The organism is Flagellimonas aquimarina (assembly GCF_003149745.1).
GTDB classification, from domain to species: Bacteria; Bacteroidota; Bacteroidia; order Flavobacteriales; family Flavobacteriaceae; genus Flagellimonas; species Flagellimonas aquimarina.
The window spans coordinates 807403-922745 of record NZ_QGEG01000001.1; the positions used below are offsets into that span (position 1 = coordinate 807403).

Here is a 115343-nt window from a genome sequence, read left to right on the forward strand (position 1 = left end):
AAAAGCATAGGTAAGTCCAAACCCTATAAATGGCATAATTGTGAATTGACAAAGAATACCCACCAACACCCCTTTGGGCATTTTTATTATGCCGTCAAAATCTTTTAAACTCATCGCGGTTCCCATACCAAACATGATGATGATTAGTAGGGGGATGATCAGGTTTTTAAGATTAAACCCGCCTATTTGTGTGAACAGCTGAGGATAGAACAATGATGCTGCCACAGCGGCAAATATTAAAATGGTAAACGAAAACCCTTTAAGTCCTGAAAAACTCTGAAAACCAAGGGCAAGGCTTGCAAAAAACAACACTACCAAGGCTCCCGTTTCATTTTTAAACCCAGTTGATAACATGATAACAATAATAAAAGCTAAAATGGCACTGAGGATCAAAATGTATTTGCCGTATGTTTTCATGTTTTGAATTTTGTCAGTGTAGGGCCAGAGGTAAATTTACATATAACTTTCCGTAAGCCCCCAAGGCACATTTCACGACCAATTTTTCCTCAAATTTTAAATCAAACCCAAACTCGATAGTATACTTTGTAGTTTATGTACTGGACTACTTTGGGACTGTAATTATTCCAACGCAATCATGCCATCTTTAAAATATTTCTCTTGAACATTCGGAGAGCTACCAGATTTAAGAAAGTTCCAATACCAATTAAGGCAAAAACTTTGGACAAGAATGTGATATCTGTAATAGGTAGTAGGTTAAGGAAGATATCATAAAACCCCTGTATGCCCCAATAATTAACAGATACAACAGCCAATTTTTGCATAATCTCTGGCATCATGAAAAGGGGCACCATACTACCGCCGACACTACTCATAACAAGCACGACTATGGTTGAATACCCCTGCACCTGCTTACGTGATTTGGCAAATGAGGCAAGGACCACACCAAAACCTGAACAGGCATAAGCTATTACCAAAATCATAAGCATAACAGAAGGAAGGTGTTCTATAAAATCAAGACCAAAAAACAGCCAGGCATATACAAACATGATGATTAGCTGAACGATGGAAATGATATTCGCATATACCAATTTCCCATAAAGGATATGCCTTGGGTTTATGGGTGAGCACAGCAATTTCTTTAGCATACCATCTTGTTTCTCATCCAAGAGACTTCCTCCTATCCCTGCAACTGAGAACAAAAGCATCATTACAGATGTCCCTGCCACTACATGAACAAGCCCCCCTAGGTTGTCTTCATCGGTACCGCCCATTTTTCCAAAAACGAAAGAAAACAAAGTAATAAAGATGATGGGCAATATGAAGGTCAGGATCCAGTCCTGCTTGTTGCCGAAAAATAATTTCAAATCTTTTTTTATCAACTGTATCATGTGTCCCTAAGCTTTTTGCCCGTTAGACTTAAAAATATAGTTTCAAGGTTTATTTTTTTGATGTCAATTTTTGAAATGTCTAAACCTATATTACTGCACTTCATTATTATTTTTGATAAATCACCCTGAATATCCATGGTGTAAAAATGCAAAGTGTCATCAAAACGTAGGAGGTCCTTCCAGTCATTTGCAATTGAACTATGGTGGGCATCAGTTAGATTGGTAAAGGAAATAACTACTGACTCCTTCATTGATCCTGATGTCTTTAATTCATTTAAAGTCCCCTGAGCAATAATTTTCCCATTATCAATTATTCCAATACGATCGCATAAACGCTCCGCCTCTTCCATATAATGTGTGGTATAAACAATTGTCATTCCCTCTTTGCGTAACTTTTCAACCACTTCAAAAATTAAATTTCGGCTTTGGGGATCAATACCAACGGTGGGTTCATCCATAAACAGGATTTTAGGTTTGTTAAGTAATGCAGAAGCAATGTTGATTCTGCGTTTCATTCCACCAGAATAGGTTTTCACCTTATCATTCTTCCTGTCGAAAAGCCCGAAGAGTTTCATTGTTTGATCGATACGGGCAATTAATTCCGGTTTTGGAACATCATATAAGCCTCCCCAAAAGAGTAGGTTGTCATATGCAGAGAGCTCATTATAGAGTGCTAATTCCTGTGTAACAACCCCAATGTTCTTTTTACATTCCTGCGGATTAGTCCTTAAGTCAATGCCGGCAATGTTTATTTCTCCTTCATTTGGTTCTACAAGTGTGCTCATGATGGAAATCGTTGTTGTTTTTCCAGCACCGTTTGGACCCAACAAACCATAACATTCGCCTTGTGCAATGTTGAATGAAATACCTTTCAAAGCTTCAATTGTATCAAATGTTTTTTTCAAGTTTAAAACATCGATCATATTGGTTTTTTTATGTTCATTGGTTTAATTTGATTTTTGTATTTCATACTATATTTTAAGTTTCAAATACTTCTATCCATGTGTTTTCCATCTATATTGAAAGTATTCCAAGTGCAATTGCCAACAAACTGAAAAGAGATGCATAGTGAGTGATTTCTCATACCAATTAAGTACAGGTTTGTTCCTTTTCTTGAATTTACAATTCAAAATTCCGAGTATTCTTTCGGTTCACGGTTTTTTTAATTCCGAAATGTAGAATATTAAGGATGGCCTGTTGTTTTCGAAAAACTACTTTGAGGACGAGTATATTAGTATTTCTGCTTTTAGATCAATCAATACGATCATGTATCTTTTTAAAATACAAGTGGTGCTTACATGATCAATAAGCATATACACTCGTTGATTTAGTTACTTTTCTTCAATCGGAATATAAAGTAACAATGCCGTCAACAGATTACTATCCTTATTATTAACTGGTTTAGGAGCAAAGCTGATTGGGGATCTTTAGTTTTGTGCTGATAATGTAATTAGGACAAAAATCAACTTACTTTCCTAAAAAGCTTTCTAATTCCAGATATTTAGAATCCATTGTGCTCAGGGCAAATGCAGCAGCTGAAGCGACAAATACAGAATAGTCCAAGGGCCCTTTTATTCCTGTTGTGAAAGTCATTGATAAACCAAAAAGTAGCAGTAGGACACCACTTAGTTTTGCAAAGAGCTTAGTTTTAAAACCTAATAACAAAGCAAATCCAAAGAGGATTTCAAAAAATGTGGCGGCAACGGCAACCGCAGATATAAGTTGATTAGGGACCAAAGGGTTCAAGAGTTGAGTATATTCAACGAAACTGTTCCAGTTGCCCCATGCGGAAACTTCTGGGCTCCACATTCCAAATCTATCTGCACAGGCTGAAAGAAAGCCAACGGCCAATGCAACTCTCAAGAAAACCTTGGTATATTTTGTATTCATTTTTTTGTTGATTTATTGCGATGTTTATTCTAGCCTAAAGTTATGATAACCATACAAACTATTGTTACAATGGAATCTTAAAATAGCTAATGTTGATATTAAACAAAGGATTCTGCGGAATGCTTTTTTAGGAACAAAAAAGGCATAAAACAAACACGTTTTACGCCTAGGGTTGTGAGTTATAATTGATTAAATCAATATGTTTCCACCACAATAACACCATTGGCCGCTCTAGAGCCATAAATGGCAGCATTTGATAAATCAAGAACAGATATTTTTTTAACTATGGAGACGTCTACCAGTTGGTCTAAAGATGAAAAAGATTGTCCAACAATATAATCGTTCAATATGTACAAAGGCTCCGAAATTGGACGAGAGATAGAGTTAGCGGTTCCTCTTAAAACAGGAGTATTTCCCCTTATGGTAATACCCGGGACTTTACGCATCATATTTATCAATGTAATCTGTGAATTTCCCACGCCTTCTCGTTCAGCTTTGTAAACATTCACTGTATCAGAGGTGGATTTACAAGAAGTAAAGACAAAACAGAACAAAGCAAGTAATACAATAATATTTTTCATGATGTTATTTCTAGTTTAGAGAGGATTAAATATACAAAAATAAAAATATAAGTATCTGGAATGCAACAATTTAATTATTTCAGGAAGCAAAACAAAGGTTGATGAATAACAGTCTTTTTTTGTAACGCAAGAGCAGAAGCATTAAAGCTTAATGCTATTTAAATAATATTGCAATTGCTCCAATCGCGGTTACGATCAAAATGAATCTTTTGTAGTTGCGATCATTGATTTTTTTTACCAATACAACCCCTAGAAAAAGCCCGGCAAGAATTGCTGGAAGCAACTTCATATTGATCAACAATGTTTCTTGGGAAATGGTTTCCCACACAAACAAATGAAAGGGAAGTTTAAAGAGGTTTGTAATTAAAAAGAGCCATGCAGCCGTGCCAACGAACTCATTTTTTGGCAAACGCATTGCCAAAAAGAAAATATTGGTAAATGCACCTGCCAAATTCCCTATCATGGTGCAAATGCCTGCCATAACACCTATTGAGCCTGAGAAAAACCAGTGAGTGGGAATAGAATTGGATTTTCTTTTATCCCACCAAATCAACATTCCTAAACTTATAAGGATGACTATGACCATACTTATTTTGAATTCTTTTTCTGGTAGATCCTTTCCTACCATGACACCAATAAGAATACCCGCAAGCATCCATGGCAAAAACTTTAGGATATGTTTCCATTGAGTGTGCCTATTGTAATACACTACCGCAAATACATCACCCACCAAAAGCAAGGGAATTATTAAACCGGTAGATTCTTTGGCTCCAAAGGCCAAAGCCATTAGTGTTACATTGAAAATTGAAAGTCCCTTTAACCCTGCCTTTGAAATTCCCATTAAAAAGGAGGCAGTGGCCGCCATCACCCATGCTATTAAAGAAGGTTCGAATGTTGTAGATAGCGTCAAATTTGGCGTTTAGCGAACAAAGGCCAAAGGTATTCTAAAAAATTATACATTAGTGGCAAACCAAACCAATAAAATATGGAACTCAGTACGTTGGACTACAGCCTTATAATTGTCTTTTTTGCAATTGTTTTGGGAATAGGAATCTATGTTTCCAAAAAGTCCGGGAAGAGTTCTTCGGAATACTTTTTATCTGGCAGAACAATGCCCTGGTGGTTATTAGGGCTGTCCATGGTTGCCACGACTTTTTCTACAGACACTCCAAATCTTGTAACCGATTTAGTAAGGACAAATGGAGTATCTGGTAATTGGGGCTGGTGGTGTTTTCTATTAACGGGCATGCTTACCGTTTTTGTTTATGCCAAGCTGTGGAGAAAATCTAATGTAAAAACGGATCTTGAGTTTTACGAGCTTCGTTATGGAGGTAAGGCTGCAAGTTTTCTAAGGAAATTTAGGGCCATCTATCTTGGAGTGTTTTTTAATGTTATCACCATGGCTTCAGTTACTTTGGCCGCAATAAAAATTGGCGGTGTTATGCTGGGCCTTGAGCCATGGGAAACTGTTGTGGCTGGAGGACTTATTACGGTAATATTTAGTGCACTTGGTGGATTTAAAGGAGTGGTATACAGTGACTTTTTGCTCTTTTTTGTAGCTATGGCCGGGGCAATTGGAGCGGCATATTATTTGGTAAATATTCCAGAGGTTGGAGGCATTCAGGCCATTATGGAAAATGAAAATGTCAAAGACAAATTAAGCATTCTACCGGATTTTAGTAACAAGAAGGCTTTGATTACCATGTTGGTTATTCCGTTGGCAGTTCAATGGTGGAGTTCTTGGTACCCTGGTGGAGAGCCTGGTGGTGGTGGATATATTGCACAAAGAATGTTGGCGGCCAAGAATGAAAACCATGCTATAGGTGCCACCTTCTTTTTCAATATCATGCATTATGCATTGCGTCCTTGGCCTTGGATTTTGGTGGCCTTGGCTTCCTTGGTTGTATACCCTGATATTGCAAGTATTCAACAAGCGTTCCCTAATGTTGTAGAAAGCAAATTGGGGCAAGACCTTGCTTATTCAGCAATGTTGACAAAGCTGCCAAGTGGTTTGCTGGGCTTAGTATTGGCTTCCTTGGTTGCCGCATACATGAGCACCATTTCCACCCAGTTAAACTGGGGTTCCTCTTATATAGTGTACGATTTCTACAAACAGCAAATAAACCCCAATGCAACCGAAAAACAAATGGTTAATGTAGGAAGGTTATCCACTGTAGTTCTAATGGTTTTAAGCGCATTTTTGGCATTGGCATTGCAAAATGCCATGGGAGTTTTCAATTTACTACTATCATTTGGAGCAGGTACTGGACTCATTTTTATTTTGCGTTGGTTCTGGTGGCGTATTAATGCTTGGAGTGAAATCACGGCAATGTTTTCTTCAGGTATCTTAGCTATTCTTTTAGAGACAACCTCATTGAAAGAAATCCTTTTTAATCCAGAAAACGGTGTTTTTCCAGAGTGGGGAGAACTACCTTTTATTATGGTCATTACAACCATAATATGGCTTACGGCTACTTTTGTAACGCAGCCAGAAACTAAGGATGTGTTGCGAAGTTTTTATCAAAAAATTCAGCCAGGTGGACCAGGATGGGCCAAGATTATTGAAGAAGCAAAGCAGGACAATGTTGAGATTGTGGCAAACGACCAAAAATGGAGTGTACCGTCAGGGATAAAGGCAATGCTATTGGGCGTGGTATTAATTTATACGATAATGTTCGCCACGGGATATTGGATTTATGGTGAAACAAATTTGGCTTTGACATTGACTGGAGTAGCTGCCATTTCAGCATTTTTGCTGATAAGAGCTTGGAACAAAATGAAGGATCATATTTTATGAGAACATCATGAAAAGTAGGATACTTTCTGTTGACATTTTTCGAGGGGCGACTATCATTTTAATGATATTGGTCAATACCCCTGGAACATGGTCCAATGTATATGCTCCTTTTTTACATGCAAAATGGCATGGTTATACCCCAACTGATTTAGTGTTCCCATTTTTTTTGTTCATCGTTGGAACTTCAATTGTGTTTGCATACCAAAACAAGAAGGCCAATGCTTCGGTCTATAAAAAAATCACGGTTAGGAGTCTAAAACTAATTGGGTTAGGTCTCTTTTTAGGGGCATTCACCATTAACTTTCCATTTATCAAGGATTTCGCTTCAATAAGATTCCCAGGTGTATTACAACGTATAGGAGTTGTTTTCTTTTTTGCGGCAATACTTTTTTTAAACCTTAACTGGAAAAAATTGATTTGGGTTGCGGTGGTTTTATTGATAGGATATTGGCTTCTCTTGGTTTTTGTTCCTATTGAAGGCATGGCTTCTACATTGGAGAGGGCACCTAATAATTTGGCTAACTACGTAGATGTCCAAGTTTTTGGCACCCACAACTATAAACCGGATTACGACCCCGAGGGCCTATTAAGCACAATTCCGGCCATAGTAAGCTCGCTTTTAGGAATTTTTACAGGATTGATATTGACCTCAAAGCAGGAGAAAAAAACAACTATTTTATTTGGGCTAGGAGGCTCTCTGTTATTATTGGGACACCTCTTGGATTTTGTTTTCCCGATTAACAAGGCATTATGGACAAGTAGTTTTGTTTTGGTTACAGCGGGTTGGGCAAATATAGTTTTGGCCTTGATTTACTATCTAACGGATGTTAGGAACATACGGTTTGGGAGTATATTTAGATACGCTGGGGCAAATGCCATAGTAGTTTACTTTGCGTCGAGCTTTATCACTAAATTGTTTTACTTGATAAAGGTGGATGGGGAAACCTCAATACATGGGTGGCTTTTTAATAAAATCTATGTACATAGATTTATCTCCATGGAACTGTCCTCGTTACTTTATGGTCTAAGCGTAGTATCTTTTTACTGCCTTTTGGCCTATGTGCTTTATAAAAGAAAAATTTTTATAAAGGTGTAAAGCCATGTTATGTGCGCAAAAAGAGAAACAGGGAGTTAAGAATGAAGTTGTAGTAGCCTAGCAACGTATTTTCCAATTACATCAAACTCTAAATTTACCATAGTGCCAGGCGTGTAGGTGTTAAATCTGGTGTGTTCGTAGGTGTACGGAATTATGGCAACACTAAAGGCGTCTTTTTCAGAATCCACAACGGTTAAACTAACACCGTCAACAGTAATGGACCCCTTTTCAATGGTAACATTGTTTAAGCTAGAATCATATTCAAAGCCAAAAACCCAGCTTCCATCTTTTTGCTCAACAGAGATACAGTTTGCCGTTTGATCAACATGTCCTTGAACAATATGTCCGTCCAGCCTAGCACCCAATACCATTGCCCTTTCAAGATTTACGACATCTCCAACCTTTAACTCGCCTAAACTGGTTTTGTCCAATGTCTCTTCAATAGCGGTCACAGTGTACCGGTCTTCCTCTAAAGCCACAACGGTTAAACATACTCCATTATGGGCAACACTTTGATCAATTTTTAGTTCCGAAGTGATTTTGGAGGAAACCGTAATATGCAAATTATCGCCCTCTTTGTCAAGCTTTTCAATTTTGCCTAAAGTCTCAATAATACCTGTAAACATGAATCTTTTTAATTGAGTAGTTTTGTAATGTAAATGTAGCTATATCGCCCATTATTTTATGAAGGAAAAAGGAAAAATAAAACTAGGGATTTCAATTGGGGATTTCAATGGCATTGGATGCGAAGTTGCGTTAAAGACTTTTGAAGACTCAAGAATGTTAGATTTCTGTACTCCAGTTATTTTTGCATCCAACAAAATGATATCCCAACAAAAATCAGATTTGGGACTCAACATAAGCTTTAATGGAGTAAGAGATGCTGCACAAGTAGTTGATGGAAAAATCAATATTGTGAATACATGGAAAGAAACACCTAAAGTTGATTATGGAAAAGCTACAGAAGAAGGAGGCAAATACGCCATAAAGTCATTGAGGGCTGCTGTTTCCGCTTTAAAAAACAACAAGATTGATGTCCTTGTTACCGCCCCAATAAACAAGAACAACATTCAATCCGATGATTTTAATTTTCCAGGCCATACAGATTTTCTTGCTCAAGAATTAAAAGGCGAAAGCCTTATGTTCATGGTAACGGACTCTTTAAGGGTTGGTCTATTAACGGACCATATAGCAGTTAAAGATGTTGCCCAGGCCATTACACCTACATTGATTAGGAATAAGGTGGAAACAATGGAAAAATCGCTAAAAATGGATTTTGGCATTAGGAGGCCTAAAATTGCCTTGCTCGGAATTAATCCCCATAGCGGAGATAACGGAACCATAGGGGAAGAGGATGATAAAATTTTAAAACCGGCAATACAAGAGCTGTTTGATCAAGGCACATTGGTCTATGGGCCATACTCGGCAGATAGTTTCTTTGGATCTAATTCCCATAATAATTTTGACGCCATTCTTGCCGCCTATCATGATCAAGGACTCATTCCTTTTAAAACGCTCTCTTTTGGCAAAGGAGTAAATTATACCGCAGGGTTAGATAAAATACGCACATCTCCGGACCATGGAACTGCCTATGAAATTGCAGGAAAAGGAATGGCAGATGAGAACTCGTTTAAAGAAGCTGTTTTTACGGCAATACAGGTATTTAAAAACCGCAGAGAGTACATGGAACTGAATAAAAATCCTTTGCAAAAACAGAAGGTAAAGCGAGCAAGTTAAAGCATAATGTTTTGCGCATTATATTTATTGCAATACAATTGCAGTTTTCTAAATAAGTAGTATCTTTGCACCCGCCTTTATGGGCTGGTACACAAACCTTAAGTGTAAAAATGATGAAGCTGAAGGAGTTTTTTATTCCTTTTTCGGGATTAAAGTTGGGGAAGCACGAGTTTGAGTATGATATTGATAATACGTTCTTTGAATCTTTTGAATACCAAGAGTTTAATGATGCTTCTGTGCATATTACCGCTATATTGGACAAGATGAACAATATGATGGAATTGGACATTGAGGCAAAGGGGACCGTAAATGTAGATGGTGATTTAACCGGCGAACCATTTGACCAGCCGATTTTATCAAATTTACATCTAGTGATTAAGTTTGGGGAAGAGTATGACGATGAGAATGACGAAATATTAGTTATTCCCCATGGCGAACATAAAGTCAATATTTCTCAGTACATCTATGAAATGTTGGTGCTTGCAGTTCCACAAAAAAGAATCCACCCGGGAGTACTGGATGGAACCTTACAATCAGAAATCTTGGATAAGCTAGAAGAATTGCAGCCAAAAGAAGTCAAAGAAGAATCAGAAAATACAGATCCCAGATGGGATGATTTAAAGAAGTTATTAACGGATAAATAGGTATATAATGGCACATCCTAAAAGAAAAATCTCGAAAACCAGAAGAGATAAAAGAAGAACTCATTACAAGGCAACTGCTCCAACAATTGCTAAAGATTCTGCAACAGGAGAAATGCACTTGTATCATAGAGCACATTGGCACGAAGGTAAATTGTACTATCGCGGTCAAGTGTTAATAGACAAAACAGAAGAAGAAACTGCTGCTTAGTGGTTAACTTTTTAAAAATTATTGACTCTCGTTTTTTTATAACGGGAGTTTTTTTATGGAATAAAGTTAATTTTAAAAACCAGCTCTTTTTGACTAAAAAGTCGTGGAAAATGACTATTTTTCACCGTTTTTGGGTCAATTCTTAATGTTTTTGACAAAAAGGACACTAATATGAAAAAACAAACAGCAGCTATTACAGCTGTAGGAGGATATGTTCCCGATTTCGTTTTATCCAACAAAGTGTTGGAGACCATGGTAGATACCAATGACGAATGGATTACTTCTAGAACAGGAATAAAGGAAAGAAGAATCTTAAAAAAGGAAAACGAAGGAACTTCATATTTGGCGATCAAAGCAGCCGAAGATTTAATAAAGAAAAGCGGCGTAGACCCATTGGAGATAGATTTTGTTTTGGTGGCCACAGCTACACCAGATATTCCAGTAGCTTCCACAGCGGCATATGTAGCTTCTCAGATAGGGGCCATTAATGCGTTTTCATATGATCTTCAGGCGGCATGTTCCAGCTTCTTGTTCGGTATGTCCACGGCCGCGAGTTATATAGAATCAGGAAGGTATAAAAAAGTACTCTTGATCGGAGCGGATAAGATGTCGTCGATTATTGATTATACTGATCGAACAACATGTATCATATTTGGCGATGGAGCTGGTGCGGCACTTTTTGAGCCCAATGAAGAGGGTTTGGGATTACAAGACGAATATTTAAGATCAGATGGCATAGGACGTCAGTTCTTAAAAATTGATGCAGGAGGTTCTATTTTGCCAGCATCAGAAGAAACAATCAAGAACAAAAGACATTATGTTTACCAAGATGGGAAGTCGGTATTTAAATTTGCCGTATCCAATATGGCCGATGTTTCTGCCTTGATTATGGAGCGTAACAACCTTGGGCATGAAGATGTGCAATGGTTGGTGCCACACCAAGCAAACAAGCGTATTATTGACGCTACAGCAAATAGAATGGGAGTAGATAGTGATAAGGTGATGATAAATATTCACAAGTACGGAAACACCACTTCTGCAACCCTGCCATTATTATTATTCGATTATGAAAAACAACTCAAAAAAGGAGACAATCTTATTTTTGCTGCTTTTGGAGGAGGTTTTACATGGGGGTCCATTTATCTAAAATGGGCATATAATTCTTAAAAAGCACAATTAACTAAATCATATTCCATGGATATTAAGGAAATTCAAAGTCTAATCAAGTTTGTAGCCAAATCAGGTGCTAGCGAGGTGAAGTTGGAGATGGAAGACATCAAGATTACCATTCGTACAGGAAGCGAATCCGTTACACCAGAAACTACAATCGTACAGCAAATTCCTATGGCTCAAGCTCCGGTGGCTCCAGTGGCGGCTGCACCAGTAGCTGTAGAGGCGACTTCTTCAGAAACGGAACAAGCGGCGCCAGCGGCCGATGACTCAAAGTATATCACTATTAAATCTCCAATAATTGGCACGTTTTATAGAAAACCATCTCCAGACAAACCTGTTTTTGTTGAGGTGGGGAGCACCATTAACCAAGGAGATGTGCTTTGTGTAATTGAAGCAATGAAATTATTCAATGATATTGAGTCAGAAGTTTCTGGTAAAATTGTTAAGGTATTGGTTGATGATTCTTCACCTGTAGAGTTTGACCAGCCCTTATTTTTGGTTGACCCTTCCTAATCAGATTCCAATAGTTCAAATTTCAAAACCCGTGTAGAGGGATTTCGAGATGAAAACTTTAGGGCCTAACATGAAAAACTATGTTTAAAAAAATATTGATTGCAAATAGAGGAGAGATTGCATTACGTATTATACGGACATGCAAGGAAATGGGGATCAAGACAGTGGCAGTATATTCCAAGGCAGATGAAGAGAGCCTTCATGTGCGTTTTGCGGACGAAGCTGTCTGCATTGGCCCTGCACCAAGCCATGAATCCTATTTGAAAATACCAAACATTATAGCAGCTGCAGAAATCACTAATGCAGATGCAATTCACCCAGGATATGGATTTCTTTCTGAGAACTCCAAATTCTCCAAGATATGCGCTGAACACGAGATCAAGTTTATTGGCGCCTCTGGAGATCAGATTGATAAAATGGGAGACAAGGCCACGGCCAAGGAGACCATGAAAAAAGCAGGTGTTCCAACAATTCCTGGTTCTGAGGGATTATTGAAGGATGTTGCTGATGCCAAGAAAATAGCCAAGAAAATGGGCTATCCCGTAATGATCAAAGCCACTGCGGGTGGTGGTGGAAAAGGAATGCGTGCCGTTTGGGCAGAAGATGAAATGGAAAGCAGTTTTGAAAGTGCGGTACAAGAAGCCACGGCCGCATTTGGCAATGGTGGAATGTACATGGAAAAGTTGATAGAGGAACCTCGCCATATAGAAATCCAAATTGTTGGTGATCAGTATGGTAAGGCCTGTCATTTATCTGAAAGAGATTGTTCGGTCCAGCGTAGGCACCAAAAACTGACTGAGGAGACCCCATCCCCATTTATGACCGATAAGCTTAGGGACGACATGGGGAAAGCTGCTGTTAAAGCTGCTGAATTTATTAAATATGAAGGAGCTGGAACAGTAGAATTTTTGGTCGATAAACACCGTAATTTCTATTTTATGGAGATGAACACCCGTATTCAGGTTGAACATCCCATTACAGAACAAGTAGTTGATTACGATTTAATCCGTGAGCAGATTTTAGTAGCGGGAGGCGTGCCTATTTCCGGAAAAAATTATCTGCCAAAACTGCACTCAATAGAATGTAGAATCAATGCAGAGGATCCCTATAATGATTTTAGACCTTCACCTGGTAAAATAACAACACTACATACACCAGGGGGGCATGGAATACGATTGGATACCCACGTATATAGTGGATATATGATTCCGCCAAACTACGATTCTATGATTGCCAAGCTAATAACTACGGCCCAAACTAGGGAAGAGGCAATCAATAAGATGCGCAGGGCACTTGATGAATTTGTAATTGAAGGTGTGAAAACGACAATCCCGTTCCATAGACAATTGATGGATCATCCAGATTATTTGGCGGGGAATTATACTACCAAATTTATGGAAGATTTTGAAATAGACACAAAATATCAAGATTAAAGCAACCCCGATGAAAGTCGGGGTTTTTATTTGATGGAATTAAGCTATTGGGAATATAAAACATGGTTGTCCAATGTAGATTTTGCAGTTATTGGAAGCGGTATCGTTGGTCTTAACTGCGCATTACATTTAAAAGAAAAGTATCCTAAAAGTAAAGTTTTAGTATTGGAAAAAGGCCCTTTACCTCAAGGGGCCAGCACCAAAAATGCTGGATTTGCCTGTTTTGGAAGTATTTCAGAACTGTTGTCCGATCTAAACACACATTCAGAGGAAAATGTTGTCGACTTGGTCAAGAAACGATGGGAAGGGATACAGGTTTTACGAACCCTTCTAGGAGACAAGGCAATTGGATTAGAACAGCATGGAGGACATGAACTTTTCCTAAAAAAAGATACTGTATTGTTTGAAAGGTGCTTAGAAGGTATGGATGCTTTAAATAAGCTGTTGAAACCCATTTTTGGGGCTGCCCCTTTTCTGAAAACCAAGAATGTTTTTGGATTTGAAAACATTCAAGACACTTATATTACCCAAGGATTTGAAGGACAATTGGACACGGGGAAACTGATGTCCACTTTGGTTGAAAAATGCTTAAAGACAGGAATACAAATTTTGAATGGTGTTGTTGTCAAGAAGCTTCAAGATTCTGGAAACACTGTTGAAGTGCAGACAAAAGAATTTTCTTTCAATGCTAAGAAAACATATATTGCCACCAACGGCTTTGCTTCGGAATTGTTAAAAAGCGAGACAGTACACCCCGCCAGAGCTCAAGTTTTAATTACAAAACCGATCAGTAAACTTAAGATCAAAGGAACCTTTCATTTTGATGAAGGGTATTATTATTTCAGAAATGTGGATGACCGTATTCTTTTTGGCGGAGGTCGCAACATGGATTTTGAAGCAGAAAAAACATCTTCTTTTGGAAAAACGGCACTTGTTCAAGATGAACTTGAAAGACTCCTCAATACGGTTATATTTCCAAACCAAAAAATTGAAATTGATTATAGCTGGAGCGGAATAATGGGAGTGGGGCCACAAAAAACGCCTATTGTTAAACAGGTATCCAACAATGTTTATTGTGGAGTTCGCTTGGGGGGAATGGGAATTGCCCTAGGTAGTTTGGTCGGAAAAGAACTGGCCAATCTTTCTAATTAGATCATTCTTCCATCTAAAAGGTTGATAACACGAGACCCGTATTCGGCATTTTTCTCAGAGTGGGTCACTTGGATAATGGTCACCCCTTCATTGTTTAATTGCTTAAACAATTCCATGATTTCCTCTCCTTGCTTGGAGTTCAAATTCCCAGTGGGTTCATCGGCCAGAATCAGTTTTGGACTGGAAATCAATGCTCTTGCAATACCCACCAATTGCTGTTGTCCACCACTCAACTGAGCTGGAAATAAGTCTTTCTTTCCCACAATATTAAAGCGATCCAACATATCGGCAACCATAGCTTTACGCTCAGAGCCTTTAAATTTTTTATAAAGCAACGGCATCTCTAAATTCTCTTTTACGGTTAATTCATCCAATAGATGATAAGATTGAAAGACAAAACCAATATATTCTTTGTACAAATTAGCCCTGTGCTTTTCTTTAAGTGTGTGAACAGACTCATCTAAAAAATTATATTCTCCTTCATCAAAGGCGTCTAACATGCCAATAACGTTCAATAAGGTAGACTTACCAGAGCCAGATGGCCCCATAATAGAAATAAACTCACCTTCTTCCACATTTAGGTTGATGTCCTTTAATAAAAAGATACGTTGGCCACCAGAGTTGACCCATTTAAAAATATTGTTAAGTTGTAAAAGCATAATTATGTTTTATAAATTGAACTTATTCTGTTCTTAAACTATCTACAGGATTCACCGAGGCAGCTTTTAAGGTTTTTCCTCCTACTGTAATAAAGGCAATTACTGTGGCCAATAGCCCGGCGCCTATAAAAAACCAAACACTGAGCGAAATATGAAAAGCATATCCCTGTAACCACTGGTTCAATGCATACCATGCTATGGGAGTGGCTATGACAAAAGCTACTCCTACCAGTTTTAAAAAATCTTTCGTCAGTAATAATGTAATGGAGGAAACACTTGCCCCAATAACTTTGCGAACTCCTATTTCCTTTGTTCGTTGCGCAACTACCAGTAGCGAAATAGCAAAGAGACCAATACAACTTAAAACAATACCCAGTATTGAACCACTGGTTATTATTGTGGTCATCATTTTTTCACGCCTGTATGTGCGATCAATATTTTCATCTAGAAAGGAACCTTGAAACTCGGCATTGGGCTCAATTTTCTCCCAAGCAGTTTTTAGAAACTCAAAAGACTTGGATAATGTACCCGGAGCAACTTTTACATAAGCATAATATAGGTCCCAATCGCGGTTCATAAATAGGGTAAGTGGCTCAATTTCTTTGGTGATTTTTTGAAAGTTGAAATCCTTTATAACTCCTATAACAGTATATGCGATTGAATCATCCATCATAATTTTGACAGAAATTGGATCGGTTTCATTCAGTTCCTTTACCATGGCTTGGTTAATTACGAGGCTAAGACTGTCCGCTTTAAATTCAGGACTAAAGGTTCTTCCAGAGAGCAGTTCAATATCCAGCGTTTTAAGGTAATCGTGGTCCACGGTAAGTATATTTGTGGTTACCCCTCGTTGTTTATGGTCAAAACCCCATTTACTGGTAGATAGACTGCCATCTCTTCCTCTTCCCAGATTGTTATCTGCTCCCGTAACTTCCAAAATATTGGGATTGTTTTGGAGTTCTTCACGTAGCAGATTTATTACTCTATAACTGTCTTTTTTTCCGTTTAGGGGGATTGAAATTACCTGTTCTTTGTTATATCCAAGGTCTTTGTCGCGCATAAACTGAAGCTGCCCTTGTAGCACCAAAGTGCCACTTATCAAAATAATGGCAATGACAAATTGAACAACGATGAGGACATTCCTAATACCGTTCTTTCCCATTTCCCATTTCCCTTTCAATGCACGAAGGGTGTTCATTTTACTCAACAACAAAGCGGGATAACCTCCTGCAATAAAGATAATTAGGAACATGGCCACAAAAAAACCAAGAAGAATGGAAGGTTTGGTTAGGTTGGCCAAGGTAGCCTCAGTGTTAAAAAGTATCTTGAAGGGGTCGATAAGTAAATTTCCCAGTACTAAACCTAGGAACAAGGCAGTCACAAATATCAAAAGGCTTTCTGTCCAAAATTGAAAGAATAACTGTCCTTTTATGGCTCCCAATGTTTTTCGCATCCCAATTTCCTTAAGTCGTTTTTCACTAAGGGCAATGTTCATGTTAATAAAATTGGCACATGCAATAAAGATGATCAAAAAGGAGATGCCCAATATTAGATAGGGAAAAGTGCGTTGCACCTGTATACTACCGCTGGCATATGAAACAAAATGCACATCTGTATAAGGAAGAAGATGAAACTGTTTGTATTGGTTATTGGCATCTGGCTGCGCCCCATCCCTAACTAGATTTTCAATGTTTTCGCTGTAATGCATGTTGGTGAACTCCCAGGTGTTTTTTTCAAACTGATCAGCGGATACACCCTTGTCCAATTCAACATAGACTTCATGAAAGTTGGAATCCCATACATCTAAATTCTCGGCATAATCGGAATGGTTTTCAAAAGGAATGGCAATCTGAAAATCTACACTACTATTTGTTGGAAGGTCTTTAAGAATTGAAGAAATGGTAAAGGGGCGATCCTCTTTCCCTAGCAGTAAGTAGATTGTTTTTCCAATAGCATTAGTATCTCCAAATAACAGTTGTGATGTTCGTTCAGTGATGGCAACGGACCTCTTGTCCGAAAATGGATGGTTTCCATTCCCCAATACAATGGGATAGCTGAACATTGCAAAAAAGTCGGGGTCTACATAATGTGCATCCAAAACCAATTCTTTCTCTTGGTAGGTTACCAGAGCATCTTCACTAACAGCTCTTGTAATCTGTTTTATCCCTGGAACTTCATTTTTTAAGGAAGGAGCCAAGGGAACGGGACTTGCGGTACTCGTTCTGGTACCCTTGGGTGTTTGATTGGAAAGTGCCAGTTGGTAAATAGAATCTTTGTTGGTGTGAAACTGATCATAGGACAACTCAAACAAGGCGGTCATTGACAAAAGAATGGCCACGGCAAATGCAAGGGTCAAGCCAATTACGTTTGCAAGCGTAAACACCTTGTTTTTAAGAAGGTTCCTCCAAGCTATTTTCAAGAAGAGTTTATACATAGATTCTATTTTTTATTCTGTTCGGAGGCTTTTAATTGGATTGGCCAAAGAAGCTTTCAAGCTTTGATAACTTACCGTTGATAATGCGACAATCAACACAGTAAATCCTGCAAGCACAAATACCCACCATTGAAGCTCAATGTGAAACGCATATTCTTCCAACCACTTGCTCATTACATACCAGGCTATGGGAATGGCCAGAACAAAAGCCACAAAAACAAGTTTTAAAAAATCCTTTGAAAGCATATTTACCAACCTTAGAGCACTTGCACCCAAAACCTTTCTTACCCCAATTTCTTTGAAACGTTGTTCCGTCATAAAGGCAGAAAGCCCATAAAGCCCTAAACAAGAAATAAAAATGGCGAGTATAGCAAATACCTTAAAGATTGACCCCATTTGCTGTTCTCCTTTATATTGGGAATCCAAATTAGCATCCACAAAATTGTAAACCATAGGGTAGGCAGGGTTTAATGTATGGTAGATATTTTCAAGAGCTGCAATGGTGCTCTCCGTGCTCTTAGGGCTTGTTCTTACAACAGCAAGGTTGCCGAAACCACCATGTCGAATTACCAAGGGTTCTATGGCATATTGCAGTTGTTTATAATTAAAATCCTTAACGACTCCAATTATGGTTCCCTTTCTTTCTTTAAAAGTGAGAGTTTTGCCTAAGATGTTTTCCAGATTGCCCCCCATTACTTTGACTGCAGTTTCGTTGATTATGTAGTCATTGTTTTCAGATGAGGTTTTTGAAAATCCTCTGCCATTTAGAAGGGTCATTTGAAAAACATCCAAGAAGTTTTCATCCGCTCTAATACTTGGAAAAAGTATTTGTTCATTGGGATCTTTGCCCTCCCAATGAATATCAAAATCGCCAGTAACAAGATTGGCAGGTAGATCGGATATAATGGAAAAATTGTTTGTCAAGGGATTTTCGGCCAATGCGGCTTTTAATGCATCTTGTTTTCCCCACATTTCACCTTCCATTGGAACGTATACTAAATTGGATTTGTCGTACCCTAAATTTTTGTTTTTAATGAATGTCAATTGTTTGTAAATAACCGTTGTGCCAATCAACAACAATACTGAAACCACGAACTGGGAAACCACTAGACCATTTCGGAACAGAAGATTGTATTTTGAGAGCTTCAATCTTCCCTTTAAAACTTTGATTGGCTTAAATCCAGAAAGAAACAAAGCGGGATAACTTCCAGAAATGAGACCTGTTATAAGAGCAATGAAGAGTAGAGTCGACCAAAGCAACGGATCTGTAAGGCTAAATACAAGTTCTTTTTGAGAAAGGTGGTTAAATGCTGGTAAAAACAAGTACACAAGACCTATGGCAAGGACCAAGGATAAGAAAGAAATTATTAGAGATTCACCCAAAAACTGAAGAATAAGTTGCCTACGTCCAGCTCCAATTACTTTGCGCAAACCTACTTCTTTTGCCCTTCTAGAGGATCGCGCTGTTGCCAGGTTCATATAATTGATACATGCAACTATCAAAATAATAAAAGCAACAAGGAAGAAGATGTTTACATATTGAATATTCCCATGGCCGGGTAAATCTATCTGCAAATCTGAATGTAGATGAATATCTTTTAAAGGCTGTAAATTAAAAATAATCTCATACTCGGGTGCCCGTTCTGCGTAGATTTGATTGATTTTGGCCACCATTTTGGAAAACTTTTCTGGGGTGGATATGGCGCTTTCCTCAAACTGGAAATAACCATAAAAATTAAAGCTGTTCCAAACCTTATTTACCAAATCACTGTCATTTTTGGCATGATAGGTCATTGGTATTATAATATTGAACTGTAAATGGGAATTGGACGGGACATCCGCTAATACGCCCTTTACCGTAAAGGTGTCCCCATTATCAATCTTAATGGTTTTGCCCAAAGCACTTTCCGCACCAAAATATTTCTTTGCCGTAACTTCTGTTATTAAAATACCATCAGGGCTGTCAAGAGCGGTTTTGGATTCTCCTTCAATCAAGGGAAAGGTAAACACATCCAAAAAATTGGGGTCCGCGTAAAAAACAGGCCCTTCTTTAAATTTTTGATCATCTATTTCTACTAAGGCCTCAAAGGGTGCGCTTAAACGAAGACTAGATTTTATTTCTGGTATTTGATTGGGCAACTCCTCGACCATACCTGCGGGACTTACCGCAGCTTTGAAATTTTCATTTGCTTCAGCTGTAAGCCTATATATGTTGTCCACATTGGAATGAAAGGTATCATAACTGGACTCATTCTGCACCCATAATAAAATGAGAATACTACAAGCCATGCCAATGGTAAGCCCCCCTATGTTTAAAAGGGAATACCATTTGTTTTTTACAAAGTTTCTCCATGCAGTCCTGATATGATTTCTTAACATGATTTTATTTTTTAATGATTCATTCCGTTCGTAAACTTTTTGCAGGATCCGCCAGGGCAGCTTTAATGGCTTGAAATCCAATTGTTGATAATGCTATTGCCACAGTTAAAATGCCTGCAAAGGCAAAAACCCACCATGTAATGGTAATCTTATATGCAAAGTCCTCTAACCAACTATCCATAAAATAATATGCAAGAGGTGAGGCAATTAATATGGCAAGTGAAACTAGTTTTAGAAAATCCTTTGAAATAAGAGCGGTGATACTTTTTACGCTGGCTCCCAACACTTTTCTAATTCCAATCTCTTTTGTTCGTTGTTTGGCCATAAATGTTGCCAGACCAAATAGGCCTAGACACGATATAAGGATTGAGATAAAGGCAAAGTAATAGGTTAGGTCACCTGTTAAAACTTCGCTCTTATATTTTGCCGCATATGATTGGTCCAAAAAATCATAATGCAGGGGAACATCTGGCAATACGGTATTAAAGGCTTTTTGTAAAGATGCTAAGGCCTCCTTGGTTTTTTTTGCCTCTAACTTTACAAACATCATTCCCGCATCATTGGGATCCAAAAGGAAAACAGAGGGCTGTATGGCCTCATAAAGAGATCTGTTGTGAAAATCTTTGAGTACGCCAATAATGTTTCTTTGTTTTCCCCAGAGTTGGATGGTCTTTCCAATGGGGTTCTGAATCCCCATAAGGTCAATGGCTTTTTGATTGACAACAATGTTCATGGTGTCTTTACTTCCTTCGCGGTAATAAGACCCTTCGGCCATAGAAACATCAAATACTTCTGGAAAATTATGAGCTGTCCATAACAATGAAAACTCTATGTTTTCTTGCTCTACGGCCTTTCCTGGCCACACAACACCACTTGTTGATGAACGAACATCCAAGGGGGAAGGGCCCACAAGGGTAACATCTTCAATACCGTTGGATGCAATGAGTTCGTTTCGCAAAGCATTGTATTTTTCTGTAAGATTTTCATCTTGATGAATTGAAACAATGTGATCTTTGGCTATCCCTAAGTCTTTGCCATTAATGTAGTTCACTTGCAACTTGACAATTATGGCAGCCACGATCAGTAGTATGGTCAATCCAAATTGAAGAACCACCAAACCTTTCCTAAAAGAAGTTGCACTCTTTTTTTCTCGGCTCTTTCCTTTAAGGGCCTCAACCGGCTTAAAAGAGGAAATTACCATTGCCGGATAAGCTCCTGAAAAAAGAGTAGTACAAATAAAAACACTCAAAATGCTAACCCAAAAGATAGGTTTGGTAAAATCCACCTGGAGCGTTTTATCTACAAAACTGCTAACACTTGGCAGTAAAAGCATCGCTAAAACAAATGCAATAACAAATGCAATTGATGTGATTATGGAGGTTTCAGAAAGAAATTGTAAAATGAGGGCATTTTTCCTTGCGCCAACCACTTTTCTTACCCCTATTTCTCCAGAACGTTTGGTAGCATAAACCGTGGATAGGTTCACAAAATTGATACAAGAAACTATCAAAAGAAAAAAGGCTGCTATTGTAAATATGCGAACATATTCAATACGTCCTCCACTAACTTGTGCTTGTTCGTTGAACTTGCCATAGAGGTAACTGTCTGAGAACTTTTGGAGAAAACACCCTTCTTTGTTTTCCCCTTTAATGTTGTTTTGAAAGAGTGTGTTCAATTTTGAGGAAACCAATTGCGAATCTGCCCCCTCTTTCAATAAAAACACCCCTTGCATACCGTTACTTCCCCATTCATTGACCCACTCTCGGTCATTTAGAAATTTTTGAAAACTGTAATAAAAATCATTTTGGATGGAAGAACTACTGGGGAAGTCTTTGTAAACAGCTTCCACTGTAAAATCTCCATTATCCATAATTTCAATACTTTTCCCCATGGCAATACTTTTCCAATTTTGCCCCCAAATACGGTTGGCCAGACTTTCTGAAATTGCAATGGCTTCAGGTTTTTTATCCAGTTGTGTAATATCACCTTGAATTACAGGAAAGGAAAATCCGTAAAACAAATCTGCATTGGCAAAAGTTCCGGCAGCCCTAAAATCATTATTGTCCACTTTCAGATTGTCTTCAAAAGTGTGGCCTATGGTAAGGTATTTTTCTATCTCTGGTAATTGTTCAGTAGCAGTTCTAAGCAATGGATAGGAAGAATTATCATACACGTCTAAAACACCATGTTCCAAGGGCACGGTCCTTTTAACCAAGTAAAGCCTATCATCATTCTCATGAAACCTATCCATGCTTTGTTCATCATGCACCCAAAGCAGCATGAGAAAAGATACGGTCAATGCCAATGATAGACCAAAAATGTTTATGAAGAAGTAGGACTTGTTTTTTATGAGGTTTCTCCACGCAATTTTAATATGATTTTTAATCATGGCTGTTTTTTTATTCTGTTCTTAAGCTTTTTATTGGATTGGACCGGGCAGCTTTGATGGCCTGAAAACTCACGGTCAAAATCGTAACTCCCATTGCCCCCAACATGGCCAAGGCAAAAATCCACCACTTTAGGATCACGCGATATGGGTATTCTTGTAACCAGCCATTCATAATGTAATAGGCTATGGGAACGGCAATAAAACAGGAAACAGTCACCAACTTTAAAAAGTCCTTTGAAAGCATGTTCCATACATTGAAAACGGATGCACCCAATACTTTTCTAACCCCTATTTCTTTGGTGCGCTGTTCTGCAACAAAAGAGGTTAAACCAAATAAACCAAGACAGCTGATCAGGATGGCCAGCGCAGTAAATATGCCCGATAATGTTCCGATACGTTGCTCTGCAGCGAATTTTTCAGCATACTCTTCATCCACAAAATCATACTCAAATGGTATTGCCGGAAAGTTTTCTTTAAAAACTCGTTCAATAACGGCAAGGTTCTGATTTGCACTTTGGTTTGGGTTCAACCTTAAGTTGTAATAACTAAAATTAAAATGCCTGTCATAAACATACAATCCTTGCTTTACAGGTTCATAAGGAGATTGAGCGATCATATCTTCAACCACGCCAATAATTTTTAATGGCGGATTAGGGTCTTCTTCATCACTATCTCTTAATAATTGTCCAATAGGGTTTTCAAGACCCAAATATTTAACGGCGGTTTCATTAATGAGAACCCCAAGGGAATCAGTTGCCATATCGCGAGAGAAATCTCTTCCCTGAACAATTTTTAAGTTGAGGGTTTTTGCATATTCTGGGGAGACCTCTGTCCATGCCAAATCCTCCTGAAAACCTTCGGGCTTTCCCTCCCATGTAAAGCCACTTCTATTTGACCAAATTCGAGTTGTTGGACTGCTAGAGGTTGCCATTTCAACCGCTGCTCCAGAGTTGATAAACTGCTCGCGCATCAAATCGGTTTTCCCCTCAAAATCCTGGCTGAACGTAGGTACTTGAATCAAGCCTTCTTTATCATAACCAATGGGCCTATTTTTAGCATGGTTGATTTGTTGCATAACAATTACGGTTCCTATAATAAATGCAACGGAAACCGTAAATTGTAGTACTACCAAAATCTTTCTTGGAAGTCCTGCATATTTACCTGCTTTGAAAGTGCCTTTTAAAACATCTACCGGCTTGAAGGAAGACAGGTAGAGCGCAGGATAACTACCCGCCAATAAAGCAGTAAATGCAATGAAAAGCAATGAAACCAACCAGAAACCGGGATTGCTCCAAGGAAATTCAATTTCTTTTCTTGCTAGTTCATTAAATCCGTTTAAACATAGTAATACAATTGATATTGCCATTAGATAGGCGAACAGCACCACTAAAAATGACTCACTTAAAAATTGATTTATCAACTGTCTTCTTTGAGAGCCTATGGATTTTCTAATACCGACCTCTTTAGCTCTTTTCTCTGATCGCGCAGTACTTAGGTTCATAAAGTTTATGCATGCCAACAATAGTACAAAAGCGCCAATAATACCAAAGAGCCAGACGTATTTTATGCGACCGCCGACTTGTTTTCCATTTTCAAAATTATTGCGCAAGTACCAGTCATCCATGGGCAACAGAAAGATTCTTGGATTAAATTCGGCAGTATCTTCATTGGCATCTTTTTTAATGTTCAATATAGCGTTGGTCACACTTTCCATTGTGGTGTTTTCAGCAATTTGCACAAAGAGTTGGAAAGAATTATTGCCCCAATTGTCCAATGAGTTTTCAATCCATTCATTGGTGTTCACATAATGTGTCCAAGGCATTATATATTTTAAATCCCGAAACGAGCTGTTGTAGGGCATATCTTTATAAACGGCACTAACCATCATGTCATGCTCATTACTGATTCGCACTGTTTTTCCAATAGGATTTATATCGCCAAATAGAGCATCAGCCGTAGATTCTGACAGCATTATGGAATTCACTTCACGAAGCCCGTCTTTTTCTCCTTTCAAAACCTCAAGGCCCAATAACTCGGGTGCTTCACGTTGCATGTAATTGCCAGGTCTGGAAAGGTAGGTTTCTTCATATTTTAGGTAGGAGTCATTGGTCCAAGAGGACATGATTAGATACTTAAAATTATCATTAAACCCATTTCTTAATGCAGGCGCTAACGGTAAAGGAATAGCAGGCCCAGTTCCAGTGTTGTTATTAAATGTTTGTGATTGGAAAACTTGGGCAAATTTAGCCTTATTGGCAAAGTTTTTATCATGGGTCAGCTCATCCTGTATCCAAAGACCAATGATTAGCGTAACGGCCATCCCCAAGGCTAGACCACCAACGTTAATAAGCGTGTAGGCCTTGTTCTTTGTTAAGTTCCTCCAGGCTATTTTTAAATAATTCTTTAACATTACAGTTTGTTTTTTGATGTGATTATTCTGTTTTGAGGCTTTTAACAGGATTTACTACGGCTGCTTTTATGCTTTGATAGCTTACGGTTAAAATGGAAATCAAGGCTGCTAAAAATGCTGCAAGTATAAATACCCACCAGCCCATTTGAATCCTATAGGAAAAGTCCTCCAACCACTTATCCATGGCAAACCACCCAAGGGGGAGAGAAATAAGAATGGAAACCCCTACCAATTTTAGAAAATCTATGGTTAGCTTATAGGTAATTTGGCCAACGCTGGCCCCCAATACTTTCCTAACCCCAATTTCTTTGGTTCTTTTTTCAGCATTAAAAGCGGCTAAACCAAATAATCCAAGGCATGCGATTAATATGGAAAGGGTGGTGAAAATGAAAAAAATATGGCTTAGACGCTGTTCTGATCTATAGGTCTTATCGAAGGAGTCTTCCATAAAATAATAATCGAAAGGTTGCCCAGGGGCCGCCTTGTTCCAAATGCTCTCAATGCTTTTAATGGCATTGGAAAAATTACCTGCCTCCAGTTTTACAGCGAGTGAATATGCCCAATCACCCAAGTGGAGACTCAAAGATTCTATTTCCTCCCTAAAAGGAGAAAAATGAAAATCCTTAACCACTCCAATGATGGTATAGTATTTTGGGTTTTCAGAACCCATATCAGGAGTATAGCGCTTGCCAATAGCTTCGTTAGGTGGAACTCCAATAACAGTCAATGCGGATTCATTGATAATGATACTGGTGGAATCATTTTTATATTGTCTGTCAAAATTTCTCCCAGCAATTATTTTAAAACCCATCGTTTGAACATAATCGTAGTCAACACCCCAGCGTTGCATGCTCAGAGCATTCTCCTGGTCTGAAGCACCCTCTTCAGGAGTAAAAGTGCTGTCTGACCTACTCGAAGGAGTTGGAAAAAAGCTGCTTAAGGTGGCGTTCTTAACAATGCCCAAGCTCTGTACCTCTTCTTTAAATGAGGTCACTTGATTGCCTATGGCAAACACATCATTGATGATGAGCACTTGATCTTTTGAAAAACCTAAATCTTTATTCTGAATATATTTTAATTGCTGATAAACAACCAAAGTGCTAACAATTAGAAAAACGGAAATTGCAAATTGAAATATGACCAGCCCATTTCGAATTTTCCCACCACCAAGATTATTGCCACTTGATCCTTTGAGCACTTTTACCGGCATAAACTTTGACATAAAGAACGCAGGGTAGCTACCTGAGAAAAACCCCAAAACAACACCTGATGCTAATAGAATTAGCCAAAAAATTGGATTTGCATACGGTATGGAAATAGCCTTATCTGCCAAATTATTGAAAAAGGGCAGTGCAATTATAGCTATTAGAATGGCCAACAGAAGTGCACCAAAAGAAACCAATCCCGATTCTATCAAAAACTGACGGATAAGCTCCCCTTTCCTGGAGCCCAATGTTTTACGAACGCCTACTTCCTTAGCCCTTTTTAGAGAATGTGCAGTAGAAAGGTTCATAAAATTGACACAGGCCAGAACAATTAGAAATATAGCTATGAAAGAGAGAATGTATATGCTTTTAATATCATTGTTTGCACTTATTTCTGCTACGCGATCAGATTTTAGATGGATATCAGTTAATGGTATTGTGCTATAGATTAAGTGATTTCCTGCTGCTTTGAACTGCTCCTCTGTAATACCCGGCATAAATTGTTGTACTCCAGGAACCACATATTTACCCAAAAAACCACGCAAAGGTTCTTGTATATTATCAACATTGGCATAAGGGATAAGTTTCGCAAAGGTTTGGTAATTATTACTGCCCCAATTCACTATGCGGGAATCATCGTAACCAGCCATTGCCATAAAAACGGTATGATCTCTTAGAAATGAATTGTTTGGGAAATCATCAATTACTCCTGTTACCGTGTACGTTTCCTGATTGTTCAATAAAAGTACTTGGCCTAAAGCTTCATTAACTCCAAAATGTTTTTCTGCGGCGGTTTTGGTCAGGACCAAAGTTTGAGGCAATTTGAGAGCTGTATTTACATCTCCGGTTAAAAGTGATACCCCAAACATTTTGAAAAACGTAGAGTCTACATAGGTGGTTTGCAGCTCTTTTACATTCACTTCGGTGTCTGTTTTTCTGATTAAAGCACTACCCCTTGTCCTAAATCGTGTGGTCAATTCAACTTCTGTAAAGTCATTGTCAACTGCTTCTGCCAGTGGTGCTGGAGTTACAGCAAATTCACGTGCTTCACCACCAAACTTTATATCTACATTGATTCTATGTATGCGATCTGCATCTGCGAACATTTTGTCAAAACTCAATTCATCGTAGATATATAATGAGATTAGAAGTCCGCCAGCCATACCTATAGCAAGGCCAAAGATGTTCAGAAATGTAAAAAACGGCTGTTTTTTAAGATTTCTCCAAGCAATTTTGATATGATTTTTAAACATGATCTTTCGTTTTTAGTGTATTTTATTCTGTCCTTAGACTTTTTAATGGTTGAATTAACGCTGCACTTATGGACTGATAGCTTATAGTGAGCATAGCTATACTCAATGCAATTAGCCCTGCCATAATAAAAGTGGTCCAATCCAATCCTGTTTTGTATGCGAAATCCTCCAACCATCGGCTCATCACATACCATCCAACAGGTATGGCCATAATAATTGAAACACCAACAAGTCTCAAAAAGTTAATGCTCAACAGACTATATATATTTTTGAAAGAAGCTCCTAAAACCATACGAATGCTGATTTCCTTTTTGCGCTGCTCTACCATAAATGCTGATAGTGCAAATAACCCTAAGCATGCAACAAGAATTGCTAAAATTGAGAAAGAAAGAAAAATGGTTCTTATCCGGGTTACATTGGCATACATTTTAGTAAAAGAGTCGTTCATAAAAGCGTACCGAAATGCCATATTGGGGGAAAATTCATTCCATTTTCTTTCCACCTCTTTCAAGAGGGAAGCGATGTCTCCTGTACCTACTTTTAAAGAAATTATGGAAGGGCTAATGCCTCTAAAAAAACATAGCGGTTGCACTTCTTGCTTTAAAGAATTAAAATTGAAATCTTCAACAACACCAATTACTTCGTAAAGCCTACCATACCTGGATATTTTTTTACCAATGGGATTATCAAGGTTAAGTTTTTTGGCCATGGTCTGATTGATTACAATAGATTCATCATCACTAATCTTATCTATGGAGAAATTTCTTCCTTCCACCAATTTAATCCCCAAGGTTTCCAGATAATCTTCATCCACTACCCAAGCCTGTCCGGGAACGGTTTCGTCCACATTATCTCTACCTTCATTTACAAAGCTATTGCCATTTCTTTTTGTTCCTTCAAGAGGCAAATAGTCACTTATACTTGCATTGGTGACCCCGTTTATTTTTTTAAGCTCATCCTTAAAAGTATCTACCTTATCACCCATAATATTGGTTCCGTAGAGCTGAATTACTTCTTCTTTTTCAAAACCTAGTTTAGAGTTGAGAATAAAATCCATCTGCTGATTTACAATAAGGGTTCCAATGATTAAAATAATTGAAATGGTAAATTGAAATACAACAAGGCCACTTCGTAATGCATTGGATTTACTGCCAGTGCTAAGCTTGCCCTTAAGTACAGCTACTGGACGAAATCTTGATAAATAAAAAGAGGGGTACAAACCTGCAAGCAAACCTACCGTCAATGCGGAAGTAAAAAGAAGAGGAACAAACAGGGGGCTAGCAAACGGCAAACTCAATGCTTTTCCAGAGATGCGGCCAAAAAGCGGCATCATTAACCAAGCTATTGCCAAGCCTATAACAAAGGAAATGAAAGAAAGTAAAACAGACTCAGTCAAAAATTGACCAACGAGATAACGTTTGGGCGCCCCTACTACTTTTCTAACCCCTACCTCTTTGGCTCTATTCGCGGATTTAGCAGTTGAAAGATTTACAAAATTGATGCTGGCAATGACCAAAATAAACAAGGCCACTATACCAAAAATCCATATAATCTTAATGTCGTTTCTTGAGCTGGCCTCAAAATCAATGTCATTTGAATATAGATTTATATCGGTCAAAGACTGTAATCCAATGGAAAGTCGATCTTCGAGATTTCCTGCCATGGCAAACCCACCTGCTTCAAACGCGGGCATTAGGTAATCTTTGATGATATGATTTGAGATTTTCTTTTGAACCTGCGGGATATTCGTTCCACTCTTCAGGGTGATGTAGGTAAAATAGTTGTTTTGTGTCCATCTTGTTTGTTCCCCTTCCCCAAATTCAACACCGGACAGGGTTAGCATAAAATCGTAATCTAAGTGGGAGTTGCTGGCGAAGTCTTCCATAACCCCATTGATTCGAAATGGTTGGTCATTGTTTCCATTTAGATATATTGATTTTCCCACCGGATTACTTTCTCCAAAGTACTTTTCAGAAATGCTATTGGAAATCACAATAGTACCTGGTTCGCTAAGGGAAGTTGGCGCATTTCCATAGACCATTTGGATATCCATAATGTCCATAATGGACTGATCCGCATAAGCAAAGCCATCCTCATGATATTGCGTGGGGCTCCCTTCCAATCGAATTTCATTACTGCCCGCTCCATAAAACAATCCGTTATCCATTATTCTTCCCGCATTTTCAACTTCAGCAAAATCATTTAGCACAGTACTTGCCATAATGGCTGAAAAATGAATGCCACCCCTTACATTACCATCCTGGATAATGGCATTGGTCATTCGATAAATGTTGTTGGAATTTGCTACATGTTTGTCATAACTACTCTCATGGATGATGTAAATTGAAATTAGGATACAGGCGGCTACACCAAAACTAAGACCAATGATGTTGATTAAAGTGAACCCCTTGTTTTTTAAGAGACTTCTCCACGCGACTTTTATATAGTTCTTTAGCATGATGTTTCGTTTTTTGATTTATTATTCTGTTCTCAAGCTTTTTACAGGACTTGCAACTGCCACTTTTAGTGTTTGGTAACTAATGGTAATCAGCGTAATTGCCATTATGGAAATTATGGCGAAGACAAAAACCCACCAATGTATTTCAGTTCTGTAAGCGTAACCTTGAAGCCATTGCTCCATTAAGTACCATGCAATTGGTGTTGCAAGTACACCAGCGATAAGAATAAGTTTGAAAAAATCTACCGTGAACAGGGTCAAAATATTGACAACGTTGCTCCCCAACACTTTTCTTATTCCGATTTCCTTAGTGCGTTGTCCCACAAAAAATAGGATGAGGCCATATAGTCCCAAACAACCAATTAATATTGCTAGGCCAGAAAACACTTTGGAAAGTGATAAATACCGTTGTTCTGTTTCATATTGTTTAGCAACCCTTTCATCCAAAAAGCGATATTCAAAAATATATCCAGCAAAAGCGTCTGACCATGTTTCTCCAATTTGATCTAAAGTGGAGGCTGTATTTTGGTGATTTATTTTAAGGGCAATCTCTCCATACCAATTGTTGTTTGCGGTAATAAAAACAGGATTAATCTGCTCCGTAAAATTGGAATCGTGAAAATTTTGTACCACACCGACTATGGTTCCGGTCATTCTTCCACCGTTAACCTCTATTTTTTTTCCAATTAGTTCTTCCGAGGTAGCTAGGCCTAATTTTTCGCCAAGCCTTTCATTTACAAGCAGCTCTGTAATGAGGGAATCACTTTCAAAGAAGTTTCTGCCCGCCACAAGAGGGATGTTAAAAGTTTTTAAATAGTTTACATCTCCTATTTTTGCCTCTATACTAAACTCTTCAACTTCAGGTCTGTTATGATACTTTACTCCTGTTCCCCAATTATTTTCAGCTGCGCCAGGGCTACTTAAACATGCGGAAACATTTTGTACTCCAGTAATTTGGCTTAATCTCTCTTTTAAACTATTAAGCTTAATGCGTTCTATATCTGTAGGTATTTCTACCATGACAATGGATTCCTTATCAAACCCTAAATCGGTATTTACAGCGTAATCAATCTGTCTTGAGATAATCAAGGTGGCAGCAATAAGGGTGATGGATATTGCAAACTGTGCAATTACCAACACCTTTCTGGTAGTAGTGCCTCCTGTGTCGCTATGGCTTAGTTTCCCTTTAAGTGCGAGTACGGGAACAATGCGAGCCATTAATATTCCTGGGTAACTTCCAGATAAGAATGCAACCAAGGTTAGGATCAAGGTTAAAAATCCGAAGAATCTATAATTTAAAAGATCCCTCCAGGATAATTGTAGTTCAAAAAGATTATTGAACGAGGGAAGAAAAGCCAAAGCAAGAGCAACACCCAATATGATTGCAAACAGGCTGATCACAAAAGTTTCGGATAAGAACTGCCAAAATAAATGTTGTTTAAAACTCCCCAGGACCTTACGAACCCCAATTTCCTTGGACCGATAAAAAGCCTGCGCGGTTGAAATATTGATGAAGTTGATACAAGCTATTGTAATTAAAAACAAGCCAATGATTGCAAACACCCATAAAAGAACAGGATCCAAACCGCCATAAAGGGGATTGAAATGAATATCCGATAGCGGTTGTAGTTTATAAATGTGTTTGTTCTTTTGCTTTGGTCTATGTTTTTCAGGGAGTTCGAGCAAAACGTTTTCAATAGATGAAATATTTTGGCCTGGATTTAAAAGAGCGTAAGTCTGCAGATTACTGGTTATCCCTCCCCAACTTTCCGAAGCTGCAAACTCAAAAAAATCATTTAGGTTTTCAAAAGAGACAAAAACCTCCCGATCTAAAAAGGTGGTTTTGGGAATGTTTTTTAGAACACCGGTAATTTCTATTGTCTTTTCATTTTGTAAAACAAAAGTTTCTCCTACAACATCTGTTTTTCCGAACATTTTTAGCGAGACCGCTTCCGTAAGTACAGCCGTATTTGGTGCTGAAAGAGAGATGTTATTGCTGCCATTGACCAGAGGGTAGTTGAAAATCTTGAAGAAATCTTCCTCCACAAAAGCTACATCTTGTTTAAACTTATCGGTTACTCCATTCTTCTCAACATCTATTATAAGGCCATCTTGGCTTGAGATTTTAGCTACCTTATCTGCATACTCATAGTCCTCCCTAAAGGTCTTGGCAAAAGCAGGTGGAACACTGGGTTCAAACTCTATTAAATCTCTATGCTCCTCCGTGGCCATTCTATAAATACGATCAGAGTTGGCATGGAAAGTATCAAAAGAAAGATGATAGCTTAAGAACAAATAAATTAAGATGCCGCTACCAAAACCAATGGCAAGGCCCAAAATATTAATGGCCGTAAAGACTTTTCTTTTTTGAAGGTTCCTCCAGGCAATTCTTATATAGTTCTTAAGCATGATGATTGTTTTTTGATTGTTGAATAAACTCCTCGAGTTGTTCTTATACCATGGCTCCCATAGGTTTGTTTTGACTTTCTGTAACAATTTGTCCATCGAACAAGTTGATGACCCTATGAGCGTAATGGGAGTCTCTATCGGAATGGGTAACCATAACAATTGTTGTTCCCTCTTGATTTAATTCTGTAAGGAGGTTCATCACTTCAATTCCGTTCTTAGAATCCAAGTTTCCCGTAGGTTCATCTGCAAGAATCAATTTAGGATTTGTTACTACGGCTCTTGATATTGCTACCCGCTGTTGTTGACCACCAGAAAGTTGTTGTGGAAAATGTTTTTCGCGATGCGCAATTTTCATGCGTTCCAAGACTCTTTTTACATTCTCTTTGCGTTCAGATTTGTTCATTTTTAAATAAATCAATGGGAGTTCCACGTTTTCATAAACAGTCAACTCATCAATTAGGTTAAAGCTTTGGAAGACAAAGCCCAAATTTCCTTTTCGTAATTGAGTTCGCTGGCTTTCCCGTAATCCCCCAACTTCATGTCCAGCAAATTGATAACTTCCTTCAGTAGGATTGTCCAACATACCAATGATGTTTAACAAGGTTGATTTTCCACAACCTGAAGGCCCCATGATTGCAACGAACTCCCCTTCTGCCACTTTAAGGTTTACGCCATTCAATGCTAATGTTTCTACTTCTTCTGTTTTGAAACTTTTTTTTAGATTCTGTATTTGTATCATTTTTAATAGGTATTGTTTTTTAAACTTTTTGGCCAAGGTTCTTTAAAGACCAGTTTTGTATTGCTTTGTTTCAGTGTATCTGTAACTACGCCTTATTTTTTTTCATCAATTTAATCTGCATTGATTCCCTTTTTATAAAGGGTTAGACAAATGGCCCTAAAACCAAGGTCCATTTCCTCTTGCTCATCTTCTATGTATTCAATAGAATCTAGATCGAAATAAACTTCATAAGGAGAGAAGCCTTTAGGCAGATAGTTTGCGGTGTTAAAACCCAATTCCACAACATCATCTTCTATGTAGTTAATAGAGTCAACCCCAACAATGTCAGTATAAGAATCAAACCCTTCAGGTAAATTGGATGATGTATTAAACCCTATTTGCAAATTGTCTTCATCCTCAAAATAAATGATGGAATCAAAATCGAAATAGATTTCATAAGGATTGAAACCTTCAGGAAGATAAGCGGAGGTGTCAAAACCCAAATCAATTTCTGAATCTTCTTCTACAAATTCAATTTCATCTAAATTCAGTGTAGCGGTGTTTACGATTGGCTGATGAGAAACTTTTGAAATTTCTCTGATTATATCAGCACTGATGTTTAACACTGCGGGACTGTTCTCAAACGTGCCGACAATTTTAGCCTCAGTGACCATTGTCGTACTTTGTTGTTCTTCTGCTACGGCGGTACTACCTATGAGTAAGCATCCGTAAATCATTAATAACTTGTTCATTTTTTGATGTATTTATTTTAAAACTATTCTTTCAGCAGTTCCAAAGCTGTCGTAGTTGCTGGTAATTACTTGTTCGCCAGCTTCTAACCCTTCTAGCACTTCGTAATATCTTGAGTTTTGTTTTCCAATTCGAATATTTCGTTTTACCGCTTCGTTTTCATTTGCGCCCACTACAAAAACCCACTGCCCTCCTGTACTTTGAAAAAACCCTCCTTTTGGGAGCAGTAATGCATCATTAGAAGCACCAAGCTGTAACTTTATATTATAGCTCTGACCTGCTCTTATGGTTTCTGGTTTATCATCTGTAAAAACCAAATCCACTTTAAACCTTCCATTCCTAACTTCTGGATATACCTTGCGTAACCGCAGACCGTATTCTTTTCCATTTCTTTCTAAGGTGGCTGAAAGATCTCTCTTTATACGATCTATGTAGTGTTCGTCTATTTCGGCTTCAATTTTAAAATCCGTGAGCACATTAATTTGGCCAATACGTTCACCTTGGGCTATGCTTTGTCCTATTTCAGCATCTAAAAACCCTAATTGACCATCTGCCGGGGCCCTAACGTTTAAATGGTCCAAACGCTCATATACCATGGACAAGGTCTTTTGCATGCGCTGTAGATCTGTGTCCAAACCAGTAAGTGAGGTTCTTCTTAATTGATCATCTTGTTCAGTTTGAATTTTGATGATATCATATTGTTTTTTAGACAGTTCATAGTTTTCCTTTGCTGTTAAATACACTTCCTTAGAAACCAGTTCGTCTTTGTAAAGTGCCTCATTTTGCTCATAATTTCTTTTAAGGCGTTGCAAATCATATTCAGCGGTGGCCAAAGATCTTTTTCCTTCTACTTGTCTAGAATCAAAGGTCAATTTAGTGGACCGTAAATCATTTTGCTTAAGCGCCAGGTTGCTTTCGCTCGCCAAGATTTGCTCATATAGCATCATGTTCTCCAGTTTTAAAATGATATCCCCTTTTTTCACCATTGTACCTTCTTCTATAAGCTTTTCAGATACCCGGCCTCCTTCATATGCATCCATATAAATAGTTGCGATTGGGGCTACAGAACCGTTTATGGTAATGTAATCATCAAACTTACCTTGGGTTACTTGTGCTATTGAAAGGCGTTCTTTATCTGTCCGAAAAGTGGATACAGAATTTGCAAAAAGCAATTTCCACCCTGTAAATAGGACCAAGACACCTAAGGCAATGTATCCATAATGTTTTGGTCTTAATCCTTTTCTTTTTTCGAGTTGTATATCCATTCGTTTGGTTAATTAAGATTAAAAATAGGTAGGCCATTATAGAAATCTATGGTGCTTTTGTTCACTTTTAATCGCAGTCCTACCTGTAAATTTTCATTTTGAGTTACGCCATATAAATTTTTTGCCTGAAAAAGATCTATGGCGTTGATAAGACCCTTTTCATATCTTTTTTGTGCTATACTGAATGCTAATTCTTGAGCTTGAACTCTTTTGTTGCTTTGCTCATATTCTACCATTAAAGCTTGATTGGTCTGCACCAATTGTTGTAAAAGTTGAAATAGTTCTTGTTCTTGAATATCAAGATTGGTTTTAGCTTGCTGATAGGCTATTTTTTGTTGTTTCACCCTTGAGTGATTGGACCAGCCCATGCTAATGGGAATATTGATTTGTGCTCCGGCAAAACGAGCAAAGTTATCACTGATTTGATCCGAAAATGGAATGATATCATCATTGTCATCAAGATTTGTTTCAGAAAACCTTGTTGATAGACCGGCAACCAAAGAAATTGAAGGATACAGACTTCCTCGCGTAGCTTGCAGTTGTTTTTTCGCAGCATAGACCCTAAACTCTTGTGATTTTACCAGGGGAACAAAACTTCTGGCGACTTCATAAATCGAATCTATAGAGACCTCATCATTCAAGGCAGTGGATACTGGGTCAAGTGTGGTCTGTAGTTGTATATTATTTTCTTCATTTAGATTCATTTCCTGAAGTAGGGTAAGCTTTGCCAGGGCCAACAAATTTTCATTCTGTGTAACTAAAAGCTTATCGCCCAAAAGATTAGATTCGGCTTCGTACAAATCAGCTTTGGCCATAACCCCTAATTCCACTTGTTTTTTAACTAGGTCATAATTAGATTGTGAAATCTCCAGTTGTTCTAAGGAATTGGTCACTAAGCCTTCGTTGAATTTTATATCATAAAAAGCGCTCATCACCCTAAAAGCCAAAAGGAACTTTTCTTGCAACACGTCTTCTTGGGTGGCTTTGTATATAAATTTGGTGGCCTTTATAGTATTCAACTTCTGAAATCCTTGAAAGAGATCAACATTCGCATTTAGGCTATAGCGGTTACTATAAAACTCATTGTTTACCAGAACTCCTGTCTGTGGATCTTCTATTAGACCAGAGTTATATATATAGTTGGAAAAACCGGTTACATTTGGTAATAGGTCTCTTACAGATTGTCTATAGGTTTCTTTTCCGGCATCTTTATTATGGGTTGTGTTTTTTACTTGAAGGTTATGCTCTATTGCATAAGAAACACATTCATCCAAAGTCCAAATCTTTTGACCAAACCCTGTTAAGGATGCTAAGAAAACTAAAATTGTGATGTATGTTTTAATTGTCATAATTCATTACTGTGCCAAACTATTTGCTATTCTCGTGCCAAATAGTTAATAAATTGATTATCAAATAATTGCATTTGTTTATTGAAGTAGAAGGATTTTATAGTGTAAAATTTTTATACAAAAAATGTCCAATTATTTTACACGGTCCAAAAATTTACAATCTCAATTCGTAGTTTTAAATCGAATATGAAGAACAGCCCAAATGATTGATGCTAAGATTTTAGTGATTGATGATAATAAAAGCGTGCTAAGTGCTTTGGAGATTTTATTGCAATTTGAGTATAAAAGTGTTCAAACGCTTTTTAATCCAAATCAGATTTCTTCTTTTCCTAATATGGAGCAGATTGATATTGTTCTTCTGGACATGAATTTTTCTGCAGGGGTGAATACGGGTAATGAGGGATTGTACTGGCTAAATGAAATCAAGAAGAAATCACCTAACACATCAGTAATTATGATGACTGCGTATGGCGCAGTAGATTTAGCAGTAAAGGCGTTAAAGCAAGGAGCCTCTGATTTTGTCTTGAAGCCATGGAACAATGAGCGGTTATTGACAACAGTGAAATCTGCACACGAACTCAGAAAGTCCAAGGAAGAGATACACAAGCTAAAAAAGAAGGAAAGCAACTTAAAGCAAGTGATCAATGCAGATAAAAATTTCATCATTGGAAATTCTAAAGCGTTGACCTCGGTTCTCAACTTGGTTAGAAAAGTGGCCAAAACAGATGTAAATGTTTTGATAACTGGGGAGAATGGAACTGGAAAGGAATTGATTGCGCGTGAACTGCATCGGCTATCTTCCAGAAAGGATGAGGTTTTTATCGGTGTAGATATGGGGTCTATTGCTGAAAACCTATTTGAAAGCGAACTTTTTGGGCACACCAAAGGTTCTTTTACAGATGCCAAGGAAGATCGATCTGGAAAATTTGAAGCAGCTCACCAAGGTACATTGTTCTTAGATGAAATGGGTAATCTATCCCTTCAAATGCAAGCTAAATTATTATCGTCCATTCAAAACAAATCGGTGGTAAGGGTAGGTTCCAACAAATCGATTAATGTGGATATACGATTGGTTTGCGCCACCAATTGCAACTTAGAACAGATGGTCGCCGATGGTCTTTTTAGAGAAGATCTATTGTACAGAATAAACACCATTCAAATTGAAGTTCCCCCTCTACGGGAAAGAGGAGATGATATCATGATTTTAGCAGACTTTTTTCTGAAAAGATTTGCAAATAAATATGACAAGCCCGGGTTACGAACAAATAGCATGGCCCAAGAGAAATTGATGGAATATTCATGGCCAGGAAACGTAAGAGAGCTGCAACACACTATGGAGCGGGCGGTAATTCTTTCTGAAGGAAATGTTTTAAAACCAACGGACTTCTTGCTACATTCAAAGCCAGCACAATCTATGGAAAATGGGCCCGCAACCTTGGATGAAATGGAGTTGCAAATGATTTCTAGGGCGCTGGACCAAAATGACGGAAATTATAGTGCAGCTGCAGATCAATTGGGCATTTCTAGACAGACCCTTTACAACAAGTTGAAAAAAAAGAATAAATAATGGCGAGCAGAAACTTTTATGTACAGCTCATTTTTAGAGTGCTCCTAATTACGTTAACTGCCTTGGCTTTGGCCTTTGCGATTTTTAAGCCGTGGTACTTTACCTTAGCTTTCTCTGCTATTTTTCTTGTTGCTCAGGTATATTCACTAATAACTTTTATCAATAGCACCAACCGTAAGATTGCTTACTTTTTTGATGCGATCCGCAATGAAGATTTTACGCTGAGATTCCCAGAAAAAGTTTCAATAAAATCCTTTAAGGAGCTCAACCAGAGCCTGAACAGGGTAAATGGTCTTATTCAAGAAGTACATTTACAATTGCAGATAAGGGAACAATATTATCAAGAGATTCTAAAGCAGGCAAGTATAGGGATCATGACTTTCAATGAAAAGGGTCACATACTTTTTTCTAACCCTACCGTAGAAAAATTGCTGAACTATACCCCTTTGAATCATATTAAGCAACTTGCACAAGTTGATGAAGGTCTGTATCAAGTTTTTAAATCATTTAAACCATTTGACAGAAAACTGTTCCAACTTACCAATGAGCGAGAACAAATACAATTAGCACTTAAATCCACACCCATTACGTTAGATGAAAAATCACTCATATTGGTTGTGGTTCAAGATATTCATGAAGAGCTTGATGAAAAAGAGACTGAATCGTGGGTGCGGCTTATTAGGGTGCTTACCCATGAAATTATGAATACGATCACCCCAATAGCCTCAATTTCGGACTCAATAATAAAGTATTTCAAGAAAGAGGGTAAGGTAGTACCATCTAACAGCTTAGATGAAACTCAAATTAAGAATACATTAAAAGGATTGGAAGTAATAAAAGAGCAAGGAGGAAACCTAATGGATTTTGTACAATCTTACCGTAGCTTATTGAATGTTCCTGAACCCAACAGAGCGATAGTGAGCGGAAAAAAGCTATTGGGAAAAATTGAAGTTTTAATGTCGACCAGACAGGAAGAAGGATATACTAATTTCAAAACAGAATGCAATCCTGAGAACTTGGAATTCTTTATTGATGAAAAACAGATTACCCAAGTATTGATTAATCTTGGGAAAAATGCCCTTCAGTCCATAAAGGAAACCAAAAAAGGACAAGTACACATAGTTGCAGGTATCGAGAATGATGGAGTAAAATATATTGAGGTAAGAGATAACGGTCCAGGAATACCGTCAGATTTAATAGATGAAATTTTTGTTCCTTTTTTCACCACTAAGAATGAGGGCACAGGTATTGGATTGAGCTTATCTAAGCAAGTAATGCAATTGCATGGAGGGAGTTTAAAAGTTAGGTCGGTTCCAAATCAAGAAACCGTTTTCAGATTGGCCTTTACGTAATTATTGCCGTTATTATTAAGATGAAAGAACAACTTTTAATGTTTTGTTGGCAACACATTAATGATAGAACAGAAAGGCTTCATCAAAGAAGGGTCTCATTGCAAGAATCGTTAAACTCCGAAACAAAAAGCAGCGCAGGGGACAAACATGAAACGGGCCGGGCAATGGTACAACTAGAACAAGAGAAACTGGGAAAACAACTATTTGAGCTTGAAGAAATAAAAAGAATACTGCAAAAGGTGGACATTGATAAAAAGTCTAAAAAAATCAGTTTGGGAAGTTTTGTAAAGACTACCGCCGCGAATTATTTTATTGCAATTTCTGCAGGAGCGGTGACCATTAAAGACACCCCTGTTTTTTGTATTTCTGCCAGTTCTCCAATAGCCAAACTGCTATTAGGTAAAGAGGAAGGGGATACGTTTGTTTTTAATGGAAAAGAGAACACAATTTTAGAAAAGAGGTAGTTGTTTTAATTCATTTTTACAGAAAATGAACTAATCCAAATCAGGTTTTTTTCGATAGGCTTTTTTATTGGAATCTTTTTTTTTGGATTTCAATCGTTTTTCAACGGAGGCTTTAGATGGTTTTGTAGGTCTTCTTTTCTTGGGAACTTCCAAGGCCTTTTTGAGTAGATCAAAAAAGCGGGTTACTACCAGCGCCTTGTTTTTGTGTTGACTTCGAGCTTCATCGCACTGTAAAAGAAGTACTCCATCTTTGGTTAATCTGGCATCTAATTTTAACAGTAATCTGTCCTTCTCTGAATTAGACAAACCCCCTGATGATTTTAGGTCAAATGTCAATTCTACTTTAGAGGATACTTTGTTCACATGCTGTCCACCAGCCCCACTGCTTCGGATGGCTTTGAATTGTAGTTCTCTAATTATCTGTTCCCTGTTCAATTTGAAGGCGTTCATTAATTGTTTCCAAAGATACGTTTAGGAAAACAGTATCACCTTTCTTTAATTTTTTTGAAGAATTGAAATACAAAACTGTTTGCTCATTGACTTCGGCTTCATTTAGAAAATGACTTCCTTTAAAAAAAGAGTTTTTTACCCAAACCTTTAAACCAGAAGTGCCTGAAACCTGAAATTCATGAGGATAAACAAGGACAGATTTATCAATTTCAGCATAGGATTTCAACAATTTAATAGGGAGACTGTTTACTTCTCCAAAAAGCGAAGCGGTGTAATAATTTGGAGGGTTTTTATAGAGCTTTTTGGTTTTCTTATTTGCAACTATCCTCCCTTTTTCCAGAACGATTGTGTTTTCCGCAAAAGGCAGAACATCATTTGGGTCGTGACTGGCCGTTAGAACGGTTATCTCTTTTTCCTTTAGATATGGAAATAAATTTCTTCTTAACGAGTTCCTTTTAAAATTATCAATGTGGCCAAATGGTTCGTCCAACAAAAGCACCTCGGGTTCCTGAGCTAAAACGCGAGCTAGGGCCACACGCTGCTGTTGACCTCCACTTAAGTTCTTTACCTTGGTTTTCGCATAAGCCTCCAATTCTATGAGCTCTAAAAGCTCTTGAATACGTTTTTGGTGTGTCTCACGCTCAAATACAGATAGATGTTGCCCAATGTTTTCTTCAACGGTTATAAAGGGCATCAAATCAAAATCTTGTGAGAGGTACTTCATGTAAGATTCACCGGGAACCAAATTGAAATTAGGGCCAAGAGCTTCTTTGTCACCCCAAAAGACAGCTCCGTTTTCAACATGCAGAAGCCCATAAATGATTTTGAGCAAGGTGCTTTTGCCGGATCCACTTTCTCCCATCAGTGCCAAGTGTTCGCCTTTTGCTACTTGAAAGGAAATACCCTCCAAAATAGGCTGATCTTGATAACTGAAAGAAGGTATATGAACGTCTAACATATTAAATGAAACTCGATAAAAAACCTGTTCTTAGATAAAACGGATTTCTGGGCAAAAAGTATTTCTAGTCTTTAAACTCTTTTAAAACGGCTTGGTTGGGAAGCTTGTCATATCCCATATTGAACAATGTAAAACCAAAGATGTCTGCATATTGCTCAATAGTTTTGCTTACGGGGGTTCCGGCGCCATGACCCGCATTGGTTTCAATTCTGATTAAAGTGGGATTTTCTCCAGCTTGTTTTGCTTGAAGCTCCGCTGCAAATTTGAAACTATGTGCCGGGACCACACGATCATCATGATCTCCGGTAGTAACCAAAGTGGCAGGGTATGCAGTTCCTTCTTTTACATTATGAACAGGGGAATAACCTTTAATATAATTGAACATCTCTTCACTTTCTTCTGAAGTACCATAGTCATATGCCCAACCTGCACCTGCAGTAAAAGTATGGTACCTAAGCATATCAAGAACGCCCACCGCTGGCAAGGCCACTTGCATTAAATCTGGCCTTTGCGTCATGGTGGCGCCTACCAATAAGCCTCCGTTAGAACCACCTCTAATGGCCAAATATTCTTTGGCGGTATATTTTTTTTCAATTAGGAATTCGGCAGCTGCAATGAAATCATCAAAAACATTTTGTTTTTGCAGTTTTGTTCCCGCAATATGCCATTTCTTCCCATACTCTCCACCACCTCTAAGGTTGGGAACAGCATAAATACCTCCTTGTTCCATCCAGACAGCATTTACAATACTGAAAGATGGTGTTAGGCTAATATTGAATCCGCCGTAACCATACAAAATGGTAGGATTCTTTCCATTGAGCTGCACTCCCTTTTTGTGTGTTATGATCATAGGAACCTTGGTGCCGTCCTTGGAAGTATAAAACACCTGCTTAGATTCGTAATCTTCGGGATTAAAATCAATTTCGGGTTTCCAATATTGTTCATATTGGCCATTTTCCACGTTGTATTTGTATGAAGAGCTTGGGGTGTTGTAATTGGTAAATGAAAAATAAAATTCTTTTTCCTCTTTCTTGCCACCAAAACCACTAGCGCTTCCTACACCTGGTAACCTAACTTCACGAATTAGTTTACCATCATAATCGTATTGTAATACTTGAGAGATGGCATCAACCATATATTCTGTAAAGAAATAACCGCCTCCTGCTCCAACAGTCAAAACATTTTCAGTTTCTGGAATAAAATCTTGCCAGTTATCTGGAGTAGGGTTGGATGCATCTGCAATCACAATTTTTTTGTTTGGAGCGCCCATATTGGTGACCAGATATAGCTTGGACCCAACAGTTTCTATGACGTAAGTGTCTGAATCAGTATTGTCCAAAATGGTAATTAACCCACTATTGGGTTGCGTTAAATCTTTTAGAAACAATTTATTGCCAGAGGTTGAGATAGATGCGGAGATGAACAGATATTTTTCATCCTCTGAAACCGAAGCACCTACATACCGATGCTTTTCTTCAGGTGTTCCACCAAATATGATTTTGTCCTCTGATTGTGGAGTACCCAACTCATGATAATATAGTTTGTGTTGGTCTGTTTTTGCGGACAGCTCACTTCCCTTAGGTTTGTCATAGCTGGAGTAAAAGAATCCTTTATCTCCTTTCCAAGAAATTCCACTAAACTTTATATCGACCAGGGTATCTTCAACAATTTCTCTGGTTTCAGAGTTTATTACGATGCCCTTACGCCAATCGCTTCCTCCTTCAGAAATTAAATATGCTGCCTTGGAACCGTCTTTGGTAAATTGAAGTCCCATTAAAGAGGTGGTGCCATCCTCAGAAAAAGTATTGGGGTCTAAGAAAATTTCTTCTTCCCCACCTTCTTTTTTTCTATAGACCACATACTGGTTCTGTAACCCATCATTTTTATAGAAATAGGTGTATTCGCCCTCTTTAAAAGGAGAGCCCAGTTTTTCATAGTTCCACAGCTTCTCTAACCTGTTCTTTAAATCTTCCCGAAACGGGATTTTATCAAAATAACTGAATGTAGAGGCATTTTGTTCTTTTACCCAAGCTTCTGTTTCTTCGCTTCGATCATCTTCCAACCAACGATATGGGTCTTTAACCTCGGTTCCAAAATAAATATCAACAGTATCGACTTTTTTAGTTGTAGGATAGTTCACGACTATAGGTTCTCTTTTGGTAGTTTCTTTGCACGCAGCCATAAGAATTAGGGCTGCAAAAGGGATTAATTTTCGCATGTCTTTCAGATTGATTCCGCTAAAAATACCATAAAAACATACAACCTCTATAGAAGGGGAAAGCTTTAACGTATTTTAAGAAACTACTTCAGAAGTGTTGGAAACCAGCTTGTTTTCTACCAAATATTCGGCAATTTGTACCGCATTGGTGGCTGCACCTTTTCTAAGATTATCTGAAACCACCCACATATTTAAGGTGTTGCGTTGTGTTTCATCTCGCCGAATACGACCCACAAAAACATCATCTTTACCATGGGCATAGATTGGCATGGGGTACGTATTGGTATCTGGGTTGTCCTGCACGGTTACTCCAGGAGTTTCACTGAGCAGGTTTCTTACTTCGGCAAGGTCAAAATCCTTGTAGAATTCCACATTAACCGATTCTGAATGGCCCCCAGCAGTTGGGATGCGAACAGCAGTAGCCGAAACTGAGAAGGTACGGTCATCCAATATCTTTTGAGGCTCACGGGCAAGCTTCATTTCTTCTTTGGTATAACCGTTTTCCAAGAACACATCACAATGTGGTAATGCATTTCTGCCAATGGGATATGGGTAGGCCATTTCTCCCTGTACCCCTGCAATTTCGTTTTCCAATTGACGAACGGCTTTCACCCCGGTTCCTGAAACAGATTGATAGGTAGAAACCACCACACGTTTCATTTGGTATTTTTTATGAAGGGGATTTAGGGCCATTACCATTTGAATGGTTGAGCAATTGGGGTTGGCTATGATCTTATCTTCAGCAGTTAATTCGTCTGCGTTAATCTCGGGGACCACTAATTTTTTAGTGGGGTCCATTCGCCAAGCTGATGAATTGTCAATAACGGTAGTTCCTGCTTCGGCAAATTTTGGCGCCCATTCCAAAGAAGTATCTCCGCCGGCTGAAAAAATGGCTATATCTGGCTGAGCTGTAATAGCATCATTAAGGCCAATAATAGTGTATTCTTCATTTTTGTAAGTCAGCTTTTTGCCTACAGATCTTTCAGAGGCAACCAGCAATAATTCTGAGATAGGAAAATTACGTTCGGCCAATACTTTCAACATTACCTCGCCAACCATTCCTGTGGCTCCAACAACTGCTACTTTCATTTTAATATATTTTGAAGAGACAAATGTACTGCAGATAAAAATTTAAACAAGTATTTTGAAACTACATAATCAAAAAATAACAAAATGTTGTAAATAAAACAACCGCCAAGATGTTAGCGAAACAAACTGGCGGTTTAAGGTTATTGTGTAATGTAGCGGCCCCCTTATTTTGGGGAAACGATTTCTATTTCTTCAACAAATCCCTGATTTCTGCAAGTAAATCTTCCTGAGATGGGCCTGCTGGTGCTTCTGTAGCTGGTTCTTCTTTTTTCTTCATCTTGTTCACTCCTTTTACGATCATGAACATTACGAAAGCAACGATAATAAAATCTATAACGTTGGTTAAAAAATCACCATACATTACAGCTACTTCACCAACTTTTTCACCTGCATCGTTCATGGTTCCTTCTTTTACAATATATTTTAAATCTTTAAAATCTGCATTAAAGATTAGACCAATCAAAGGAGATACAATTCCCCCAGTAAAGGAAGCAACAACCTTGTTAAACGCTGCACCCATAACGAAACCTACGGCAATGTCCACCAGGTTTCCTTTCATAGCAAAATCTTTGAATTCTTTCAACATAATTTTATAGTTTAAATGGTTAATAGGTTTACAATGTAATTAAAAAAGAGGTTTACGCCAATTTGAAGGCATAAAATCATGGGTTGATGATTACTCTTTTTACTCGTGGAGATATAGCGGTCAATATTTCATAGGAGATGGTGTTGGCCGAAGCCGCAAAATCCTCTGCTGATGGGTTTTGCCCAAAAACTACGACCTCGTCTCCTTCTTTACAGTCGATATCTGTAACATCTACCATGATCATATCCATACAGACATTACCAATAACTGAGGCGTATTTACCATTAATACGCACATGACCTTTTTGGTTTCCATAGTGTCTGCCTATTCCATCAGCATGACCTAATGGCAAGGTGGCGGTTGTTCTGTAATGGTCAGATTTGAAAGCACGATTGTAGCCCACACTTTCATTTGGTTCTATTTTGTGAATCTGCGAGATGATGGTTTTTAATGTAGCAACTGGTTTTAGCTGGCCATCAATTGCTTTGTCATTGCCATAGCCATACAATCCTATTCCACTGCGGACCATTTCAAATTGAGCTTCTGGATAATTTATAATTCCAGAAGTGTTTAGCATATGGCGGAAAGGAGCATAACCCAATTTTTGATTAAGCTCTTTGCTTATTTTTTTAAAAGTTTCAATCTGTGTTAAGCTAAAGGATTTTTCATTGGTGTCTTCTGATGCGGCCAAATGTGAAAAAACAGAAATGATCTTTAACTCTTTTCTATCTCTTAAATGTTCAGCAATATAATCAACATCATTTTCCCAAAAACCTAGGCGGTTTAATCCTGTATTGAATTTTACATGAACCGGATACGCCGTTTGCCCTTTGTCTTTAGCTACTTCTAAAAAGAGCTTTAGAATTTTTGGCGAATATAGACTTGGTTCTAAGGAATATTCTATGAGCTCATGAAAATTAATGTGCTGTGGGTGTAGCACCAAAATGGGCAATTTAATACCTGCATTCCTAAGCAAAATACCTTCCTTTACATAGGCAACTGCAAAATAGTCGACTCCCAGGGTCTCCATTTTTTTTGCAACGGTTACCATATCGCTTCCGTAAGCAAAAGCCTTTACTACAGCTAAAAACTTAGTTTCTTGGGCTAATTTGGATTTTAAAAACCTGTAATTATGTTCCAGCGCATTCAGGTCTATTAAGAGTGTAGTTTCACCAATACTATTCATTGGCGGCTTTCTTTTTGGCTTCCACTTCCTCAGCATCTACATCCATTTGACTTACTTTTTCTTTTAACATGGCCTTATAGAAAGCTGCCCTGCTCAAAGGCTCGTATTCTCCGGTTTCTCCAAGAAGCACAAGTTTGTCGTTGTTGGATTTTCTAAAACTGTAATTGGCCAAGTTTCCTGTGCGGGTACAAACTGCATGAACTTTGGTTACATACTCGGCGGTAGCCATTAATGCTGGCATAGGTCCAAAAGGGTTTCCTTTAAAATCCATATCCAATCCAGCCACCAATACACGAACGCCCCTATTGGCCAAATCATTACAAACCGTTACTATCTCCTCGTCAAAAAACTGAGCTTCATCAATTCCAACAACGTCACAGTCATCTGCTAGCAAACGAATATTTGCCGCTGCAGGAACAGGGGTAGATCGAATTTCATTGGCATCATGTGAAACAACCATATCCTCATGATAACGGGTATCTACAATGGGCTTAAAAATCTCAACTTTTTGTTTGGCAAACTGGGCGCGCTTTAATCTTCTAATTAGTTCTTCGGTCTTTCCAGAAAACATGGAACCGCAGATGACTTCTATCCATCCAAATTGTTCTTTAGGGTTTACCGTGTTTTCGAGAAACATACCGTACTTTTAAACGAAATTGTGTAGTTTTTTCGTTTTATTAAAGGAAAGCACAAAACTACTAAAAAAATATGCCTTGACTTAAGATTAAAATTTAACCTTTTGTTCTTAGGAGTATAATTAAAATGATTTTATTTTTATAGTAAAGATTAATAGCTATGATACGGAAATTAAGGGAGGAGCTGATAAAATTGTCCACGGACATTATTACAACAAGAGAAGATAAAGAGTTGACAGAGCTTTATGATAACGCGAAAGCTATCTACGAAAAACTAGCAGTACTTAAATTTATAGATGAGAAGTTGAGCGATGTAGAAGTTGACGTCTCCAAAAATGTAATCGCTTCGCGATTTGAAAAAATGGCAAATGCCGTTTTAAGCGGCAATATTGCAGTGCCGGAAAGTAACCCGCACGAAGAGGATATCATTGTTCCGGGAATGGACACCATTAAAGATATGGTCTCAGAAATGCCAACGGAAGCAGCTGTAGAACACGTTTTTACAGAATTTGTGGCCAAGCCTGATTTTATGAAAAATGAAAAAGAAATCATTTCTCCGCCAGAGGCAAATGGGAACACGGAGAATGGCAGGTCAAAATCCTTGAACGATACATTTGTTAAGGATTTTCAAGTAGGACTTAATGACAAACTGGCCTTTGTGAAACATTTGTTCAATGATAACATGAATGACTACAACAGAGTGTTATCCCAGCTCAATACAATAGATACGGAAGAACGCTCAATCGCTTTTATTGCCAATATGGTAAAACCGGAATACAATAACTGGGAAGGCAAAGAAGAATATGAGGCACGTTTTATGTCTGTTGTAGAACGTAGGTTTGCATAGACACTTCTTTTTGGTTTTCTTTTTATATTTTTAAGGTTATTACAACCTAAACGTCTCAAGTATGAATTTTAAAAAGATTGCCTATTGGCTCTCAACGGCCCTGTTGACGGCGATAATGTTTTTTTCGGTATACAACTACTTCTTCAACAACGAAATGATTCGTGGTTTTTTTGAAAATATGGGCTACCCCACATATATTATTTATCCTTTGGCCGTTGCCAAAATACTAGGTTTAATTGCGATTTGGGGCAACTTTTCCAAGTGGTTAAAAGAATGGGCGTATGCAGGGTTTTTCTTTAATTCTATTTTAGCTTTTTTTGCGCACTACATGGTAAGCGACGGGCAACATACGGGAGCGGTTATTGCTTTTGTTGTTGTTTTGATATCTTATTTTACCGGGAAACAAGTAAGGCCTTAACTTTGGCCCATGGGAAAATTATTTCTTGTTCCGACTCCAATAGGAAATCTTGAAGATATTACACTAAGAGCTATAAAGGTCCTTAAAGAAGTTGATTTAATTCTTGCGGAAGATACAAGGACCAGTGGAAAGTTGCTCAAACATTTTGAGATTGTAACACCTCTACAAAGTCACCATATGCACAACGAACATCAGCAGGTGAATCTGTTGATACAAAAACTAAAGGGTGGAGCGGTTTTGGCATTGATTTCAGATGCTGGGACCCCAGCTATTTCTGATCCAGGGTTTTTGTTGACCAGAGCATGCGTGGAAAACGACATTGAAGTGGAATGTCTTCCTGGGGCAACCGCTTTTGTTCCTGCTTTGGTAAATAGTGGGCTGCCCAATGACCGTTTTGTTTTTGAAGGGTTTCTACCGGTAAAGAAAGGGCGTCAAACAAGGTTGAAGTTTTTAGCAGAGGAAACCCGTACCATGGTATTTTATGAATCTCCCCATAAGATACTCAAGACATTAGCACATTTTGTTGAGTATTTTGGCAAAGACAGACCAGTCTGTTTATCAAGAGAGCTTACTAAAATATATGAGGAAACGGTTCGTGGCACCGCAGAGGAGCTCCTGGCACACTTTACAAAAAATGCTCCCAAAGGGGAATTTGTAATAGTGGTTGGCGGAAAGAAATAAGAGCTATATTTAATTAGCCAATCAATAAAGATGAATTGTAACACAAGTTTTATTAGAGCATGGATTTAGCTCCTTGGGCCATTGCTCTTTTCACTGTAATTGTGGTTTATTTTCTAGACCGCTGGGAGAATAAATACATCAAATCCATTTTTGACTGGGTACCAGCAATACTTTTGGCATATCTAATTCCTGCTGGTATTTCATTTGCTTTGGGACTGGATTTATCCCAAGCAAAAATTCACGACTACAGTAAAGATTTCTTTATTCCTTTGACCATTGTTTCTGTCATGGCAAGTCTTTCATTAGGGCAGCTAAAAGCTATAGGCTATAAACCAATTGTACTTTTTGTTGCAGGCTCATTTTTTGTTGCTCTGTTCCCTGTGGTTTTTGTAATGGGATTCTCTGAGACTAACTTGGTTTCCGAAACACTTGCTGTAGATGGTTTTTGGAAAGGTATTCCTCCCGTAGTGGGTAGTTGGATTGGAGGAAGTACGAGTCAATTGGTCTTAAAAGAATTGGTAGAATGTCCAGAAGCAATCTTCCTTTCAGTTTTAGTTATGGACAATATTTTGGTCAACATTTGGACAATTCTAATGTTCCAAGGAATCAAGAAAAGCAATAAACTAAACACATGGTTTAAAATAACAGATAAGGGAATACCTGAGGAAATCCGAGAGGAAAAGCAAAAACCCTTACAGGTGTGGATGACAATTGTGATTCTGTTGGCCATCGTTTTTGTAACCAATTACTTCGTTGAAAGCTTTGTGGGTAAAGTAGTCCTTCTTTCGATTATTGGGTTGGCTCTTGGAAATTTTATTCCCAAATGGAATTTTAAATTCTCATTGAGGGCGGGCGCCATATTAATTTTAGTGGTGATGGCAATTTTAGGACTAAAATTACAATTTGACACCTTGGGCTTTGATGTATCCTTCTTTGGATTCTTGGTAATTTGGTTATTAGGTCATTTCTTTTTTATGGTACTGATTGCCAAATTAATGAACGTAAACATGGCTTGGGTACCTATTGCAAGTATGGCAAATGTAGGCGGTATAGCAACAGCGCCCGCTGTTACTGCGGCTTATGAAAAAAAATGGATGCCCCATGCCATAGTTCTAGCTATACTGAGCATGGCTACAGGCACTTTTTGGGGAATGCTAACCATTTATTTGTTAAAAATTGTAATTTGAGACATGCACCCGCTACAGAAACATATTGAAGAAGTAATTGTATTGACCGATGATGAATTTAGTCATGTACTAAGCCACTTTACTCCACAAAAGAAAAGAAAACACCAATACCTAATTCAAGAAGATGAGTTGGTAAATAAAGAGTATTGGGTCATCAATGGTTGCTTGCGATCCTACTTTTTAGATGAATCTGGGAAAGAACATACGGTCCAATTTGCTGTTGAAAATTGGTGGGTCACAGACTATCAGGCTTTTGAAAAGCAGGTAAAATCACAGGTTTATATAGATTGTTTGGAGGATTGTGAGCTCTTGTACATAACCCATGAAGACCGTGAAAAGCTTAGCCAGGAATTTCATAAAATGGAGCGGTTTTGGGCTAAAAAAACCAAACTTGGTTACATAGCATCTCAAAATAGGGTGCTGTCACTTCTTAAAAACACCGCAAGGGAAAGGTATGAGCTCATGTCTGCCCAGTACCCCAACATTATTCAAAGAGTATCCAAAAAAATGATTGCCTCTTATCTAGGAGTTTCTAGAGAAACCTTAAGTAGACTTTATTCGTAGACAATACTCTTTTGTTCAACTTAATTAAAAGTGAGTTATGTCACTTTAAAATAGTGAGACAACTCATTTTTCTTTTTACTGACTAAGACCAATTTTGTCTTGTATTTAAATCAGTTAAAATGCCTTACATAAATATTAAGGTGACCGATGAAGGTGTCACCAAAGCACAGAAAAAAGACCTCATTTTAGGAGCGACCGATCTTTTGGTCAAGATCCTAAACAAAGACCCTAAAACGACCCATGTGGTAATAGAAGAAATTCCCATTGATAATTGGGGAGTTGAAGGAAAACAGTATGAAATAGAAAAAAATAAAAAGAAACGATGAAAGAAAAAACAATTATAGTAACAGGTGCGTCAACCGGAATCGGAAATGCAATTGTAAAGTTATTCATTGAAAAAGGCAGCAATGTTATAATGAATTCCAGCAATAAAGAACGGTTAGAAAAAGCGTATAAGGAGTTGGGAGAACCTAGCAATGTAATTCCTGTAGTTGGCGACATTGCCAATAGAGAAACAGGCAGGGAATTGGTGAGGGTCGCTTTGGAGAATTTTGGAAGGATTGATGTGTTGATCAATAATGCTGGCATCTTTGCTCCCAAACCATTTAGTGAGGTGGAAGAAGAGGACCTGGATCGTTTTTTTAATATAAATTTTAAAGGAACCTACTTCACATCACAAGCAGTAATTCCTCAAATGCAAAAACAGCAAAAAGGAACCATTTTGAATATGGGGACAGTGTTGGTAGATCACGCCATAGCTGGTTTTCCTGCCAGTGCAGCGGTATCCAGCAAAGGGGCTATACATACATTTACAAGACAACTTGCTGCAGAATATGGTAAGGACAATATAAAAGTGAACACCATTTCTCCCGGAATAATTAGAAGCCCATTGCAAGGCAAAATAGGAGTGGAAGATGCAGATAGCCTTGCAGGGCTTCATTTATTAAATAGAATTGGTGAGACCCAAGAAATTGCCGAAACGGCATACTACTTGGCTCATGCAGATTTTGTGACTGGAGAAACTATAAATGTAGCTGGAGGCCATACCATTGGGCACGCTATTTAATTCAGAAAGAAATGTATTCAGAAAAGATAATAGAGATAGAGAAGGTGGTCAAGGACTACTTTAATGGGCTGTTCTACGGAGATATTAACTTGTTGACAGGGGCTTTCAGCAGCAATGCTGTTATCTATGGGGACATTCATGGTGAAACTTATATAAAACCTATAGTACCATTTTTGGATTGGGTTAGTGAAAGGGAAAGCCCAAATGACAAAAAAGAAAGTTTTCTAATGAAGATTTTGAGCATTGACCTTTTGGGTGATTCAGCGGTGGTAAAAACCCATGTGCCCATGTTAGGAAAAAACTATTATGATTTTTTAGCACTACATTGTGTGGAAGGAGAATGGAGTATTGTAAATAAATTGTTTTCCCATGTGGAATAAAACCAAAGTCTCATCACTTTTAAATATAGATTATCCAATAATTCAGGGACCATTTGGCGGTAGATTTTCTACCGTCAAACTGGCTTCTGCTGCTTCCAATTTGGGCGGAATGGGGTCATTTGGTTTAAATGCATATAGTGCCAAGGAAATTAAAGAAGTGGATACAGCTTTGCGAAAATCAACAGCAAAACCGTATGCGTTAAACCTTTGGGTTCCTCTAAAAAAAGATCCAGCACTTAATTACACGGTTGAGGAGTTTGAACGGCTTAGGCAGAAATTTGGAACATTGTTCGAAAAGGTGAACATGGAACCCCCTATTGACTACCAAAGTAAAGCACCCAAATTTGAGAATCAAATAGAGGCGATGATTGAGGCGGCACCACCTGTGGCAAGCTTCATTTTTGGATTTCCGGAGGAACATATAATAAAAGCATTGAGAAAGAGAGGCTCCAAGGTCATTGGCACAGCAACATCGGTGGAAGAGGCCGTTTATATCCAAGAAGCCGGTGCAGACATTGTTGTGGCCACAGGAAGTGCCGCAGGAGGCCATAGAGCAGCTTTCCTAAATACTGATGAGACCAAATTTATGGAGACACCAGAGTTGTTGGAAAAAGTTTTGAAAACAATAAGCATACCCATTATTGCTGCTGGTGGCATAAGCACTTCCAAAGATATAGCTCAAATGTTTCAATTAGGAGCTGGGGCGGTTCAATTGGGAACGGTTTTTTTGGCTACAAATGAATCAGGAGCCTCTCAATACCACAGAGCTAGAATGTTTACAGAGGGATATCAAACTAAGCTTACCAAAGTTTTTACTGGCAGGTACGGGCGAGTAATTAGCACTCCTTTTGTTGAAAGCTTTAAAAAAGAAGATGAGGTTGCCCCTTATCCATTGCAAAGTTCATTTTTGGCTCCATTGCGAAAAAAACTGGAGGAAAATGGAAACAAAGAATTGATGGCACTTTGGGCAGGGCAACCCTCAGCACCCATAAAATGCAAAAGTGCGGCACAACTTTTCAAGACACTTGTAAAAGAACTGGATTTAATGCAAGGTTGATGCAATGGGAACACCATAAAACTGTTAGTTCAAGAATACTTTTACGACAATACCCATAGTATTTAGTATTTGACCCCATGGTTCAAAAATTTAACCCTGAGATTGATAAGGTGTATTTCATCAACAAATACACATTACTTCATATTGTATCAGGTTCGGGGACTATCCAAGTGGATTTTAAGAATTACACAGACTGGCAAGACAAGGCCATATATCTAGAAAAAGGACAATACATCAAATTTTTTTCGGACGATTTTTCGGTAAGGAAAATAGAATTTCCTAGTAAATCTATCTTTGAAAAGAAGGAGGTTCGTGTTCTTTTTAAACACTTGATTTCATTGGGTTATATTAACTTTAATGAATGCGAGGAGTGTAAAAAGTACCTTTCAAATACGGTATTTTCAGAAAACACGGCCGAAATCATAGATATTTCTTCAAAACAATGGTATTGGCAAAACCCTTTTCAGGCAAGCAAACAAGAATATCAGATTATTTTTGATGTTAAAGACATTATTGATCAAGAATATTATGGGAACTTCACCAATAATGACCTTTCTGCATTAATGCTTGAAAATGGGTATGACGCCCAAGCATTGATTAAAGATAAAGTTGGTCTATCCATTAGAACATTGCTTTCCAACAAGAGGTTAATGGAGAGCAAGAAAAAAATAGCCTTTACAGATAAGAGCATTCAAGAAGTTTCTTATGAAACTGGTTATAAAGACCCCGCGTATTTTAATCGAGTGTTCAAAAACACAACCGGCCAGACCCCCTCTCAATTTAGGGATGGTTTCGACTATGAGAACCGTGATTCCTTCACACAGAATCTTTTAGAATTGCTGAAAGCACATCATGCTGAACAACGCTCCTTGGATTTCTATGCGGATAGGATGCATCTTTCCGTTAAGGCACTTTCAAAAAAAACCAGGGCCAAGATGAATGCTTCTCTAGGGCAATTAATTAGAAACGAGGTAATCTCTACTTCAAAAAAGTTATTGAGCCAAGATGCGTCCATAAAAGATGTTGCTTATGCATTGGGGTTTGAAGAAGCCAATCATTTCTCACACTTCTTCAAAAATTATACGGGCAATACCCCCACCGATTTCAAAGTTAAAAAGTACAATTCATAGCGTCTTTTTTGTAGGCATTCTGCTGCATTCCATGCTGAAATTTGCAATGTAATTACAAAATAAAATTTGTTTAACCATTAAAAATATCAGAAATGGACATTAAATCATTAGCCGCCGAAATGGACGGCATAGTAACACAAGGAGCTATAGTTGATGCCGTAAAGCAATTCTTTGCAGAAGACGCGACCACATCAGACTATAGCGGGGTAGCAACCACCAACAAACAACAAATGGTGGAAAAAATGGAAGGTTTTGCTGGTGCCATTGCCAAAGTAAATGGGATCACGCACCACCATACCATTGTAGATGGAAACGTATCTGCCTCAGAATTCACGTTTGATTTCAACATGAAAGATGACAGCAAAATCTACTGGCATGAAATTATTCGTCGTATCTGGAACACTGATGGCAAAGTAGTGCAGGAAGAATATTTCAACGCACAATAAAGTGAAGTTCAGATGTATTTCTCCAACACTACACGGAGTAGCCGATTACTCGGCAGGAATAGGTTTGATTTTGGCTCCCTTTTTATTAGGGCTAGGTGGCGTCAACAATCTAGCAGTTTGGATATCAGTGATAACGGGAACAACAGTTTTGGTAGTAAGCGCTTTAACGGATTATAAATTGGGTGCGCTACGAACGATTCCGTTTCAGGGACATCTTGCAATTGATTTAACTGTGGCTATAGCCTTTATGGCAATCCCTTTCCTCCTTGGTTTTAAAGGATTGGACGCTCACTACTATTGGATAAATGCCGCTGTAGTATTTACAGTTGTTTCTCTTAGCGCAACAAAAGAAGAATTAAAACAATAAAAACATAATATTTAAATACAAAACAATGAAGATTTTAAAAAACATATCAATTTTAATTATTGCAGTAGTTACTGCAAACATGACCTTTGCTCAAGACAAAAAGGCAAACAATATAGATAATAGTAACATCGCCCTTCAGGGCTACAGTGCGGTTTCTTATTTGGATTTGGGAATTGCCCAAAAGGGAATCAAAGAATTTAAATCTGAACACAATAAGGTAGTCTACTATTTTACAGATGCCGATCAAAAGAAGAAGTTTGATAAAAATCCAGGCAAATATATGCCTCAGTACGGCGGGTATTGTGCTTTTGGTGTCTATGCAGGTGCTAAATTTAGACCAGACCCCAATAAGTTTATAGTTAAGGATGGAAAATACTTTTTGTATTTATATAACCTTGAGTTGGATGCGCAACAATTGTGGTTAGCCGAAGGCAATCATAATAAATTGATGAACAAGGCCAATGCCAATTGGAGCAAACTGAAAAACACCTATAACTAGTAGTTTCATGATTGGTTGTGTGTTGAAATACCTTGGCAATTTTTTGTCAGGGTATTTCTCTGTTTTAGACAAATTCTATGTAACTAGCAAAAGAAAGTATAGCCATGAAAGAACTGCTTAGTACTATTAGAGCTTGCCAAGTGTGCAAAGAACACCTTCCCCTTGGTCCAAGACCCATTGTTGCCGCAGATTCCAAAGCGCAAATTTTGATTATAGGCCATGCTCCGGGAACCAAGGTTCATAAAACAGGAATACCTTGGGACGACCCCAGTGGGAAACAACTTCGTAAATGGATGGGGATAACAGATCAAGAGTTTTATGATGTCACCAAAGTTGCCCAAATGCCCATGGGATTTTGTTATCCGGGAAAAGGAAAAACGGGAGATTTACCGCCAAGAACCGAGTGTGCTCCCTTATGGCATGAAGTGCTTTTAAAGAAAATGCCCAATCTTAAACTAACTATTTTGATAGGCCAATATGCCCAACGCCATTATTTGGGAGACAAAATGGAAAAGAATTTGACTGAAACGGTAAAGAACTATATGAACTATGCCCCAGACTATTTTGTAATACCTCATCCATCACCAAGAAATCGTTTTTGGTTAAGTAAGAACCCTTGGTTTGAAGATGAGGTTGTACCCAAACTGCAAGAACGAGTTTCAAAACAACTAAATTCCTAATAGGAAACAGAAGAGCGCAGCCTGCTAAAAGTTTCGGGCTTCATATTGAGGTAAGAGGCCAAATACTTTTGCGGAATTACTTTTAGTTCTTCAGGACAACGTTGCATAAAAGTTACATATCGCTGTTCGGCTGAAAGTGTCAACAGCTCAACCTCTCTACTCAATCTACCAAACAATATTTGCTGAAAAAACTCATGCCCCCAAACATGGAAATCAGTATACTTTTTAAACAAGCTCAAATAATCGTTTAATGAAATAGCCAATAATTTTGAAGGCTTTAGTGCTTCCAAAAAGGTACTGGAAGGTTCCTTGGAAATAAACGAATCAAAAACCCCAGAAGGGCTTCCTGCGTACGAAAACCCCAACACTACTTTTTCCCCCTTTTCATTCAAAATATAAATGGCCTGCACTCCTTCCAAAACAAAGTAAAAGTATCGCTCAATATTTCCAGCCTCGGTGATTAGGTCATACTGATTAAAGGATTTGAGTGACCAAAGCGATTTAAAATGATATTCTTCTTGTTCCTTCAAGGTAATCTGAGGGAAAAACGCCTTTAAGCGAAGGAAAGTTTCGTCATCCATACAAGTGGTAAAATTTCTTTAAAAATAGCCATTATGATTTAGGATGTAAAGCCATGTTTTAACACTTTGGTCAGGTCGTTCACTGTCGAGACCTAAAGGTTCATTATTGCCCATCTTAATTATCTTTCACCTCATAGTTTTATGGGTTAATAAAAGCCTAATTGTATTTAATTTAAGAATGATTGAAATGGATTGGACATAGTTTGGTGGTCTAAACTACCATCTATGAGAATAAAACTACTTCTTCTAATTTCAATTTTCATCCTTTTATCCACCAATGGGTTTTCTCAAACAAGTACAAATCCTAAAAACAACAACTTAGAATTCTCAACAGGCTTCAATTCGGGCTCTTTAAAGAATTTAGAATTTGCACCAGTCTCCCGTTACGATTATGATGGCTTGTTTTACAGATTGAACTATGAACGTAAAAGCAGAAATGAAAATTTATTTGAAATACAGGTTGACTATTTAACCACAGAATTAAAATCTGACGCAATTCCACAACTAAATACAGACTATTCTAAAATAGGGTTGGGTTTTTCGTATTTAAAACAAATTTTTGATAAAGACGCTTTTTCCATTCACTTAGGATTACAATCTCAAACCACGGCCTCTTTATACAGGGATAATTATTATTTAGTGGACCAAGAATTTGGTATAGCAAGCCGATTTACTTATTGGTTAAACGAAAAACAACATTTAACTTCTAAACTCACTATTCCTTTGGTATTAATACGGCTTAGGGGAGATAATGGCTTAGATGCGTATTTAGTAAATCGTTATCAAAGCGCCCTATGGAACTTGGAATATGGGTATTCAATCTCTAACAATTTTGGCATACATCTCAGCTATGATTTTAAATACAATAGACTTCAAATACCAAATGCATTTAGAGAACTACAACATCAGGTCAACCTAGGGATTAATTATAAATTTTAATTATGAAATGTAACTCAACTATAATTTATGCTTTTTATTTTCTATTAATTTCAATATCAACATCTTGCTCAGATTCTTTGATTGGTGATGAAGGAAAATCGGATGAAGACATTTATTTAAACTATCAGACAAAAACGGATTTAGAATTGCCTTTTGAGGAAGAATGGTATGTGTTTGTTGGAGGCAGAACGCACTTAAATGGACGACATCATTTTATTACCCGCGGTACAGGTCAAAGGTATGCCTATGATGTGGCAATTGTAATTGATGGAAGTAGTTTTTCAGGGGATAGCAGCAAAAATGAAAATCACTATTGTTTTGGTAAGCGCTTAAATGCTCCCGCCGATGGTAAAATAATAGCCATGGAAAATAACATTGATGATAATTATGTATCAGGTGCTGTAAATAGTGATATTAATGATAGTAATCTTGCGGGCAATTATATTATAATAGACCATTTAAATGATGAATACTCTATGTTGGCACATTTTAAGAAAGGCACTATAACAGTTGCTGTTGGAGATACGGTTGTTAAAGGACAAGAAGTGGGTAAAGCAGGAAATAGTGGAAACTCTACAGGACCACATTTACATTATCATTTACAAAATACACCTGGTTATCTTAATGGAATTGGACTGCCTGCCCAATTTACCAATTACTATGAGGATGATGTACTAACACAGAGAGGTGAGCCCGTGCGAGGTCAAACTGTGGTAAAAAATTAAACAACATCTGTAAAACATATTAAACAAAAGGTGGACGGAGGGGCAAAACATCTTTTCGGTCTTCCCCATCGTCCTGAGCCTGTCAAAGGGAGACAAAAATGATATTTAAAGATTTTAACCTCTATCTTTCAATCCAAAAACCCATCTATCAATTTAGTCTGGATTTTAAAGATAAAAATCCCGAACTTCACTTATCGTTGGATATAAATCATTAAAACCGATTCATATCCTTTTAGTTGCCAGTAATATGAAAAATACAATCGTCATAGGAATTTTGCTACTGAACTTAAGCTTATTGTTTGGACAAAATATTGACGAGCTTAATACAAACAAGAAAGTTGCTAAGTTTTTAGAAAAGGAAATCAATAAAAAATACACTTTTAAAAAAGTATTTGACAAAGAAGTTGAAGCGGATGAAGAAGATTTTAAATACTTCGTTAAAAGAATTGACTTAGACAATAATGGATTTACAGATTTGGTTGTAAATGCATATATGCCCCTAATTATAGTTCTTAACAATGGAGATAAGGATTACAAAGAATTAAATTTCAGAAACACAAGGTTCTTTTCTGACAATGAACCAGAATTAGACTCAATCGCAGAAATTGGAAATGGAAAAGTGCTGATTTTCGAAACGGAAATCCAAGAATATGACGATACGAACTATCCGAACATAAAAATCAGAGAAAGTCAAAAAAAATTGTCATACAATAACAAAACGAAAGAGTCGGAATGGGTAATCAGAGATGTGAAATTTAAAGTGGACAGTCTAACGGTAAAATATGGAGAGCTTGTAAATTACAGGCAAAAGACACCTAAAGAGAATAAAATTAAAGAATTATATTTCTCAACTACCGGATGTTACGGAAGTTGCCCTGTATTTGAGATACAATTAAAATCCAATAGAGATTTGGAATATAATGGCAAAAGATTTACCAATCATCCTGGATTGGAAAGCTTTAAACTGAACCAAACCGATTATGATAATCTTATTGGGTTAATTGAATATTCCGAACTAGAAAAACTCAATGACTTCTATTCTGTGAATTGGACTGACGACCAAACTGGAAAATTAAAGGTTATATATGAAAATGGAGATATAAAGGAAATTCAGGATTATGGTTTGCAAGGAACAACTAATTTACAAGCGATTTATAAAAAATTGTTTGAAATAAATAATAACGTGAAATAAATACTACTGGCAACAATATATAAGAAAACATAGGGCTTCTATGCTTAATCGAAAGTTCTGTGTTTATTTGGTATAGTACTAATCCGAAACGTATCGCTTATCAACTGTCCTACGTTTCTTATACGAGACCGATAAGTGCAATCTAAAATATTTGAAAAGATTGTACTTTTGAAACCTATAGCTTTATCCTAAAATTTCATCTATCTGAACCATATGTCGTTCCATATGGGAGAGTAAAAATTCAAAAGCTTCAGGTAAATAAAAGCGCACCAACGGACCAATTGCTGAGGTAATTTTAGCCTTGGATACCTCCTTACTTCTACTTTTTATAATAGACTGTTTTAAATGGTCATGAAGTATAAAAAACTCAGTGAAAATGGCATCAATTTTTTCCCTGTTCAAATCTTCATGGCTCAACAGTGGCTCAAAGCGTTTAAGGGTTTTCATTTTCCATTTTCTTATGCCCTCTTTAGGCCGTTGCCCTTCAATCACAAACTTTTGCCACGGCCTTGCCTTAAACTCTTTTGAATCTGAATTGGTATTAGGAAGCTTGTCCAAAGCTGCATCAATTTTTTCTGCGTATAAGTTGTACGAAATATTCAAATGGGCAATCACCTCAACCACATTCCATGATTTTGAATTTGGTGTGGCTAACAATTGGGAAATGTCTAATGCCTGAATTGTTTTCACATGATTCAGGATTCCATTTAGGCGTTGAATTTGGTTTTCAGATGTGATTTGTAAACTTGCCATAACCGTTCATTTTTTGATCAAGACAAAATTCTACTATAGCAACGAGACAAAAGTTGATTCAAATCAAGAAATCTACCTTGAAGGCATTACAAGATGATCTAGTATCTAGAACCATCATGTTTTCCTTCTTCCCAGCCATGTTTGCCCAGGTATTGCTCTCCACTTTCTACAGCACCTTCTTCAATGGATGTACCCATAGAATCGTTCCAACGGTTGAGGTAACCAAACAAAGAAATCACCCCTAGCATTTCTACAATTTCCCCTTCGTTCCAATGCTCATGCAAACGAGCCTTTATTTCGGCATCAACCGCATTGGGCACTTGGGATGCAACCAAGGAAAAATCCAATGCTGCACGTTCGGCTTCAGAAAAAGCAGGATGAGTTCTATATTCCCAAATATTGTCCAATTGCTCTTGCTCCGCACCGTAACGTTCAGCGGCCCTTATGGCGTGCGCTTGGCAATAACGGCATCCGGTGGCATTACTGCTGACCCAGGCAATCATACGTTTAAGGGCTGAAGTTACCCTGCCTTCATTGGCCATCACTGCTTTGTTGAGATTGATAAATGCCTTGGAAATTGCTGGCCTATGCTGCATGGTCAGTACTGAATTTGGACAAAACCCAAGCGTCTCGTTGAAGAATTCAGCAAGTTTTCTTGTCTCTGGATCGTGATTGGGGTCAAGCGGATTTACTAATGCCATAGTGCAGTTTTAAATTGTATTTTTGAAGGCTACAAGAAACAAAAATTTGACATCATGACAAATCATATTACCACCAAATGGCTTGGAGGGATGGCCTTTGAAAGCAATAACCCTTCTGGATTAAATTTGAAGATTGATGCAGGCCCTGAAGACGGGGGTAAAGGTGAAGGACTTCGCCCTAAGGCATTGATGCTTTCTTCTGTTGCAGGTTGCTCTGGATTGGATGTTGCATCACTCATTAAAAAAATGAAATTGGAAGTAGATGATTTTCAAATTGATACCATCGCCAATTTAACGGATGAACATCCCAAATATTACGACACCGTTGCCATAGAATATCATTTTCATGGTTCTAACCTAAACGAAACAAAACTGCAGAAAGCCGTAGATCTGTCTGTGGAAAAGTATTGTGGTGTAATGGAAATGTTTAGAAGATTTGCAGAATTGGAAATAAAGACGGTTTTTCATCATAAGTGATATGCTAGAGTATGTAAGAACACCACCAGAACGATTTGAAAATCTGCCAGATTTCAATTTTAAAGAGAACTATGTTGATTTTCAAAATATGCAAATGCACTACCTTGACGAAGGACAGGGGGAAGTTATTTTGGCGTTACATGGAGAACCAAGCTGGTGTTTTTTATACCGAAAATTTATCCCTGTATTAAAAGGATATAGATTTATTGCTCCCGATTTCTTAGGCTTTGGAAAATCGGATAAACCCATTAATTGGAAAGAATATAACTATCAATTGCACTTAGATTCATTGATTAGTTTTTGTGATAAGCTGGAGCTAAACAACATTACTCTCGTTGTTCAAGATTGGGGAGGACTATTGGGGCTGGGTCTACTTGGACAACACCCAGAAAGGTTTAAAAGGGTGGTCATAATGAATACCTTTTTGCCCATTGGAAAAAAACTGAAACTCCCTTTTAAAATTTGGGTATGGTTTGCAAGATACCACCCATCACTTCCCGTTGGCAGATTAATTCAATATGCAAGTTATGCCACTTTATCAAAAAAGGTATTAAAGGCCTATGACGCACCCTACCCCAATAGAAAATTTAAAGCAGGGGCGAGGGCATTTCCCTCTTTGGTTCCATCAAATAAAAAAGATCCAGCGGTAGTGTATTTAAAACACGCTAGGGAAGTATTGTCCAATTGGGATAAACCTGCATTGGTCTTATTTTCAGATAAGGACAAGATATTGGGCGGATTGGAAAAATTCTTTTATAAATTAATGCCAGCTACCAACAAACAACAGAAAATTATAATTGAAAATGCAGGTCATTTTCTACAAGAAGAAAAAGGAAAAGAAATTGCCCAATATGTAGATGCCTTTATTAAAGGTGAATTAGAGCTTTAAGCCTGTATTTGAAACACTCCCTTGTTTTTGATGCTCAAAACTTTAAATCTTAACCATGCGATGGACCATAAAACCTAAACCTACCCCCAAAGACATTGAAAGACTTTCAAAGGAGTTGCAAGTGGATGAGTTAGTGGCACAATTGCTTTTGCAAAGAGGAATAACAACGTACCAACAAGCAAAAGCCTTCTTTCGCCCCCAACTATCTCAGCTGCACGACCCCTTCTTGATGAAGGACATGGACACTGCCGTAGCGCGAATTGAATCCGCTATTGCCAATAATGAAAACATCATGGTCTATGGAGATTATGATGTGGATGGTACAACAGCGGTGGCATTGTTTTCATCTTTTCTTTTAGAGAGTTACCCAAATGTGACAACATACATACCGGACAGATATGGGGAGGGATACGGGGTATCCATTCAGGGTATCGACTTTGCCTCCGACAATGACTTTACATTGATAATAGCTTTGGATTGTGGAGTAAAGGCCATTGAACAAGTAAAATACGCCAAGCAAAAGGGAATCGATTTCATCATATGTGATCATCATAGACCAGGGACGGAACTACCAGATGCAATAGCAATTTTAGATCCCAAGCGAGAGGATTGCGACTATCCGTACAAGGAGTTATGCGGCTGTGGTGTTGGGTTTAAGCTAATTCAGGCATTAACGATAAAAAACGGTGGAACAATAGATGACCTAATTCCTTACTTAGACTTGGTGGCAACCGCTATAGGTGCAGATATTGTTCCCATAACCGGAGAAAATAGGGTGTTGGCTTATTATGGGCTACAGGTAATCAACATGAATCCAAGAATTGGGTTTAAGGCAATTATTGACCAAATTAAAAAGAAGACCCTAACCATTACAGATGTTGTTTTTATTATAGCCCCACGAATCAATGCCGCGGGCAGGATGAAGCATGGTCAGCATGCAGTAAACCTTTTGGTAGCAACAGATTTGGATGCTGCTACCATATTTGCCAAAGAAATTGAGCAGTTCAATGCCGATAGAAGAAATTTAGATCAGGAAATTACGCAAGAGGCCTTAATGCAAATTCAGGAGAATGACGAAGAGAAAAGGTTTACATCAGTGGTCTATAATGAAAATTGGCATAAGGGAGTTATTGGGATTGTAGCCTCTAGACTTACAGAAACCTACTATCGCCCTACCTTGGTTTTTACTAAAAGTGGCGATAAGTTGGCAGCATCCGCAAGATCTGTAAAGGGTTTTGATGTGTATAACGCTTTGGAAGAATGTTCGGATTGTTTAGAACAGTTTGGAGGGCACAAATATGCAGCGGGATTGACACTTTTAGAAGAGCAATATGGAGCATTTAAGTCTCAATTTGAAAAGGTGGTTTCACAATCCATAGACCCAAAACTGTTAGAACCCGAGCTTACTATTGATGCAATGATTGAATTAAACCAAATTGATGATAAGTTAATGAGAATCATAAAACAGTTTGCCCCGTTTGGACCAGGGAATATGACACCGGTGTTTATGGCCAAAAAGATTCAGGATACAGGTTATGCAAAAGGTGTTGGTGGTGGCGAAAAACATTTGAAATTAGCCGCGTTTCAAAATGGTTCCATACCTATTGGTGCAATCGGCTTTAATTTGGGCGATAAAATAGATACGATAAAAAACAAAAATTCCTTTGATGCGGTTTTTTCATTAGATGAAAACGAATGGAATGGAAGGGTAAACCTGCAGTTGAAACTGAGAGATATTCGCTAGTTTTTATGGATCCGTACGCAGCACTTCGATACAAAGAATTCAATATATTTTTAATTGTCCGTTTTGCAATGGTCTTTGCTTGGTCCATGCAGTTTATCGTCATTGAATGGCAAGTATATTCTTTAACAAAAGACCCTCTATCATTGGGGATCATCGGGTTGATGGAGGTGATTCCAGCAGTGGGAATGGCTCTGTTTGCAGGGCATGTTGTAGATCAAAAAGAAAAAAGAAACCTGCTGATCAAGTGTATTTTGGGATTTTCGGTAATCAGTCTTGGTCTGTTTTTTCTTAGCGATCCATCTTTGGAAACTGATATTTCTTCAAAGAATATTTTATATGCCATTTACTTTTTGGTCTTTCTAGGCGGCCTTGTGAGAGCTTTTTTAGGACCCACTATTTTTTCTTTGATAGCCTTAATAGTTCCTAAAAAGATTTACCCAAATGCAGCTACTTGGAGCAGTTCCACTTGGCAGATGGCATCTGTTATGGGGCCAGCATTGGCTGGTTTCAGTATTAGTTGGATTGGTGTTCATTGGTCTATGTGCGTTATTCTGGCTTTTTCGCTCTTAGCGTTGATTTTCCTGCTCAGAATTCCTAGAAAGCCCATTTTAAATCCAAAAATTGGAGAGCCTATTTTTCAAAGTTTAAAAGACGGATTGAAATTTGTTTTTAACAGTAAGGCAATTTTTGGAGCTTTGACCTTGGATATGGTCGCGGTACTTTTTGGAGGTGCCGTGGCACTACTGCCCATTTACGCCCAAGATATTTTGCATGTGGGGTCGGAAGGATTTGGCATTTTAAGGGCCGCACCTGCAATTGGAGCCTCTATCACCATGCTTGGATCAACTAGATTTCCGTTGCATAAATACGCGGGCAAAAAACTGTTATTGGCTGTGCTTGCATTTGGTGTATGTATCATAGTGTTTGGTATTTCTACGTCCTTTTGGCTTTCTGTTGTGGCGCTCTTTTTAAGTGGAGCAGTGGATGGGGTTTCCATGATAATCCGCCAGACAATATTACAACTGAAAACACCGGACCATATGAGAGGTAGAGTGGCTTCTGTAAATTCTATTTTTGTGGGCTCATCTAATGAACTTGGAGCATTTGAGAGTGGCTTGGCCGCTAAACTATTGGGTACTGTTACGGCAGTTGTGTTTGGTGGGTGCATGACACTTTTAACTGCTGGAACCACTGCCTTGATATCCCCTACGTTTAGGCGACTGGACCTGTCAGTTGATGTTGAGGAACATGAAAAGGATTAACCTTCTAGTTTTTCTAGAGATAACTTATCTCCATCAAAAACGGCATAAGTAAAATATGAAATCCAATCTCCCAAATTGGTATAGACAGATTTTTCATTTAGTTTTATTTCCATTGGAAGGTGACGATGCCCAAAAATAAAATGATCATAGTGCTGTTCTTCCAGTTTTCGTTTTGCATATAGGATCAACCACTCTTTGTCCTCTCCTAAGAAAGATGCATCAGCTTCACCCGAAATAATTCGGTTATTCACGGAAAGATGTTGTGCTAACCGTACTCCCAAATCAGGATGCAGCCATCTAAAGAACCATTTGGCCAAAGGATTGGTAAACACTTTTTTCATACGTTTAAAACCTTTGTCATATGGCCCCAAACCATCCCCGTGCCCAATAAAAAAAGAGGTATCGTTGATTAAATACTGTTGAGGTTTATGATAAACGGGAATATTGAGTTCTTCTTCAAAATAACCGTTCATCCATAAATCATGGTTTCCAACAAAATATGTAATTGGAATGCCGGCATCTGAGAGTTCTGCAAGTTTGCCCAATGTTCGTGTAAACCCTTTAGGAACTACGGTTTTATATTCAAACCAAAAATCGAATAGATCTCCCATTAGGAATATAGCTGCAGCATCATGCTTTATGGAGTCTAACCATGCTACAAATTTCTTTTCCCTTGGTAAACTTGCTTGTAAAGTAGGGGCACCTAAATGATTATCGCTGGCGAAATAAACTTTTTTGCCTGATGGAACGGTAATGCTTTTCATTTCCTTGTAAATATAAGAATTCCTACTTTTGGGAATAGAGTGATTTAGTTGTCCTCAGCAAACCACTCAGCAAAAGACGTTTCGGTTTCTTGAAGTTTTAGAGAATGCAATTGGATGTTTTTAGGAAGACGCGCACGTATTTTGGAAGCAAAATCTATGACCATGTTTTCACTAGTGGGTTGGTAATCTGCCAAAATCACATTATGGCCTCTTTTTGATAATTCTTTGGCAAGCTCTATATGGGGCGTATTTTTATTAAAAACGGTAGCATGATCAAACTTATCCACAACTTCTTCCTTAACAATGGTCTTGAGGTCGCCAAAATCAATCACCATGCCCAGTTTTACATGATCGGTATCCGTTATTGGTGTGCCAATAACCGTGACAGATAGCTTGTAGCTATGTCCATGCACATTTCTGCATTTGCCATCATAGCCAAATAAGGCATGTCCCGTTTCAAAAGTAAATTGCTTGGTAATTCTAATGCTCCCCATAAAGTGTCCAAAAATACAAAGGTAATAATCCTTGAAAAGGCAATTCTAATTGGATGTAATTATGGTAACGGTTTATTTTAGGGTATACAATAAATAGGACGAACCTATTACCAGAAATGGAGAAGCAATCATTAGTAGAATCACACTAGCTCTATAAAGCCCCCAGAATGATACTGTCTTTATATTCTCGTTGTCGGTCTTGTCATAAATGATTTTTACTCTTTCGCCAACCTTATGAGCAGGGGGACTAGAGCTTATGGGACTTTTATATGTTCTGGTTATACTGTTTCGGTCCTTAAATTCAAACACTGGTGTATAAGTGTTTCCATCACTATCGTAGTTGGTTAATAAATCTATGACCACTGCAGTAGTTTTTATACCATCTGCAAGTAAATTTTGAGTCTTCTGATATTGCTGAAAGGCAAAGAAGAGCAATACAAAACCCAAAGTGAAAAAAGAACCGTACAAAACCAGCCACATGGTATACTTTTTTACTGCCATATCTGGCTATCGTTTAAATTTTCTTCTATTGCGGAATCTGGTAACCAAATAAATTACAACTACCATAAATGCCACTATCGGAAAAACAATATCACTATTTAAAAATGAAAGAAAATCCATTTATTTCTTGTTTAATGCAGTATTAACGATTTTCGATCAACATTATTTTTTGAAGTTTTATTTTTTCCTTGGCTTCTCTCAGTTCTTTCCAGATAACTGACTGGTTTGATTGAGGAGAAACAATAGAAAGGACATAAAGCCCCTTTAATTGCTTTTTAGGTATAACCTCTAATTCCATGTTGAGCAATACGTTTTGCCCATTGGTAAAACAATCAATAAAGTCTATTTGTACACTATAATTTTTGGTCGGAGAACTTGACTTTTTCAATTCTCCAAAATGCACTTTTATTTGAGAAGTATCTATTTCCATTTTTTTTGATGCTGCCACCGCACTATATAAACCCTTGTAGTATTTAGATAGAAGTGTTTTTAACTCACTTTTGGACAACTCTTCTTTGTTCTGTATTGAGAGAACAAACAAATAGGTAAAATATGTTGATGATTCAATATCGAACATTCCAGGAGCAAAGCGCAGTTCTTCAAAGCCTTCATAAGGTAAACTAGGGGCAAAGTCTAATGGAAAGTCGATTTTTTCATACTTCCAATCCTCTGGGCCATCAAGAATAATAGGAGTTGATTCTTGTGAAAAACCCATGAATTGACAAATAAACATGAGTAAAATGATTAATACAATAGGTTTTGTTTTCATTAGATGTGCAATCTAAAAGTCCAGATTTGTTTAAAATCCTGGAGTGTTTTCAGATAAAAGTACTGAACTTTAGTTAAGGAATAAAAGTTAAAAGATGGACGGTTTTAATGGCCCAAATATTTTTCCAAACCGTTTTGGGAGCTCATCTATTATATATAGTTGCTCTCCAGTAAATGGATGTGCAAGTTTTAAGGAATAAGCATGTAAATACAGTCCTTTTCCTCTCAAAATAAGGTTTTCCATTCCATAGTCCTTGTCCCCCAGTATTGGGTTCCCAATGCCAGATAAATGTTTGCGCAGTTGATGTCTTCTTCCGGTCAACGGGGTCAATTCCACCAAATTTAGCATGCCAAATCTTTTAGAAGAAATCGATTGATGAACGGTATAGGTTGATTGAGTTGCCTTGCCATCAATTTTTGAATCTATTTCACCTTTGCAATCCATTTCACCAATAGTAACGGCATAATACGTTTTCCCAATCTTTTTGTTTTCAAACATTTTGTTTAATGTACGGATGCCACTACTCGTTTTTCCCACCAATAAAATACCTGTGGTAGCATAATCCAATCGATGAACAGGTTGTGGTATTGTAGCATCTGGGAGTTTACTGGCTTTGATGTTTTGGGCCAGGGCATTGGCAATGGTTTTAAAACTGTTTCCGCTCACCAAAATTCCGGCAGGTTTATGAATCATTGCCAAGTGTTCGTCTTCAAATAGTACTTGTAGAGGAAAAACCAACTCTTTTTCAGGGCCTACTTTTTCCGGAATTGAAAGTTTAATGGTTTCACCCCCATTTATGAATGTAGCTGAAGTGGCAATAAGCTCATTTACGGTAATATATTTTTTCTTTAGGGCTTTTTTTAAAGCTGATTTAGTTGATACTTTATCGAAAATGCCAACACCATATTCTTGAAGCCGAATAGGGTTTGGTAATTTATGAACAATATGGGTTTGGGTTGAAGATATACCGGTTATTTTTTAAATTTTTCCAATGCCGCTTTCGTTGCTGATGATAATGCCAGTTTACCAGATTGTTCTGCTCGATCTAAAAGCAATTTGCTCCAATGTTCTGTGCCTTCCCATAGAACATGTTTCATCCTTGCTAAAGCCTCTGGATTGTATGAAGCAAGTTTTTGAGTGTGGAATTCCAACTCTTTATCCATCTCCGCAATGGAATCGAACACTTTGGAAAACAACCCTTTTTCCTTTGCCCAATATGCATTTTTCCATTCTGTTGGAGATAAGGACAATTCTGCCAACCCCGCTTTTCCCATTTTTCTTTCTACAGCGGGCGCAATGACCAAAGGAGCAATGCCTATGGAAATTTCGGAAAGTTTTATGGAAGCTGCCTCCGTGGCATACACATAGTCGCAAGCAGATGCCAAACCAACGCCGCCACCTACTGCTTTTCCCTGCACCCGTCCAATAATGGGTTTTGTGCACGTTCTCATGGCATTGATCACATTGGCAAAACCGCTAAAAAATGCTTTTCCTTCCTCCAAATTGGAAATGGCGACTAACTCATCAAAAGATGCCCCCGCACAGAAAGCACGTTCTCCTTCAGATTTTAAAATGATAATGGAAACTTCGCTTTGCCCTGAAAGCCTATGGAATTCTTTGGCAAGGCGCTCCAACAATTCTGAAACAAATGAATTACTAGCAGGATGTCCAAACTCGACTGTTGCTATTCTGTTTTCAATTTTTGTGTAAAGACTTCCGCTAGGTCTGTTTGTGGGCATTGTTTTAGATTCTTAGTTCTTTAGAATACTAAATTAACTGTTTTGCACTAAGGGCTTAAATTTTCTTCGAAACTTCCAGACCAATGCCAAGCCTCTTATTAACATCCAAACAATGAATGCAATCCAAATTGCATAGAATCCCCACCCAAGATACTTGCCTAAATATAACGCAGGAATAAACCCTAGAAATGTAGCGGTGAGCAAAACGTTTCTTAGGTATTTCATTTCTCCCAACCCTTTAAACAGCCCATCAAAAACAAATGCCAAAGTATTCATGGGTAACCCAAGGATAACAATAAAGAAGATTCCATAAAAGGTTTCCAGAACAATGGATTCATTTGAAAAAATATGACCAATAGGTTTGTAAAAAATAAATCCGAAGGCCATTAAAATAAGGCTTATGAGCAAACCGTAAGTAATGATTTTCTTGGATAGCTTCCAGAGACCTTTGTAGTCTTTGGCGCCTAATAGTTTTCCTCCCATACTATTCCCAGCTGCGCCATACCCATCAATAAAAAAAGCGGCAAACAACCATAAGTTGATTGCTATTGTATGTGCGCCAATGTATCTATCGCCTAGAGCAGTTGCTTCACGAACGGCTATAATCAAAGCTGCATTTAGCGCCAGTGCCCTAACGAATAAATTCAAGCTCATTATAACCAGTCGCTTTATCTCTTTGTTCAAAGGAAATACAAGTTTTAAGCTTATTTCAGTTTTCTTTAGGAGCAGTACAAAGACCAAAATGGCCATGACTGCTTGAGAGATTAGACTGGCCCATGCTGCACCTTCTAAATACATGGCGGGAATTAGACCATCTATACCATAGACAAAAATAAAATCCAAAATAATATTGAGTACAGCCCCAATTAGGGCAATAATCATTGGATAATACGTATTCTGCAAACCTCTAAAGATTCCAAAAACGGCAAAAGTGAAAAGAGTTAGTGGGAACCCCCATACTCTAATGGAATAATAGGATATACAGTATTGCAATATCTTACCTGTAGCTTCAAACAAGCTGAAAATCTCTTCTACAATGAAAATTGTTGAAAGTAATAGGAAGATGCTCAAGAGAATATTAAAAAAGATGGCTTGCGCAGGCAGGTTTTTAACTTCTTCTAACTTTCCTGCACCCAGATATTGTGAAATTATAGCAGAAATGGAACTTCTGGTTTGACCCAGTACCCAGATAAGCATGGATAAGAAGGAACCTACAATTCCTGCAGCTGCCAATGACTCCAGTCCATCAACCGGAATATTGCCCACAATGGCAGTATCCGTAATAGAAAGAATAGGCTCTGCAATACCAGAGATGGTAGCAGGAACGGCGAGTTGGTTTATTGTTTTAAAATTGACTTCTGTTCTCAAAGTCAGCGCAAGTTACAGTACTAATTCATAACAATGAAAAGGATGTATACTTTGTTTTGGAAAGAATATGTCATCCAATTTTTGATAACCACGTTGTTCATAGAATCTTTGATTCCTTTTATTTTGGGAAAAGGTGTCCAATCGTACTGATTTAAAACCATTTGATTTGGAGTAGGCTTCCGCGTAGTCCATTAGTTCTTGAGCAAATCCCTTGCCCTGATAACTAGGATGAATCCCAAGACGATGTATGTAAGTACTGTTTCCGTTTGGCGTTAACCATTGGATGGGAACATACTCTTCATCCATAAGTGTAGAGATGACCATATTGCCTATCACCTGTCCATTAATTTCCTTAACATACAGTTCATTTCTTTCAAAATCACTTAAAAAGGCGCTTTCTGATGGATAATGTTCGTTCCACTGAAAAATTCCATTATTGTTCATTTCAGCGGCACAGGCCTTGGTAATGTTCAGTATATCCTTTATTTCGGATATCTTTGCATGTCTTATCATGGATTCATTTCAATTAAATTGTAAATTTAAGGTATAATCATAACCACCATACAATGAATAATATACTGGTACCCATAGGAACCTCTCCTAATTCATCCGACACGCTTCAATACGCCATTGACTTTGCTGCAAATTTTGGAGCGCAAGTTTTTGTAATGGATGTATTTTCTGTCACTTCAGGAACAGGAAGCTTAGCCAATGTTAAAGAGAAAGTGGCAAAGAGCAGTAAGGAACACTTGAAGGAAATTATTGAAACAGTCAATACAAATGGTGTTGAAATTAAGATTGCCACATATAATGGGGACATCATAGATGGCCTTAAAGAAATTGATAAAGAGCTAGGGATAGATTTGATGATCATTGCGCCACGTAGCAATGCAATAGAAGAAGAGCTTTACTTGGGAAATACCACCGGTAGAATTGTGAAACAAACCAATATTGCCACTTTAATAGTGCCAAAAGGAACAGTATTTAAGCCTTTAAAGAACATTATGACCGCTTTTGGATCGGGAATTCTAAAAAGGAACCGAATTCTAAACCCACTAATTGCCATCAAGGACAAGTTTAGGTCTGGTATAACGCTTCTTTTGGTTAAAAGACCTGGGTATTCTGAAGAAGACCTGCAAGTAAATACAGCACTTTTGGACCTTAGCCAACAGCTAAGCATTACGGAACATGCAACCACCTACCTAGGCGTTTTAGAGCATTTTCAGAAACAACACCCAGATTTGCTGTGCGTATTTAGAAGAAAGCGCGGATTCTTCAAGAAACTATGGGAGAAAAACACAGTTCCCAAAGCTGAGTTTTTTGTTACAATACCGGTATTGGTGCTCAGCGTTAAAAAGTAATAGGGGATACTTTTCAATTTTGAAACTTTACTAAAAAGTCTTTCCTTTGCGCACGCTTGGGGGATTAGCTCAGTTGGCTAGAGCGCTTGCCTGGCAGGCAAGAGGTCACCGGTTCGAATCCGGTATTCTCCACTAAGTAAATAAGAGCCTTCACGGATGTGGGGGCTTTTTCAGTTTAGAAGAATGTACAGTTTGCGCATACTTTTTTAGAATTTAGTTGACTCCCTATAAAGCTTAACACGGGTACACCTATATGCAACGCAAGGAATTCAAAGGATCTTCTTTAGAGTGATAATGTAAATTATAATTACTTTTAAGTCTATGGAGCCTGCCTTGAGAATAGATTTCATTGCCCTAGTCATTATCATTGGGGTATTTCTAGGTGTTTTCATCTCCTTTTTTATCATTAAAAAATCCTTTAAAAAAAACTTGCCCAATCTTTTTATGGGGTTGTTCATTCTCGCTATTTCTTTGACGATGTTTGAGGGGTGGTTGAATTATACAGGCTATATTTTTAGGTTCTTATGGTTGTCCAATTTTGCAGAGCCCCTTAATTTCCTAATGGCCGGACTTCTCTATTTATTCATAGATACACAACTGGGAGGGCATAGAAAAAAACAGTATTGGTTACATTTTATCCCTTCAATACTCTGGCTTGGCATTTGTATGTTTTATTTCTTACAACCGCCCGAAGTCAAATACAATGATAGCCTTCAGGTAATGAATTTGGATTATCCCCGATTGGTCGAAAACCAGACGTTCTCAGATGACCCCTTGGGCGTTCGTAACAATACCAACCTACTAACGGGTATCTACTTTATTATCTATATTGTTCTAGGTTCAAGAAAGCTTTTGCTCAAAGTCAAGTCATTGGGAGAATCCATTTTTACAACAACGAATACCACTCTTAAATCTATTCGCAACATCTCGATGCATATTATAGCAGTGACAATCATTTTTATTATTGTAAAAAATGTTTTTCATGACGATGTAGGCGATCATTTTATCTACCTATATGTGTCTTTTATGATATTTATGACCGCTATGCAGATCATGAACCAATCTGCCTATTATGACACTGTCTCTACCTTTTTGGAAGTTCCAACATTAAAGTATCAAAAATCTTCTTTAAACGAGTCAGAGAAAAACAGGATTCTTGAGGGCATCACTTCCCAAATGGAAAACGAGAAATATTTTATAAGCAGTACGGCTTCGTTATCGGGGCTGGCAAAAGCGATACATGAATCGCCCCATCATGTTTCACAGGTTATCAATGAAACATTGGGATACTCTTTCTTTGAACTTTTGGCGACTTATCGCGTAAAAGAGGCCAGAGCCATTTTAAAAACCGAGCTAGGCAAAAAATTAACCATTGAAGAGGTTGCAGAAAGGGTTGGTTATAACTCAAAATCTGCCTTTAATACCGCATTTAAGAAATTAACATCACAAACACCTTCTTCTTTCAGAGATTCATAACTTTCTGATTATCAATATTTTTAAGTACTTCCCGATAAGGTAGAACACCGTACCTATAGGCGAAGTCTTTGCAATGGATGACCTGTGGGTAGCTTTGTTTCATAATCAAAAAACAATCGCATTATGGAAACGCAAAACACACCTCAAAAAACAAGAAAATACTTTATTGATTGGCTAAGAATAGGACTCATCATGAGCGTTTTCTTTTTTCATGTAGGCATGATTTTCAGACCTGAAGAATGGCACGTTAACAGTACCGAATCCTTTCCCTTTTTAGACCCTATCATGTGGTGGTTGCACTTATGGAGAATGCCCTTGTTATTTTTAGTATCGGGAGTTGGCACTTTTTACGCCATTGGGCACCGAACCAGTTGGCAATATGTAAAGGAACGGTTTAGAAGGTTGTACATCCCTTTTACGGTTGGGTTCTTTACGTTGGTTCCTTTAATGGTTTATGTAGAGCGAATAGATTTATATGATTCATTATGGGATTTTATTCCCCATACCTTTGACGGAGGACCCTACCCGGTGGGAAACATCTCATGGCATCACCTGTGGTTTATCCTCTATTTGTTTATTATTTCTTTATTGATCGCACCATTTTTAAACTACGCAAAAAGCGGACATTACAATATGGTGAGGGGAAAAGTGATAGGTCTGGTCACAAAAAAAATGGGCTTGAACTGGTTGTTTCCGATCATCATTCTATCACAGGTCCTTTTAAGGCAGTATTTTCCTAAAAGCACCCACGCACTATATAATGATTGGGCTTATTTTACCTACTATTTACTTTTCTTTTTAAGTGGTTTTATGCTATTTACAAGTGGTAAAGTAATCTCTGCCCTTACCAATGACAGGAGATTGTATTTGTTTCAAACACTTATATTTACTGTAATACTCTTTTCACTGCCAGTCCTTTTTAGTGAACCTTCCATGGTTCAAGATTATTCACGGGGAATTACGGAAATGGTCATTTCATTATCCTGCGGATTAACGGCTATAGGCTATTTCAAGAAATATTTCAACAAAGACCATAAATACAGAAAAGTCCTCAACGAAGCTATTTACCCCTTCTATTTGTTGCATCAACCCGCTTTGATCTTTGTTGGCTACATGGTCTTACAATTGGATGTTTCTTATGGGATGCAAGCTGTCTTGATAACCCTACTATCATTGCTCTCCATCTACCTCACTTATTGGTTTGTCATTCGAAAGGTCAATATTCTAAGGGTTGCGTTTGGGATGAAAAGAAAGTCAAAATCCAAAATTTCCGTAGCACATAAAACTGAACAAACACCGGTGTTTAACAAATAAAATAACCGTAAAACCCATTGATCATGACCTTGTTTCGAAAAATACGTAAAGACTTTGTTATAAAAGGACAACTTAAAAAGTACTTCATGTACGCAATTGGAGAAATTCTTTTGGTCATGATGGGTATCAGTTTGGCCTTCCAATTAGACAATTGGAATGACAATAGAATTAAGCAAAACATTGAGATGAGATATTATGAAAATATAGAAAGTCAAATCACAGATGATAAGGATTTAATTGAGGAGCAAAGGAATCTAAACAATGGCTATTTAGAACAATTTAAGTATGCAAACAGAATTCTTGAGACAAATGACCGAGATAAGATAGATACTTTAGGAGTTATCATCCGAAATTTAACCCAATACACCGATTTTGATCGACAAGGCAATATTTATGAAACGCTGGTCAACAGTGGTGAAATAAAAATTCTACGCAATCATGAAATTGTAAAAGGCATAAGGGAATTGGAAGAAAAATATATTTATGTCAACAGAATGGAGAACATACATTATGATGCAATGATGTCACACGTGGTAATGTCCATAAGTCCGTTAATCAAGTTTTCCACAAGTGAAATTCAAAAACCAGAGGTAGTCTTCGAGTATGAATTTCAAAATCTTTTGCTATCGCTCATACAGGTCATGACAGAAAAGGATGAAGTTTATAATGAAGCATTACACGAGATTGAGGGGATTACTGAATTAATTAAAATAGAGTTAAAACATTAGAAAGAAAGAGAAAGTGGAATAGACTCTGCACACCATGCTCTCCAAGAATACCATTTTAATAAACTCCTTTTTATTAGCTAAAAGTATCCCAATATGCGTGCACATAAACTAAAAAACGCTTCTAATAGCAATTCATTTATGACAAATATTTTAGGAATAACATCAATTAAAAACTAGTAAGATGAGATCAATTGAATGCAAATCAAAAAATAAAGATGAACCAATGAGTAAACTGGTAAGAAACGCAATGCTAGTGATTGTATTATTTACAGAACTAAGCTGTTCCAACGACGACCTTCCCGCTACGGCTGATAGTGCCTATTTGAATTACGAAACAAAAACTGAATTGGAGCTTTTTTCATTTGCACGCAAAACTAGTTTTAGATTATGCTTGGTATTATCTGATACAGATTGGTTCATTTCGGTACTTCTCCAACCTTTACAGAAGGTTTTTTTGAAAAAGTATCGCATCCAATAGGTGCTTTAACTTCAATATTGGATTAAAGAACTTAAGTCCCACAAAAGGTCAATCAACGAGAATACTATAAGAGACCAAGAATGGGACTCTATCAGAATATCCTTTTCCATTTTAAAAACGGTGTCATAAAATGGCCCTATTAATAGACTATAAAGAAATATTAATAAACTACATATTCATCCAATTGTAGCTTTTGGTTTATCATCTATAGCCTATGTTGTAAAACATTGAATATCAGTATTTAACATATAATTGGGCAATATTGTCCAAATTACAGTTAACTTTGTCAAGTTAAAATTCGGAAAGCTCCGATTAATCTTGTCTTCCCAGATTCAATATTCTTTTCCAGCTCTCTTCATTTTTTAAAGCAATAGTGCAAAAAACAATTTTAAGCTAAACATAGGTATAGTGACTGTGGTTGGGACACAGTTTGCACAATTAGATTTTTTTTGTGTACCTCATGCTTTTTATGCTTATCCATGATTCTTAAAGCCTTAGGCTAGGAGGATTCAAAACAAAAACATTAGTAGTATCAAAAATCCAAGATTCTCAGAAAGAACAAACACTGATTTCTCAAAGACATTAAGAAAGAGGGTGAACAATTATTTCAAAACAAACAACATCAGTAAGCATGCCAACAAGAGCATGATCACAAAGACCATTCTGATGCTAGCAGTGTTCTTTGTGCCCCTTATTCTGATAAATATTGGCGCTGTTGGGGGGCCATGGCTGCTTTTTGCCTTATATATAACTAGTGGAATTGGGATGGCCGGAATTGGCATGGGTATTATGCACGATGCCAATCATGGTTCGTACTCCAAAAATCAAAAAGTAAATAAATACCTGGGCTACACCATGAACCTAATAGGTGCAAACGCAACGGTATGGAAAATCCAACATAATGTACTGCACCATACCTATACAAATATTGAAGGCGCAGATGATGATATAAACGCACCATTTTTCCTTCGTTTTTCTCCACACGCAAAAAAAAATGGACTCCATAGGTTTCAATATTTGTATATATGGTTCTTTTATGGCATGTCCACAGTCTCATGGGTAACGACCAAAGACTTCATTAGATTGGGCCGCTATAGAAAAATAGGGTTCTTAAATAAAAAGAATGAGTTCAGAAATGAACTTATAAAAATCATTGGCTGGAAGCTATTATATTATTCCTATGCTTTGATCATACCTTTGTTCATAGTGCCATTGCCCCCATGGATAATTATCTTGGCCTTCCTTAGCATGCACTTTGTTACAGGACTTCTGATAAGTATTATATTCCAGGTGGCACATATTATGCCCAGTACGGAATTTCCACTACCTGATGAAGAAGGAGTAATCGAAGGAGATTGGTTTGCACATCAATTGGCCACTACTACCAATTTTGCACCCAAAAGCAGATTGTTTTCCTGGTTGATAGGGGGGTTAAACTATCAAATAGAACATCACCTGCTGCCCAATATCTGTCATGTACACTATAAAAAAATATCAGGCATCGTTGCTGATACTGCCCTGGAATATGGAATACCCTATAACACAAAAAGAACATTTGCCGGTGCCATTATGGACCATATTGGTGTTTTACGCAAGTTGGGGAAAATGTAGTCCGTTTCCACAAAATAAGGACGCAATATTTAACACAAGAAAACAATGAATATTATAAAACAAACATTGAATAGATTAGTAAACAATAAATATAAAGTAATGAAAGAAGGAACAGTAAAATTTTTTAATAGTGCAAAAGGGTTTGGTTTTATTAAACCTGCGGATTCCGAAGAAGATGTCTTTGTGCACCAGAGTGGCCTTATCGATGAAATTCGAGAGAACGACAATGTGAAATTTACAATGGAAAGAGGCCAAAAGGGAATGAACGCGGTCAATGTTGAATTGGTCAAATAAAGCTCTTATTTTCCAGAACAGTTAAAATGCCATCCTTAAAGATGGCATTTTACATCTTGTCTATTACTTTCTTAATCAGTAACCGAAACCAACCATTGATTCCTGACGATCTAGATTTGAAAATAACTTGATATCTGGATGGCAGGAGAGTTCTTGAGCCAAATTCGCAACAGTTAAACTACCTTTTAAACGACATTAAGATAATGATGAGAACGATGTTGATTTTTATATGTCTGATCTCATTGGGCATTTCCCCTACCCAACAAACAAACCAAATAAAAAAAATAGAAGGGGTCTTTCTTGGGCGTGTTGAGAATGGATACTCGTTTTGTGGCAAAGCAGCATTGGGTATGGAAGAAATAGTTGTTTTCGATGAGGTTCTGTCTGTTGTACTTGAAAAGTATCAACTACATGAGGATAAATACATTGGGGAAAATTTTATCATCTCATTTATTGAGGGTGTATTGATTTGGCGAGATGGTAAGGAGGAAACATCCACCGTGGTACGTTTACAAAAGCTTATGCCAGGGCAACACCTTTAAGAGTGATGTTTCATCTTTATCGATAGCATTTTTGGGTCCAATAAAGAGTGGATTCCAAGGGGGTTCCTTTCTTAGAAAATCAATTCATGCATTGAAAATTATAAACAGCAGAATGGTCAAGGAAGCTGAAATAAGAAGAGTGGTTAAACTGAAAGTGCCATTGAGCCAATTGTGTGCTAGTTTGCTCAAAAGATTCATGGGAGGATCGGAATAATAATTGTACTGATATCTTTCAATCATTTGGTGTCTGTAAAATCCTCTAACACTGCCAACAACCAAGTGAATTAGAACGAACATACCAATTATGGATTATGGATTAAAATACCATGATATTATTATCATTTTTTTTATTGCTTCACCTACTCCAATAAAAGGAATTGCTCCAGCACCCGTTACCTCTGGTAAAATTCCGTTCCATTTTTCTATGGCCTTAAGGTTTGCTTCTATCTTCCTGAGTTCGATAAGGTCGGGTGAAATATTCATTTTTTGTAACCGTAGTGCCCCTACTTAAGCTGTCGTGGCGGCAATGGTTTGTTCTGCTTCTACCTTTATTCTGTCCAGATCTCTTTTTGCCTTCAATTCGTTTTGTTCTACAGTTTGTTTTGCCTCAATAGCATCGGTAAAGGTTTGGGAAAAGCAAAATGAGATAGTCGAAAAAGCATCGACCGCTATATTCGAAGCGAGCAACCTTGAAGTAAGTGCTTCTTGCATTTCGGTGCTAACAGCCGGTCTTTTTGTAATCAATTCTTCAGCAGTATATCTGGCCGACACCGCTTTCATTACCTCTTGAATTGTACATCAATGGTTTGATACACCAAGTTTTCCTTATCGGGTATGATGTGATAATTAAGGGTCACGGATAAATCCACATCCTGCCAGTTGGAGGATGAAGAGGCAGCATCTGTCATCGTCTTTTGAATTTTTACGTCCATTAAGATGACGGTTTGTACTATTGGTATTTTGAAATGGATTCCTTCATTCAGTACGGCACCAAAATTCTGGACAACTCCTAGCTCACCTGCACCAACTTGAACCCATGGTCTAAATGCCAACAGCAATACCACCAATACTGCTATAATAATCAGACTTCTCCATTGACCTTTTTCAATACGTTTTTTATCTCACCCATAGGGTCATTATCCATAGTAATTCGGTTTAACTATAAAGATAGGACGTCCTGTACCCGAGTATGTTATACTAATTAAAGCCAATCTTACATAAATCACATATCGCCAGGGAGAGTTAAGATGCCATTGGTCATGGTTATGTTAATTTTAGAGTTTATTGCCCTGAAAAAAGGTGATTCTAGGGAAAGGAAAGTATGGGGACTTTAGCCTCTTGCGAAAGACTATACTTAATCTAAAATGTGTTTTAAGCTTCTCCGAAGCGTTTTAAGAGTGGGTAACATGGTAAAGAAATGGATATTAATCTAATTAGAACTCTTTCTCGCTCTGCTTTTGTTTTTTATTGTTAACTTTTAGAATCGAGAACGTCAAATAAAAAAAGGAAACATGGATTTGAAAGGGAAAGTTGCCTACATAACTGGTGGTACAAAAGGAATTGGTTACGGAGTAGCTAAGTCGCTATTGCAGCAAGGCATGAAGGTAGCTATAAGTGGAAGAAGTATAGATGGAGTTGACAAAGCCATAAAAAGTTTGGGGAGTGAGGAAAACGTTCTAGGAATATCCTCAGATGTGACTAAACTTACAGATGAGGTGAATGCTATACAGATGATTTTGGAGAAATGGGAGCAACTGGATTTTGTGCTGGCCAATGCCGGTGTAGGTCATTTTGCCCCTATTGATGAAATGGAAGAAAGTGAGTGGCATAATATGATCAACGTGAACCTTAATGGGGTTTTTCATACATTAAAAGCTTCTGTTGAGGCATTAAAAAAATCTGAAGGGTATTATATGACCTTGGCAAGCTTGGCCGGAACCAATTTTTTTGCCCAAGGAGCAGGATATAATGCCACTAAATTTGGTGTAGTGGGATTTACTCAGGCAGCGATGTTGGACTTAAGAAAATATAACATCAAGGTAACCACAATAATGCCTGGTTCTGTAGCAACCCATTTTAATGGGAACGAACCTTCTGAGAAAGATTCGTGGAAAATACAGGCTGAGGACATTGGAAAGCTTGTGGTTGATTTACTGCAAATGAATCCTCGTACACTGCCAAGCAAAATAGAAGTTAGACCTACACGGCCAGATTTAAAGTAGTTACACCTTTTTTTCGGTAAACGGAATATTGGGGTTGCAGATTTCCAGGATGATCCCCTTTAAATAACCTTCAAAAGTATTAAGGGTATCAGGATCAATGTTCGTTCCATTTGAATTAAAAGGTAAAAAGCCTTGACTCAAATTTTTAAAGGAGTAAATTCCAGCCTGTAAAAGGTTGGCATTATGCTTTTTTGAATACAAAAATGCGTAGCACAGCAATTGAAATGCCTTGCTTTTGTCATAGTTAGAAATTAGTTCTTGCCAATCTGTAATTTTTACATTTCTAGGTTCTACTTTTCCGGTTTTATAGTCAATTATTCTGGTAACACCATCTATTAGGTCAACCCTATCCAATGTGCCTTTAAGTTTTATTGGAAAATCCAGTTCCGGGATATTTAGTTGCACAACAAATCGTTCTTCCAATCCCAATATTTTTATTTGGTGGTTCTCCAGTTGTTCTATTTCTTGTTCAATAAAGTTCTGTAGATACTTTAGAACTACATTGTAAACCAAAAGAAATTTACCTTTTAGAATATCAACCCCGGGTAAGTTTTTGTTAAAGTGGGTTTTTACCGCTTCTGGGATTCTTGCTGTTAAATTAGAGGTGTTTTCCAACGTCAGGATTTTATTGATCAGTGGTTGGTACAGTTCTTCCAAACTATCATGCACTATCGTGCCAAAAGTGTTGGCCGCTATCGTTTCTTCAACTTCTGGAACATCATTTATTTTGAGAATATTTTTTTTATAAAATTCAAGAGGGTTTCTAATGTAGTTTGTTAAAGAAGTTGGTGAAAAACCCTTATCTGCGAAGGTTGCTATGTCCTTTAGAAGTAATTGGCTTTTAGATACCTCGGTTACAGGTGTTGGCGAAATTTTAACTTTAGGAGATGCTATGCTGTGTGTAACATATTTTGAAAAGTTAGTATCTGTTAGCAGTTGAGAGATCAACCTACTCTTTTCACCACCCTCTAAAACGTCCGGTTCGGTGTTATAGATAATATGGATGTTTTTGGCACGCTGGATTAATCTGTAAAAATGATAGGTATAGATGGCATCTTTCTCTTTATAAGTAGGAAGCCCATATTCCCGTTTTACATCAAAAGGGATAAAAGAATTATTGGATTTGCCCGAGGGTAGTATCCCTTCATTTACGGAAGTAAGAATGACTGTTTCAAAGTCCAGATTTCGACTTTCCAACATACCCATGATCTGCAATCCAGATAAAGGTTCGCCTATAAAATCCAACGTTTCCATTACCGCTAGCTGCTTAAACAAACTTTTAAGTGATTTAAGACCTGGTCTAAAGTCAGCAGAATCTAAATGAGTTCTTAGCTGGTTGAACAGGGTATAAAACCGGTATAAAGATTCAAGCTCCTGGGCGTTCTTTTGCTCAGTAAATATTTTTTTTAAGTCTTGAATGAGCAACAGGCAGTTGTCTACCCATTGCAATGACGAAATGGGTTTGAGAGGGAACATGACTTCCAATATCTTGCTTGCTCCAACGTACTTAGAAAGATTTTTTGAACTGAGATGAAGCCTGTTGTTTTGTTTTATGTCTCTTGGAATTTCTTTTGCAAAGTCTATTTGTTGTGAAGAAGAAATGGATACGCTGTAAGGGTTAGATAGAAATTCTAGAACGTCTTTGTAAAACCACCTTTTTCCTATGTTGGATATATTCAATTCCAAAAAAGATAGGAAGAATGAATACAGCACTGTTTTGTTAAGAGGCAGGCCCATAGTAATGTTCACCTCGTTGACTTCATTTGGCACAGCTTGAAGAATGGGATTAAGCAAAGATTCATCTGCAAGAACAAGAGCTGTATTTTTAAGTCCATTAGCGGATTTTGACTGAATTCCCCTTAAAATTTCGCCAACATATTTGGCTTGGGAAATACTTTTGGGCACCCCGGTTACAGAAACATTTTTAGGAGACAAAAAAGTGTTATGCGCTCCAGCTAGATTTTTGTCTTGGTAATAGGGCCATAGTTTTTTATAGTCTCTAATAAAAAGTCCGGCATCATGAACCGTATCTTCAAGAAAATGGGAATCAATATCCCAATAAATTTGACTATTTGTATGGGTGAGAAAATGTTGTATTATGTTTGATTCTGCCGTGTTAAGAGCATTGAAACCGATAAAAACCAAAGAATCAATTTGGTTAGCTTCGCAATAGCTAACAAGGTTTTCATTTGCTTTTCTATAGATTAGGCCTTGGTATCCTTTCTTTTGCGCTATAAGATGAGTTGTAAAGGAATCATATAAATGTTCAAGGCTTCCCCATAACTGTAAATAATTTTGAATTAACGTTGTCTTCTCTTTTTTTAACGACCAATGATTGAGTTCTTTTATTGCAGATAGGTAATTAAGGATATCCTTGGCCGGAATTAGATACCTATCTATTTCGTTAAAATCCTGGAGCAATGTTTGGCCCCATTTTAAGAAGGTATTAAAATCGTCATGGGATGCTATTGTTTTTGATGCTTTGTACACTGCATAGAGTTGTATAAGGAGGTCTATTGAAGAAGTGGAGGTAATGCCAGAGATGTCTTCAACAAAATCTTCTATGGCCAAGATCTTTGGACTAAAGCTGTTTTTGGTAAGGGTGTTTGAAATATGTTTTTTAAGAAAAGTGCCTGACCTTTTACTGGGAAGAATAAAGGTTAATGACTCAATGGCCATTTCTTTTTTTGTTAGGTCCGCCAGAACATATTCAAGAAAACTTTGATGCATATGCTAAAAATAAAAAAGGCCCTGCATTTGCAGGGCCTTTTTTGAAAAGAAAACTTAGTTTTCTAATTCTTATTTCACCAAGTTGATTTCAACTCTTCTGTTTTGAGCTCTTCCAGCTCTGTTGTTGTTCGTTGCGATTGGCTTGTCTTCACCATATCCGATAGCAGATAATCTATCAGCACCAACACCTTTGTCAATCAAGAAGTCTCTTACAGAGTTAGCTCTTGACTCAGAAAGTTTTTGGTTTGTTGAAGCACCACCAACACTATCAGTATGTCCTTCTACTGTAAACTTAGCAGTAGGATACTCGTTTAAGATAGTGATGATATCAACCATTACAGAAGTAGATTCTGCTTTGATAGAAGATCTACCAGTATCAAACAAGATAGTTCTTGCATAGTCGTTCAATTGTTTTTGAACTTCTTCAGTTACTTCTGGGCAACCGTTGTTAGCAACAGTACCAGCTACTTGTGGACACTGATCGTCTTTGTCAAGAACACTATCACCGTCAGCATCTGGCCAAGGGCATCCATTGTTCTCAGCAGGACCAGCTTCATTAGGACACTGATCATCTTTGTCAGCAACACCGTCACCATCAGCATCTGGACAACCAGCTAAAGCAGCAAGACCAGCTTCGTTAGGACAAGCATCGTCCTTATCAGCAACACCGTCACCGTCAGCATCTGGACAACCGTTCATTTCTTTAGAACCAGCTTCGTTAGGACAGCTGTCTTTGCTATCTTCTATACCATCTCCATCAGCATCTGGACAACCGTTGAAAGCTTCTAGACCAGCAACTTCTGGACAAGCATCGTCCTTGTCATAGATTCCATCACCGTCAGTATCAGTTCCACCAAATTTGATGCTGATACCTGCCATGTGCTGAAAATGCTTTACTAAGTAATCTTCAAAAGCATGCTTGTACTGAGTTTGTAATGTTAGACCAATGTTTTCTGAAAACCAGATGTTAACACCGATACCTGCATTTGCAGTACCAGCACCGATCTCATCAACCCAAGTATAACCACCACCTATTTCAGCAAATGGGTCAATTGTTGTGTTTTTAAGAAAGTTGTACTTAATAGTACCATCTATAGCGTAATGTGAAAGATCATCAACCGCTTGGTCACCATTGTTTTCAATTCTATTTAAAGAACCTCTTGCACCTACAGAAAATCCACTTCCAACATATTTGGATACAGCTACGTAAGAAACGGAAGGCAAGATGTTCCAGTGGTCAGAAACGTTGAAGTACTCATCGAACAATGTAGTACTTGAGAACGGGTTGTTCTCATCGTTGGTAGGATAAGTGTCAATTGCGTTTACCCCAAAACTAATCTGCCACGGATTATTCTCGTCTTGCGCTTGTAGGTTGTTAGCGCCTAAAACTAATAGGGCAACAACTAATAATTTGCTAAGATGTTTCATGCTCAAAATTTTAAGTTTAAGTGTTTATCAGCAGCAAATGTAAGTTGTTAAGACTTATTAACAAAATCAATTTTTCTTTTTTTTTAATGCATTACATGGAACATTTACTGCATTTCAACGATTTTCAATGTTTTTCCGACTTCAATGAATGCACTAATTGCTTGATCTAAATGATGCTGTTCATGCGCTGCGGATAGCTGAACACGGATGCGAGCCTTGCCCTTTGGAACAACAGGATAAAAGAAGCCAATTACATAAATGCCTTTTTCTAAAAGCATATCTGCCATCTGTTGGGAAAGCTTGGCATCGTACAGCATTACTGGAACTATGGCGGAATCACCGTCTATAATATCAAAACCAGCCTGTTTCATCCCTTTCTTGAAATATTCTGTATTACGCTGAAGTTTGTCCCTTAGTGAAGTGTCTTTGTCCAGCATCTCAAAAACCTTGATAGAAGCACCTACAATGGCTGGAGCAAGGGAGTTTGAGAACAAATATGGTCGAGACCTTTGACGCAACATTTCTATTATTTCTTTTTTGCCCGTTGTATAGCCCCCCATTGCTCCACCAAGCGCTTTGCCCAAAGTGCCGGTAATAATGTCTATGCGATCCATTACCCCTTTTTCTTCAAGGGTGCCTCTCCCAGTTTCACCAATAAATCCAGCGGAATGACATTCATCAATCATTACCATGGCATCGTACTTGTCCGCTAAATCACAAATTTTGTCTAGAGGAGCTAAGAGTCCATCCATAGAAAAGACACCATCTGTAACGATAATTTTAAATCGAGCACTGTCTTTTTGGCTTTGTTTGAGCTGAGCTTCAAGATCGGCCATATCATTATTGGCATATCTGTATCTTTTGGCCTTACAAAGGCGAACACCATCAATTATTGATGCATGGTTCAAGGAGTCTGAGATGATAGCATCTTCCGCTGTCAATAAAGGTTCAAATACCCCACCATTGGCGTCAAAAGCTGCAGCATATAATATGGTGTCCTCTGTTCCATAAAAATTGGCAATCTTTTCTTCCAATTCTTTATGAATGTCTTGAGTACCGCAAATAAACCTTACCGAAGACATACCAAAACCATGAGAGTCCAATGTATCCTTAGCTGCTTGTACTACCTCAGGGTGTGATGAAAGCCCCAAATAATTATTGGCACAAAAGTTAATGACCTCTTGTCCTGTGGATATTTTTATAACCGCATCTTGTGGAGACGTAATGATGCGCTCTTTTTTAAATAGGCCTGCCTCTTTTATGGCGTCTAGCTCGTTTGCAAGATGCTCTTTTATTTTTCCGTACATAGTTTTTAGGTTTAAAGAAAAACGGGATTTATTTTGTGATCAATATAGACAATAATAGTATGTTTAATTTCAAAATCCATCTCTTTTAGCACATTTGCGTAATGTATTATCTGCTCTTTGTGAGATGGTGATGGTCTTCCTGTTTTATAGTCAATAATTGTTGCTTGGTTATTTGCTATTGCAATGCGATCCGGGCGCAATGAACCTCCGTCCATCGTGAGTATTTCTTGCTCATTCAATATTTGATGTTCGCCGGAGAAATATTTTTCAAGTTCTGGGTGGCCAACGACTGCATGTATCTTTTCTTCTAAATATTTATCGGCATGTTCTGGAACATCTCCTGATAATTTGAGTTTGTCAAGCACATTGGAAACATCATACTTTGTTATGATATGGCTAAGAGCAAAATGAATAAGATTTCCAAGTTCAATGGCCTCCTTTATTTCATCATCCCATAAATGACTGGATTTTGTGGAAATGGCAAAACCGGGGTCTTCTTTTTGTCTTGTTAAATATGGAATATGAAGACTTTCTGTTGACAAGGTAGTGGTTGCATCATTTTCCAGCAATGTGCCAAAAGCATATATTTCCTGGTCGTTTTTAGGAATATCATTGTTTTGCAAGTAACAGTAAAACAAATCTGAATATGAAGAGGCATGCAGGAGAGAAGGATTGTTTCTGCCAACTTCTGAAATGATGTAAAGTCCTTTTTCTGCCCTTGTCAATGCCACATACAATACATTTATGGCGTCCAATTCGGTTTTTTTTACTTCATCAATGTAGACATCTGCCGTAGCCTGATTAAAATGCAACATTTCCTGGTTTGTGCTGATCAGGAATTCATTTAACCCAAAATCCTGCTCCGTATCTGTTGCTGGTACCCATGATTTCTTTTTCTTTCGCTTATCATCAATTATTGCATTGGCAAAAGGAAAGATTACAATAGGAAATTCCAGTCCCTTGGCTTTGTGAATGGTCATGATCTTAACCGCATTAACGTTTTCTGGAGCAGCAATGGACAGACTGTTTTTTTTCTTCTCCCAATATTTGAGAAAAGAATGTATTCCCGGCCCCTCCCTTTGTTCAACTACCAATACTTCATCCATCAAAAAAGAAAGATAAGCGGATGCATTTGCTGATAGGTCAAATTGGATGATGGCCTTTTCAAGAATGTTGAAAACGGGTTGCCCTTTTAAATTGTTCAAGTTAAATCCATATGAAGTGGCAAGCAATCCCTCCAGAACGCCCAGGTTGGACGATATAAAATCGTGCCTGTCTTTTTTGGCCAAGAACATCAAAGTTTCGTAGCGGGCTTCGTTGTCATTTATATCATCCATCACTTTTAGTAATGAAACAAGAAAACGAACCTTTTCATTATTGTTTAATAACAAAGAGTCTGAAGAGATAATGGGAATGTCTTTTTCAGACAGAAAATTGGCCAAAAGCATGCCTTTATTATTGTCCCGCACTAGAATGCAAATGTCGGAGAAGAGATGTTTTTTCAACACAATCTCATCAATTTTTTTTAGAACTTCAGTACAATATGCTTCTTCTTTATCAGAGACATTGTTGTCCAAAAATGATAATTGTACAAAACCACCAGATTTGTTGTTGGCTTTTTGACCGCACCCTTCCAAAAAAAGGTTTTTATAATCTTCGCCTTTTAAAAAAGGAGCAACGAACGAGAAAAAGCTATTGTTGAATTGGACAATTTCGCTATAACTTCTCCAATTCGTATCCAAGGAATTGATACTAGGTTCTACTACAAAAGGATGCGATTTTAGGTTTATTAAATTAAGGAATTGCTTTGCTCTACCTCCCCGCCATCTATAAATGGCTTGCTTTACATCCCCAACAAGAAATAAGGAACCACTTTCTTTTTTTTCATTTTCACTTTCCAAGGCATTTCCAATTAACGGAATTAGGTTGTCCCATTGCATTTGAGAAGTGTCTTGGAACTCATCTATAAAATAGTGCCTGTATTTTTCTCCCATTCTTTCGTAAATAAAAGGAACGGGTTGGTCTTTTATTTCTTTTGACAATAATGAATTCAATGATGAAATTGGGATTACATCTTTTTCAACCTCAATGTTCTTGATTTCTTTTGCAATTTCATTCAGTAAGGTGAGTGGAACTATATTGCCATAAATATTCTTGAGATAGCTGCGTTTGTATAGATTCTTTTTGATGATTGAAAAAATGCCCAGAACAATGCTGGCCAAATGGGTGGCTTCCCTTTTGTCCGTAGCTTTTAGAATTTTGTGTTCCAGCAAATTTTGTTCCAGCTTGTTGTTGTAAAGTGCTTTAACGCCGTATTCCTTTTGCAATATTTTTTTAAAATGATTTGGAAGAGTCTGTCTAGGGAAATCTGAAAAATCAAACCCTTGGTTTTCAATTTCCTGAAGTGCCTTTTGGGCTTCAATAAGAACATTGTTTTCAATTACTCTTATTTGAGACGAAATATTCTTTTGAATTTGTTGAAAATCACTGATCGATTTGGATAGGAGTTTGTCTACATGCCCAGAATGGTTTTCTTGAAAAAGCAGCTTTCCAATTTCCACTAGATCATATGTAATGTTCCAGCTTTTGTCATTATCAATCTTTTCAAGGGAGAAAGCAAGTAAAACCTCGGTAAGCTGTTTATCTGTTCCCGCTCTTTCCAACAAGTGCCCTACAGCTTCTTCCAAAAGCAGTTCAACATCCAGCTCGATCTCAAAGTTTTGTGAAAGTTGAAGATCCCTAGCAAATGTTTTTATGATCTTATGATTGAACTTGTCAATTGTGGAAACCTCAAAGAACGAGTAGTTATGCAATATTTTTTTAAGAACCGTTCTGGATCGTTCCTGAAGCTGTTTGGCACTTAAAGAAAGGTCTTCACAAATTTCACGAAACAATGTTCCCTGTTCTTTATCGTTTCCAAAAGCATGAAGACTATCCAAAATCCGGGCTTTCATTTCCCCAACGGCTTTATTTGTAAAGGTAATGGCCAGTATTTGTCTAAATTTTGTTGAAGTGTTATTGGAGAGTAGAAGTTTAAGGTATTCCTTGGTCAAGGTATATGTCTTGCCTGAGCCTGCCGATGCATTATATATTTTAAAGCTGGAAACCTCCAAAAAGTTTTTCTTGCAAATTACGGATTACCAACTTGAACTTAACACAGAATTGCATGAATATATGTCTTAAAAGCGTATTTTTACAAGAATCATTAATAACTTAAAAACAACATAATTATGGCTTTTGAATTACCAAAATTACCCTATGCATATGATGCTTTAGAGCCACATATAGACGCGAGAACAATGGAAATTCACCATACAAAGCACCATAATGGGTATACCACTAAATTGAATGGTGCAATTGCGGGAACAGATTTAGAAGGAAAAGGAATCCTTGATGTTTTGGCCAATTTGGACATGTCCAATGGAGCAGTGAGAAACAATGGAGGAGGGTTTTACAATCACGCTCTTTTCTGGGAAGTGATGTCCCCAAATGGAGGAGGAGCACCAAGTGGAGATTTAGCAGCTGCCATTGATGATGCTTTTGGCTCTTTTGATGCCTTTAAAGAAAAATTCAGTACAGCCGCCGGAACAAGGTTTGGGTCTGGTTGGGCTTGGCTCTGTGTTCATAAAGGCGGGAAGGTTGATGTTTGCTCAACGCCAAACCAAGACAACCCAATAATGCCGGGAACAGGGTGTGGAGGACATCCTATCTTAGGATTGGATGTTTGGGAACATGCATATTATCTAAATTACCAGAATAGAAGACCAGATTATGTGGCAGCATTTTTTAACGTAATCAATTGGGATAAAGTTTCTGAAAATTACAATGCAAACAAATAATTAGGAGGTTCAATCCTGTTAAAGTTAAAAAGGCCGAACACAATTTTGTGTTCGGCCTTTTTATTTTATAAATGCACTAAATAGAAAAGGGTGAGGAAGCCCTCACCCTTTTCGTCCCAAATCTTACCATAAACTTAACCTACTTATGCTATGGCAAAACTAAATTACTGGTATTGTGAGAAATAACAAAAGTTTTTGAGGAAATTTTTGATTTTTTGAAAAAAAATTGCGGATAATTCAGTGCGGAAATTTGTTAAATCCTTGGGGTTCAAATATAAAGAAGGCGGAGATTTCTCCGCCTTCTTTCCCCAAATCTTACCATGAACTTAACCTACTTATGCTATGGTCCTCCAAATGTAAGCCAAGGTCATGATTGGTGAGTAAGCTTTTAGATGAAACCCTCTTTATTTGGTTGAATTACCAACCTTGTGGTTAGAGCGTACTATTACTAAAGAAAAGGATTACGTAGTGCGGTATTTGGATTACTTAAAATAAAAAAGGTGGAATAGCTTCCACCTTTTTTGCCCCAAATCTTACCATGAACTTAACCTACTTATGCTATGGCAATACTAAAGTAGGTTTGAGTTTTACCTACGAATCAAAAAGACGGCAACATGCACGTTTCATCGATGAAATGCACACATTAACTTTAATTTAGATAGGACAAATTAATAGGCCCTTTGGTTTTTTCCTTCGTAGAAATTAATAAAAGCTCTATTTACAACCCTGTTCCCCCCAGGGGTAGGATAGTCTCCTGTAAAATACCAATCTCCTAGATTTTTTGGGCAGGCCTTATGAAGACTTTCAATACTTTGATAGATAATATCTACTTCTGCATTGATGCCCTTTGGACTCAAAATTTGAGCAATCTTTTTTGAAATTTGTTCGGGAGTAAAAGGTTCATAAAACTCTTTAACATAGTTAACTACTTCCTTGTCTTTTGAATCTGTCTGAGTCAGGCACTTTTCGTAAATCTCTTTTATTTTGTTTGTGGTCCCGTGGTCTTCATGAAGCGCTTGAGCAGCCTTAAAAGCAACAAAGTCCTCTAACTTGGCCATATCTATACCATAACAATCTGGATACCTAATCTGTGGAGCGGATGAAACCACTATTATTTTTTTAGGAGATAATCTATCAAGAATTTTTAGGATACTCTTTTTTAGGGTTGTCCCTCTAACTATACTGTCATCTATAATGACCAGGTTATCATTTTCTTTTACCGAACCATAGGAAATATCATATACGTGTGTAACAAGGTCATCCCTGCTACTGTCTTGGGTAATGAAGGTTCTAAGTTTGGCGTCCTTAATGGCCACTTTCTCAATACGAGGCCTTACTTCCAAAATTTTGTGAAGCTCGTCACCTGTTATTTTTGGACCCAAGGCCAAGATCTGTTCCTCTTTTTTTGCATTAAGATAGTTCTGTGCTTCCTTTACCATACCAAAGAAAGAGGTTTCCGCTGTATTGGGAATGTATGAAAAGACTGTATTTGTCAAATCATCTTTAATGGCTTTCAAGATTTTTGGGAACAAGAGTTTCCCCAACATTTTTCGTTCTTGGTAAATCTCTTTATCACTTCCTCTGGAAAAGTAAATCCGCTCAAAAGAACATGCTTTTCTTTCTGTGGGCTCAAGTATTTCTTCTAGATGAACAGTCCCCTTTTTCTTTATGATTATTGCATGGCCAGGGTCCAGTTCCTTGACCTCCTCATATTTAATGTTGAAAACAGTTTGAATTACAGGTCTTTCTGAAGCCACAACCACAAACTCATCATCTTTGTAGTAGTAAGCTGGCCTAATTCCTGCAGGGTCTCTTACCACAAAAGCATCACCGTGCCCCAACAAACCGCCAATAGTGTAGCCACCATCCCAATTTTTAGAAGCCTTGGATAGTATTTTTGCCACATTAAGTCGTTCGGCAATTAGGGGTGAGGCGTCTCTTTTATTATGCCCTTCTTTTTTTATTTGTTTGTAAAGCTTGGCAACAGCATCATCCAAAAAATGACCAATTTTTTCCATCACCGTTACCGTATCGGCCATTTCTTTGGGGTGTTGGCCAAGGGTAACAAGGTTATTAAAGAGTTCATCAACGTTCGTCAAATTAAAATTACCGGCAACAATAAGATTTCGGTGCATCCAATTGTTTTGCCTTAGGAATGGGTGAACGCTTTCAATACTATTTTTCCCAAAGGTTCCATACCTAACATGGCCCATTAACAATTCTCCTATATATGGGATGTTCTTTTTTTGCAGCGCTACATCATCTACATATTCTGGGTGTTGTGCCAAAGAAGTATTAATGCGGTCATTGATTTGGGCAAAAATGTCCTGTATTGGTTGTTGCTGTGCGGAACGCACCCTACTCATATAACGCTCTCCTGGATCCATGTCCAGTTTTATGCTTGCAAAACCAGCACCATCTTGACCTCGATTGTGCTGTTTCTCCATCATTAGGTACATTTTGTTAACGCCGTAGAAAGCTGTACCGTATTTTTCTTTGTAGTACTCTAGAGGTTTAAGCAAACGGATCAGTGATATTCCGCATTCGTGCTTAATCGCATCACTCATATCTATATAAAATAAAAAAGCCCCGAAATAGTTCAGGGCAGTTATTTACGTTAATTCAATATTGAACTGTGTCAATTCTTTAAACTGCAACAAACGTTTGTCGATTTCATGCTTCTGCAGCGCCACCATTCGTTCTGTTCCAAATTTCTCCACACAAAATGAAGCTAGATTGGAGCCTTGTATAATGGCATTCTTTATACTTTCAAAAGAAATATTTTTTGTCTGTGCCAAGTAGCCGGCAAATCCGCCAGCAAATGTATCTCCTGCACCAGTAGGATCAAAAACCTCTTCCAACGGCAATGCAGGGGCAAAGAAAATATGTTCATCATGGAACAAAAGAGCTCCATGCTCACCTTTTTTGATAACTACATATTTAGGTCCCATTTTCTGTATTTTGGCAGCTGCTTTAACCAAGGAATATTCATTGGTCAATTGCCGCGCTTCTTCATCATTAATGGTTATCACATCAATGTGGTTTATTACATTGATCAACTCTGTCCAAGTATTGTCCATCCAAAAATTCATGGTGTCCAAAATGATAAGTTTTGGTCGTTCTTCCATTTGATTGATTACACCCATTTGAATATTGGGGTGCAAATTGCCGAGCATTACCACATCGGCATCTTTGAAGCTTTCTGGAACAATTGGATTAAAATCGCCTAAGGTATTTAGTTCGGTAACCAAGGTGTCCCTTGAATTAAGGTCATTATGGTATTTTCCTTTCCAATAAAATGTTTTACCGCCCTTAACGATTTCAACTCCTGAGATATCTATATTCCTATCCGTAAAAATATCTAAATAAGTCTGTGGGAAATCATCACCAACAACCGAAACAATAGCAGACTCTACGTTAAACTGATCTGCTGCCAAGCCTATAAAGGTAGCTGCTCCTCCCAATATCTTACCTGTCTTGCCAAAAGGGGTTTCAATAGCATCGAAAGCCATACTCCCAACAATAAGCAATTTGCCCATTTATGTAAATTTGCTGCAAATATACACTTAGATATTCCATTTATCATAACAGATGATAGAATTAAGAAAAATGCAATTCAATTGCGCAAAACCTAATTTACTTTCTTCCAAAATCTGCAGGAATTTCTCCCCAGGCCTTTGTCTCCCATTTTGCTATGGGAGTATTGTAGGAATTCTGTTTTAACCATTGCTCGGCACGTTCAATAAGTTCAAAGACGACTTTGTTTTTGGCATTTTTCTTCAATTTGGTGCCGCACTTTTTTTTTCTTACCCAACCCATTGCAATTCTAGAATCTGAATAAAGAACGCGGGAACTTTTGTTATTTTTTAAAAAGGCCAATCCATGGACCAGTGCCAAAAACTCCCCTATGTTGTTTGTTCCCTGTTCAAAAGGCCCTTGTTTAAAAAGTGTTCTTTTGGTTTTGGTATCTACCCCTTGATATTCCATTTTTCCTGGATTTCCGCTCGAAGCAGCATCTACGGAAATCGAATTGTAATTGGGTTCTCCAATTTTCAACAATTCCTCTGGGGACAGTTCCTTTTTTCCTTTGGATTTTCCTTTGTACTCTAAATAATTGCTGTTAAAGGCTTTTTTTGCTTCGGCAAAATCTTGAAAGGATTTGTACTGTGCTCCTTTGAACCCTTCAATTTGGGCCTTGCAATCTGCCCAAGCTTCATAAATGCCAGGACGCTTGCCTTTCCAGACCACATAGAATTTTCTCTTATTTGCCATCCTTCAAAAGAAGTTTTTCTATTACCCTTGGAAAATGTTCATATTCAAGTTCATGTACTTTTTTGGCTATGGAATCTGCATCATCAGATGGTTCTACTCTTGTTTTAGCCTGAAATATAATAGCTCCTTCATCATAATTTTCATTGACATAATGTATGGTAATACCTGTTTCTGATTCTAAATTTTCTCTAACAGCTTGATGAACTTTTGCACCGTACATACCTTTTCCACCATATTTGGGCAACAGTGATGGATGAATGTTGATAATGGTATTTGGGAAAGCTTTTAGTAGCGAAGTTGGAATTTTCCACAAAAAACCAGCTAAAACGATTAAATCTGGGTTTAACCCTTTTAAAAGTTTAACAAAACCATCAGAATCTGAGAATGCTGTCCTGTTAAAATAAAAAGCGGCTGTCTTGAGTCTATCGCAGCGCTCTAAAACACCTGCTGTTTTTTTATTGGTAAATACTGCAGAAACCTCTGCTGAGCCCTTTTCTTTAAAGAAAGAGATAATATTTTCGGCATTTGAACCGCTACCCGAGGCTAAAATTACGATTTGCTTCATTTAGGGAGTTCTACTATGGTTATGGGCCTATATTTAGAAGGCTAAAGTAATATTATGGAGCATAAGATGTGTAATTTGAGTCACATTTTATCGACAAATGGTGTATTTAATCCAAAGTTTTATATTTTTGCCAACGATTAAATTTTTAAAACCGATATAATTATGTCAGACATTGCATCAAGAGTAAAGGCTATCATCGTTGATAAGCTAGGTGTTGATGAGAATGAAGTAGTGCCAGAAGCTAGCTTTACCAATGATTTAGGTGCGGATTCCTTGGACACTGTTGAACTTATCATGGAGTTTGAAAAAGAATTTGATATTCAAATTCCTGATGATCAAGCAGAGAACATTGCAACTGTTGGTCAAGCCATTAGCTATATAGAAGAAGCGAAGTAATTTTATGATATTTTACTAAAGACTTTAAATTATCCATGTGATGATCATCACATGGATATTTTTTTTAATTTAGGTTCTAAAGGTTAAAATAATAGTTCAATGCAGTTAAAGCGAGTAGTAGTTACCGGAATGGGTGCGTTAACACCCATTGGGAACAATTTAGGGGCTTATTGGGAAGGACTAAAGAATGGTAAAAGCGGATGTGCTCCCATAACATATTTTGATACTGAGAAGTTCAAGACCAAATTTGCCTGTGAACTGAAAGGCTATAACCCTCAAGATTTTTTTGATAGAAAAGAAGCTAGGAAACTGGACAGGTTTGCTCAGTATGCCTTGGTTTCTTCAGATGAGGCCATTGCAGATGCTAAATTAAATCTGGATGAGGTAAATAAGTTGCGCGTAGGTGTAATATGGGGCGCAGGAATTGGAGGGTTGGAGACCTTTCAGCAAGAAGTTTTAAACTTTGCTGATGGCGATGGAACCCCAAGGTTTAATCCATTCTTTATCCCTAAAATGATAGCAGATATTGCGCCAGCCAATATTTCCATAAAACATGGATTTATGGGGCCAAACTATACAACGGTCTCCGCATGTGCTTCTTCTGCAAATGCTATGTTCGATGCTTTAAACTCAATTCGTTTAGGGTATTGCGATGTAATTGTTACAGGAGGAAGTGAAGCAGCGGTTACTATTGCCGGAATGGGTGGTTTTAATGCCATGCACGCACTATCGACCAGAAATGAAAGCCCAGAAACAGCTTCAAGACCATTTGACGGAACCAGAGATGGCTTTGTTCTGGGAGAAGGAGCAGGTGCTTTAATTTTAGAAGAATACGAGCATGCCAAGGCCAGGGGAGCAAAGATATATGCTGAAGTTCTAGGAGGAGGATTATCTTCCGATGCACATCATATGACAGCTCCACATCCAGAAGGCGTTGGTGTTGTTGAGGTAATGAAGAATTGTTTGGAAAATGCAGGACTGAAACCTGAAGATGTAGACCATATAAATACCCATGGAACGTCTACACCTTTAGGAGATGTGGCAGAACTCAAAGCCATTTCTAAAGTTTTCGGAGATCATGCCAAGAATATAAATATTAATTCAACAAAGTCTATGACCGGGCACTTGTTGGGTGCAGCAGGTGCTATTGAGGCTATCTCGGTTATATTGGCAATGGAGAACGATCTTGTGCCTCCAACCATAAACCATAGTACAATAGATGAAAATATCGATTCTTCACTCAATCTAACTCTTAATAAAGCGCAGAAACGAGAAGTTAATGTGGCAATGAGCAATACTTTTGGTTTTGGCGGTCATAACGCCTGTATTTTGTTCAAGAAATTAGGGTAGTTTTGTAGAGATGAGATTTACTTCCAAAATATTCAATTCCCCACCGAAAACGGATGGGGAATTTTTTTTGGGAATTAAGAAAATTCTCGGTTTCAAGCCCAAGGATATAGAAATTTATAAAAAGGCATTTCTTCATCGTTCTGTAAACAAAAGAGACGCTGAAGGCAACCCCATGAATTATGAAAGACTTGAATTTTTGGGAGATGCAATGCTAGGAACGATTATTTCAAAACACCTTTACAACGAAGTCCCAGAAGGGGACGAGGGTTACCTTACCAAGATGCGCTCAAAGGTTGTAAGCAGAAAGCATCTTAACGAATTGGGAAAAGACCTAGAACTTTTGCACCATGTTGAAAGCAGGATTCCCAAATCACATTTTGGAGAAAACATTCATGGAAACGTATTTGAAGCTTTGGTAGGGGCCATTTATTTAGACAAGGGCTATACCTATTGCGAGAGGTTTATCAATGAAAGAGTTATAGAACCATATGTAGACATTGAACAATTGGAAGGCAGGGTTATCAGTTATAAAAGCTTGGTCATAGAATGGTGTCAAAAACAAAAAAAGTCGTTTAATTATGACGTGTATGAGGACACAGGAAATGATGAATTAAAACATTTTGCGGTGAAACTTACCATAGGAGAAAAAATACTTGCCAAGGCCAGGGCAACTTCTAAAAAGAAAGCGGAAGAAAAAGCTTCAAGAAGGGCATATTTTGCATTACAGAGCAAAATTGAAAATGAACAACTTTAAATAAAGGCAAACTCTAACGTTTTCGTAGGCTCTCAAAAGCGCATTGTCCCATTTCAGCTAGGCTGGCAATTGTATTAAGAGTATATTTACAGTTCGTGTTAATGCCATGTCAACGACGCATAAAATATCAGCAGACTTTTATGATGATAATTTTCAACTCATCGCCATACATAGTGGCATGGAGGATTATGCTATGACCTATGCCATTAATTCCAGCTGTCAACTTCATTTAAAAAGAATGGAAAAGGATTTGAAATTTAACAAAAACCTTTCATTTTCGGTATTTGAATGGGACGATGAAATGAACGATATGTGTTGGACCCTAATTTCCAATAAATGTGTATTTGAAGAGATCATCGTGTCTGATGGTCTTTTTGAGAACAACACTTCTTTAAGAACAAGCCATTTAATAAAAGAGCAAAAGGAAGTGGATTATTTTTTAAAAATTGATGCTGGAGACCAATTGAAACTTGAAGAACAAGTAAAATTCATAAACAAAATACCAAAAGTTGTAACAGCCTATTCGTTGGAGACACAAACTTTAAAATCAAAAAGAAACCTAATCTTTTAGCAATGCCAACTAGAAAGAAGACAAAAATTGTAGCGACCCTGGGTCCTGCCACGAGTAAGAGGGAAGTCCTTAAAAAGATGATGGAAGCAGGAGTGGATGTTTTTAGAATAAACTTTTCACATGCTTCCCATGATGATGTTGCAGAACGCATTCAAATGATACGGGATTTAAACGAAGAACTAGGCGTTAACACATCTATACTTGCAGATTTACAAGGGCCAAAGCTTAGAGTTGGTGTTATGGGAGGAGAAGCTGTGGTTGCACCAGGAGATGAAATTACGTTTGCTACTGGAGAGCCTTTTGAAGGAACAGCGAAAAAGGTTTATATGAATTACCAAACCTTCCCTCAAGATGTAAAACCTGGTGAGCGTATTTTGTTGGATGACGGAAAATTAATTTTTGAAGTTAAATCCACGAACGGAAAGGATGAAGCAAAGGCAACAGTAATACAAGGGGGACCGCTAAAATCTAAAAAAGGGGTCAACCTTCCCAATACGGATATTTCATTACCTGCCTTGACCGAAAAAGATATTAAAGATGCCATATTCGCCATTTCGCAAGAAGTGGATTGGATGGCTCTTTCCTTTGTACGCCATAGTCAAGACCTTATAGATTTACAGAACCTAATTAACAAACACTCGGAGCATAAAATTCCAATTATTGCCAAAATTGAAAAACCAGAGGCGGTGGATAATATTGACAAAATTGTTGCGTATTGTGATGGCTTAATGGTAGCAAGGGGCGATTTGGGTGTAGAGGTTCCTGCACAGGAAGTACCTCTAATTCAGAAGAAATTGGTATTGCGCGCAAAAAAGGCTAGAATTCCAGTGATTATTGCTACGCAAATGATGGAGACTATGATTACCAGCCTTACTCCAACACGTGCAGAGGTGAATGATGTTGCAAACTCTGTGATGGACGGTGCTGATGCTGTAATGCTTTCTGGTGAAACCTCTGTGGGGAATTATCCGGTTCAGGTAATTGAAAAAATGTCAAGTATTTTAACCAGTGTGGAAGGCTCCAATTTAATAAATGTTCCGCAAACTCCACCTCATATCCGAACTAAAAGATACATCACTAAATCAGTCTGTTACCATGCCGCAACAATGGCAAACGAAATTCAGGCAAAGGCAATTTCAACACTTACCAATAGTGGATATACCGCATTTCAAATATCTGCATGGCGGCCAAGTGCCCATATTCTGGTTTTTACATCAAACAAAAGGATTTTGACTCAATTAAATTTGTTGTGGGGAGTAAAAGCATTCTACTATGATAAATATGTTTCTACAGACGAGACCATTGAAGATGTAAACCAAATAGCCTGTAAGAAAGGATTTTTGGATGTAGGGGATATGCTTATAAGTTTAGCTGCTATGCCAATAAAAGAAAAAGGAATGGTGAATACCTTGCGTATTACCGAAATAGAAACTTGCTCTTTTTAGAAAATGTTGCTAATAAGGTTTAGGCAACTTCCTTTTCAAAAGCGATGAAGTTTACCACCTTACCTGCTTTATCAAAAACTGGAAAACCTTTGATCCAACATTTGTAAGGAGAACCATTTTTCCTATAGTTGAGCAAAATAACTTCAAAGGGTTCTTTTCTTTTAATAGCTTGTGAAACTTGTTGGGCAGTTTTTTTGCAGGTTTCCTTGCCTTGAAACATTTTCGGCTTTTTTCCTATAACCTCGTCAGAAACATAACCGTTCATTTGATACATGTTTTGAGAGGTGTAAACAATATTTAGATTGGTATCGGTTACTACAACGACGTGTTCTTTGTCCAGGATTTCATTTCGGAAAGACATATTATTTTTCCATTTTTCTTTTTGTGCCAAATCGCTTAGACTTTTCACATCCTGAAGATTTTTACACACTTTGGCAAAGCGTTGTGCATATATATCAAGGGCGCTTACGGGATAGCTGTTTATTTCTTGTTTGCTATAGAAATTGTTTACCGCCTCATCATAAAATTTCATCTTTTCCATGCCCAATACTATAAAAAGTTTTAAAACCGCTAAAATCTGGCCAAAACATTAACACTCTTGTTTAAGAAATACCATAAAATTGGTTTTAAAATAGGTGTAAGCATCAACAAGATAATAGGACTAATTCTGGGAAAAGCAGCATTTTTAAACAATAAACAAGGAGGCAAACCTATATGAGACACGAATATAAGGACCTTAAATTGGGCGCAATTTTAGGGTTGACCAATGACATCAGAAAGGATAATGATCGTTTCTCCATAACTTCCAATACCATCAAGTTTTTATGGAACAGGAATGATGAACCCATAGAATTTGTTGTGGATGATATGGTTTTAAAGCTTATGCCCAACCAGATGGTAACGGTCACATATTTACAAAATATTTCCTTTTCTAAAACCAATTTACCGCTTTCGGCAATTCTTTTCAATAGAGAGTTTTATTGTATTTCTGATCATGATAGTGAGGTCTCTTGTAATGGCATCCTATTTTTTGGCACTCAAGATTTACCAATAATTTCTATACCAGATGACCAACTAAGAAAGTTCAATGTATGGTTCGAAGTGTTTTTGGAAGAGTTCTCTACCCCAGACAACATTCAGGGTGATATGCTTCAAATGCTCTTGAAGCGATTGATAATCATGAGTACCCGTTTGGCCAAGGAACAACATATAGTCAAAGCGCTTAATAACGAACAAGTAGACACCATTAGAAAGTTCAATTATCTCGTGGATATTCATTATAAAACCAAACGAAAAGTGAGTGAATATGCAGAAATGCTATTTAAATCACCAAAGACCTTATCCAATCTTTTTTCAATCTATAACCAAAAATCCCCACAACAAATTATCTTGGAACGTTTGGCCTTGGAAGCAAAAAGACTTATTCATTTTACAGATAAGCAAAATCAGGAAATTGCCTTTGATCTGGGATTCAACGATCCAGCACATTTCAGTCGTTTTTTTAAGAAAATGACCCAAAAGACACCTTCAGAGTACAGAGAAACCTTGCCTATTTCGGCCTAAGGGAAACTTGGGCAAGCGGTCGGGAAATTACTACTAACAACACCCTGCCTTTTCGCTACATCTTTGCATTGCAATTAAAAGTAAAGTAAAGATGAACGCAATAGAAAAATCAGTTTTCAATCTCATAGAGATATTTAGAACTTCTAAGAAAGCAGAAGTACAGACCCTTATACCAGACACACATTGTGAGCAGAAGCATCACCATGATTTTTATTGTGATGCAGAAAAACCATTTGTAAAGAATTTTTAACCCATATAATAATTAAATAAAAGATAGAATTATGAGCACATTTAATGTACCTAAAAGAGAAGAAGTAAGTAGTAACAATCAAGCAATTTTTGATAACCTGGAAAAGGCAGTTGGATTTGTTCCTAACCTTTTTGCCACGTATGCGCACTCAGAAAATGCATTGAGCAATTATTTAAATCTTTCTAACGCTAAAACATCTTTAAAAACTAAAGAAAAAGAAGCGGTAAACTTAGCTGTAAGCGAAGTGAACAATTGTATTTATTGTTTATCTGCACATACTGCAATAGGTAAAATGAACGGTTTCACAGATGACCAAATATTGGAATTAAGAGCAGGGGGAGCCTCTTTTGATACTAAACTGGATGCTTTGGCAAAACTGGCTAAGAATATCACTGAAAATAGAGGAGCTACAGATGCCTCTGTTTTAGATAACTTCTTTGCCGCAGGTTGGACAAAAGAAAACCTTATTGATACCATTGTATTGGTAGGTGACAAAACTATTTCAAACTATATCAATAACACAACAGAAGTACCAGTTGACTTTCCCGTGGCACAGCCTTTGGAAACAGTTGGAGCATAACACATAACCTTAACAAATTAAATATCATAAAATGAAAAATGTAATTGCAATTTTAGTATTCGCCGTTGGAACCGTATTTTCTGTAAATGCGCAGGATAAAATGATGAAAGAGGTTCCAGTTAGAACTTTAGCCTTGGAGCAAACATCTGGAGAGTTTACACAAAAACAAATTACGGTTTCTGAAGGAACTTATGTTTTTGACATTACAAACAATGGAGTAGGACATGAGGTAGGTTTTGTATTGGTGAAAAAAGGAAAAGATGTAAGTAAGCCGGAAAATCACATTCAGACTGCCTATGTTACCAAAGCGGTAAAAACAGGAACTTCACAAACTTCAAAACCAACAAAATTGGAAAGAGGAGAATATGTGTATTTCTGCCCTTTGAACCCTACATCAACAGATAACACCTTGATCGTAAAGTAATCAGTAGTATTTTATTGGTAAAAGAGCCTCTTCAATTTTGAAGGGGCTCTTTTTTATTGTACTACTTCAGAATTGGCAAAAAGTAATGGAGCTATGCTTCTAGACATATAGATGGGCCAATCATTTTTAAACAAATGACTTTCTGTAATGGCGCTGTCATACAAAAGATAGATTCCCCCTGATATTTTTTCAGTCTCAGCTTTAGATATGTTGGAAATATTATCACCAACGACCTCTCCTAAATACAGTAACAGTTCTTTTTTTTGTTTTTGTATTACACCTAAAACTTTTTTCTGTTTGGGTGAGAGTTCTCCCAGTGTTTTAAGCCCCCAACAGCCATGAAAATCTTCGTCCCGATACATGTCCCTTAGCAAGTCGAAAATAGCCAACAACTGATTTTTACCTTTTTTTCTTTTGGAAACATAACTTTTTAAGGATTCCAAGAAACTGTCATGGCGCTGCTTTAAGTAAGCGATGCATATATCTTCTTTGGATTTAAAATGACTGTACAGCGTGGCTTTTGCTATGCCAGATTTAGATATAATCTCATTGATTCCTGTGGAATTATATCCATTGGTATAAAAGAGATTACTTGCAGAGGTTATTATATGTTGGTGTATTTCAGGGCGTTGCACTGTTGCAAATTAAGCAAGAAATATGGCGTGGGCAATAGTTTGCCGGTTTTAAAAATCAAATTTGAGCTGAACCAAAACAGATTCCTTTTTTGATTCTTCCTTTTTTTTCTCTGTGTTCAGGTTTGCCAAAGAAATTCCCAATAAACGAACGGAGTTTTCTAGGGTTGACTGGTACAGCAATTCTTTGGCGGTTTCAAGAATCAATTCCTTTTTTGCAATATAATATGGTAGTGTTTTACTTCTGGTCTGGAGTGTAAAATCACTGTACTTGATTTTTAATGTAATGGTCTTGCCGGCAATCTTGGATTTTAGAAGTCTTCTTTCCAGTTCACTGGCAATGTTCTCAAGTTTTTCTTGCATGAAGACTTCACTGCTAAGGTTTTCAAAAAAGGTACGTTCTGCCCCTACGGATTTTGGAATACGATGAGGTTTTACTTCACTATTATGAATGCCCCGCACTACATTGTAATAGTATTTTCCGCTTTTCCCAAAAGTGTTGTCTAAAAATTCCAGGGATTTTTGCTTTAAATCGTTTCCAGTAAAAATTCCCAGCTTGTACATTTTTTCCGCGGTCACTTTTCCCACTCCATAGAATTTTCTAATATCAAGATTCTCCAAGAATTGAATGACATCTTCAGGGTTTACCGTTTTCTGTCCGTTTGGTTTATTGTAATCACTGGCGACCTTGGCAATGAACTTATTGATGGAAATTCCAGCAGAGGCTGTCAAACCTGTTTTATCAAAGATTTTTTGGCGGATTTCTTTTGCGATAAGTGTTGCGGAAGGATTTCCTTTTTTGTTTTCCGTCACATCCAAGTAAGCCTCATCCAAGGAGAGTGGCTCTACTAGATCGGTATATTCAAAAAAAACACTTCTCACTTGTTGCGAAATTTCTTTGTAGCGTTCAAAACGGGGTTTAACAAAAATTAGATCTGGACAGTTTTTTCTGGCAATATACCCCGCCATTGCACTGCGCACACCAAATTTTCGAGCTTCATAACTTGCGGCCGATACCACCCCACGTTTGGAACCTCCACCAACAGCTACTGGCTTTCCTTTAAGCTCGGGATTATCATGTTGTTCTACAGATGCATAAAAGGCATCCATATCTACATGAATGATTTTTCGTAAGGGAAAATCAAACTCCATACTCAAATTTAGGGTATATTTAGTTTGATGGAGCACATAGAAATTGAACGTAAGTTTTTAGTAAAGTCAAATGCCTACAAAAAGGAAGCAATTTCCCAAATTCGAATTGTTCAGGGATTCCTTAATACCAATGCAGAAAGGACGGTTCGGGTTAGAATAAAAGGAGATAAAGGGTTTTTAACGGTCAAGGGAAGAAGTAATGAATCTGGCACGGCCCGGTTTGAATGGGAGACCGAAATCAATGTAAACGAAGCTACGAACTTGATTGATTTATGTGAACCTGTTATTTTGGAGAAAATACGATTTGAAATTCCTATGGGAAACCATGTTTTTGAAGTAGATGAATTTTTAGGAGAGAATAAAGACCTTGTCTTGGCAGAAGTAGAGCTAGAGCATGAAGATGAGGCTTTTGTAAAACCAAGCTGGTTAGGAAAAGAGGTGACCGGAGATGTGCGGTACTACAACTCTCAATTAAGCAAGAACCCTTATCAAGATTGGTAATGAAGTCCGTTAAAACTCAATTTGCAGTTAATCTATTGAGTATAGTTTCAGCATGTGCTGCAATTTATTTTGACTTTACTGATAATAGTATTCTTTACACATTCTTTAAGCCCTTGACCACTATTTTAATAATGTCACTCTTATTATTTGTGAAAGGTACTCATGCACTAAAATTTAAAAACATTATCATAGCGGCTTTAATTTTCTGTTTATTGGGGGACATATTTTTACTGTGGGATGATTATTTTGTTTTAGGATTAGCGTCCTTTTTGATTGGTCACCTATTATTTGCAACAGGCTTCATAAAACTTCGCGGATTTCACTTTAATTGGGTCTCATTCATAATATTTTTTGCAATTGGTGCAGCCTTGCTAGTTTGGCTAAAGCCAGATTTAGAGGAGTTTGAACTACCAGTAACAATCTATGTTCTGGTCATCACTTTTATGGCGTGGCAAGGAATAGGACTTTTTTTAGAAGATCAAAAGATAGCATATGTGTTCATAGCTTTGGCGGTGGTTTTATTTATGTTCTCTGATGCAATGATTGCAGTTGACAAATTTAAATCTCCGTTTAAGCTATCTGGATTGGTAATTTTAAGTTCATATTGGGGGAGCATTTTATTGATCGTGAATGCGACATATTTAATAACGACCAAAAAAATAAGTAGTTAAAGTCTCCTATTCGTCAAGTTTCTTGTCAAGAGCTAAAATGGTATGTAACAAAACGTTGGCACCATTGGCCATATCTTCAGCTGAGGTAAACTCTTTAGGGGAATGACTTATTCCACCTTTGCTTGGTACAAAGATCATTCCGGTAGGTGCTATGGTTGCTATATCTTGGGCATCATGTCCAGCTCCACTGGGCATATATTTAAAAGTATATCCTAGTTTTGTTGTAGCAACTTCTATTTCCTTCTGAATTTCAATAGCGGTCAACGCAGGATTGGCGGTAGTATCCAATGGTAGGAATTCTATGGTCATATTGGAAGCAGCGGCTATCTCTTCGCCTTCTGTTTTTATAGCTTGGAATACTTTTTCAATTACAGCTGAGGACAAATCCCTAATCTCTAAACTGGCTACCACTCTACCGGGAATAACGTTAGGAGCGCCAGGTTCGGCATTAATACGTCCAACGGTGCCTACTTGACTACCTTCAAAGGCATTGGTAATTTCATTTACGGCAACAACGAATTTAGCAGCTGCCAATAGTGCATCTTGCCTAGCATTCATTGGTGTAGTACCTGCATGATTAGCAAAACCGGTAAAAACTACATCCCACCATTTAAGGCCAACAATACCTTCTACTATTCCAATATCTAGATTTTCTTTCTCGAGTATACCGCCCTGCTCAATATGAAGTTCTAAAAAGGCGGCCATGGCACCTTTTTTTCTGGTCACCTGGGCAATTTTTGTTGTATCGCCACCTAGCCTCATTATTCCTTCACCCATAGAAAAGCCGGTCGTATTTTCTACTTCAAAAGCTTTTGAGCTTAAGTGTCCGGACATAGCTCTGCTGCCCATAACACCGCCTTCCTCATTCGAGAAAATGATAACCTCCAGAGGGTGTCTTGTCTTAATGTTGTTTTCATTTAGTATTTCAATGACTTCCAAGGCGGCCATAGAACCAACACAACCATCATAATTTCCACCGTTGGGGACCCTATCAATATGAGAACCAAAAGAGATGACTTTTTTAGTTGCATCTTGACCTTTTCTATGACCAATAATATTACCGGCAAAGTCAATGGAAACATCCAAACCTTGAGTTTTTAAGGTTTGTACCACCCATTTTCTGGCTTCAATATCTGCATCACTAAAGGCGACTCTTTCCGTTTCTCCATTTTCTTGTAAACCAAACTTTGCTAGTTCAAAGATTCTGGCTTCAAGACGGTCTTGATCTACTTCCAGGTTTTTTTTCTGTGCAAAGATGGTGGCGGATGCGAAAAAAGTGAGCAATGAGATACAGCGTAAAGTCATACGCTAAATATAGCTATAAAAGAGAAATTTAGGCAGTGCAAGGAGTTCACTTACAGCATAGACCTAGATGGTATAAAAAAATAGCTTAAAAAGCAGACTTAAACTGCTCTAAAAAACGAATGTCATTTTCGCTCAATAAACGTATATCGGAGATTTGATGAAGCAATAATGCAATACGATCAATACCCATGCCAAAGGCAAAACCAGAATACACTTCTGGATCAATACCGCAATTCTGCAATACATTGGGATCTACCATGCCACACCCCATTATTTCTAGCCAACCGGTACCTTTGGTCATACGATAATCCGTTTCTGTTTCAAGACCCCAATACACATCAACTTCTGCACTTGGTTCCGTAAACGGAAAGTAAGAAGGACGCAAGCGAATCTTTGATTTACCAAACATTTCAGAGGTGAAATATTGTAATGTTTGTTTTAAATCGGCAAATGAAACATCCTTATCTACATACAAGCCCTCAACTTGGTGAAAGAAACAATGTGAACGGGCAGAAATGGCCTCGTTTCGATATACTCTTCCCGGTGATATTGTGCGAATAGGAGGTTTGTTGTTTTCCATATAACGCACTTGAACAGATGAAGTGTGTGTGCGCAACAGAACATCTGGGTCTGTCTGTATAAAGAAAGTATCCTGCATATCTCTGGCAGGGTGATATTCAGGAAGGTTAAGCGCTGTAAAGTTGTGCCAATCATCTTCAATCTCTGGCCCTTCTGAAACATTAAAACCAATTCTTGAAAAAATATCAATGATTTGGTTTTTTACAATGGAAATAGGATGTCTTGCCCCAATTTCCATTGGTTCTCCCGGTCTGGTTAAATCGCCATATTTTCCTTTTGTTTCCGCAGAATTTTCTAAAGCCGTTTTTAAGGAATTAACTTTATCAGTGGCATTGTTTTTTAATTGGTTTATAGCCTGTCCAAATTCTTTCTTCTGCTCATTTGGCACGTTTTTGAATTCGGCAAAGAACGTGTTCAAAAGCCCCTTTTTTCCTAAATATTTAATTCGGAAAGATTCTATTTCATCTTTTGAGGTTGAAGTAAATTGTTCTACTTCACTTAAATGTTCTTTAATGGTGTCGATCATGGTCGCTAGCGCTATTGGCCGACAAATTTAGCAAATTGTGTTTGAATATATATGCAATAAGGAAATGAAGGGTAATTCACCCCAAAGATTACTTAACTATGGGTGCCCACGAGAAGGATGGTTTGGGAAATATCCATACTTCTAAGGGGTATGGCAACTGTAAAAATTAGGATTACCCTATAAATTTAAGCAGGAAACGTGTCCTTTACATTTAGGTTAATCCAATTCATACAACTTTTAAAATCTTCAAAAATGTGTTCCTTTGGTATTAAATCAGGAATGATATCAATCCGCTCCATCATGTATCTAGGTTGATCAAGAATTTCTACCAATAACACATAAACATCTCTATTTTTCAAGTCTTGTAAGACATCTTCCATGGCATATAGCCCTGTCTGGTCCATGTATTGCATTCTTCCCATTCTTATAATTACAGTAGATGCGGTATTTGGAATTTGATCCGCTAGCTGTTGGAATTCACTGGTCGAACCAAAAAATAAAGGGCCTTTAACATGTTTGATGAAAACCTCTTCTGTTAAGTTTTTTGGAAAATCTTTTTCGTCTGCCCAAGCTTTTTCTTTGGACAGAGGTTTTACATCTGATCGTTTGGCAGTTAAATCCCCCATTTTTTTCATAAACATTAAAGAGGCAAAAACTAGTCCTATCCCTACTGCATATACTAGATTCCAAATAGAGGAGAGTACCATGACAGCTAACATTATTATTACTTCTGAACTAAGTTTAAGGGGCCCTAGTTTAATATCTTTTGGAAGATAAGGTATTGCCTTTAAGCCCTTATAATCCATTACTCCAATTCCCACGGTGACCAAAATACCAGCCAAGACAGCCGCTGGAATTTGAGATGCAACTGGCCCTAATGCTAAAAGAATAACCAATAAAAGGATACCTGCCACCATTCCCGAAAGTCTGGTTTTTCCTCCAGAATTAATATTGACCACAGTTCTAATGGTAGCTCCGGCCCCAGGAATACCACCAAAAAGTGCGGCAACGCTATTCCCTATTCCTTGACCAACCAATTCCTTATTAGGTTTGTGCTTGGTTTGTGTCATATTATCCGCAACTACTGAGGTTAAAAGAGAATCAATGGCACCTAGAAGGGCCAAGGTCAAAGCGGTAAAAACATATGGGGTAATAGACCCTATTTTGAATTCTGTAAAAATTTCCATGTTCGGGATTGGCAACCCACTTGGAATTTCTTCAATCGGGCGATAGGGCAACCCAAACCCAAATGCTATTCCTGAAACTATAATTAGCGCTACTAGAGTGCTTGGAACAGCAGTAGTTACTCTTTTAAATCCATAAATAATAAAAATAGTGGCCAAAGCAAGTGCCAATTCAAGCCAGTTAACACTTTTTAAGGCACGCGGCAATACTTTTAAAGTGCCAATTACTCCTGAAGCATCTTTTGCGGCCAATGTTTCAGCCTCTTTTTGCATGTCTGCTGGAGTAATTTCCTCTGCTCTTTTGATAGTCTCTTCAAAATCCTCAAGAACTAATATTCCTTCGCCAGCTTCTTCTTTAAGAATATTCTCCAGTATTTCTTCTTCTGCATCTGCCATAAAGCGACTAACATATTGAGCATCTTCTTTAGGATAATAGCCAATGGCAGGAAGGACTTGTGTAACCAAAATAATTACACCAATGGCGGTCATAAAACCTGAAACAACCGGGTATGGAATATACTTTATGTATTTTCCCAACCCCATGAGCCCAAGGCCAATTTGCATAATGCCAGCCAAAAGGAATATGGTTAAAATTGAGGGAAGTGCCTTTGCAATGTCACCATCGTTAATGGCAACAATTCCGCCAATAACAACCATACTTACCGCGGTCATAGGTGCTGTAGGACCAGAAATTTGGGTATTTGTCCCTCCAAAAAGAGCGGCAAAAAAACTAATGAAAATTGCACCGTACAACCCAGCACTTGGCCCAAGTCCCGAGCTCACACCAAAAGCAAGAGCCAAAGGTAGGGCTACAATACCGGCTGTGATTCCACCAAATAAATCTCCTTTAAAATGCTTGAACATGGCCGTTATGTTGGTTATAATAGTATTGCTCTCAAGATACTACTTTTGGGATACTAAAAAAGGCCAATGAAATGTTAAACACTGCCCTTTTTTAGTAATCAAATTTTAACGTGGGTTATAGGTAATTAACCTTTCCATTTGAAATGTCGTACATGCCCCCAACAACAAGGATTTCTCCATTATCCTCCATTTCTTTTAAAACAGGACTTTGTTTCCTTATGTTATCAATGGTCATTTTTACATTTTTTTCGGCTACGGCATTTACAAAACCCAGATTTTTGGAAGTTCGTTGACTTTCATCAGTTGGTTCGGAAACCGCTGCTACAGCGGGTCTTATTTTGCTTAGGAGCTCTGTTAGGTTTCCCATTTTGGCATCATCACAGGCTCCTTTTACGGCTCCGCAACTAGTGTGGCCCAAAACCACGATTATTTTTGTGCCAGCCAGCTTACAGGCAAACTCCATACTGCCCAGAATATCTGGGTTGACAATATTACCGGCTACACGAGCACTGAAAATGTCACCAACACCTTGATCAAAAATAAGCTCCGCTGAAACGCGTGAGTCTATACAACTAAGAATAGTTGCAAAGGGATATTGACCTGTTGTGGTTTCCGCTACCTGAGTCAATAGATTTCTATTTGCCATGTTTTGCTCAACAAAGCGCTTATTACCTTCTTTTAACAACTCCCATGCAGTGTTGGGATTTAATGCTGCTTGAGTTTCTTTAGTTTGTGTGATCATATTGTAAATTTTTATGTCGATTAATGTCTAATTGGAAAAATTGAATGTAACTATCAGGATTTTCTACTACTCCTCTTTCGGAGATTAGCTTTATTCCTATGTTCTTGTTTTTGGCCTTTTCTGAAAAATCTTCTAAAATTTCGATAATGTCATTGTCCAAAAAGCGAGTTTTTCTTACATCCAATTCAAGGTATGAATTTTCAGGTAGACTATCTAGCTCTTTAAGAATTGCTCCTTTATTGAAAAACGTTACTTCTTCGGCCAGGGTCATTTTTATCTTGTGGGCCCCATTACTTTTATCTTCAATGTGCAAGAAGTGGGAGTTTTGGTAACTTTTAATCAAGATGACGATAATCCCTACGCCCAATCCAAGACCTATTCCTATAAGCAAATCCGTAAAAACAATACCTAATACTGTTACTACAAAAGGAACAAACTGCTTCCAGCCTAGGAGATACATCTTTTTGAACAATCCTGGCTTTGCCAATTTATAACCTACTATGAAGAGGATAGCCGCCAATACAGATAACGGAATCATGTTTAACAATCTTGGGATAAGCATCACAGAGATCAACAGGAAAAAACCATGAATAATAGCTGATGCTTTAGTTCTACCTCCTGATTGTATGTTTGCGGAGCTACGCACAATTACCTGGGTAATGGGCAATCCGCCTAACATGCCTGAAATACTGTTGCCAATTCCTTGGGCCAATAGTTCCTTGTTAGTTGGAGTAGTTCTCTTGTAGGGGTCCAATTTATCGGTTGCCTCAACGCATAACAAGGTCTCCAAACTGGCCACCAAAGCAATAGTAAAAGCGGTAATCCAAATTTCGGGCCTACCAATGACAGCGAAGTTTGGAAAGCTTAAAAGGTTTCCAAAAGTTTGGATGCTATCTGGTATGGGCACACTGACCAAATGCTCGCTGGAAATAGCCAATGATTCATTGTCTTTTGTAAAAATATAATACAGAATTCCAATAACAACAGCTACCAAAGGGCCTTGGACCAATTGAAATACTTTGGATTTTTTACTTAGTACCCTATCCCACAGTATAAGAATTAATAGTGCCGCTACAGCAACAAAGGTTGCTCCCGGACTAATAAAGTTTATGGCATTTATTATCTCACTAAAGGTGTTTTCTCCATCTACCTGGAAAAAAGAAAAATTTCCTTCTGGATTTGCATCATAGCCGAAAAAGTGTGGAATTTGCTTTAGAATAATAATAATACCAATTCCTGTAAGCATTCCTTTAATAACGGAAGATGGAAAATAATAAGCTATTACTCCAGCTTTTAGAATACTAAAAATAATTTGGATGATCCCTCCTAGGACAACGGCTACAAGGAAATTTTCAAACCCTCCCAAGGTTCCTATTGCGGTCAATACGATTGCGGCCAATCCTGCTGCGGGACCACTTACTCCAATTTGAGAGCCACTTAGTGCCCCAACAATGATTCCGCCTACAATACCGGCAATTAAGCCAGAAAATAGAGGGGCTCCACTGGCCAGGGCTATGCCCAAACAAAGAGGTAATGCTACAAAAAACACCACAACACTAGCTGGCAAGTCATTTTTTATATACTTGAACATGATGGTAAAATAGTTTAGTCTTCAAAATGTACATTAGATTGAAGACGGTTAAAAATTGATTAAAAGAAAACGGAAGTATTATACCAATTTCCGTGGCGGTGGGAGAAGAATATCAGCCTTGAAATCTGAATTTGAGAAGATGTATTTGTCCCAGCCTTGCAGACAGTTTTGAAAGAAAACACTGTTGGAGGAGGCGAAATAGTTTAGAAATAAATTCTTTTCATCAAACTTTTTTTCAGACTCTTTTTCTTTGCTCTTTTCTTCTTCATTGGCATCTATGAGAACTGCAAGGTCATGATCTTTATCCAACAATGGCGCTATGGATGGCGCCAATATGGAAAATATCAACATTACAGCAATAAAGGGAAAGGCAATAGTTTTTAGCAAAGCTCGGTTTTAAAACAAAAATAATAGTAAAGCTATTAGTTATTGTTAAATAAAATTTAAAAATCTTTCAACAATCTTAAGTTTTCCTCAAGCAACCATCCGGTTTGCCCGTCCGAAAGCCTAATTTTCTTCCAATCATTGAGTTTTTCAAGAACATTGACCTTTGTTCCTTCATGCAGTGTAAAGACTACTTCACTGTTGTTATTTGGCTCAGAGGTAATCTTTATTTCTTTGCTAAAGATAATTGCTGGATTATCCGATTTAAAGTCCTGATATTGCAAATAGGCAATTAAGATACTTAACACTCCAAGTATCATTGACAGCATACTCGCAATAAATGCAACACGTTTCTGTGATGCAAAACGTAAGAAAAAATAGGTCAAATAGGCCAAAACAAACAAAATAAACAAAGATACGGCCAAATAGGCCCATTGATCAAAGGACAGGATATTTACAAAATTGCTATACAATTGTGCTATTTCCGTTTTTGGCATTTTTTCAACAGCGTCTAACCTCATGTTCTGGGCATACCCTAGATTGTTTAGGATTTCGCTATCATTCGGTTTTAAAAGAAGTGCTTTCTCATAATAAAAGATGCTTGGGCCAATGGCATTAAGTTTGTAGTGGCAATTTCCCAAATTAAAATAAAGCTCTGCGGAATGTTCCCCATTCTTAAGAATCTGCTCATATTTTTCAATGGCCTTGGTGTATTCACCCTTATTATAGTTTTCGGTAGCAGCAGTAAAAAGGGAATTGTTTTGAGCTATCCCAAAGCAGAACGAAAACAAACAGATTAACAATGACAGCTTTTTTATGCTCATAATTGTTTGTCCAATTTAGAAATTACTTCACTTGCTAGATCATAGTCATTCTGCATTTGCACATCAGAGAACGGGCTGTAACGTGCCATTTCACAATTTTTTAGAAGCCCAATAAAACCATGGGTATCAGCAATGGCCACTTTCTTTTCCGTTAAAATTGCTGTGATTTTCTCCTTACTGAACTCTGAAGTTTCAATCTTCAGTTTGGCTTTTAAATAATTATGCAATCCTTTTTCCAATGCTACATAAAATGCCTCTTTGTTTCCAAGTTCTTTTTTGGCCGTGGAAAGATATTTTTTGGCCAATTTGTTGGCCCGCTTTATTTTATTTCCTGCCACATCGCTTGCAATAGCTTCTCTTTTCTTAAATGAGAACACTGCAATTGGAATTAACAACAAGGGTGCAAAAAGCATGATGTAAAAGATATTTGAACCAAAGAAGTAGTTTGTTCCTATTTTGCTCAAATTCGGACTCAATTTTATGAAATGAAATTGTTTTCCAGTAGGAATTACAAATTGCTTATTCCCAGATGAAACGGTACTGTTATCTGAAGATGAGCCCACTGGCCCTTCCAATACCTCAATATTTATTTCTTCTGAATTTAAAGTAACATACTTTGATGTTTTTGGATTGAAATAACTAAACGAAATACTTGGAATTGGATATTTACCCCTGAACGTAGGAACGATGGTGTAGTTGTCTGCCACCTTGCCTTCCATTCCAGAGCTATTTGTGCGCACATTTTCGTCAAACTCAGGTTCATAGACTTCAAGGGCACTTGGTAATTCTGGTTCTGGAAGTTGAAAAAGCTTTAGATTTCCCTTTCCTGACACTTCAACTTTTGCTTGTAGTGATTCCGAAGCATTCAATTGTGTTTTACTGGCTGTTACCGAAAAGTCAAAATCTCCGACTGCTCCACCAAAATTCACTGGTTTTCCTGCTTCGGGCAAAGCCTTGACATTAAGTGTGCGTCTTCCTGCAGAAACTGTTTTACTGGTTTGAGTATAGATACGACCACCAAAAAAATCTCTTCTATTGGTTGGGACATCTACAAAAATTTCAAGTGAAAGAGGCTCAATTTCTAAACTCCCAAACTTTTGAGGATACAGTACCACTCTCTTTAATATTACAAAGCGGTATGGTTTTCCTTGATAAGTGCCATTTTGAGCGGTATGTTTGGTTACAGGAATGTCTTGACTCCAAAAGTTGTTGTATTTGGGATTATCCAAAGGACGATAATTGGTCACACTTATAGAGGGGCTTACGTAAAGCTTGTAAACTACGGTGACTGCTTCATTTAGGTATGGATTTCCTTTTGATACTTCAGCCACCAAATGCAAACTTTCATCTGCGACATCGTCCACTGTTTTTTCATCACTTGGCTTATCCACAGCGGCCGTTACCTCAACCGTTTTAGGCAAGGTTTTAAAAGTATCTCCACTAATTTCTATTGTAGCCTGTTTTATAGTGAACTTACCTCTTGCCGTGGGGACTAAAATGTAGGAATAAGATTTTGAGAAACTCCGTTTTCCGTTTATCCAAGAGGAGCTAATTGATTGAGAAGGCCCCATAACGACTTTAAAACCCTCAAAAGGAGGAGGGTTAAAGTTATCCCCATCCTTGTTCATTGTAAACTCAACCCTAAGACGTTCATTTATGCCCAACTTTTCTTTGCTGAGTTTCACTTCAAATGAGACCTCGTTTTCTTGTGCATAGGAAGATGCACCCATGACTAGGGAGATGCTTAAAACAAACAAAATTTTGTAACATAACTTGTACATCACCAATCCTTCTCGTTTTTGATTTTTTTGCCCTTAACCTTTTTGGCTTCCATTTTTTCTTGAACTTTCTTCTCTTCGTTCTGCATTGCCTCTAACAAATTTTGAATCTGCTGTTTAGAAAGTTGATTTGG

General features: G+C 37.7%; 115 protein-coding genes and 1 tRNA gene (2 of these 116 only partly in view). 55 read left to right on the forward strand and 61 right to left on the reverse strand.

All coding sequences use genetic code 11. The features are described from left to right. The 6 genes from DKG77_RS03660 to DKG77_RS03685 form a co-directional block, all read right to left on the reverse strand. On the reverse strand, positions 1 to 417 hold the beginning of the coding sequence (locus DKG77_RS03660) for a bile acid:sodium symporter family protein (RefSeq protein ID WP_165819342.1). 702 nt of this gene lie to the left of the window's left edge; the window shows 417 of its 1119 coding nt (coding positions 1-417); its start codon is at positions 415 to 417; its stop codon lies off the left edge, out of view. 176 nt (positions 418 to 593) lie between these two features. After that, positions 594 to 1349: an ABC transporter permease gene (locus DKG77_RS03665; protein ID WP_109660289.1), complete on the reverse strand. Its 756-nt coding sequence runs from the start codon at positions 1347 to 1349 to the stop codon at positions 594 to 596. Continuing rightward, entirely contained in the window at positions 1346 to 2272 is a 927-nt protein-coding gene (locus DKG77_RS03670) for an ABC transporter ATP-binding protein (protein ID WP_109660291.1), read from the reverse strand. Before DKG77_RS03670 ends, DKG77_RS03665 begins: the two co-directional genes overlap by 4 nt. Positions 2273 to 2816: 544 nt before the next feature. Next, positions 2817 to 3239, reverse strand: coding sequence for a DoxX family membrane protein (locus tag DKG77_RS03675; protein WP_109660292.1), 423 nt, complete (start codon positions 3237 to 3239; stop codon positions 2817 to 2819). Between the two features lie 194 nt (positions 3240 to 3433). Beyond that, positions 3434 to 3820 carry a TonB-dependent receptor plug domain-containing protein gene (locus DKG77_RS03680; RefSeq protein WP_109660294.1) on the reverse strand — a complete coding sequence of 129 codons (387 nt, stop codon included), beginning with the start codon at positions 3818 to 3820 and terminating at the stop codon, positions 3434 to 3436. Between the two features lie 154 nt (positions 3821 to 3974). Beyond that, positions 3975 to 4685, reverse strand: coding sequence for a sulfite exporter TauE/SafE family protein (locus tag DKG77_RS03685; RefSeq protein ID WP_109660296.1), 711 nt, complete (start codon positions 4683 to 4685; stop codon positions 3975 to 3977). 120 nt (positions 4686 to 4805) lie between these two features. Here DKG77_RS03685 and DKG77_RS03690 point away from each other — a divergent pair, with 120 nt between their 5' ends. After that, entirely contained in the window at positions 4806 to 6617 is a 1812-nt protein-coding gene (locus DKG77_RS03690; RefSeq protein ID WP_109660298.1) for a sodium:solute symporter family protein, read from the forward strand. Positions 6618 to 6624: 7 nt separating this feature from the next. After that, complete coding sequence (locus DKG77_RS03695; protein ID WP_109660300.1) at positions 6625 to 7713, forward strand: acyltransferase family protein; 1089 nt, start codon at positions 6625 to 6627, stop codon at positions 7711 to 7713. A gap of 35 nt (positions 7714 to 7748) precedes the next feature. Here the strand turns inward: DKG77_RS03695 and DKG77_RS03700 are convergent, their stop codons facing one another. After that, positions 7749 to 8339 (reverse strand): riboflavin synthase, encoded by a 591-nt coding sequence (locus tag DKG77_RS03700; protein ID WP_109660302.1) that lies wholly within the window; start codon positions 8337 to 8339, stop codon positions 7749 to 7751. A gap of 58 nt (positions 8340 to 8397) precedes the next feature. On the opposite strand from DKG77_RS03700, the gene pdxA reads away from it, so the two are divergent. The 7 genes from pdxA (at position 8398) to DKG77_RS03735 (ending at position 14573) form a co-directional block, all read left to right on the forward strand. Further along, a complete protein-coding gene (gene pdxA, locus DKG77_RS03705; RefSeq protein ID WP_109660304.1) occupies positions 8398 to 9450 on the forward strand; it encodes a 4-hydroxythreonine-4-phosphate dehydrogenase PdxA in 1053 nt (350 codons plus the stop codon). 110 nt (positions 9451 to 9560) lie between these two features. Further along, the gene (locus tag DKG77_RS03710; RefSeq protein WP_109660306.1) at positions 9561 to 10094 is read left to right on the forward strand and encodes a YceD family protein; all 534 of its coding nucleotides are present in this window, start codon (positions 9561 to 9563) and stop codon (positions 10092 to 10094) included. Positions 10095 to 10101: 7 nt separating this feature from the next. Beyond that, positions 10102 to 10302, forward strand: a complete 201-nt coding sequence (gene rpmF, locus DKG77_RS03715) for a 50S ribosomal protein L32 (protein WP_109660308.1) — start codon at positions 10102 to 10104, stop codon at positions 10300 to 10302. A 171-nt stretch (positions 10303 to 10473) separates the two neighbouring features. Beyond that, entirely contained in the window at positions 10474 to 11469 is a 996-nt protein-coding gene (locus tag DKG77_RS03720; protein WP_109660310.1) for a beta-ketoacyl-ACP synthase III, read from the forward strand. A gap of 27 nt (positions 11470 to 11496) precedes the next feature. Continuing rightward, positions 11497 to 11988, forward strand: a complete 492-nt coding sequence (gene accB, locus DKG77_RS03725; RefSeq protein WP_109660312.1) for an acetyl-CoA carboxylase biotin carboxyl carrier protein — start codon at positions 11497 to 11499, stop codon at positions 11986 to 11988. Positions 11989 to 12068: 80 nt separating this feature from the next. Then, positions 12069 to 13421: an acetyl-CoA carboxylase biotin carboxylase subunit gene (accC, locus tag DKG77_RS03730; RefSeq protein ID WP_109660314.1), complete on the forward strand. Its 1353-nt coding sequence runs from the start codon at positions 12069 to 12071 to the stop codon at positions 13419 to 13421. Positions 13422 to 13454: 33 nt separating this feature from the next. Then, positions 13455 to 14573: an NAD(P)/FAD-dependent oxidoreductase gene (locus DKG77_RS03735; protein ID WP_109660316.1), complete on the forward strand. Its 1119-nt coding sequence runs from the start codon at positions 13455 to 13457 to the stop codon at positions 14571 to 14573. Here the strand turns inward: DKG77_RS03735 and DKG77_RS03740 are convergent. The 12 genes from DKG77_RS03740 to DKG77_RS03795 form a co-directional block, all read right to left on the reverse strand. Next, positions 14570 to 15232: an ABC transporter ATP-binding protein gene (locus DKG77_RS03740; RefSeq protein ID WP_109660318.1), complete on the reverse strand. Its 663-nt coding sequence runs from the start codon at positions 15230 to 15232 to the stop codon at positions 14570 to 14572. The genes DKG77_RS03735 and DKG77_RS03740 overlap by 4 nt on opposite strands. Positions 15233 to 15254: 22 nt before the next feature. Beyond that, positions 15255 to 17666, reverse strand: a complete 2412-nt coding sequence (locus DKG77_RS03745) for an FtsX-like permease family protein (protein WP_109660320.1) — start codon at positions 17664 to 17666, stop codon at positions 15255 to 15257. Positions 17667 to 17678: 12 nt separating this feature from the next. After that, positions 17679 to 20045 carry an ABC transporter permease gene (locus DKG77_RS03750; protein WP_109660322.1) on the reverse strand — a complete coding sequence of 789 codons (2367 nt, stop codon included), beginning with the start codon at positions 20043 to 20045 and terminating at the stop codon, positions 17679 to 17681. A gap of 19 nt (positions 20046 to 20064) precedes the next feature. Beyond that, positions 20065 to 22434: an FtsX-like permease family protein gene (locus tag DKG77_RS03755; protein WP_109660324.1), complete on the reverse strand. Its 2370-nt coding sequence runs from the start codon at positions 22432 to 22434 to the stop codon at positions 20065 to 20067. A gap of 10 nt (positions 22435 to 22444) precedes the next feature. Further along, entirely contained in the window at positions 22445 to 24844 is a 2400-nt protein-coding gene (locus DKG77_RS03760; RefSeq protein ID WP_109660326.1) for an ABC transporter permease, read from the reverse strand. A 22-nt stretch (positions 24845 to 24866) separates the two neighbouring features. Then, positions 24867 to 27302 carry an ABC transporter permease gene (locus DKG77_RS03765; protein WP_109660328.1) on the reverse strand — a complete coding sequence of 812 codons (2436 nt, stop codon included), beginning with the start codon at positions 27300 to 27302 and terminating at the stop codon, positions 24867 to 24869. Between the two features lie 22 nt (positions 27303 to 27324). Continuing rightward, positions 27325 to 29760: an ABC transporter permease gene (locus DKG77_RS03770; RefSeq protein WP_109660330.1), complete on the reverse strand. Its 2436-nt coding sequence runs from the start codon at positions 29758 to 29760 to the stop codon at positions 27325 to 27327. Between the two features lie 21 nt (positions 29761 to 29781). Then, the gene (locus DKG77_RS03775) at positions 29782 to 32169 is read right to left on the reverse strand and encodes an ABC transporter permease (RefSeq protein ID WP_165819343.1); all 2388 of its coding nucleotides are present in this window, start codon (positions 32167 to 32169) and stop codon (positions 29782 to 29784) included. Between the two features lie 43 nt (positions 32170 to 32212). Next, a complete protein-coding gene (locus DKG77_RS03780) occupies positions 32213 to 32908 on the reverse strand; it encodes an ABC transporter ATP-binding protein (protein ID WP_109661419.1) in 696 nt (231 codons plus the stop codon). 110 nt (positions 32909 to 33018) lie between these two features. Beyond that, complete coding sequence (locus DKG77_RS03785; protein ID WP_109660334.1) at positions 33019 to 33639, reverse strand: hypothetical protein; 621 nt, start codon at positions 33637 to 33639, stop codon at positions 33019 to 33021. A 12-nt stretch (positions 33640 to 33651) separates the two neighbouring features. Then, positions 33652 to 34902, reverse strand: coding sequence for an efflux RND transporter periplasmic adaptor subunit (locus tag DKG77_RS03790; RefSeq protein ID WP_109660336.1), 1251 nt, complete (start codon positions 34900 to 34902; stop codon positions 33652 to 33654). 8 nt (positions 34903 to 34910) lie between these two features. Beyond that, positions 34911 to 36251 carry a TolC family protein gene (locus DKG77_RS03795; RefSeq protein ID WP_109660337.1) on the reverse strand — a complete coding sequence of 447 codons (1341 nt, stop codon included), beginning with the start codon at positions 36249 to 36251 and terminating at the stop codon, positions 34911 to 34913. 202 nt (positions 36252 to 36453) lie between these two features. On the opposite strand from DKG77_RS03795, the gene DKG77_RS03800 reads away from it, so the two are divergent. From DKG77_RS03800 to DKG77_RS03810, 3 genes are read left to right on the forward strand one after another with little or no spacing between them, the layout of a single operon-like run. After that, on the forward strand, positions 36454 to 37818 hold the full coding sequence (locus tag DKG77_RS03800) for a sigma-54-dependent transcriptional regulator (RefSeq protein WP_109660340.1): 1365 nt from the start codon (positions 36454 to 36456) through the stop codon (positions 37816 to 37818). Continuing rightward, positions 37818 to 39170 carry a sensor histidine kinase gene (locus tag DKG77_RS03805; RefSeq protein WP_109660342.1) on the forward strand — a complete coding sequence of 451 codons (1353 nt, stop codon included), beginning with the start codon at positions 37818 to 37820 and terminating at the stop codon, positions 39168 to 39170. The genes DKG77_RS03800 and DKG77_RS03805 overlap by 1 nt, the downstream gene beginning before the upstream one ends. A 20-nt stretch (positions 39171 to 39190) precedes the next feature. After that, positions 39191 to 39634, forward strand: coding sequence for a GreA/GreB family elongation factor (locus tag DKG77_RS03810; protein WP_109660344.1), 444 nt, complete (start codon positions 39191 to 39193; stop codon positions 39632 to 39634). A 30-nt stretch (positions 39635 to 39664) separates the two neighbouring features. Here the strand turns inward: DKG77_RS03810 and arfB are convergent, their stop codons facing one another. The 7 genes from arfB to DKG77_RS03845 all read right to left on the reverse strand — a co-directional run bounded on the left by arfB (position 39665) and on the right by DKG77_RS03845 (position 46758). Further along, positions 39665 to 40084: an alternative ribosome rescue aminoacyl-tRNA hydrolase ArfB gene (arfB, locus tag DKG77_RS03815; protein ID WP_417935460.1), complete on the reverse strand. Its 420-nt coding sequence runs from the start codon at positions 40082 to 40084 to the stop codon at positions 39665 to 39667. Beyond that, complete coding sequence (locus DKG77_RS03820) at positions 40047 to 41042, reverse strand: sulfate/molybdate ABC transporter ATP-binding protein (protein WP_109660346.1); 996 nt, start codon at positions 41040 to 41042, stop codon at positions 40047 to 40049. The genes arfB and DKG77_RS03820 overlap by 38 nt, the downstream gene beginning before the upstream one ends. A 64-nt stretch (positions 41043 to 41106) precedes the next feature. Continuing rightward, complete coding sequence (locus DKG77_RS03825; protein ID WP_109660348.1) at positions 41107 to 43260, reverse strand: prolyl oligopeptidase family serine peptidase; 2154 nt, start codon at positions 43258 to 43260, stop codon at positions 41107 to 41109. A 75-nt stretch (positions 43261 to 43335) separates the two neighbouring features. Further along, on the reverse strand, positions 43336 to 44349 hold the full coding sequence (locus DKG77_RS03830; RefSeq protein ID WP_109660350.1) for an aspartate-semialdehyde dehydrogenase: 1014 nt from the start codon (positions 44347 to 44349) through the stop codon (positions 43336 to 43338). A gap of 184 nt (positions 44350 to 44533) precedes the next feature. Continuing rightward, positions 44534 to 44935 carry a large-conductance mechanosensitive channel protein MscL gene (gene mscL, locus DKG77_RS03835; RefSeq protein WP_109660352.1) on the reverse strand — a complete coding sequence of 134 codons (402 nt, stop codon included), beginning with the start codon at positions 44933 to 44935 and terminating at the stop codon, positions 44534 to 44536. A gap of 76 nt (positions 44936 to 45011) precedes the next feature. Next, positions 45012 to 46121, reverse strand: coding sequence for an alanine racemase (gene alr / locus DKG77_RS03840; RefSeq protein ID WP_109660353.1), 1110 nt, complete (start codon positions 46119 to 46121; stop codon positions 45012 to 45014). Beyond that, complete coding sequence (locus tag DKG77_RS03845) at positions 46114 to 46758, reverse strand: thymidine kinase (RefSeq protein WP_109660355.1); 645 nt, start codon at positions 46756 to 46758, stop codon at positions 46114 to 46116. Before DKG77_RS03845 ends, alr begins: the two co-directional genes overlap by 8 nt. Before the next feature lie 158 nt (positions 46759 to 46916). Here DKG77_RS03845 and DKG77_RS03850 point away from each other — a divergent pair, with 158 nt between their 5' ends. The 14 genes from DKG77_RS03850 (at position 46917) to DKG77_RS03915 (ending at position 56078) form a co-directional block, all read left to right on the forward strand. Then, the gene (locus DKG77_RS03850; RefSeq protein WP_109660357.1) at positions 46917 to 47603 is read left to right on the forward strand and encodes a hypothetical protein; all 687 of its coding nucleotides are present in this window, start codon (positions 46917 to 46919) and stop codon (positions 47601 to 47603) included. A gap of 61 nt (positions 47604 to 47664) precedes the next feature. Beyond that, complete coding sequence (locus DKG77_RS03855) at positions 47665 to 48021, forward strand: DoxX family protein (RefSeq protein ID WP_109660359.1); 357 nt, start codon at positions 47665 to 47667, stop codon at positions 48019 to 48021. A gap of 9 nt (positions 48022 to 48030) precedes the next feature. Continuing rightward, positions 48031 to 48702 carry a 16S rRNA (cytidine(1402)-2'-O)-methyltransferase gene (rsmI, locus tag DKG77_RS03860; RefSeq protein ID WP_109660361.1) on the forward strand — a complete coding sequence of 224 codons (672 nt, stop codon included), beginning with the start codon at positions 48031 to 48033 and terminating at the stop codon, positions 48700 to 48702. 59 nt (positions 48703 to 48761) lie between these two features. Next, on the forward strand, positions 48762 to 49889 hold the full coding sequence (locus DKG77_RS03865) for a DUF819 family protein (RefSeq protein WP_109660363.1): 1128 nt from the start codon (positions 48762 to 48764) through the stop codon (positions 49887 to 49889). 3 nt (positions 49890 to 49892) lie between these two features. Further along, positions 49893 to 50453, forward strand: coding sequence for a Crp/Fnr family transcriptional regulator (locus tag DKG77_RS03870; protein WP_109660365.1), 561 nt, complete (start codon positions 49893 to 49895; stop codon positions 50451 to 50453). A 119-nt stretch (positions 50454 to 50572) separates the two neighbouring features. Continuing rightward, positions 50573 to 50779: a tautomerase family protein gene (locus DKG77_RS03875; RefSeq protein ID WP_109660366.1), complete on the forward strand. Its 207-nt coding sequence runs from the start codon at positions 50573 to 50575 to the stop codon at positions 50777 to 50779. Then, the gene (locus tag DKG77_RS03880; RefSeq protein WP_109660368.1) at positions 50776 to 51519 is read left to right on the forward strand and encodes an SDR family NAD(P)-dependent oxidoreductase; all 744 of its coding nucleotides are present in this window, start codon (positions 50776 to 50778) and stop codon (positions 51517 to 51519) included. The genes DKG77_RS03875 and DKG77_RS03880 overlap by 4 nt, the downstream gene beginning before the upstream one ends. An 11-nt stretch (positions 51520 to 51530) precedes the next feature. Further along, complete coding sequence (locus DKG77_RS03885) at positions 51531 to 51899, forward strand: nuclear transport factor 2 family protein (RefSeq protein WP_109660370.1); 369 nt, start codon at positions 51531 to 51533, stop codon at positions 51897 to 51899. Beyond that, entirely contained in the window at positions 51889 to 52956 is a 1068-nt protein-coding gene (locus DKG77_RS03890; RefSeq protein ID WP_109660372.1) for an NAD(P)H-dependent flavin oxidoreductase, read from the forward strand. The genes DKG77_RS03885 and DKG77_RS03890 overlap by 11 nt, the downstream gene beginning before the upstream one ends. Before the next feature lie 77 nt (positions 52957 to 53033). Beyond that, the gene (locus DKG77_RS03895) at positions 53034 to 54086 is read left to right on the forward strand and encodes a helix-turn-helix domain-containing protein (RefSeq protein WP_109660374.1); all 1053 of its coding nucleotides are present in this window, start codon (positions 53034 to 53036) and stop codon (positions 54084 to 54086) included. Between the two features lie 92 nt (positions 54087 to 54178). Then, complete coding sequence (locus DKG77_RS03900; protein WP_109660376.1) at positions 54179 to 54532, forward strand: nuclear transport factor 2-like protein; 354 nt, start codon at positions 54179 to 54181, stop codon at positions 54530 to 54532. A gap of 1 nt (position 54533) precedes the next feature. Then, the gene (locus DKG77_RS03905) at positions 54534 to 54899 is read left to right on the forward strand and encodes an SPW repeat domain-containing protein (protein ID WP_109660378.1); all 366 of its coding nucleotides are present in this window, start codon (positions 54534 to 54536) and stop codon (positions 54897 to 54899) included. Positions 54900 to 54924: 25 nt separating this feature from the next. Further along, a complete protein-coding gene (locus DKG77_RS03910; RefSeq protein ID WP_109660380.1) occupies positions 54925 to 55398 on the forward strand; it encodes a YHS domain-containing (seleno)protein in 474 nt (157 codons plus the stop codon). Positions 55399 to 55502: 104 nt separating this feature from the next. Continuing rightward, complete coding sequence (locus DKG77_RS03915) at positions 55503 to 56078, forward strand: uracil-DNA glycosylase family protein (protein WP_109660382.1); 576 nt, start codon at positions 55503 to 55505, stop codon at positions 56076 to 56078. On the opposite strand, the gene DKG77_RS03920 is transcribed toward DKG77_RS03915, so the two are convergent. Beyond that, complete coding sequence (locus DKG77_RS03920; RefSeq protein ID WP_109660384.1) at positions 56075 to 56659, reverse strand: Crp/Fnr family transcriptional regulator; 585 nt, start codon at positions 56657 to 56659, stop codon at positions 56075 to 56077. The genes DKG77_RS03915 and DKG77_RS03920 overlap by 4 nt on opposite strands. Positions 56660 to 56884: 225 nt before the next feature. On the opposite strand from DKG77_RS03920, the gene DKG77_RS03925 reads away from it, so the two are divergent. The 3 genes from DKG77_RS03925 (at position 56885) to DKG77_RS03935 (ending at position 59515) form a co-directional block, all read left to right on the forward strand. Then, positions 56885 to 57598 (forward strand): hypothetical protein, encoded by a 714-nt coding sequence (locus tag DKG77_RS03925; protein ID WP_109660386.1) that lies wholly within the window; start codon positions 56885 to 56887, stop codon positions 57596 to 57598. A 2-nt stretch (positions 57599 to 57600) separates the two neighbouring features. Next, positions 57601 to 58323 carry a M23 family metallopeptidase gene (locus DKG77_RS03930; protein WP_109660388.1) on the forward strand — a complete coding sequence of 241 codons (723 nt, stop codon included), beginning with the start codon at positions 57601 to 57603 and terminating at the stop codon, positions 58321 to 58323. A gap of 247 nt (positions 58324 to 58570) precedes the next feature. After that, positions 58571 to 59515 carry a DUF6438 domain-containing protein gene (locus DKG77_RS03935; RefSeq protein WP_109660389.1) on the forward strand — a complete coding sequence of 315 codons (945 nt, stop codon included), beginning with the start codon at positions 58571 to 58573 and terminating at the stop codon, positions 59513 to 59515. A gap of 183 nt (positions 59516 to 59698) precedes the next feature. Here DKG77_RS03935 and DKG77_RS03940 read toward each other — a convergent pair whose 3' ends face one another. Together DKG77_RS03940 and DKG77_RS03945 are read right to left on the reverse strand one after the other, a co-directional pair. Then, positions 59699 to 60268, reverse strand: coding sequence for a DinB family protein (locus DKG77_RS03940; protein WP_109660391.1), 570 nt, complete (start codon positions 60266 to 60268; stop codon positions 59699 to 59701). A gap of 98 nt (positions 60269 to 60366) precedes the next feature. Next, positions 60367 to 60969, reverse strand: coding sequence for a carboxymuconolactone decarboxylase family protein (locus DKG77_RS03945; RefSeq protein ID WP_109660393.1), 603 nt, complete (start codon positions 60967 to 60969; stop codon positions 60367 to 60369). Positions 60970 to 61023: 54 nt separating this feature from the next. Here DKG77_RS03945 and DKG77_RS03950 point away from each other — a divergent pair, with 54 nt between their 5' ends. From DKG77_RS03950 to DKG77_RS03965, 4 genes are read left to right on the forward strand one after another with little or no spacing between them, the layout of a single operon-like run. Then, complete coding sequence (locus DKG77_RS03950) at positions 61024 to 61446, forward strand: OsmC family protein (RefSeq protein ID WP_109660395.1); 423 nt, start codon at positions 61024 to 61026, stop codon at positions 61444 to 61446. Between the two features lies 1 nt (position 61447). Then, entirely contained in the window at positions 61448 to 62335 is an 888-nt protein-coding gene (locus tag DKG77_RS03955) for a haloalkane dehalogenase (protein ID WP_109660397.1), read from the forward strand. A 55-nt stretch (positions 62336 to 62390) separates the two neighbouring features. Then, positions 62391 to 64079: a single-stranded-DNA-specific exonuclease RecJ gene (gene recJ, locus DKG77_RS03960; RefSeq protein WP_109660399.1), complete on the forward strand. Its 1689-nt coding sequence runs from the start codon at positions 62391 to 62393 to the stop codon at positions 64077 to 64079. 5 nt (positions 64080 to 64084) lie between these two features. After that, complete coding sequence (locus DKG77_RS03965; RefSeq protein ID WP_109661423.1) at positions 64085 to 65341, forward strand: MFS transporter; 1257 nt, start codon at positions 64085 to 64087, stop codon at positions 65339 to 65341. Here the strand turns inward: DKG77_RS03965 and DKG77_RS03970 are convergent. The 8 genes from DKG77_RS03970 to DKG77_RS04005 form a co-directional block, all read right to left on the reverse strand. Continuing rightward, a complete protein-coding gene (locus DKG77_RS03970; protein WP_109660401.1) occupies positions 65338 to 66105 on the reverse strand; it encodes a UDP-2,3-diacylglucosamine diphosphatase in 768 nt (255 codons plus the stop codon). The two genes, DKG77_RS03965 and DKG77_RS03970, sit on opposite strands and share 4 nt — an antisense overlap. Positions 66106 to 66149: 44 nt before the next feature. Then, complete coding sequence (locus DKG77_RS03975; RefSeq protein ID WP_109660403.1) at positions 66150 to 66599, reverse strand: 6-pyruvoyl trahydropterin synthase family protein; 450 nt, start codon at positions 66597 to 66599, stop codon at positions 66150 to 66152. A gap of 72 nt (positions 66600 to 66671) precedes the next feature. Next, on the reverse strand, positions 66672 to 67100 hold the full coding sequence (locus tag DKG77_RS03980; RefSeq protein WP_109660405.1) for a DUF3592 domain-containing protein: 429 nt from the start codon (positions 67098 to 67100) through the stop codon (positions 66672 to 66674). 142 nt (positions 67101 to 67242) lie between these two features. Further along, positions 67243 to 67815 carry a hypothetical protein gene (locus DKG77_RS03985; RefSeq protein ID WP_165819344.1) on the reverse strand — a complete coding sequence of 191 codons (573 nt, stop codon included), beginning with the start codon at positions 67813 to 67815 and terminating at the stop codon, positions 67243 to 67245. A gap of 141 nt (positions 67816 to 67956) precedes the next feature. Continuing rightward, complete coding sequence (locus DKG77_RS03990; protein WP_313789494.1) at positions 67957 to 68562, reverse strand: RluA family pseudouridine synthase; 606 nt, start codon at positions 68560 to 68562, stop codon at positions 67957 to 67959. A gap of 278 nt (positions 68563 to 68840) precedes the next feature. Further along, complete coding sequence (locus DKG77_RS03995; protein ID WP_109660411.1) at positions 68841 to 69608, reverse strand: enoyl-CoA hydratase/isomerase family protein; 768 nt, start codon at positions 69606 to 69608, stop codon at positions 68841 to 68843. Between the two features lie 33 nt (positions 69609 to 69641). Then, on the reverse strand, positions 69642 to 70976 hold the full coding sequence (locus DKG77_RS04000; RefSeq protein WP_109660413.1) for an MATE family efflux transporter: 1335 nt from the start codon (positions 70974 to 70976) through the stop codon (positions 69642 to 69644). A 12-nt stretch (positions 70977 to 70988) separates the two neighbouring features. Then, on the reverse strand, positions 70989 to 71489 hold the full coding sequence (locus DKG77_RS04005) for a GNAT family N-acetyltransferase (RefSeq protein WP_109660415.1): 501 nt from the start codon (positions 71487 to 71489) through the stop codon (positions 70989 to 70991). A 53-nt stretch (positions 71490 to 71542) separates the two neighbouring features. Between DKG77_RS04005 and DKG77_RS04010 the strand changes: the two genes are divergently transcribed. From DKG77_RS04010 to DKG77_RS04050, 9 genes are all read left to right on the forward strand, one after another. Then, positions 71543 to 72337: a universal stress protein gene (locus DKG77_RS04010; RefSeq protein WP_109660417.1), complete on the forward strand. Its 795-nt coding sequence runs from the start codon at positions 71543 to 71545 to the stop codon at positions 72335 to 72337. Positions 72338 to 72395: 58 nt separating this feature from the next. Then, positions 72396 to 72469, forward strand: a tRNA-Ala gene (locus DKG77_RS04015). Positions 72470 to 72658: 189 nt separating this feature from the next. After that, positions 72659 to 73813 carry a helix-turn-helix domain-containing protein gene (locus tag DKG77_RS04020; protein WP_109660419.1) on the forward strand — a complete coding sequence of 385 codons (1155 nt, stop codon included), beginning with the start codon at positions 72659 to 72661 and terminating at the stop codon, positions 73811 to 73813. Positions 73814 to 73936: 123 nt separating this feature from the next. Beyond that, on the forward strand, positions 73937 to 75127 hold the full coding sequence (locus DKG77_RS04025) for an acyltransferase family protein (protein ID WP_109660421.1): 1191 nt from the start codon (positions 73937 to 73939) through the stop codon (positions 75125 to 75127). Between the two features lie 23 nt (positions 75128 to 75150). Then, on the forward strand, positions 75151 to 75855 hold the full coding sequence (locus tag DKG77_RS04030) for a DUF6090 family protein (RefSeq protein WP_109660423.1): 705 nt from the start codon (positions 75151 to 75153) through the stop codon (positions 75853 to 75855). 181 nt (positions 75856 to 76036) lie between these two features. Next, complete coding sequence (locus DKG77_RS04035; protein ID WP_109660425.1) at positions 76037 to 76333, forward strand: hypothetical protein; 297 nt, start codon at positions 76037 to 76039, stop codon at positions 76331 to 76333. 666 nt (positions 76334 to 76999) lie between these two features. Continuing rightward, positions 77000 to 77944, forward strand: a complete 945-nt coding sequence (locus tag DKG77_RS04040) for a fatty acid desaturase family protein (protein ID WP_109661425.1) — start codon at positions 77000 to 77002, stop codon at positions 77942 to 77944. A gap of 99 nt (positions 77945 to 78043) precedes the next feature. Then, entirely contained in the window at positions 78044 to 78238 is a 195-nt protein-coding gene (locus tag DKG77_RS04045) for a cold-shock protein (protein ID WP_109661427.1), read from the forward strand. Positions 78239 to 78441: 203 nt separating this feature from the next. Continuing rightward, positions 78442 to 78780: a hypothetical protein gene (locus DKG77_RS04050; protein WP_133248414.1), complete on the forward strand. Its 339-nt coding sequence runs from the start codon at positions 78442 to 78444 to the stop codon at positions 78778 to 78780. An 84-nt stretch (positions 78781 to 78864) separates the two neighbouring features. Here DKG77_RS04050 and DKG77_RS04055 read toward each other — a convergent pair whose 3' ends face one another. The 4 genes from DKG77_RS04055 to DKG77_RS17055 are packed head-to-tail and all read right to left on the reverse strand — an operon-like array spanning position 78865 to position 79844. After that, positions 78865 to 79077 carry a hypothetical protein gene (locus DKG77_RS04055; protein WP_109660429.1) on the reverse strand — a complete coding sequence of 71 codons (213 nt, stop codon included), beginning with the start codon at positions 79075 to 79077 and terminating at the stop codon, positions 78865 to 78867. A gap of 12 nt (positions 79078 to 79089) precedes the next feature. Then, positions 79090 to 79263 (reverse strand): hypothetical protein, encoded by a 174-nt coding sequence (locus DKG77_RS17045; RefSeq protein WP_207785431.1) that lies wholly within the window; start codon positions 79261 to 79263, stop codon positions 79090 to 79092. A gap of 24 nt (positions 79264 to 79287) precedes the next feature. After that, entirely contained in the window at positions 79288 to 79560 is a 273-nt protein-coding gene (locus DKG77_RS17050; RefSeq protein WP_207785432.1) for an SPFH domain-containing protein, read from the reverse strand. Next, on the reverse strand, positions 79560 to 79844 hold the full coding sequence (locus DKG77_RS17055; protein ID WP_207785433.1) for an SPFH domain-containing protein: 285 nt from the start codon (positions 79842 to 79844) through the stop codon (positions 79560 to 79562). The genes DKG77_RS17050 and DKG77_RS17055 overlap by 1 nt, the downstream gene beginning before the upstream one ends. Before the next feature lie 447 nt (positions 79845 to 80291). Between DKG77_RS17055 and DKG77_RS04065 the strand changes: the two genes are divergently transcribed. After that, positions 80292 to 81002 carry an SDR family oxidoreductase gene (locus DKG77_RS04065; protein ID WP_109660431.1) on the forward strand — a complete coding sequence of 237 codons (711 nt, stop codon included), beginning with the start codon at positions 80292 to 80294 and terminating at the stop codon, positions 81000 to 81002. On the opposite strand, the gene DKG77_RS04070 is transcribed toward DKG77_RS04065, so the two are convergent. From DKG77_RS04070 to DKG77_RS04085, 4 genes are all read right to left on the reverse strand, one after another. After that, positions 81003 to 83732, reverse strand: a complete 2730-nt coding sequence (locus DKG77_RS04070; RefSeq protein ID WP_109660433.1) for a PD-(D/E)XK nuclease family protein — start codon at positions 83730 to 83732, stop codon at positions 81003 to 81005. A gap of 69 nt (positions 83733 to 83801) precedes the next feature. Continuing rightward, positions 83802 to 85160 (reverse strand): OmpA family protein, encoded by a 1359-nt coding sequence (locus DKG77_RS04075; protein WP_109660436.1) that lies wholly within the window; start codon positions 85158 to 85160, stop codon positions 83802 to 83804. Positions 85161 to 85264: 104 nt separating this feature from the next. Then, entirely contained in the window at positions 85265 to 86467 is a 1203-nt protein-coding gene (gene kbl, locus DKG77_RS04080; protein ID WP_109660438.1) for a glycine C-acetyltransferase, read from the reverse strand. A gap of 11 nt (positions 86468 to 86478) precedes the next feature. Further along, positions 86479 to 89580, reverse strand: coding sequence for a UvrD-helicase domain-containing protein (locus DKG77_RS04085; RefSeq protein WP_109660440.1), 3102 nt, complete (start codon positions 89578 to 89580; stop codon positions 86479 to 86481). Between the two features lie 117 nt (positions 89581 to 89697). On the opposite strand from DKG77_RS04085, the gene DKG77_RS04090 reads away from it, so the two are divergent. Then, on the forward strand, positions 89698 to 90306 hold the full coding sequence (locus DKG77_RS04090) for a superoxide dismutase (RefSeq protein WP_109660442.1): 609 nt from the start codon (positions 89698 to 89700) through the stop codon (positions 90304 to 90306). 668 nt (positions 90307 to 90974) lie between these two features. On the opposite strand, the gene DKG77_RS04095 is transcribed toward DKG77_RS04090, so the two are convergent. From DKG77_RS04095 to purN, 4 genes are all read right to left on the reverse strand, one after another. Then, positions 90975 to 92873, reverse strand: a complete 1899-nt coding sequence (locus tag DKG77_RS04095; protein WP_109660444.1) for an amidophosphoribosyltransferase — start codon at positions 92871 to 92873, stop codon at positions 90975 to 90977. A 45-nt stretch (positions 92874 to 92918) separates the two neighbouring features. Beyond that, the gene (locus DKG77_RS04100) at positions 92919 to 93845 is read right to left on the reverse strand and encodes a PfkB family carbohydrate kinase (protein WP_109660446.1); all 927 of its coding nucleotides are present in this window, start codon (positions 93843 to 93845) and stop codon (positions 92919 to 92921) included. A 97-nt stretch (positions 93846 to 93942) separates the two neighbouring features. Continuing rightward, positions 93943 to 94578, reverse strand: coding sequence for a ribonuclease H1 domain-containing protein (locus DKG77_RS04105; RefSeq protein ID WP_109660448.1), 636 nt, complete (start codon positions 94576 to 94578; stop codon positions 93943 to 93945). After that, positions 94568 to 95143, reverse strand: a complete 576-nt coding sequence (gene purN, locus DKG77_RS04110; protein WP_109660450.1) for a phosphoribosylglycinamide formyltransferase — start codon at positions 95141 to 95143, stop codon at positions 94568 to 94570. Before purN ends, DKG77_RS04105 begins: the two co-directional genes overlap by 11 nt. A 162-nt stretch (positions 95144 to 95305) precedes the next feature. Between purN and DKG77_RS04115 the strand changes: the two genes are divergently transcribed. The 5 genes from DKG77_RS04115 to pyk all read left to right on the forward strand — a co-directional run bounded on the left by DKG77_RS04115 (position 95306) and on the right by pyk (position 99659). Beyond that, the gene (locus DKG77_RS04115) at positions 95306 to 95539 is read left to right on the forward strand and encodes an acyl carrier protein (RefSeq protein WP_010519573.1); all 234 of its coding nucleotides are present in this window, start codon (positions 95306 to 95308) and stop codon (positions 95537 to 95539) included. A gap of 99 nt (positions 95540 to 95638) precedes the next feature. Beyond that, on the forward strand, positions 95639 to 96889 hold the full coding sequence (fabF, locus tag DKG77_RS04120) for a beta-ketoacyl-ACP synthase II (RefSeq protein WP_109660452.1): 1251 nt from the start codon (positions 95639 to 95641) through the stop codon (positions 96887 to 96889). Positions 96890 to 96899: 10 nt separating this feature from the next. After that, positions 96900 to 97643 carry a ribonuclease III gene (gene rnc, locus DKG77_RS04125; protein ID WP_109660454.1) on the forward strand — a complete coding sequence of 248 codons (744 nt, stop codon included), beginning with the start codon at positions 96900 to 96902 and terminating at the stop codon, positions 97641 to 97643. Between the two features lie 106 nt (positions 97644 to 97749). Further along, entirely contained in the window at positions 97750 to 98214 is a 465-nt protein-coding gene (locus DKG77_RS04130) for an IPExxxVDY family protein (RefSeq protein WP_109660456.1), read from the forward strand. 2 nt (positions 98215 to 98216) lie between these two features. Further along, positions 98217 to 99659, forward strand: coding sequence for a pyruvate kinase (gene pyk, locus DKG77_RS04135; protein ID WP_109660458.1), 1443 nt, complete (start codon positions 98217 to 98219; stop codon positions 99657 to 99659). 19 nt (positions 99660 to 99678) lie between these two features. On the opposite strand, the gene DKG77_RS04140 is transcribed toward pyk, so the two are convergent. After that, entirely contained in the window at positions 99679 to 100200 is a 522-nt protein-coding gene (locus DKG77_RS04140) for a PAS domain-containing protein (RefSeq protein WP_109660460.1), read from the reverse strand. 173 nt (positions 100201 to 100373) lie between these two features. Here DKG77_RS04140 and DKG77_RS04145 point away from each other — a divergent pair, with 173 nt between their 5' ends. From DKG77_RS04145 to DKG77_RS04155, 4 genes are all read left to right on the forward strand, one after another. After that, positions 100374 to 101222 carry a helix-turn-helix domain-containing protein gene (locus DKG77_RS04145; protein ID WP_109660462.1) on the forward strand — a complete coding sequence of 283 codons (849 nt, stop codon included), beginning with the start codon at positions 100374 to 100376 and terminating at the stop codon, positions 101220 to 101222. Positions 101223 to 101313: 91 nt separating this feature from the next. Continuing rightward, positions 101314 to 101472 carry a hypothetical protein gene (locus DKG77_RS16945; RefSeq protein ID WP_165819345.1) on the forward strand — a complete coding sequence of 53 codons (159 nt, stop codon included), beginning with the start codon at positions 101314 to 101316 and terminating at the stop codon, positions 101470 to 101472. A gap of 31 nt (positions 101473 to 101503) precedes the next feature. After that, entirely contained in the window at positions 101504 to 102052 is a 549-nt protein-coding gene (locus DKG77_RS04150) for a carboxymuconolactone decarboxylase family protein (RefSeq protein WP_109660463.1), read from the forward strand. 31 nt (positions 102053 to 102083) lie between these two features. Next, complete coding sequence (locus DKG77_RS04155; protein ID WP_109660465.1) at positions 102084 to 102476, forward strand: plastocyanin/azurin family copper-binding protein; 393 nt, start codon at positions 102084 to 102086, stop codon at positions 102474 to 102476. 53 nt (positions 102477 to 102529) lie between these two features. Here DKG77_RS04155 and DKG77_RS04160 read toward each other — a convergent pair whose 3' ends face one another. After that, positions 102530 to 103111 carry a TetR/AcrR family transcriptional regulator gene (locus DKG77_RS04160; RefSeq protein WP_109660467.1) on the reverse strand — a complete coding sequence of 194 codons (582 nt, stop codon included), beginning with the start codon at positions 103109 to 103111 and terminating at the stop codon, positions 102530 to 102532. 48 nt (positions 103112 to 103159) lie between these two features. Continuing rightward, a complete protein-coding gene (gene dinB / locus DKG77_RS04165; protein WP_109660468.1) occupies positions 103160 to 104260 on the reverse strand; it encodes a DNA polymerase IV in 1101 nt (366 codons plus the stop codon). A 27-nt stretch (positions 104261 to 104287) separates the two neighbouring features. Here dinB and DKG77_RS04170 point away from each other — a divergent pair, with 27 nt between their 5' ends. Both DKG77_RS04170 and DKG77_RS04175 read left to right on the forward strand, forming a co-directional pair. After that, entirely contained in the window at positions 104288 to 104761 is a 474-nt protein-coding gene (locus DKG77_RS04170) for a CYTH domain-containing protein (protein WP_109660470.1), read from the forward strand. Beyond that, on the forward strand, positions 104761 to 105432 hold the full coding sequence (locus tag DKG77_RS04175; protein ID WP_109660472.1) for a lysoplasmalogenase: 672 nt from the start codon (positions 104761 to 104763) through the stop codon (positions 105430 to 105432). The genes DKG77_RS04170 and DKG77_RS04175 overlap by 1 nt, the downstream gene beginning before the upstream one ends. Before the next feature lie 6 nt (positions 105433 to 105438). Here DKG77_RS04175 and DKG77_RS04180 read toward each other — a convergent pair whose 3' ends face one another. From DKG77_RS04180 to DKG77_RS04220, 9 genes are all read right to left on the reverse strand, one after another. After that, positions 105439 to 106737, reverse strand: coding sequence for a Zn-dependent hydrolase (locus DKG77_RS04180; protein WP_109660475.1), 1299 nt, complete (start codon positions 106735 to 106737; stop codon positions 105439 to 105441). Between the two features lie 85 nt (positions 106738 to 106822). Next, the gene (pheS, locus tag DKG77_RS04185; RefSeq protein ID WP_109660476.1) at positions 106823 to 107842 is read right to left on the reverse strand and encodes a phenylalanine--tRNA ligase subunit alpha; all 1020 of its coding nucleotides are present in this window, start codon (positions 107840 to 107842) and stop codon (positions 106823 to 106825) included. A gap of 185 nt (positions 107843 to 108027) precedes the next feature. Beyond that, entirely contained in the window at positions 108028 to 109890 is a 1863-nt protein-coding gene (locus DKG77_RS04190) for a SulP family inorganic anion transporter (RefSeq protein WP_243414827.1), read from the reverse strand. Between the two features lie 115 nt (positions 109891 to 110005). Further along, entirely contained in the window at positions 110006 to 110632 is a 627-nt protein-coding gene (locus DKG77_RS04195) for a carbonic anhydrase family protein (protein ID WP_109660480.1), read from the reverse strand. Continuing rightward, a complete protein-coding gene (locus DKG77_RS04200; protein ID WP_109660482.1) occupies positions 110616 to 112223 on the reverse strand; it encodes a SulP family inorganic anion transporter in 1608 nt (535 codons plus the stop codon). Before DKG77_RS04200 ends, DKG77_RS04195 begins: the two co-directional genes overlap by 17 nt. A 78-nt stretch (positions 112224 to 112301) precedes the next feature. Then, complete coding sequence (locus DKG77_RS04205) at positions 112302 to 112610, reverse strand: hypothetical protein (protein WP_133248415.1); 309 nt, start codon at positions 112608 to 112610, stop codon at positions 112302 to 112304. Positions 112611 to 112666: 56 nt separating this feature from the next. After that, entirely contained in the window at positions 112667 to 113431 is a 765-nt protein-coding gene (locus DKG77_RS04210; protein ID WP_109660486.1) for an SH3 domain-containing protein, read from the reverse strand. Then, positions 113428 to 115161: a BatD family protein gene (locus DKG77_RS04215; RefSeq protein ID WP_243414829.1), complete on the reverse strand. Its 1734-nt coding sequence runs from the start codon at positions 115159 to 115161 to the stop codon at positions 113428 to 113430. Before DKG77_RS04215 ends, DKG77_RS04210 begins: the two co-directional genes overlap by 4 nt. A 50-nt stretch (positions 115162 to 115211) precedes the next feature. Then, positions 115212 to 115343: the final stretch of a tetratricopeptide repeat protein gene (locus DKG77_RS04220; RefSeq protein WP_109661429.1), read on the reverse strand. 753 nt of this gene lie beyond the right edge of the window; only the last 132 of its 885 coding nucleotides appear in the window; its start codon lies off the right edge, out of view — the gene reads right to left on this strand; its stop codon occupies positions 115212 to 115214.

Bases quoted from the DNA above. Each gene is read 5' to 3' on its own strand.
- DKG77_RS04170 (WP_109660470.1), top strand. From the start codon at position 104,288: ATGGAGCACATAGAAATTGAACGTAAGTTTTTAGTAAAGTCAAATGCC.
- DKG77_RS03990 (WP_313789494.1), bottom strand. From the start codon at position 68,562: ATGATTCATAAACCTGCCGGAATTTTGGTGAGCGGAAACAGTTTTAAA.
- DKG77_RS03945 (WP_109660393.1), bottom strand. From the start codon at position 60,969: ATGGCATTAGTAAATCCGCTTGACCCCAATCACGATCCAGAGACAAGA.
- alr (WP_109660353.1), bottom strand. From the start codon at position 46,121: ATGAATAGTATTGGTGAAACTACACTCTTAATAGACCTGAATGCGCTG.
- DKG77_RS03780 (WP_109661419.1), bottom strand. From the start codon at position 32,908: ATGATACAAATACAGAATCTAAAAAAAAGTTTCAAAACAGAAGAAGTA.
- DKG77_RS03980 (WP_109660405.1), bottom strand. From the start codon at position 67,100: ATGGCAGTAAAAAAGTATACCATGTGGCTGGTTTTGTACGGTTCTTTT.
- DKG77_RS04100 (WP_109660446.1), bottom strand. From the start codon at position 93,845: ATGGGCAAATTGCTTATTGTTGGGAGTATGGCTTTCGATGCTATTGAA.
- DKG77_RS03995 (WP_109660411.1), bottom strand. From the start codon at position 69,608: ATGCCCACAAACAGACCTAGCGGAAGTCTTTACACAAAAATTGAAAAC.
- DKG77_RS03675 (WP_109660292.1), bottom strand. From the start codon at position 3,239: ATGAATACAAAATATACCAAGGTTTTCTTGAGAGTTGCATTGGCCGTT.
- DKG77_RS03790 (WP_109660336.1), bottom strand. From the start codon at position 34,902: ATGGATATACAACTCGAAAAAAGAAAAGGATTAAGACCAAAACATTAT.
- DKG77_RS04190 (WP_243414827.1), bottom strand. From the start codon at position 109,890: ATGTTCAAGCATTTTAAAGGAGATTTATTTGGTGGAATCACAGCCGGT.
- DKG77_RS17045 (WP_207785431.1), bottom strand. From the start codon at position 79,263: ATGAATATTTCACCCGACCTTATCGAACTCAGGAAGATAGAAGCAAAC.
- DKG77_RS04155 (WP_109660465.1), top strand. From the start codon at position 102,084: ATGAAAAATGTAATTGCAATTTTAGTATTCGCCGTTGGAACCGTATTT.
- pyk (WP_109660458.1), top strand. From the start codon at position 98,217: ATGCCAACTAGAAAGAAGACAAAAATTGTAGCGACCCTGGGTCCTGCC.
- DKG77_RS04070 (WP_109660433.1), bottom strand. From the start codon at position 83,732: ATGCATCAAAGTTTTCTTGAATATGTTCTGGCGGACCTAACAAAAAAA.
- DKG77_RS03735 (WP_109660316.1), top strand. From the start codon at position 13,455: ATGGAATTAAGCTATTGGGAATATAAAACATGGTTGTCCAATGTAGAT.
- DKG77_RS03955 (WP_109660397.1), top strand. From the start codon at position 61,448: ATGCTAGAGTATGTAAGAACACCACCAGAACGATTTGAAAATCTGCCA.
- DKG77_RS03850 (WP_109660357.1), top strand. From the start codon at position 46,917: ATGATACGGAAATTAAGGGAGGAGCTGATAAAATTGTCCACGGACATT.
- DKG77_RS03875 (WP_109660366.1), top strand. From the start codon at position 50,573: ATGCCTTACATAAATATTAAGGTGACCGATGAAGGTGTCACCAAAGCA.
- DKG77_RS03855 (WP_109660359.1), top strand. From the start codon at position 47,665: ATGAATTTTAAAAAGATTGCCTATTGGCTCTCAACGGCCCTGTTGACG.
- DKG77_RS03910 (WP_109660380.1), top strand. From the start codon at position 54,925: ATGAAGATTTTAAAAAACATATCAATTTTAATTATTGCAGTAGTTACT.
- DKG77_RS04140 (WP_109660460.1), bottom strand. From the start codon at position 100,200: ATGGAAAAGATGAAATTTTATGATGAGGCGGTAAACAATTTCTATAGC.
- DKG77_RS03870 (WP_109660365.1), top strand. From the start codon at position 49,893: ATGCACCCGCTACAGAAACATATTGAAGAAGTAATTGTATTGACCGAT.
- pheS (WP_109660476.1), bottom strand. From the start codon at position 107,842: ATGATCGACACCATTAAAGAACATTTAAGTGAAGTAGAACAATTTACT.
- DKG77_RS03970 (WP_109660401.1), bottom strand. From the start codon at position 66,105: ATGAAAAGCATTACCGTTCCATCAGGCAAAAAAGTTTATTTCGCCAGC.
- DKG77_RS04180 (WP_109660475.1), bottom strand. From the start codon at position 106,737: ATGACTTTACGCTGTATCTCATTGCTCACTTTTTTCGCATCCGCCACC.
- DKG77_RS04145 (WP_109660462.1), top strand. From the start codon at position 100,374: ATGAGACACGAATATAAGGACCTTAAATTGGGCGCAATTTTAGGGTTG.
- DKG77_RS03950 (WP_109660395.1), top strand. From the start codon at position 61,024: ATGACAAATCATATTACCACCAAATGGCTTGGAGGGATGGCCTTTGAA.
- DKG77_RS04195 (WP_109660480.1), bottom strand. From the start codon at position 110,632: ATGATCACACAAACTAAAGAAACTCAAGCAGCATTAAATCCCAACACT.
- DKG77_RS04215 (WP_243414829.1), bottom strand. From the start codon at position 115,161: ATGGGTGCATCTTCCTATGCACAAGAAAACGAGGTCTCATTTGAAGTG.
- DKG77_RS03965 (WP_109661423.1), top strand. From the start codon at position 64,085: ATGGATCCGTACGCAGCACTTCGATACAAAGAATTCAATATATTTTTA.
- DKG77_RS04095 (WP_109660444.1), bottom strand. From the start codon at position 92,873: ATGAGTGATGCGATTAAGCACGAATGCGGAATATCACTGATCCGTTTG.
- DKG77_RS03745 (WP_109660320.1), bottom strand. From the start codon at position 17,666: ATGTATAAACTCTTCTTGAAAATAGCTTGGAGGAACCTTCTTAAAAAC.
- DKG77_RS04175 (WP_109660472.1), top strand. From the start codon at position 104,761: ATGAAGTCCGTTAAAACTCAATTTGCAGTTAATCTATTGAGTATAGTT.
- DKG77_RS03885 (WP_109660370.1), top strand. From the start codon at position 51,531: ATGTATTCAGAAAAGATAATAGAGATAGAGAAGGTGGTCAAGGACTAC.
- DKG77_RS03925 (WP_109660386.1), top strand. From the start codon at position 56,885: ATGAGAATAAAACTACTTCTTCTAATTTCAATTTTCATCCTTTTATCC.
- DKG77_RS04025 (WP_109660421.1), top strand. From the start codon at position 73,937: ATGGAAACGCAAAACACACCTCAAAAAACAAGAAAATACTTTATTGAT.
- DKG77_RS04050 (WP_133248414.1), top strand. From the start codon at position 78,442: ATGATGAGAACGATGTTGATTTTTATATGTCTGATCTCATTGGGCATT.
- DKG77_RS04090 (WP_109660442.1), top strand. From the start codon at position 89,698: ATGGCTTTTGAATTACCAAAATTACCCTATGCATATGATGCTTTAGAG.
- DKG77_RS03785 (WP_109660334.1), bottom strand. From the start codon at position 33,639: ATGAACAAGTTATTAATGATTTACGGATGCTTACTCATAGGTAGTACC.
- DKG77_RS04150 (WP_109660463.1), top strand. From the start codon at position 101,504: ATGAGCACATTTAATGTACCTAAAAGAGAAGAAGTAAGTAGTAACAAT.
- DKG77_RS03755 (WP_109660324.1), bottom strand. From the start codon at position 22,434: ATGATTAAAAATCATATTAAAATTGCGTGGAGAAACCTCATAAAAAAC.
- DKG77_RS03770 (WP_109660330.1), bottom strand. From the start codon at position 29,760: ATGCTAAAGAACTATATAAAAGTCGCGTGGAGAAGTCTCTTAAAAAAC.
- DKG77_RS04105 (WP_109660448.1), bottom strand. From the start codon at position 94,578: ATGGCAAATAAGAGAAAATTCTATGTGGTCTGGAAAGGCAAGCGTCCT.
- DKG77_RS17050 (WP_207785432.1), bottom strand. From the start codon at position 79,560: ATGAAAGCGGTGTCGGCCAGATATACTGCTGAAGAATTGATTACAAAA.
- DKG77_RS04030 (WP_109660423.1), top strand. From the start codon at position 75,151: ATGACCTTGTTTCGAAAAATACGTAAAGACTTTGTTATAAAAGGACAA.
- purN (WP_109660450.1), bottom strand. From the start codon at position 95,143: ATGAAGCAAATCGTAATTTTAGCCTCGGGTAGCGGTTCAAATGCCGAA.
- DKG77_RS03800 (WP_109660340.1), top strand. From the start codon at position 36,454: ATGATTGATGCTAAGATTTTAGTGATTGATGATAATAAAAGCGTGCTA.
- DKG77_RS03830 (WP_109660350.1), bottom strand. From the start codon at position 44,349: ATGAAAGTAGCAGTTGTTGGAGCCACAGGAATGGTTGGCGAGGTAATG.
- DKG77_RS03845 (WP_109660355.1), bottom strand. From the start codon at position 46,758: ATGTTTCTCGAAAACACGGTAAACCCTAAAGAACAATTTGGATGGATA.
- pdxA (WP_109660304.1), top strand. From the start codon at position 8,398: ATGAAGGAAAAAGGAAAAATAAAACTAGGGATTTCAATTGGGGATTTC.
- arfB (WP_417935460.1), bottom strand. From the start codon at position 40,084: ATGAACGCCTTCAAATTGAACAGGGAACAGATAATTAGAGAACTACAA.
- rsmI (WP_109660361.1), top strand. From the start codon at position 48,031: ATGGGAAAATTATTTCTTGTTCCGACTCCAATAGGAAATCTTGAAGAT.
- DKG77_RS03900 (WP_109660376.1), top strand. From the start codon at position 54,179: ATGGACATTAAATCATTAGCCGCCGAAATGGACGGCATAGTAACACAA.
- DKG77_RS03890 (WP_109660372.1), top strand. From the start codon at position 51,889: ATGTGGAATAAAACCAAAGTCTCATCACTTTTAAATATAGATTATCCA.
- accC (WP_109660314.1), top strand. From the start codon at position 12,069: ATGTTTAAAAAAATATTGATTGCAAATAGAGGAGAGATTGCATTACGT.
- DKG77_RS04045 (WP_109661427.1), top strand. From the start codon at position 78,044: ATGAAAGAAGGAACAGTAAAATTTTTTAATAGTGCAAAAGGGTTTGGT.
- kbl (WP_109660438.1), bottom strand. From the start codon at position 86,467: ATGTACGGAAAAATAAAAGAGCATCTTGCAAACGAGCTAGACGCCATA.
- DKG77_RS03690 (WP_109660298.1), top strand. From the start codon at position 4,806: ATGGAACTCAGTACGTTGGACTACAGCCTTATAATTGTCTTTTTTGCA.
- DKG77_RS04065 (WP_109660431.1), top strand. From the start codon at position 80,292: ATGGATTTGAAAGGGAAAGTTGCCTACATAACTGGTGGTACAAAAGGA.
- DKG77_RS03930 (WP_109660388.1), top strand. From the start codon at position 57,601: ATGAAATGTAACTCAACTATAATTTATGCTTTTTATTTTCTATTAATT.
- DKG77_RS03865 (WP_109660363.1), top strand. From the start codon at position 48,762: ATGGATTTAGCTCCTTGGGCCATTGCTCTTTTCACTGTAATTGTGGTT.
- DKG77_RS03695 (WP_109660300.1), top strand. From the start codon at position 6,625: ATGAAAAGTAGGATACTTTCTGTTGACATTTTTCGAGGGGCGACTATC.
- DKG77_RS04010 (WP_109660417.1), top strand. From the start codon at position 71,543: ATGAATAATATACTGGTACCCATAGGAACCTCTCCTAATTCATCCGAC.
- DKG77_RS03760 (WP_109660326.1), bottom strand. From the start codon at position 24,844: ATGTTAAAGAATTATTTAAAAATAGCCTGGAGGAACTTAACAAAGAAC.
- recJ (WP_109660399.1), top strand. From the start codon at position 62,391: ATGCGATGGACCATAAAACCTAAACCTACCCCCAAAGACATTGAAAGA.
- DKG77_RS03985 (WP_165819344.1), bottom strand. From the start codon at position 67,815: ATGGGTTTTTCACAAGAATCAACTCCTATTATTCTTGATGGCCCAGAG.
- DKG77_RS03775 (WP_165819343.1), bottom strand. From the start codon at position 32,169: ATGCTTAAGAACTATATAAGAATTGCCTGGAGGAACCTTCAAAAAAGA.
- DKG77_RS03880 (WP_109660368.1), top strand. From the start codon at position 50,776: ATGAAAGAAAAAACAATTATAGTAACAGGTGCGTCAACCGGAATCGGA.
- DKG77_RS03940 (WP_109660391.1), bottom strand. From the start codon at position 60,268: ATGGCAAGTTTACAAATCACATCTGAAAACCAAATTCAACGCCTAAAT.
- DKG77_RS03670 (WP_109660291.1), bottom strand. From the start codon at position 2,272: ATGATCGATGTTTTAAACTTGAAAAAAACATTTGATACAATTGAAGCT.
- DKG77_RS03710 (WP_109660306.1), top strand. From the start codon at position 9,561: ATGATGAAGCTGAAGGAGTTTTTTATTCCTTTTTCGGGATTAAAGTTG.
- DKG77_RS03920 (WP_109660384.1), bottom strand. From the start codon at position 56,659: ATGGATGACGAAACTTTCCTTCGCTTAAAGGCGTTTTTCCCTCAGATT.
- rpmF (WP_109660308.1), top strand. From the start codon at position 10,102: ATGGCACATCCTAAAAGAAAAATCTCGAAAACCAGAAGAGATAAAAGA.
- accB (WP_109660312.1), top strand. From the start codon at position 11,497: ATGGATATTAAGGAAATTCAAAGTCTAATCAAGTTTGTAGCCAAATCA.
- DKG77_RS03685 (WP_109660296.1), bottom strand. From the start codon at position 4,685: ATGGCGGCCACTGCCTCCTTTTTAATGGGAATTTCAAAGGCAGGGTTA.
- DKG77_RS03820 (WP_109660346.1), bottom strand. From the start codon at position 41,042: ATGTTAGACGTTCATATACCTTCTTTCAGTTATCAAGATCAGCCTATT.
- DKG77_RS04210 (WP_109660486.1), bottom strand. From the start codon at position 113,431: ATGAGCATAAAAAAGCTGTCATTGTTAATCTGTTTGTTTTCGTTCTGC.
- fabF (WP_109660452.1), top strand. From the start codon at position 95,639: ATGCAGTTAAAGCGAGTAGTAGTTACCGGAATGGGTGCGTTAACACCC.
- DKG77_RS03765 (WP_109660328.1), bottom strand. From the start codon at position 27,302: ATGTTTAAAAATCATATCAAAATTGCTTGGAGAAATCTTAAAAAACAG.
- DKG77_RS03810 (WP_109660344.1), top strand. From the start codon at position 39,191: ATGAAAGAACAACTTTTAATGTTTTGTTGGCAACACATTAATGATAGA.
- DKG77_RS04005 (WP_109660415.1), bottom strand. From the start codon at position 71,489: ATGATAAGACATGCAAAGATATCCGAAATAAAGGATATACTGAACATT.
- DKG77_RS03795 (WP_109660337.1), bottom strand. From the start codon at position 36,251: ATGACAATTAAAACATACATCACAATTTTAGTTTTCTTAGCATCCTTA.
- DKG77_RS04075 (WP_109660436.1), bottom strand. From the start codon at position 85,160: ATGAAACATCTTAGCAAATTATTAGTTGTTGCCCTATTAGTTTTAGGC.
- DKG77_RS04020 (WP_109660419.1), top strand. From the start codon at position 72,659: ATGGAGCCTGCCTTGAGAATAGATTTCATTGCCCTAGTCATTATCATT.
- DKG77_RS03700 (WP_109660302.1), bottom strand. From the start codon at position 8,339: ATGTTTACAGGTATTATTGAGACTTTAGGCAAAATTGAAAAGCTTGAC.
- DKG77_RS03680 (WP_109660294.1), bottom strand. From the start codon at position 3,820: ATGAAAAATATTATTGTATTACTTGCTTTGTTCTGTTTTGTCTTTACT.
- DKG77_RS03740 (WP_109660318.1), bottom strand. From the start codon at position 15,232: ATGCTTTTACAACTTAACAATATTTTTAAATGGGTCAACTCTGGTGGC.
- DKG77_RS04055 (WP_109660429.1), bottom strand. From the start codon at position 79,077: ATGTTCGTTCTAATTCACTTGGTTGTTGGCAGTGTTAGAGGATTTTAC.
- rnc (WP_109660454.1), top strand. From the start codon at position 96,900: ATGAGATTTACTTCCAAAATATTCAATTCCCCACCGAAAACGGATGGG.
- DKG77_RS03915 (WP_109660382.1), top strand. From the start codon at position 55,503: ATGAAAGAACTGCTTAGTACTATTAGAGCTTGCCAAGTGTGCAAAGAA.
- DKG77_RS03825 (WP_109660348.1), bottom strand. From the start codon at position 43,260: ATGCGAAAATTAATCCCTTTTGCAGCCCTAATTCTTATGGCTGCGTGC.
- DKG77_RS03720 (WP_109660310.1), top strand. From the start codon at position 10,474: ATGAAAAAACAAACAGCAGCTATTACAGCTGTAGGAGGATATGTTCCC.
- DKG77_RS03665 (WP_109660289.1), bottom strand. From the start codon at position 1,349: ATGATACAGTTGATAAAAAAAGATTTGAAATTATTTTTCGGCAACAAG.
- DKG77_RS16945 (WP_165819345.1), top strand. From the start codon at position 101,314: ATGAACGCAATAGAAAAATCAGTTTTCAATCTCATAGAGATATTTAGA.
- DKG77_RS04200 (WP_109660482.1), bottom strand. From the start codon at position 112,223: ATGTTCAAGTATATAAAAAATGACTTGCCAGCTAGTGTTGTGGTGTTT.
- DKG77_RS04130 (WP_109660456.1), top strand. From the start codon at position 97,750: ATGTCAACGACGCATAAAATATCAGCAGACTTTTATGATGATAATTTT.
- DKG77_RS03935 (WP_109660389.1), top strand. From the start codon at position 58,571: ATGAAAAATACAATCGTCATAGGAATTTTGCTACTGAACTTAAGCTTA.
- DKG77_RS03750 (WP_109660322.1), bottom strand. From the start codon at position 20,045: ATGTTAAGAAATCATATCAGGACTGCATGGAGAAACTTTGTAAAAAAC.
- DKG77_RS03805 (WP_109660342.1), top strand. From the start codon at position 37,818: ATGGCGAGCAGAAACTTTTATGTACAGCTCATTTTTAGAGTGCTCCTA.
- DKG77_RS04035 (WP_109660425.1), top strand. From the start codon at position 76,037: ATGAGATCAATTGAATGCAAATCAAAAAATAAAGATGAACCAATGAGT.
- DKG77_RS04115 (WP_010519573.1), top strand. From the start codon at position 95,306: ATGTCAGACATTGCATCAAGAGTAAAGGCTATCATCGTTGATAAGCTA.
- DKG77_RS04040 (WP_109661425.1), top strand. From the start codon at position 77,000: ATGCTAGCAGTGTTCTTTGTGCCCCTTATTCTGATAAATATTGGCGCT.
- DKG77_RS03975 (WP_109660403.1), bottom strand. From the start codon at position 66,599: ATGGGGAGCATTAGAATTACCAAGCAATTTACTTTTGAAACGGGACAT.
- dinB (WP_109660468.1), bottom strand. From the start codon at position 104,260: ATGGAGTTTGATTTTCCCTTACGAAAAATCATTCATGTAGATATGGAT.
- mscL (WP_109660352.1), bottom strand. From the start codon at position 44,935: ATGTTGAAAGAATTCAAAGATTTTGCTATGAAAGGAAACCTGGTGGAC.
- DKG77_RS03895 (WP_109660374.1), top strand. From the start codon at position 53,034: ATGGTTCAAAAATTTAACCCTGAGATTGATAAGGTGTATTTCATCAAC.